The sequence below is a fragment of the Kitasatospora sp. NPDC004289 genome, assembly GCF_053602875.1.
On record NZ_JBSGEL010000013.1, the window covers coordinates 1 to 111,799 of the forward strand.

General features: G+C 72.9%; 105 protein-coding genes and 2 pseudogenes (1 of these 107 cut by a window edge). 69 read left to right on the forward strand and 38 right to left on the reverse strand.

The window, feature by feature from the left end; genetic code table 11:
* Nucleotides 1-163: 163 nt before the first annotated feature.
* From ACWEPF_RS11165 to ACWEPF_RS11175, 3 genes are all read right to left on the reverse strand, one after another.
* Nucleotides 164-1,426 (reverse strand): DUF5667 domain-containing protein, encoded by a 1,263-nt coding sequence (locus ACWEPF_RS11165; protein ID WP_452172375.1) that lies wholly within the window; start codon nt 1,424-1,426, stop codon nt 164-166.
* A gap of 268 nt (nt 1,427-1,694) precedes the next feature.
* Nucleotides 1,695-2,516: an ECF subfamily RNA polymerase sigma factor, BldN family gene (locus ACWEPF_RS11170; protein ID WP_380149573.1), complete on the reverse strand. Its 822-nt coding sequence runs from the start codon at nt 2,514-2,516 to the stop codon at nt 1,695-1,697.
* A 437-nt stretch (nt 2,517-2,953) separates the two neighbouring features.
* Nucleotides 2,954-3,859: an HAD family hydrolase gene (locus ACWEPF_RS11175; RefSeq protein WP_345289266.1), complete on the reverse strand. Its 906-nt coding sequence runs from the start codon at nt 3,857-3,859 to the stop codon at nt 2,954-2,956.
* 119 nt (nt 3,860-3,978) lie between these two features.
* Here ACWEPF_RS11175 and ACWEPF_RS11180 point away from each other — a divergent pair, with 119 nt between their 5' ends.
* The 7 genes from ACWEPF_RS11180 (at nt 3,979) to hemB (ending at nt 11,390) form a co-directional block, all read left to right on the forward strand.
* Nucleotides 3,979-4,266, forward strand: a complete 288-nt coding sequence (locus ACWEPF_RS11180; RefSeq protein ID WP_449797787.1) for a glutaredoxin family protein — start codon at nt 3,979-3,981, stop codon at nt 4,264-4,266.
* A gap of 148 nt (nt 4,267-4,414) precedes the next feature.
* Complete coding sequence (locus ACWEPF_RS11185) at nt 4,415-5,146, forward strand: 3'-5' exonuclease (protein ID WP_452172376.1); 732 nt, start codon at nt 4,415-4,417, stop codon at nt 5,144-5,146.
* 176 nt (nt 5,147-5,322) lie between these two features.
* Nucleotides 5,323-6,189 (forward strand): redox-sensing transcriptional repressor Rex, encoded by an 867-nt coding sequence (locus tag ACWEPF_RS11190; protein WP_452172377.1) that lies wholly within the window; start codon nt 5,323-5,325, stop codon nt 6,187-6,189.
* A 34-nt stretch (nt 6,190-6,223) separates the two neighbouring features.
* Complete coding sequence (locus ACWEPF_RS11195) at nt 6,224-7,597, forward strand: glutamyl-tRNA reductase (RefSeq protein ID WP_345289269.1); 1,374 nt, start codon at nt 6,224-6,226, stop codon at nt 7,595-7,597.
* A gap of 41 nt (nt 7,598-7,638) precedes the next feature.
* The gene (gene hemC, locus ACWEPF_RS11200) at nt 7,639-8,625 is read left to right on the forward strand and encodes a hydroxymethylbilane synthase (RefSeq protein WP_452172378.1); all 987 of its coding nucleotides are present in this window, start codon (nt 7,639-7,641) and stop codon (nt 8,623-8,625) included.
* Complete coding sequence (locus ACWEPF_RS11205; protein WP_452172379.1) at nt 8,622-10,262, forward strand: uroporphyrinogen-III synthase; 1,641 nt, start codon at nt 8,622-8,624, stop codon at nt 10,260-10,262. The genes hemC and ACWEPF_RS11205 overlap by 4 nt, the downstream gene beginning before the upstream one ends.
* A gap of 147 nt (nt 10,263-10,409) precedes the next feature.
* Complete coding sequence (gene hemB / locus ACWEPF_RS11210; protein WP_345289273.1) at nt 10,410-11,390, forward strand: porphobilinogen synthase; 981 nt, start codon at nt 10,410-10,412, stop codon at nt 11,388-11,390.
* Nucleotides 11,391-11,448: 58 nt separating this feature from the next.
* On the opposite strand, the gene ACWEPF_RS11215 is transcribed toward hemB, so the two are convergent.
* From ACWEPF_RS11215 to ACWEPF_RS11225, 3 genes are all read right to left on the reverse strand, one after another.
* The gene (locus tag ACWEPF_RS11215; protein ID WP_452172380.1) at nt 11,449-11,706 is read right to left on the reverse strand and encodes a hypothetical protein; all 258 of its coding nucleotides are present in this window, start codon (nt 11,704-11,706) and stop codon (nt 11,449-11,451) included.
* Nucleotides 11,707-11,905: 199 nt separating this feature from the next.
* A complete protein-coding gene (locus ACWEPF_RS11220; RefSeq protein WP_345289275.1) occupies nt 11,906-12,250 on the reverse strand; it encodes a rodlet layer protein in 345 nt (114 codons plus the stop codon).
* 86 nt (nt 12,251-12,336) lie between these two features.
* The gene (locus ACWEPF_RS11225; RefSeq protein ID WP_345289276.1) at nt 12,337-12,681 is read right to left on the reverse strand and encodes a rodlet layer protein; all 345 of its coding nucleotides are present in this window, start codon (nt 12,679-12,681) and stop codon (nt 12,337-12,339) included.
* Nucleotides 12,682-12,976: 295 nt separating this feature from the next.
* Between ACWEPF_RS11225 and ACWEPF_RS11230 the strand changes: the two genes are divergently transcribed.
* Entirely contained in the window at nt 12,977-13,654 is a 678-nt protein-coding gene (locus tag ACWEPF_RS11230) for a hypothetical protein (RefSeq protein WP_380149574.1), read from the forward strand.
* Between the two features lie 66 nt (nt 13,655-13,720).
* On the opposite strand, the gene ACWEPF_RS11235 is transcribed toward ACWEPF_RS11230, so the two are convergent.
* The 4 genes from ACWEPF_RS11235 to ACWEPF_RS11250 all read right to left on the reverse strand — a co-directional run bounded on the left by ACWEPF_RS11235 (nt 13,721) and on the right by ACWEPF_RS11250 (nt 15,350).
* Nucleotides 13,721-14,083, reverse strand: coding sequence for a hypothetical protein (locus ACWEPF_RS11235; protein WP_345289278.1), 363 nt, complete (start codon nt 14,081-14,083; stop codon nt 13,721-13,723).
* A 149-nt stretch (nt 14,084-14,232) separates the two neighbouring features.
* On the reverse strand, nt 14,233-14,502 hold the full coding sequence (locus ACWEPF_RS11240) for a chaplin (protein WP_345289280.1): 270 nt from the start codon (nt 14,500-14,502) through the stop codon (nt 14,233-14,235).
* Between the two features lie 90 nt (nt 14,503-14,592).
* Nucleotides 14,593-14,835: a chaplin gene (locus ACWEPF_RS11245; RefSeq protein ID WP_345289281.1), complete on the reverse strand. Its 243-nt coding sequence runs from the start codon at nt 14,833-14,835 to the stop codon at nt 14,593-14,595.
* Between the two features lie 248 nt (nt 14,836-15,083).
* Complete coding sequence (locus ACWEPF_RS11250; protein WP_345289282.1) at nt 15,084-15,350, reverse strand: chaplin; 267 nt, start codon at nt 15,348-15,350, stop codon at nt 15,084-15,086.
* 271 nt (nt 15,351-15,621) lie between these two features.
* Between ACWEPF_RS11250 and ACWEPF_RS11255 the strand changes: the two genes are divergently transcribed.
* Together ACWEPF_RS11255 and ACWEPF_RS11260 are read left to right on the forward strand one after the other, a co-directional pair.
* Complete coding sequence (locus tag ACWEPF_RS11255) at nt 15,622-15,861, forward strand: chaplin (RefSeq protein ID WP_345289284.1); 240 nt, start codon at nt 15,622-15,624, stop codon at nt 15,859-15,861.
* A gap of 1,261 nt (nt 15,862-17,122) precedes the next feature.
* Nucleotides 17,123-17,569: pseudogene (locus ACWEPF_RS11260) on the forward strand (RICIN domain-containing protein); the annotation flags it as partial.
* A 307-nt stretch (nt 17,570-17,876) separates the two neighbouring features.
* Here the strand turns inward: ACWEPF_RS11260 and ACWEPF_RS11265 are convergent.
* Nucleotides 17,877-18,743: an NAD-dependent epimerase/dehydratase family protein gene (locus ACWEPF_RS11265; protein ID WP_452172381.1), complete on the reverse strand. Its 867-nt coding sequence runs from the start codon at nt 18,741-18,743 to the stop codon at nt 17,877-17,879.
* A gap of 137 nt (nt 18,744-18,880) precedes the next feature.
* Here ACWEPF_RS11265 and lysA point away from each other — a divergent pair, with 137 nt between their 5' ends.
* Nucleotides 18,881-20,134: a diaminopimelate decarboxylase gene (lysA, locus tag ACWEPF_RS11270; RefSeq protein ID WP_452172382.1), complete on the forward strand. Its 1,254-nt coding sequence runs from the start codon at nt 18,881-18,883 to the stop codon at nt 20,132-20,134.
* 170 nt (nt 20,135-20,304) lie between these two features.
* On the opposite strand, the gene ACWEPF_RS11275 is transcribed toward lysA, so the two are convergent.
* The 4 genes from ACWEPF_RS11275 to ACWEPF_RS11290 all read right to left on the reverse strand — a co-directional run bounded on the left by ACWEPF_RS11275 (nt 20,305) and on the right by ACWEPF_RS11290 (nt 28,092).
* Nucleotides 20,305-22,689, reverse strand: a complete 2,385-nt coding sequence (locus ACWEPF_RS11275; RefSeq protein WP_452172383.1) for an FtsX-like permease family protein — start codon at nt 22,687-22,689, stop codon at nt 20,305-20,307.
* Entirely contained in the window at nt 22,686-23,372 is a 687-nt protein-coding gene (locus ACWEPF_RS11280) for an ABC transporter ATP-binding protein (protein WP_345289289.1), read from the reverse strand. The genes ACWEPF_RS11275 and ACWEPF_RS11280 overlap by 4 nt, the downstream gene beginning before the upstream one ends.
* A 157-nt stretch (nt 23,373-23,529) precedes the next feature.
* Nucleotides 23,530-26,811 (reverse strand): AfsR/SARP family transcriptional regulator, encoded by a 3,282-nt coding sequence (locus ACWEPF_RS11285; protein WP_452172384.1) that lies wholly within the window; start codon nt 26,809-26,811, stop codon nt 23,530-23,532.
* A 792-nt stretch (nt 26,812-27,603) separates the two neighbouring features.
* Complete coding sequence (locus ACWEPF_RS11290) at nt 27,604-28,092, reverse strand: hypothetical protein (RefSeq protein WP_057231582.1); 489 nt, start codon at nt 28,090-28,092, stop codon at nt 27,604-27,606.
* A gap of 416 nt (nt 28,093-28,508) precedes the next feature.
* Here ACWEPF_RS11290 and hemL point away from each other — a divergent pair, with 416 nt between their 5' ends.
* The 7 genes from hemL to ACWEPF_RS11325 all read left to right on the forward strand — a co-directional run bounded on the left by hemL (nt 28,509) and on the right by ACWEPF_RS11325 (nt 35,328).
* Nucleotides 28,509-29,840: a glutamate-1-semialdehyde 2,1-aminomutase gene (gene hemL / locus ACWEPF_RS11295; protein ID WP_380149575.1), complete on the forward strand. Its 1,332-nt coding sequence runs from the start codon at nt 28,509-28,511 to the stop codon at nt 29,838-29,840.
* Between the two features lie 52 nt (nt 29,841-29,892).
* A complete protein-coding gene (locus ACWEPF_RS11300; RefSeq protein ID WP_345289305.1) occupies nt 29,893-30,543 on the forward strand; it encodes a histidine phosphatase family protein in 651 nt (216 codons plus the stop codon).
* Nucleotides 30,544-30,682: 139 nt separating this feature from the next.
* Nucleotides 30,683-31,279, forward strand: a complete 597-nt coding sequence (locus ACWEPF_RS11305; RefSeq protein ID WP_452172385.1) for a TlpA family protein disulfide reductase — start codon at nt 30,683-30,685, stop codon at nt 31,277-31,279.
* The gene (locus ACWEPF_RS11310) at nt 31,276-32,049 is read left to right on the forward strand and encodes a cytochrome c biogenesis CcdA family protein (RefSeq protein WP_380149576.1); all 774 of its coding nucleotides are present in this window, start codon (nt 31,276-31,278) and stop codon (nt 32,047-32,049) included. Before ACWEPF_RS11305 ends, ACWEPF_RS11310 begins: the two co-directional genes overlap by 4 nt.
* Nucleotides 32,049-33,731, forward strand: coding sequence for a cytochrome c biogenesis protein ResB (resB, locus tag ACWEPF_RS11315; RefSeq protein WP_380149577.1), 1,683 nt, complete (start codon nt 32,049-32,051; stop codon nt 33,729-33,731). The genes ACWEPF_RS11310 and resB overlap by 1 nt, the downstream gene beginning before the upstream one ends.
* A gap of 3 nt (nt 33,732-33,734) precedes the next feature.
* Nucleotides 33,735-34,865 (forward strand): c-type cytochrome biogenesis protein CcsB, encoded by a 1,131-nt coding sequence (gene ccsB, locus ACWEPF_RS11320; RefSeq protein WP_452172386.1) that lies wholly within the window; start codon nt 33,735-33,737, stop codon nt 34,863-34,865.
* 52 nt (nt 34,866-34,917) lie between these two features.
* Nucleotides 34,918-35,328 (forward strand): hypothetical protein, encoded by a 411-nt coding sequence (locus tag ACWEPF_RS11325; RefSeq protein ID WP_380149579.1) that lies wholly within the window; start codon nt 34,918-34,920, stop codon nt 35,326-35,328.
* Nucleotides 35,329-35,502: 174 nt separating this feature from the next.
* Here the strand turns inward: ACWEPF_RS11325 and ACWEPF_RS11330 are convergent, their stop codons facing one another.
* The 6 genes from ACWEPF_RS11330 to ACWEPF_RS11355 form a co-directional block, all read right to left on the reverse strand.
* Entirely contained in the window at nt 35,503-36,660 is a 1,158-nt protein-coding gene (locus tag ACWEPF_RS11330) for an oxygenase MpaB family protein (RefSeq protein ID WP_452172387.1), read from the reverse strand.
* 21 nt (nt 36,661-36,681) lie between these two features.
* Nucleotides 36,682-37,737: a polyprenyl synthetase family protein gene (locus ACWEPF_RS11335; protein WP_452172388.1), complete on the reverse strand. Its 1,056-nt coding sequence runs from the start codon at nt 37,735-37,737 to the stop codon at nt 36,682-36,684.
* Nucleotides 37,730-38,017 (reverse strand): polyprenyl synthetase, encoded by a 288-nt coding sequence (locus ACWEPF_RS11340; protein ID WP_345278942.1) that lies wholly within the window; start codon nt 38,015-38,017, stop codon nt 37,730-37,732. The genes ACWEPF_RS11335 and ACWEPF_RS11340 overlap by 8 nt, the downstream gene beginning before the upstream one ends.
* 162 nt (nt 38,018-38,179) lie before the next feature.
* A complete protein-coding gene (locus ACWEPF_RS11345; protein ID WP_345278940.1) occupies nt 38,180-38,386 on the reverse strand; it encodes an acyl-CoA carboxylase subunit epsilon in 207 nt (68 codons plus the stop codon).
* Nucleotides 38,387-38,443: 57 nt separating this feature from the next.
* Complete coding sequence (locus ACWEPF_RS11350) at nt 38,444-40,045, reverse strand: acyl-CoA carboxylase subunit beta (protein ID WP_345278938.1); 1,602 nt, start codon at nt 40,043-40,045, stop codon at nt 38,444-38,446.
* A gap of 332 nt (nt 40,046-40,377) precedes the next feature.
* Nucleotides 40,378-40,749, reverse strand: a complete 372-nt coding sequence (locus ACWEPF_RS11355; RefSeq protein ID WP_452172389.1) for a PLD nuclease N-terminal domain-containing protein — start codon at nt 40,747-40,749, stop codon at nt 40,378-40,380.
* 77 nt (nt 40,750-40,826) lie between these two features.
* On the opposite strand from ACWEPF_RS11355, the gene ACWEPF_RS11360 reads away from it, so the two are divergent.
* Complete coding sequence (locus ACWEPF_RS11360; RefSeq protein ID WP_452172390.1) at nt 40,827-42,284, forward strand: menaquinone biosynthesis decarboxylase; 1,458 nt, start codon at nt 40,827-40,829, stop codon at nt 42,282-42,284.
* Nucleotides 42,281-43,180 (forward strand): menaquinone biosynthesis prenyltransferase MqnP, encoded by a 900-nt coding sequence (gene mqnP, locus ACWEPF_RS11365; RefSeq protein WP_452172391.1) that lies wholly within the window; start codon nt 42,281-42,283, stop codon nt 43,178-43,180. The genes ACWEPF_RS11360 and mqnP overlap by 4 nt, the downstream gene beginning before the upstream one ends.
* A gap of 7 nt (nt 43,181-43,187) precedes the next feature.
* Here the strand turns inward: mqnP and ACWEPF_RS11370 are convergent, their stop codons facing one another.
* From ACWEPF_RS11370 to ACWEPF_RS11395, 6 genes are read right to left on the reverse strand one after another with little or no spacing between them, the layout of a single operon-like run.
* Nucleotides 43,188-45,848 (reverse strand): fumarate reductase/succinate dehydrogenase flavoprotein subunit, encoded by a 2,661-nt coding sequence (locus ACWEPF_RS11370; protein ID WP_452172392.1) that lies wholly within the window; start codon nt 45,846-45,848, stop codon nt 43,188-43,190.
* 28 nt (nt 45,849-45,876) lie between these two features.
* Nucleotides 45,877-46,584, reverse strand: coding sequence for an ABC transporter ATP-binding protein (locus ACWEPF_RS11375; protein WP_345278927.1), 708 nt, complete (start codon nt 46,582-46,584; stop codon nt 45,877-45,879).
* Nucleotides 46,581-47,354 (reverse strand): ABC transporter permease, encoded by a 774-nt coding sequence (locus ACWEPF_RS11380; protein WP_452172393.1) that lies wholly within the window; start codon nt 47,352-47,354, stop codon nt 46,581-46,583. Before ACWEPF_RS11380 ends, ACWEPF_RS11375 begins: the two co-directional genes overlap by 4 nt.
* A complete protein-coding gene (locus tag ACWEPF_RS11385) occupies nt 47,351-48,739 on the reverse strand; it encodes an ABC transporter substrate-binding protein (RefSeq protein WP_452172394.1) in 1,389 nt (462 codons plus the stop codon). The genes ACWEPF_RS11380 and ACWEPF_RS11385 overlap by 4 nt, the downstream gene beginning before the upstream one ends.
* A gap of 19 nt (nt 48,740-48,758) precedes the next feature.
* Entirely contained in the window at nt 48,759-48,986 is a 228-nt protein-coding gene (locus ACWEPF_RS11390; RefSeq protein ID WP_345278921.1) for a 4Fe-4S dicluster domain-containing protein, read from the reverse strand.
* Between the two features lie 22 nt (nt 48,987-49,008).
* Complete coding sequence (locus tag ACWEPF_RS11395; RefSeq protein ID WP_449797758.1) at nt 49,009-49,761, reverse strand: GntR family transcriptional regulator; 753 nt, start codon at nt 49,759-49,761, stop codon at nt 49,009-49,011.
* A gap of 231 nt (nt 49,762-49,992) precedes the next feature.
* Between ACWEPF_RS11395 and ACWEPF_RS11400 the strand changes: the two genes are divergently transcribed.
* The 7 genes from ACWEPF_RS11400 (at nt 49,993) to ACWEPF_RS11430 (ending at nt 57,406) form a co-directional block, all read left to right on the forward strand.
* Nucleotides 49,993-50,364 carry a VOC family protein gene (locus tag ACWEPF_RS11400; protein ID WP_452172467.1) on the forward strand — a complete coding sequence of 124 codons (372 nt, stop codon included), beginning with the start codon at nt 49,993-49,995 and terminating at the stop codon, nt 50,362-50,364.
* A 356-nt stretch (nt 50,365-50,720) separates the two neighbouring features.
* Nucleotides 50,721-52,325: a YVTN family beta-propeller repeat protein gene (locus tag ACWEPF_RS11405; protein ID WP_452172395.1), complete on the forward strand. Its 1,605-nt coding sequence runs from the start codon at nt 50,721-50,723 to the stop codon at nt 52,323-52,325.
* Nucleotides 52,326-52,499: 174 nt separating this feature from the next.
* Nucleotides 52,500-52,694, forward strand: a complete 195-nt coding sequence (locus tag ACWEPF_RS11410; RefSeq protein WP_452172396.1) for a hypothetical protein — start codon at nt 52,500-52,502, stop codon at nt 52,692-52,694.
* Nucleotides 52,695-52,741: 47 nt separating this feature from the next.
* Nucleotides 52,742-53,761, forward strand: a complete 1,020-nt coding sequence (locus ACWEPF_RS11415; protein ID WP_452172397.1) for a radical SAM protein — start codon at nt 52,742-52,744, stop codon at nt 53,759-53,761.
* Nucleotides 53,762-53,790: 29 nt separating this feature from the next.
* Complete coding sequence (locus tag ACWEPF_RS11420) at nt 53,791-55,728, forward strand: radical SAM protein (protein ID WP_452172398.1); 1,938 nt, start codon at nt 53,791-53,793, stop codon at nt 55,726-55,728.
* Entirely contained in the window at nt 55,725-56,975 is a 1,251-nt protein-coding gene (locus tag ACWEPF_RS11425; protein WP_452172399.1) for an MFS transporter, read from the forward strand. The genes ACWEPF_RS11420 and ACWEPF_RS11425 overlap by 4 nt, the downstream gene beginning before the upstream one ends.
* Nucleotides 56,972-57,406, forward strand: a complete 435-nt coding sequence (locus tag ACWEPF_RS11430; RefSeq protein ID WP_452172400.1) for an HIT family protein — start codon at nt 56,972-56,974, stop codon at nt 57,404-57,406. The genes ACWEPF_RS11425 and ACWEPF_RS11430 overlap by 4 nt, the downstream gene beginning before the upstream one ends.
* Here ACWEPF_RS11430 and ACWEPF_RS11435 read toward each other — a convergent pair.
* Together ACWEPF_RS11435 and ACWEPF_RS11440 are read right to left on the reverse strand one after the other, a co-directional pair.
* Nucleotides 57,390-58,103 carry an MOSC domain-containing protein gene (locus tag ACWEPF_RS11435; protein ID WP_452172401.1) on the reverse strand — a complete coding sequence of 238 codons (714 nt, stop codon included), beginning with the start codon at nt 58,101-58,103 and terminating at the stop codon, nt 57,390-57,392. The genes ACWEPF_RS11430 and ACWEPF_RS11435 overlap by 17 nt on opposite strands.
* Before the next feature lie 81 nt (nt 58,104-58,184).
* Nucleotides 58,185-58,925, reverse strand: coding sequence for a cyclase family protein (locus ACWEPF_RS11440; RefSeq protein ID WP_452172402.1), 741 nt, complete (start codon nt 58,923-58,925; stop codon nt 58,185-58,187).
* Nucleotides 58,926-59,175: 250 nt separating this feature from the next.
* Between ACWEPF_RS11440 and ACWEPF_RS11445 the strand changes: the two genes are divergently transcribed.
* From ACWEPF_RS11445 to ACWEPF_RS11485, 9 genes are all read left to right on the forward strand, one after another.
* Entirely contained in the window at nt 59,176-60,525 is a 1,350-nt protein-coding gene (locus ACWEPF_RS11445; protein ID WP_452172403.1) for a condensation domain-containing protein, read from the forward strand.
* A 100-nt stretch (nt 60,526-60,625) separates the two neighbouring features.
* Nucleotides 60,626-61,189 (forward strand): hypothetical protein, encoded by a 564-nt coding sequence (locus ACWEPF_RS11450; RefSeq protein WP_452172404.1) that lies wholly within the window; start codon nt 60,626-60,628, stop codon nt 61,187-61,189.
* Nucleotides 61,190-61,228: 39 nt separating this feature from the next.
* Nucleotides 61,229-61,381 (forward strand): hypothetical protein, encoded by a 153-nt coding sequence (locus tag ACWEPF_RS11455; RefSeq protein ID WP_452172405.1) that lies wholly within the window; start codon nt 61,229-61,231, stop codon nt 61,379-61,381.
* Between the two features lie 31 nt (nt 61,382-61,412).
* Nucleotides 61,413-62,060 (forward strand): UbiX family flavin prenyltransferase, encoded by a 648-nt coding sequence (locus ACWEPF_RS11460; RefSeq protein WP_345278902.1) that lies wholly within the window; start codon nt 61,413-61,415, stop codon nt 62,058-62,060.
* Between the two features lie 120 nt (nt 62,061-62,180).
* Complete coding sequence (locus ACWEPF_RS11465) at nt 62,181-62,642, forward strand: Lrp/AsnC family transcriptional regulator (RefSeq protein ID WP_110672680.1); 462 nt, start codon at nt 62,181-62,183, stop codon at nt 62,640-62,642.
* A gap of 4 nt (nt 62,643-62,646) precedes the next feature.
* Nucleotides 62,647-63,609, forward strand: a complete 963-nt coding sequence (locus ACWEPF_RS11470) for a threonine ammonia-lyase (RefSeq protein WP_452172406.1) — start codon at nt 62,647-62,649, stop codon at nt 63,607-63,609.
* Between the two features lie 53 nt (nt 63,610-63,662).
* Nucleotides 63,663-64,826, forward strand: coding sequence for an aminofutalosine synthase MqnE (gene mqnE / locus ACWEPF_RS11475; RefSeq protein ID WP_345278898.1), 1,164 nt, complete (start codon nt 63,663-63,665; stop codon nt 64,824-64,826).
* Between the two features lie 298 nt (nt 64,827-65,124).
* Nucleotides 65,125-66,057 (forward strand): L,D-transpeptidase family protein, encoded by a 933-nt coding sequence (locus ACWEPF_RS11480; RefSeq protein ID WP_452172407.1) that lies wholly within the window; start codon nt 65,125-65,127, stop codon nt 66,055-66,057.
* Nucleotides 66,058-66,188: 131 nt separating this feature from the next.
* A complete protein-coding gene (locus ACWEPF_RS11485; RefSeq protein ID WP_345278894.1) occupies nt 66,189-67,133 on the forward strand; it encodes a beta-ketoacyl-ACP synthase III in 945 nt (314 codons plus the stop codon).
* A gap of 208 nt (nt 67,134-67,341) precedes the next feature.
* Here the strand turns inward: ACWEPF_RS11485 and ACWEPF_RS11490 are convergent, their stop codons facing one another.
* Nucleotides 67,342-67,983 (reverse strand): TetR family transcriptional regulator, encoded by a 642-nt coding sequence (locus ACWEPF_RS11490; protein WP_345278893.1) that lies wholly within the window; start codon nt 67,981-67,983, stop codon nt 67,342-67,344.
* 384 nt (nt 67,984-68,367) lie between these two features.
* Between ACWEPF_RS11490 and ACWEPF_RS11495 the strand changes: the two genes are divergently transcribed.
* Nucleotides 68,368-70,671, forward strand: a complete 2,304-nt coding sequence (locus tag ACWEPF_RS11495; protein WP_452172408.1) for an outer membrane protein assembly factor BamB family protein — start codon at nt 68,368-68,370, stop codon at nt 70,669-70,671.
* Between the two features lie 17 nt (nt 70,672-70,688).
* Entirely contained in the window at nt 70,689-71,285 is a 597-nt protein-coding gene (locus ACWEPF_RS11500) for a hypothetical protein (protein WP_452172409.1), read from the forward strand.
* Nucleotides 71,286-71,292: 7 nt separating this feature from the next.
* On the opposite strand, the gene galE is transcribed toward ACWEPF_RS11500, so the two are convergent.
* Nucleotides 71,293-72,258 (reverse strand): UDP-glucose 4-epimerase GalE, encoded by a 966-nt coding sequence (gene galE / locus ACWEPF_RS11505; protein WP_452172410.1) that lies wholly within the window; start codon nt 72,256-72,258, stop codon nt 71,293-71,295.
* 227 nt (nt 72,259-72,485) lie between these two features.
* Here galE and ACWEPF_RS11510 point away from each other — a divergent pair, with 227 nt between their 5' ends.
* From ACWEPF_RS11510 to ACWEPF_RS11520, 3 genes are all read left to right on the forward strand, one after another.
* On the forward strand, nt 72,486-73,535 hold the full coding sequence (locus tag ACWEPF_RS11510; RefSeq protein ID WP_452172468.1) for a S1C family serine protease: 1,050 nt from the start codon (nt 72,486-72,488) through the stop codon (nt 73,533-73,535).
* A 113-nt stretch (nt 73,536-73,648) separates the two neighbouring features.
* Nucleotides 73,649-74,023 (forward strand): type II toxin-antitoxin system RelE/ParE family toxin, encoded by a 375-nt coding sequence (locus ACWEPF_RS11515; protein ID WP_452172411.1) that lies wholly within the window; start codon nt 73,649-73,651, stop codon nt 74,021-74,023.
* A complete protein-coding gene (locus ACWEPF_RS11520; protein WP_452172412.1) occupies nt 74,020-74,391 on the forward strand; it encodes a helix-turn-helix domain-containing protein in 372 nt (123 codons plus the stop codon). The genes ACWEPF_RS11515 and ACWEPF_RS11520 overlap by 4 nt, the downstream gene beginning before the upstream one ends.
* A gap of 3 nt (nt 74,392-74,394) precedes the next feature.
* On the opposite strand, the gene ACWEPF_RS11525 is transcribed toward ACWEPF_RS11520, so the two are convergent.
* The gene (locus tag ACWEPF_RS11525; RefSeq protein WP_452172413.1) at nt 74,395-75,546 is read right to left on the reverse strand and encodes a sensor histidine kinase; all 1,152 of its coding nucleotides are present in this window, start codon (nt 75,544-75,546) and stop codon (nt 74,395-74,397) included.
* Nucleotides 75,547-75,773: 227 nt separating this feature from the next.
* Between ACWEPF_RS11525 and ACWEPF_RS11530 the strand changes: the two genes are divergently transcribed.
* From ACWEPF_RS11530 to lpdA, 12 genes are all read left to right on the forward strand, one after another.
* The gene (locus tag ACWEPF_RS11530; RefSeq protein WP_345278880.1) at nt 75,774-76,181 is read left to right on the forward strand and encodes an NADH-quinone oxidoreductase subunit A; all 408 of its coding nucleotides are present in this window, start codon (nt 75,774-75,776) and stop codon (nt 76,179-76,181) included.
* Nucleotides 76,172-76,786, forward strand: coding sequence for an NADH-quinone oxidoreductase subunit B (locus tag ACWEPF_RS11535; RefSeq protein ID WP_345278878.1), 615 nt, complete (start codon nt 76,172-76,174; stop codon nt 76,784-76,786). The genes ACWEPF_RS11530 and ACWEPF_RS11535 overlap by 10 nt, the downstream gene beginning before the upstream one ends.
* The gene (locus ACWEPF_RS11540; protein WP_452172414.1) at nt 76,783-77,910 is read left to right on the forward strand and encodes an NADH-quinone oxidoreductase subunit C; all 1,128 of its coding nucleotides are present in this window, start codon (nt 76,783-76,785) and stop codon (nt 77,908-77,910) included. The genes ACWEPF_RS11535 and ACWEPF_RS11540 overlap by 4 nt, the downstream gene beginning before the upstream one ends.
* Before the next feature lie 11 nt (nt 77,911-77,921).
* The gene (locus tag ACWEPF_RS11545; protein ID WP_345278954.1) at nt 77,922-78,866 is read left to right on the forward strand and encodes a complex I subunit 1/NuoH family protein; all 945 of its coding nucleotides are present in this window, start codon (nt 77,922-77,924) and stop codon (nt 78,864-78,866) included.
* Nucleotides 78,866-79,411: a NuoI/complex I 23 kDa subunit family protein gene (locus ACWEPF_RS11550; RefSeq protein WP_345278874.1), complete on the forward strand. Its 546-nt coding sequence runs from the start codon at nt 78,866-78,868 to the stop codon at nt 79,409-79,411. Before ACWEPF_RS11545 ends, ACWEPF_RS11550 begins: the two co-directional genes overlap by 1 nt.
* Complete coding sequence (locus ACWEPF_RS11555) at nt 79,408-80,109, forward strand: NADH-quinone oxidoreductase subunit J family protein (RefSeq protein WP_452172415.1); 702 nt, start codon at nt 79,408-79,410, stop codon at nt 80,107-80,109. The genes ACWEPF_RS11550 and ACWEPF_RS11555 overlap by 4 nt, the downstream gene beginning before the upstream one ends.
* 4 nt (nt 80,110-80,113) lie before the next feature.
* A complete protein-coding gene (gene nuoK, locus ACWEPF_RS11560) occupies nt 80,114-80,461 on the forward strand; it encodes an NADH-quinone oxidoreductase subunit NuoK (protein WP_345278870.1) in 348 nt (115 codons plus the stop codon).
* Entirely contained in the window at nt 80,458-82,482 is a 2,025-nt protein-coding gene (locus ACWEPF_RS11565; protein WP_452172416.1) for an NADH-quinone oxidoreductase subunit 5 family protein, read from the forward strand. Before nuoK ends, ACWEPF_RS11565 begins: the two co-directional genes overlap by 4 nt.
* Before the next feature lie 31 nt (nt 82,483-82,513).
* Nucleotides 82,514-84,034 (forward strand): complex I subunit 4 family protein, encoded by a 1,521-nt coding sequence (locus tag ACWEPF_RS11570; RefSeq protein WP_452172417.1) that lies wholly within the window; start codon nt 82,514-82,516, stop codon nt 84,032-84,034.
* A 39-nt stretch (nt 84,035-84,073) separates the two neighbouring features.
* A complete protein-coding gene (locus tag ACWEPF_RS11575; protein ID WP_452172418.1) occupies nt 84,074-85,564 on the forward strand; it encodes an NADH-quinone oxidoreductase subunit N in 1,491 nt (496 codons plus the stop codon).
* Nucleotides 85,565-85,668: 104 nt separating this feature from the next.
* The gene (htpX, locus tag ACWEPF_RS11580; protein ID WP_345278862.1) at nt 85,669-86,532 is read left to right on the forward strand and encodes a zinc metalloprotease HtpX; all 864 of its coding nucleotides are present in this window, start codon (nt 85,669-85,671) and stop codon (nt 86,530-86,532) included.
* Between the two features lie 47 nt (nt 86,533-86,579).
* On the forward strand, nt 86,580-87,992 hold the full coding sequence (gene lpdA / locus ACWEPF_RS11585) for a dihydrolipoyl dehydrogenase (protein WP_452172419.1): 1,413 nt from the start codon (nt 86,580-86,582) through the stop codon (nt 87,990-87,992).
* A 40-nt stretch (nt 87,993-88,032) separates the two neighbouring features.
* Here lpdA and ACWEPF_RS11590 read toward each other — a convergent pair whose 3' ends face one another.
* Nucleotides 88,033-88,473: a DUF7144 family membrane protein gene (locus ACWEPF_RS11590; protein WP_452172420.1), complete on the reverse strand. Its 441-nt coding sequence runs from the start codon at nt 88,471-88,473 to the stop codon at nt 88,033-88,035.
* A gap of 145 nt (nt 88,474-88,618) precedes the next feature.
* On the opposite strand from ACWEPF_RS11590, the gene ACWEPF_RS11595 reads away from it, so the two are divergent.
* Nucleotides 88,619-88,894: a hypothetical protein gene (locus tag ACWEPF_RS11595; protein WP_345278856.1), complete on the forward strand. Its 276-nt coding sequence runs from the start codon at nt 88,619-88,621 to the stop codon at nt 88,892-88,894.
* Here the strand turns inward: ACWEPF_RS11595 and ACWEPF_RS11600 are convergent.
* Nucleotides 88,883-89,794 (reverse strand): carbohydrate kinase family protein, encoded by a 912-nt coding sequence (locus ACWEPF_RS11600; RefSeq protein ID WP_452172421.1) that lies wholly within the window; start codon nt 89,792-89,794, stop codon nt 88,883-88,885. The two genes, ACWEPF_RS11595 and ACWEPF_RS11600, sit on opposite strands and share 12 nt — an antisense overlap.
* Nucleotides 89,795-90,201: 407 nt before the next feature.
* On the opposite strand from ACWEPF_RS11600, the gene ACWEPF_RS11605 reads away from it, so the two are divergent.
* From ACWEPF_RS11605 to ACWEPF_RS11635, 7 genes are all read left to right on the forward strand, one after another.
* Nucleotides 90,202-91,068, forward strand: a complete 867-nt coding sequence (locus ACWEPF_RS11605) for a hypothetical protein (RefSeq protein ID WP_452172422.1) — start codon at nt 90,202-90,204, stop codon at nt 91,066-91,068.
* A gap of 205 nt (nt 91,069-91,273) precedes the next feature.
* Nucleotides 91,274-92,485: a L,D-transpeptidase gene (locus tag ACWEPF_RS11610; protein WP_452172423.1), complete on the forward strand. Its 1,212-nt coding sequence runs from the start codon at nt 91,274-91,276 to the stop codon at nt 92,483-92,485.
* A gap of 312 nt (nt 92,486-92,797) precedes the next feature.
* The gene (locus ACWEPF_RS11615; RefSeq protein ID WP_452172424.1) at nt 92,798-93,250 is read left to right on the forward strand and encodes a DoxX family membrane protein; all 453 of its coding nucleotides are present in this window, start codon (nt 92,798-92,800) and stop codon (nt 93,248-93,250) included.
* Nucleotides 93,251-93,462: 212 nt separating this feature from the next.
* Nucleotides 93,463-95,343, forward strand: a complete 1,881-nt coding sequence (locus ACWEPF_RS11620) for an FAD/NAD(P)-binding protein (RefSeq protein WP_452172425.1) — start codon at nt 93,463-93,465, stop codon at nt 95,341-95,343.
* 159 nt (nt 95,344-95,502) lie between these two features.
* Nucleotides 95,503-97,038, forward strand: coding sequence for a vanadium-dependent haloperoxidase (locus ACWEPF_RS11625; RefSeq protein ID WP_452172426.1), 1,536 nt, complete (start codon nt 95,503-95,505; stop codon nt 97,036-97,038).
* Nucleotides 97,039-97,131: 93 nt separating this feature from the next.
* Nucleotides 97,132-97,536 (forward strand): SHOCT domain-containing protein, encoded by a 405-nt coding sequence (locus ACWEPF_RS11630; protein ID WP_452172427.1) that lies wholly within the window; start codon nt 97,132-97,134, stop codon nt 97,534-97,536.
* Nucleotides 97,537-97,626: 90 nt separating this feature from the next.
* The gene (locus ACWEPF_RS11635) at nt 97,627-99,219 is read left to right on the forward strand and encodes an alpha/beta hydrolase (RefSeq protein ID WP_345278840.1); all 1,593 of its coding nucleotides are present in this window, start codon (nt 97,627-97,629) and stop codon (nt 99,217-99,219) included.
* 59 nt (nt 99,220-99,278) lie between these two features.
* Here ACWEPF_RS11635 and ACWEPF_RS11640 read toward each other — a convergent pair whose 3' ends face one another.
* Both ACWEPF_RS11640 and ACWEPF_RS11645 read right to left on the reverse strand, forming a co-directional pair.
* Nucleotides 99,279-99,797 (reverse strand): hypothetical protein, encoded by a 519-nt coding sequence (locus tag ACWEPF_RS11640; protein WP_452172428.1) that lies wholly within the window; start codon nt 99,795-99,797, stop codon nt 99,279-99,281.
* Between the two features lie 157 nt (nt 99,798-99,954).
* Nucleotides 99,955-101,499 (reverse strand): alkaline phosphatase, encoded by a 1,545-nt coding sequence (locus ACWEPF_RS11645; protein ID WP_345278837.1) that lies wholly within the window; start codon nt 101,497-101,499, stop codon nt 99,955-99,957.
* A gap of 205 nt (nt 101,500-101,704) precedes the next feature.
* Between ACWEPF_RS11645 and ACWEPF_RS11650 the strand changes: the two genes are divergently transcribed.
* The 3 genes and pseudogenes from ACWEPF_RS11650 to ACWEPF_RS11660 form a co-directional block, all read left to right on the forward strand.
* On the forward strand, nt 101,705-102,331 hold the full coding sequence (locus ACWEPF_RS11650; RefSeq protein WP_452172429.1) for a hypothetical protein: 627 nt from the start codon (nt 101,705-101,707) through the stop codon (nt 102,329-102,331).
* A gap of 102 nt (nt 102,332-102,433) precedes the next feature.
* Complete coding sequence (locus ACWEPF_RS11655; protein ID WP_449797735.1) at nt 102,434-102,907, forward strand: carboxymuconolactone decarboxylase family protein; 474 nt, start codon at nt 102,434-102,436, stop codon at nt 102,905-102,907.
* A gap of 264 nt (nt 102,908-103,171) precedes the next feature.
* A pseudogene (locus ACWEPF_RS11660) lies at nt 103,172-103,294 on the forward strand (YccF domain-containing protein); the annotation flags it as partial.
* Here ACWEPF_RS11660 and ACWEPF_RS11665 read toward each other — a convergent pair.
* Together ACWEPF_RS11665 and ACWEPF_RS11670 are read right to left on the reverse strand one after the other, a co-directional pair.
* Nucleotides 103,278-105,236 (reverse strand): recombinase family protein, encoded by a 1,959-nt coding sequence (locus ACWEPF_RS11665; protein ID WP_452172430.1) that lies wholly within the window; start codon nt 105,234-105,236, stop codon nt 103,278-103,280. The pseudogene ACWEPF_RS11660 and the gene ACWEPF_RS11665 overlap by 17 nt on opposite strands.
* Nucleotides 105,237-105,903: 667 nt before the next feature.
* Nucleotides 105,904-106,476 (reverse strand): helix-turn-helix domain-containing protein, encoded by a 573-nt coding sequence (locus ACWEPF_RS11670; protein WP_452172431.1) that lies wholly within the window; start codon nt 106,474-106,476, stop codon nt 105,904-105,906.
* A 183-nt stretch (nt 106,477-106,659) separates the two neighbouring features.
* On the opposite strand from ACWEPF_RS11670, the gene ACWEPF_RS11675 reads away from it, so the two are divergent.
* From ACWEPF_RS11675 to ACWEPF_RS11695, 5 genes are all read left to right on the forward strand, one after another.
* Nucleotides 106,660-107,661 (forward strand): DUF2637 domain-containing protein, encoded by a 1,002-nt coding sequence (locus tag ACWEPF_RS11675; protein WP_452172432.1) that lies wholly within the window; start codon nt 106,660-106,662, stop codon nt 107,659-107,661.
* A 361-nt stretch (nt 107,662-108,022) separates the two neighbouring features.
* A complete protein-coding gene (locus tag ACWEPF_RS11680) occupies nt 108,023-108,628 on the forward strand; it encodes a plasmid mobilization protein (RefSeq protein WP_452172433.1) in 606 nt (201 codons plus the stop codon).
* The gene (locus tag ACWEPF_RS11685; RefSeq protein WP_452172434.1) at nt 108,625-110,409 is read left to right on the forward strand and encodes a relaxase/mobilization nuclease domain-containing protein; all 1,785 of its coding nucleotides are present in this window, start codon (nt 108,625-108,627) and stop codon (nt 110,407-110,409) included. Before ACWEPF_RS11680 ends, ACWEPF_RS11685 begins: the two co-directional genes overlap by 4 nt.
* 86 nt (nt 110,410-110,495) lie before the next feature.
* Nucleotides 110,496-111,221: a hypothetical protein gene (locus tag ACWEPF_RS11690; RefSeq protein WP_452172435.1), complete on the forward strand. Its 726-nt coding sequence runs from the start codon at nt 110,496-110,498 to the stop codon at nt 111,219-111,221.
* A gap of 305 nt (nt 111,222-111,526) precedes the next feature.
* A protein-coding gene (locus ACWEPF_RS11695) for a hypothetical protein (protein ID WP_452172436.1) crosses the window boundary here: on the forward strand, nt 111,527-111,799 show its 5' portion. The gene runs 36 nt beyond the window's last position; only the first 273 of its 309 coding nucleotides appear in the window; the start codon lies at nt 111,527-111,529; the stop codon falls past the right edge of the window.

Here is a 111,799-nt window from a genome sequence, read left to right on the forward strand (position 1 = left end):
TCTCGTCAGTCGCCGATGCTCCGCATGGACTCCCTCCTCGGCGCCGCCGAGGCACGCACCCCGACGACGCGGCCTGATCCGACCCCATCAAGGAGGCGGCCCCTAACGGACGACGGGGAGGGGGCGGGGCCACGGGCCCCGCCCCCTCCTTGCCGACGGTGGATCAGCCGAGCGAGATCTCCGGGAGCAGACCGGGGATCAGTGACGGGATGCGCAGCTCCTGCTGGGGCTGCTGGTCGGCCGGTGCCGCGCCGTCCGCCGGGGCGGCGGCGGCCGGCTGGCGGTCGGAGGTGCCGGCGGAGGGGCTGCTGCCGCCACCGGTGACGCCGCCGAGCGGGCCGGTGCCGTTCCCGGTGAGCGGGGCGGGCAGCAGCTTGTCCAGCAGGTTGGGCGAGGGCTTGGCGTTCGGCGAGGAACTGCCCTGGCCCGAACCGGGGTTGGCCGGGTTCTGGGCCTTGGGCTGGCCGGCGGTGGAGCTGCCGGTGCCGCTCTTCGGCTGCTGCTCGGCGGGGGCCGACGACTGACCGCCGGTGCCGCTGCTGTCGCCGGGAGCCTGCGCGCCCTTGCCCTTGGCCTTCTCCTGGCCGGGTGCCGGGGCCAGCCTGAGCGGGGCCACGTCCTCGGTCATCTCGTCGAAGAGGTGGTTCACCTTGCTGGCCTGGGTGGTCAGTTGGCTCGGCAGCTGGCCCTGGACGGAGGCCCAGCGACCGTCCTCGACGGCGGCGAAGTCGGCCAGCCGGCGCATCGGGTCGAGCGAGCCGTTGCTCCGGTAGACGGAGCGGAGCAGCTCGCGGCCGCGCAGGGCCTCGGCGTGCATGTCGTCCAGTGCGCGGCGGACCTGCTCGACCGTGTGCGGGCTGAGCGAGGTGCCGCTGTCCGACCGGTCGAGCAGGCCCCTGGCCTCCTCGAGGCGGGTGGACGCCTGGTCCAGCAGCAGCGCGCCGACCTCGGAGTCGGAGCCCGCCCAGCTCAGCCGGAGGTCCTCCAGGCCGCGCTTCATGCCGTAGAGGGTATCGCCCGGAAGGGCGTTGGAGCTGGCCGCTGCCGCCCCGGCGAAACTGCCCACCGCGACGGCGCCGACCAGGCCGCCGATCGCCAGCCGCCGGCCCCAGCGCCGCCGTGCCCCGGCGCGGATCGCCCGGTGGCGCCGCTGCTGGGGCACCCGCGCCGTCGGCGGGGCCACCCACTCCCGCTCGAACGCGGCCATCAGCTGGGCGCGTTGGAGCGCCCTGGCCTCACCGCCGAGCTCCGGACCGGGCAGCGCGCCGAGCGCGTCCGCCATGCCCAGCAGCTCCGCCATCGCGGTGGAGCCGGTGGGCCTGCCGTCGTCCGATCTCAAGTCCCCCTGGTGGGGCTCCGCGTGGTGGGCCTCCAGCGCCTCGGCGAAGGCCCTCGCCCGCCGGTGCTCCAGCATGTTTGCCGTCACGGGCCACACCTCCCTTCGTCGTTGTCGACTCCCCGGCCTGCCGGACGGTTGCCACGGCGGGCCAAAACCACTCCATCGGGTGAGCGTGGCCGATCCTGCTTGACCGACGGCCCGGCGGGGGCTTGCACGCTGGCCAACGAGCGGTGAGGGGAGTCGGTTACGCACGACCCCCCGTCGGCGTTAAGCAGAGCATGTGACCGCGCCTTCACCCGACCGGGCGGCCGGGACCGTCCGCCTGACGAACCGTCAGGCGGACCGTCGGCGCCCGTCACCGGGCGTCGGGCGGCAGCAGCCGGGCCAGGGTGCGCACCGCGCGGTACTGGAGCGTCTTGATGGCGCCCTCGTTCTTGCCCATGATGCGGGCCGTCTCCGCGACCGAGAGCCCCTGCAGGAAGCGGAGCGTGACGCACTCCTGCTGCTGCGGGTTGAGCCGCCGCACGGCGTCCAGCAGGGCCGCGTTGGAGAGCGACTCCAGCACCGACTCCTCGGGGCTGCGCTCGCACTCATTGGAGTCCAGCATCTCGCCGGTGGTGACCTCCAGCCGGAACCGGCTGGACTTGAAGTGGTCCGCCACCAGGTTGCGCGCGATGGTCACCAGCCAGGCGCCGAAGTCCCGGCCCTGCCAGGTGAAGGTGCCGATCCGGCGCAGCGCGCGCAGGAAGGTCTCGCTGGTGAGGTCCTCGGCGGTGGCCCGTCCGCCGACCCGGTAGTAGATGTACCGGTAGACGGTGTCGGCGTAGTGGTCGTACAGGCGGCCGAACGCCTCGCTCTCGCCGTTCTGGGCGCGCTCCACCAGCTCCATGATCGGGTTGTGCTCGGACTCCAGGCCGGGCGCGGGCGCGGTTCTGGCCCGGCCGCGGCTGCCGCTGCCGACCGCGCCGCGGCTGCGGGTCGGGGTGGAGCCGGTGGTGGTGGAGCGCAGCGCGAGGCCGGGGCCGGCCGCCAACGGCGCGCCCGCCAGGGCGGGTTGCGGCAGGTACAGCTCGAACTCGCGGATCGCGGAGCGCAGTCGTGCCAGGTGGGTACCGCGCAGGGTGAGGGGCGACGGGCGGGAGGAGGCAGGCGCGTCGTTCCGGACGGGTGGGTACACGGGACTCCCAGAGGCAGAACTGTGGACGGGTCACCTCCGCCTGCGCGGAGAGCACGCGCCCTGATCCCCCGTCACGGGTGACGTGTGGGTGGCGTGCATCCAGGAGAGAATAACGCTTTGTGCAATGACAGCTACACCCTGTGGCCGAAGTGGTCGTTTGAGATCCGCTTGGCGTGCATATGCGGCTGGAACTGACCGAAGGTGTCGCGGGGAGACTGCCTCAAAGTGAGTGACCATGCGCGCCTGGTGACAGATTCCGGAGCGGGGCGGCTGGTTTCCCGGGTTCGGGGCCCGGCAACCCCAGACTTTCCCGAGTCGCCGAACGATCGCTTCCGGTCACGGCCGGACGGGTTCGGAACGGCCCCGGCGGGGGCCGGAGTTCGCTCGGACGTGTGAGGCCGACCGGCGGGTCCCCGGCGCGTCACCCTGACGGGTGGTCAGGCGGCGTGCTGGCGCCGCCTGATGGCCACGGTGGCGGCGGCGGCCCCGGCCAGGACGCCCAGGCCGGCGGCGGCGGGCAGCCCGACCCGGGCGGCCTTGCGGCCGGTCCGGAAGTCCCGCACCCGCCAGCCGTTGGCCCGGGCGTGGCGGCGCAGCGCGGAGTCGGGGTTCACCACGTAGGGGTGGCCGACCAGGCCGAGCATCGGGATGTCGTTGGCCGAGTCGCTGAAGGCGGCGCACCGGTCCAGGTCGAGCCGCTCGCGGCGGGCCAGCGCGCGGACCGCGGCGGCCTTGGCCTCACCGTGCAGCAGGCCGCCGACCAGCCGTCCGGTGTAGACGCCGTCCACCGCCTCGGCCACGGTGCCGAGCGCGCCGGTCATCCCGAGCTGCCGGGCGATGATCCGGGCCACCTCCTGCGGGGCGGCGGTGACCAGCCAGACCCGCTGGCCGGCGTCCAGGTGGAGCTGGACCAGGGCCCGGGTGCCGGGCCAGATCTTCCGGGCGATGACGTCCTCGAAGATCTCCTCGCAGATCTCCTCCAGCTCGCTGGTCCGCTTGCCGGCGACCAGGCCGAGCGCCTTGTCCTTGGCGTCCGCCATGTGCGCCGGGTCCTCGGCGCCGTGCACCCGGAACCAGGCCTGCTGCCAGGCGAAGCGGGCCATGTCCCGCCGGGTGAAGAACTTCCGCCGGTACAGGCCGATGCCGAGGTAGAAGATGGCCGCGCCGCGCAGGATGGTGTTGTCGCAGTCGAAGAAGGCGGCGGCCCGCGGGTCGTCCGGGGTCGGCTGGTGGTCCCCCTCGGGGGCCTGCGTCCGCGCCGCGTCGGCGGCTGCCTCGCCGGCCAGCACCGTCTGCTCGTCCGGCGCCTGCCGTACCCGTGTGAGCCTTCTCAGGGCGACCATGCCACCGAGCATAGCCAGCCGCCGGGACTCTCCTCGTGACCAGCGCCTTCAGGGAGGGTGAACGGGAGCCCACCGGCGGACGCGCCCGCGCCCCCTCGGCGGCCGGTGCGGCGGGCACAATGGGGCGGGTGAGCCCACTGCTGCGACGCGACACCTCCAAGAAGCCGGCCGAGCGGACCGTGACCCTGATCGGGAAGCCCGGCTGCCACCTCTGCGACGACGCCCGGGAGGTGATCGCCCGGGTCACCGGGGAGCTGGGCAGCACCTTCGAGGAGCGGGACATCCTCCAGGACGAGGAGCTGTACCGCAGGTACTGGGAGCAGATCCCGGTGACCCTGATCGACGGGAAGCAGCACGACTTCTGGCGGGTCGACGAGCGCAGGCTGCGGGCGGCGCTGGGCGGTTGAGCCCGGGCCGGCACCCCTCCGATCGGCGGGGGTGCTTCTCCGAATCGTTGTCTCGAATATGAGGATCGGCTTAGGAAACGCCTGATGGTCGGCTTACGATCTAACACGTTTCTGTCCGCCGGGGGCTGGATGACGGAGGAGGGCGTTCATGCTCCCCGGTCGACAACTGCCGCCCCCGCGGGGCGGGTTCGCCGTGGTCGACGTCGAGGCCACCGGCCGCAGCCCGTGGCGGCACCGGATGGTCGAGGTCGGCGTGGTGCTGCTGGACGGTCAACTCCGCCCGGAGGGCGAGTTCTCCACCCTGATAGACCCGGTCGGGCCGGTCGGTCCGACCCATGTGCACCGCATCGCCCAGGGCGACGTGGTCGGAGCCCCGCGCTTCCGGGAGCTGGCCCCGCTGCTGCTCGACCTGCTCGGCGGCCGGGTACTGGTCGGACACCACGTCAGCTGTGACCGGGCCTTCCTGGAGCGGGAGTTCGCCCGCATCGGGGTGCCGCTGCCCGCGGTCCCCGCGCTCTGCACCCTCCGTCTGGCCCGGGCCCGCCTGCCCGGGGCCGGCGGGTACGGGCTGGCCGCCTGCGTGGAGACCGCCGGTCTCGGCTGGTACCCCGCGCACACCGCGCTCGGCGACGCCCGGGCCACCGCCGAGCTCTTCCGCCACCTGGCCGCCCGGGCCGAGTGGCAGGCCCCGCTGCACGAGGCGGCCGGGCTGCCCTGGCCCCGGCTGGCCGCCGCGCCGTCCCGCCGCCGGGCCGGCGAGCTGCCGCTGATCCGCCGCGAGGCGGTGCTCGGCCCGTGGCCCCGGGGGGTCGAGGCGCCGACGGTGCTGACCGCCCGGGCCACCGCCCCGGTGCCCTCCGCGTCCGGCGCGCGGCGGTGACCGTCCGCCCCGGTCCGGTACGGTGCGACCTGACGCAGTCCGCGGTCGGCTCCAGGACGTGCCGCCGCCGCGTGATGCGCGTCACTGTGGGCGGACAAAACGGACACCATCTTTGTGCACACGTTCACAAACGCATAGCCTGGCTGCCAAAGCCCAGCTTCACCCACAGGAGCACCGTGGCAATCGGCCGATCCACCCAGAGCACCTCGCAGACGCCCGAACCGGGCGCCGCGCGCCGACCCTCGCGTGCCCGGGGCATCCCGGAGGCGACCGTCGCCCGCCTCCCCCTCTACCTGCGGGCCCTGACCGCGCTCTCCGAGCGCTCGGTCCCCACCGTCTCATCCGAGGAGCTGGCCACCGCGGCCGGGGTCAACTCGGCGAAGCTCCGCAAGGACTTCTCCTACCTCGGCTCCTACGGCACCCGCGGCGTCGGCTACGACGTCGAGTACCTCGTGTACCAGATCTCCCGCGAGCTGGGCCTGACCCAGGACTGGCCCGTGGTCATCGTCGGCATCGGGAACCTCGGCCACGCGCTCGCCAACTACGGCGGCTTCGCCTCCCGCGGTTTCCGGGTCGCCGCCCTGCTGGACGCGGACCCGGCCGTGGTCGGTTCCACCGCGGCCGGCCTGCCGGTGCGTCACATGGACGAGCTGGAGTCCATCGTGGAGAGCCAGCACGTCTCGATCGGCGTGATCACCACCCCGCCCGGCGCCGCCCAGCAGGTCTGCGACCGCCTGGTGGAGGCCGGCGTGACCAGCATCCTGAACTTCGCCCCGACCGTGCTGACCGTCCCGGACGGCGTGGACGTGCGCAAGGTGGACCTCTCCATAGAGCTCCAGATCCTCGCCTTCCACGAGCAGCGCAAGGCCGGCGAGGAGCCCGGGCAGGGCGACTCGGTGCTCGACCGGGCCCCCGGTCCGGTCCGGGCCGCCGCCGCCAAGCTGCGCCGGGCCGCCGGCGGCACCGCCAAGACCGAGCCGGCCAAGGGCAAGCCCGCCGCCAAGGCCGGCGAGGGCGACCTCTCGGCGGTGATGCCCGCATGAGCATCCGTCGGATCCGCATCACCGAGGGGCGGGCATGAGTCTTCTCGTCGTCGGGCTGAGCCACCGCAGCGCGCCCGTCACCGTGCTGGAGCGCGCCGCGCTCACGGGGGAGACCCCGGCCCGCCTGCTGCACGACGCCGCCGCCGCCCCCGCGGTGGCCGAGGCCGCGCTGGTCAACACCTGCAACCGGATCGAGCTCTACGCCGACGTGGACAAGTTCCACGCGGGCGTCGCCGAGCTCTCCCTGCTGCTCGCCCACCACAGCGGCGTCGACCTCGAAGAGCTCACCTCGCACCTCTACGTGCACTACGAGGACCGGGCGGTGCACCACATCTTCTCGGTCGCCTGCGGCCTGGACTCGATGGTGGTCGGCGAGGGCCAGATCCTCGGCCAGCTGCGCGACGCGCTGGCCCGGGCCCAGGAGGAGCACACCGCCGGACGCGGGCTGAACGAGCTGTTCCAGCAGGCCCTGCGGGTCGGGAAGCGCGCCCACAGCGAGACCGGCATCGACAAGGCCGGGCAGTCGCTGGTCACCTTCGGCCTGGAGCAGGTCGCCGCCGGGGCCGGCGAGATCGCCGGCAAGCGCGCCCTGGTGGTCGGCGCCGGCTCGATGAGCTCGCTAGCCGCCGCCACCCTGGTCCGCGCTGGCGTCTCCGACCTGCTGATCGCCAACCGGACCGCCGAGCGCGCCGAGCGGCTGGCCGCCAACCTCGGCGCGCGCACGGTGGAGTTCGCCAAGGTCCGCGAGGCACTGGCCGACGTCGACCTGGTGATCTCCTGCACCGGCGCAGCCGGCGTGGTGATCACCGCCGAGGACGTGGCCGCCGCCACCGCCCTGCGCACCGGCGAGGGCCCGCTGGCCTTCCTCGACCTGGCCATGCCGCGCGACGTGGACCACGACGTGCACGGACTCGACGGCGCCCTGCTGGTCGACCTGGAGAGCCTCTCCCGGGCCCACGCCGCCACCCCCGGCGCCGGGGACGTGGACGCGGTGGTCGGCATCGTCTCCGACGAGGTCGACTCCTTCGCCGCCGCCCAGCGCGCGGCCCGGATCGCCCCCACCGTGGTGGCGCTGCGTCAGATGGCCTCCGAGGTCGTGCTCAGCGAGCTCGGCCGGCTCAACTCCCGGATGCCCGACCTGGACGAGCGCACCCGCGCCGAGGTCTCCCAGACCGTCAAGCGGGTGGTGGACAAGCTGCTCCACGCCCCCACCGTCCGGGTCAAGCAGCTCGCCGCCGAGCCCGGCGGCGCCGGGTACGCGGACGCGCTGCGCGAACTCTTCGACCTGGACCCGGCGGCGATCCAGGCGGTGGCCGGCTCACCGGCCGGCGCCCGCCCCAGGCCGCCGGCCCAGGCCGGACCGCCGGCTCCGGCCGATGCCGGACACGCGGGGGGCAGCCCCCGATGAACCACCAGACAGCCCACGAGCATGACCGGGACGATCACCTCATGAATGGTCAACTGACCGGCGGCGGACAGCCGCTGCGCCTCGGCACCCGCCGCAGCGCCCTCGCCATGACCCAGTCGGGCATGGTCGCCCGCGAGGTCGAGCGGGTCACCGGCCGACCGGTCGAGCTGGTCGAGATCACCACCTACGGGGACACCTCCCGGGAGGCGCTGGCCCAGATCGGCGGCACCGGCGTCTTCGTCTCCGCGCTGCGCGACGCGCTGCTGGAGGGTCGGATCGACCTGGCGGTGCACTCCCTCAAGGACCTCCCCACCGCCGCCCCCGACGGCCTCTTCCTGGCCGCCGTCCCCGAGCGCGAGGACAGCCGGGACGCCCTGGTGGCCCGCGACGGCCTGGCCCTCACCGAGCTGGTCGAGAAGCTGGCCGGCTCCGGGCACCCCGTCCGGATCGGCACCGGCTCCCCGCGCCGGATGGCCCAGCTCAACGCCTGGGCCCGCGGCCTCGGCGCCACGGTCGAGACGGTGGCCATCCGCGGCAACGTGGACACCCGGATCAACAAGGTCACCGCCGGCGAGCTGGACGCGGTGGTGCTCGCCACCGCCGGGCTCAACCGCCTCGGCCGCTCGGCCGAGATCACCGAGCACCTGGAGCCGGAGCTGATGCTCCCCGCCCCCGGCCAGGGCGCCCTGGCCGTCGAGTGCGCCGACCCGGCGCTCGCCGCTGTGCTGCGCGCCCTCGACCACACCCCGACCCGAGCCGCCGTCGCCGCCGAGCGGGCCCTGCTGGCCCGCCTGGAGGCCGGCTGCTCCGCCCCGGTGGCCGCCCTGGCCACCTGGCAGGGCACCGAACTGCGGCTGGAGGGCGTGGTCGGCACCGTCGACGGCGCCACCCTGCTGAAGATGACCGCCAACGGTCCGCTCACCCCCGACGAGACCGCCGAACGGCAGGCGGTGGCCCTCGGCCACGCGCTCGCCGAGCGGCTGCTCGAAGCGGGCGCGGCCAACCTGATGGGGGAGCGAGCCCGATGAGCGCCGCCGCCAACCTCGCCCACAACCCGGCCGCCCCGGCGGGCCGTTGCACCTTCCTGGGAGCGGGGCCGGGTGACCCGGGCCTGCTCACGCTGCGCGCGGTGGACGTCCTCTCCTCCGCCGACGTGCTGATCGCCGACCCGCTCACCGCGGCCGCCGTGCGCACCCACTGTCCGGTCGGCGTCGTGGTGCACAGCACCGTCGGCGAGGACTGCCCCGACGTGGCCGCCGTGGTCGCCGAGGCGGTCCGCAACGGCAAGCACGTGGTCCGCACCGTCGACGGCGACCCGGGCCTGGACGGCTGCGCCGCCGAGGAGATGCTCGGCTGCGCCAACGCCGCGATCCCCTTCGAGGTGATCCCCGGCGTCGCCCAGTCGGTCGGCGTCCCCGCCTACGCGGGCGTCCCGCTGCGCGGCAGCCAGGGCGCCGACGTCCGCTTCGTCGACGCGGCCGGCCTGCTGGCCGGCGGCAACATCGACCTCGGGATGCCGGAGACCACCCTGGTGGTCCGCACCACGCTGGGCCAACTCCCGGCCACCGCCCAGGCCTTGGTGGCCAACGGCCGCAAGCCCGAAGCCCCGCTCTCGGCCACCCTGTCCGGCACCACCACCCGGCAGCGCACCTTCACCGCCACCCTGGCCACCATCGCGGCCGACCTCAAGGCGGCCCGGGTGCTGCCCTCCCCGGTCTCCGCCCCGGTGGACCCCGCCACCTCGGTGATAGCCGTGGTCGGCGAGCAGGTGGCGCACCGCTCCTCGCACTCGTGGTTCGAGACCAAGCCGCTGTTCGGCTGGAACGTCCTCGTCCCGCGCACCAAGGAGCAGGCGCACGGCCTCTCCGACCAGCTCCGCTCCTACGGCGCGGTCCCGCAGGAGGTGCCGACCATCGCGGTCGAGCCCCCGCGGACCCCGCAGCAGATGGAGCGCGCCATCAAGGGCCTGGTGACGGGCCGTTACGAGTGGATCGCCTTCACCTCGGTGAACGCGGTGCGCGCCGTCCGGGAGAAGTTCGAGGAGTACGGCCTCGACGCCCGCGCCTTCGCCGGCATCAAGGTCGCCGCGGTCGGCGAGACCACCGCCCAGGCGCTGGTCGACTTCGGCGTGAAGCCCGACCTGGTGCCCAGCGGCGAGCAGTCCGCCGCCGGCCTGCTCGAGGACTGGCCGCCCTACGACCCGGTCTTCGACCCGATCGACCGCGTCCTGCTGCCGCGCGCCGACATCGCCACCGAGACCCTGGTGGCCGGCCTGGTCGAACTCGGCTGGGAGGTCGACGACGTGACGGCCTACCGGACGGTGCGGGCCTCCCCGCCGCCGGCCGAGACCCGCGAGGCGATCAAGGGCGGCGGGTTCGACGCGGTGCTCTTCACCTCCTCCTCGACGGTGCGGAACCTGGTCGGCATCGCCGGCAAGCCGCACAACGTCACGGTGATCGCCTGCATCGGGCCGGCCACCGCGAAGACCGCCGAGGAGCACGGCCTGCGGGTCGACGTGATGGCTCCGGCCCCGTCGGCCGCCGCACTCGCGCAGGCGCTGGCAGACTTCGGGGCGAACCGCCGCGACGCCGCCGTGGCGGCGGGCGAGCCCGTCTACCGCCCCAGCGAGCGCCGCCCCGGCTCCCGCCGCAAGGCCGCCCGCTAGGAAGTGGTTGCACCGGGGGCGCGAGGAACTGCGCGCCGGGGAACGGCAGCACCTGCAACTGGCTGACGGAGGTTCAGTTGCCACTGGTCCGCCTTCCGTACCCGCGCAGTTCCTCGCGCCCCCGGCATCACCGAGAAGGGATATCCGTTGTCCGCTGAGTTCCCGTACGTCCGTCCGCGCCGTCTGCGGCAGAGCCCCGCGATGCGGCGGCTGGTCGCTGAGACCAGGCTGCACCCGGCCGAGCTGATCCTGCCCGCGTTCGTGCGGGAGGGGATCACCGAGCCGCGGCCGGTGAGCTCGATGCCCGGGGTGGTGCAGCACACCCGGGAGACGCTGAAGCGGGCCGCCGCCGAGGCGGTGGAGGCGGGCGTCGGCGGGATCATGCTGTTCGGCGTGCCGCTGGTGCAGGACGCCACCGGCAGCGAGGGCACCAACCCGGACGGGATCCTGCAGCAGGCGATCCGGGACGTGGTGGCCGAGGTCGGGGACGACCTGGTGGTGATGTCGGACCTGTGCCTGGACGAGTTCACCGACCACGGGCACTGCGGGGTGCTGGGCGCGGACGGCGGCGTGGACAACGACGCCACCCTGAAGCGGTACGAGGAGATGGCCCTGGTCCAGGCCGAGGCCGGGGTCCACCTGGTCGGCCCGTCCGGGATGATGGACGGTCAGATCGGCGTCATCCGCAAGGCCCTGGACGCCAACGGGTACCAGTCCACCGGCATCCTGGCCTACACCGCCAAGTACGCCTCGGCGTTCTACGGGCCGTTCCGCGAGGCCGTCGGCTCCTCGCTCAAGGGCGACCGCAAGACCTACCAGCAGGACCCGGCCAACGCCCGGGAGTCGCTGCGCGAGCTGGAGCAGGACGTCGCCGAGGGCGCCGACCTGGTGATGGTGAAGCCCGCGATGGCGTACCTGGACGTGCTGCGCCAGGTGGCCGACGCCTCGCCGGTGCCGGTCGCCGCGTACCAGGTCTCCGGCGAGTACTCGATGGTCGAGGCGGCCGCGGCCAACGGCTGGGTGGACCGCGAGCGGATGATCCTGGAGACCCTCACCTCGATCCGCCGGGCCGGCGCCGGGCAGGTCCTCACCTACTGGGCCACCGAGGCGGCGCGCCTCCTCAAGTGACGCACGCCAAGGGCGCGGCACCCGGGGACGGGTGCCGCGCCCTCGTGCTGACGTGGTGTCAGTGGATCTCGGCGTGGCCCTCGCCGCCACCGGCGGCCCAGTCGTCGCCGGCCACGAACCACTGCTCGAAGCAGGCCTCGATGTGGCTGGTCTCGGCGTGGCCCCACTGCTCGGCGGCCAGGAACGGCTCGCTCGCGGTGGCGGCGAACTGGGCGCCGCCGTGAGCCTCGACGTGCGCGTAGGCGGGGGCCGAGACGCCGGCCAGGGCCAGGGTGGCGACCGCGGTGAGCGCGGCCTTGCCCAGGATGCTCTTCATGGTTTCCCTCTCTGCGTGACAGCAGTGTGACTACACGTGATCACAGAATCGGACGGCCGCGGCGCAGCACGCGCCAGGGCCGCCCACCGGCCACCCGAAGGAACCGCACTCCAACGAGTGGCCGGGGTCGCGGGGGAACGGAAAACCGCCGGGCCCGGGGGGAGTCCCCCGAACCCGGCGGTCGGCCTTACCCGGTTGATCAGCCGATCAGGTGGCTGACGCCACCGTCGCCCGAGCCCTGGGTGGCGGGGCCGACGTTGCAGGTCTGCTTCGGCTCGTTGTTGAGGACGTCCGCCTCGATCGGCACCGCGACACCGATGACGGCGACGGCGATGTTGTGGACCTCCGGCAGGCAGAGGTTCGGGTTGTCGAGGGTGTGGAAGTTCGGGGAGTGGTCGCCGTGGGTGCCGGTCGCGTTGGTGCCACCGTTGCCGGAGACGCCGACGGCGGAACCGTCAGCGTCGCCGATCGCCATGGCGGGGGCGGCGGTCATGGCCAGGCCGGCGGTGGCAACGCCGACAGCGGCGAGGGCCTTCTTGATCATTGTTCTGTTCCTTTTCGGACTTGATGGGTGTGGTGGAACGGGTGGTACTGGTCGGCCCCGGGTAGCGGGGCCGGGCCGGCGAGAGGTCAGCCGACCAGGTGCGAGACGCCGCCGTCGCCGCTGCCCTGGGTGCCGGGGCCGACCACGCAGGTCTGCTTCGGCTGGTTGCTCAGGGCGTCGACCTCGACCGGCACCGCGACGCCCAGAACGCCGACCGCGATGTTGTGCACCTCGGGCAGGCAGATGTTCGGGTTGTCGAGCACGTGGAAGTTCGGGCTGTGGTCGCCCCAGGTTCCCGTGGCGTTGGTGCCGCCGTGGCCGGAGAGGCCGGCCGCCCCGCCGTCCGCGTTGCCGATCGCGGAGGCCGGGACGGTACCGGCGGCCATGGCGGCGGCGGCCAGGCCGACTGCCGCGAAAGTCTTCTGGAGCATGGTGGAGATACCTCTCTTGATGAATCACCATCGGTTGCCGGCCCGTCCGGGGGGATTGCCTCCGACCGCCGTCCTGGCTGCGACAACGGGATCAAAGAGCGAGCGGCGGGAAAGTTACGCGGAATCTCGGGGATTCACCAACGGTCAGTCAAGATCCTCTGTGTCCGGTCGGATTATTAGGCCGAACCGGTCAACGCTCGCTATCCCGCTCCCGGATTGCTCGTTGAAGGGATTGATTTCCCAGGCCGGCCGAATCAGGCCGATGGGCCCTTCATATGACAGAACGGTGAACAGCATGAAGCTCTCCAAGCGCGCGGCCGGCGCGCTGCTGCTGGCGGTCGGCTCCGGTGTGCTCACGGGTCAGGCGGCGGCCGTGGCGGCTCCTGCCCACACCGAGCCGATGACGGCCGGTCAGGTCGCGGCGATGGAAGACCAGTTGGCCACCGAGGAGGTCCCCTTCAACATCCCGCTGGAGACGGTGAGCGAGCACCTCCCGATCTTCCCCGGGGACGGCCACATCTCGGGCGGGGTACCCACCTCGCTGGTGATGCCGCCGAAGCCGGACGAGGCGCCCGGTGGCCAGCTGATCCCCGAGCGGGTCGTGCCGGGCCTCGAGGTCGGCCGGATCGGGCCGCGCCTGCAGGCCGCGCTGCCGCTGCCCACCGCGGACCGCTCCACCGACCTGGGCGACGTCGCGCTGGACGCCCCGGCGGCCCCGCTGAACGCGCAGGGCCCGGACCTGACCCTCGGTCACCCCTTCGAGTGGGCCCAGGGCAACGCGGCCACCCCGGTGGACGACGTGCTGAGCGCCGGCGAGCTCGACCCGCAGCTGATCACCAACCCGGTGCAGGCCATCCCGGGTGCCAAGGCGAGCCTGGGCAAGGGCGAGGAGAAGCTCTCGGTCAGCGACTCGCTCTCCGACCTGACCGGCACCACCGCCGGCACCGTCCGCGAGGTGCTGGCCCAGGGCTGACCGGCCCGGTACGGCGAGGAGCCCGGCACCCCCGAGGTGCCGGGCTCCTTCCGCGTGCGCGTCCGTTCAGCCGGGCAGCTGGTCGATGACCCCGCCCACCAGCGGCAGGTCCTTGGTGCCGCCGCCCTGGCTCAGCGGCTGGGTGAGCGGGGCGGTGCCGACCGGGGCCAGGCCGTTGTCGGGCTCCAGCGAGAGCCCGTTGTTCAACAGGTCGGCGGAGGAGCCGGCCCACGGGTCGAGCCGGAGGGTCTTGGCCGGGCTGAGGCCGTGGCCGAGCCCGCCGGTGGCGCCCTCCAGACCGGCGGCGGCGTCGATCGGCTGCAGGCCGCCCACCGGCGGGGTGAGCCCGGCCGCGGCGGCGGGGGAGGAGAGCAGGAAGCCGGCCGCGAGCAGACCGAGGGCGGCGGCGGGGAGGTGGCGGGAGAGCATGGGGTTCGACTCCTCAGCAGGGCAGGGCAGGGTGCGGCAGTGCGGGGTGCGGCAGGGGGCGGGTCAGGGCCTGGACGGCGCGAAGCCCCCCGATCGGCGGACCGGGGGGCTGCACGCGCACGGGGTACCGCTGGTCACCTGGAGGGTGATCAGCAGTCCTCCTCGGGCATCGGCGGGGCGTCGACGTTGGCGCAGGAGTTGCCGAAGGCCGGGTTCAGCAGGCCGACCACGTTCACGGAGTTGCCGCAGACGTTGACCGGGATGTGCACCGGAACCTGGATGGAGTTGCCGGAGCCGACGCCGGGGGAACCGGCGGTGACGCCCTCGGCGGAGGCACCGGCGACGGCGGTGCCGGCACCCGCGGCGACGATGCCGACGACGGCACCCGCGACGGCGGCGGCCTTCTTGACGTTCTGCATGGGGTGATCTCCTCGATCAGGGAAGGGTGCCGGGCACCCGGCGCGGAGGCCGGGTGCCCAGCGGGTGGTGCTGCGTCAGGTGCGGCTGGGTCAGCCGACGTTGGCGCAGGAGTTGCCGAAGGCCGGGTTCAGCAGGGCGATCACGTTCACGGTGTTGCCGCAGACGTTGACCGGGATGTGGATCGGCACCTGGACGTTGTTGCCCGAGAGCACGCCCGGGGAGCCGGCCACGACGGCCTCGGCCTCGGAGCTGGCGAACGCGCCACCGGCGGAGCCGAGCACCAGGCCGGCCGCGGCGACGGAAAGGACAGCAGCCTTCTTGAAGCTACGCATGGGAAATCCTCCGTTTGAGCGGGCGAGCGGGAATGTCGCCCGAGAACTGGGGGTGTACCGTGTGGTGTCGCAATAGCGGCCCAAGTCCTGTGCGTCGCCCGTGGCTTGGGCGGTTCCGCGCGGCCGCTTCGTTCACGCCGCCCCCGTCATCAGTTCTCGCACGGTCGAGAACCGGACGCAATCGCGGCGCGCCCAGGAGGGTTCGAATTGCCCCACCTGGAAGTCATCGGACTGACTCGGCGTCAGTCTCAGGCGTTCAGGCAGGAGTTGCCGAAGGCCGGGTTGAGCAGGCCGACCACGTCGACGGTGTTGCCGCACAGGTTGACCGGGATGTGGATCGGGACCTGGACGTTGTTGCCGGAGAGCACACCGGGCGAGCCGGCCACGACGGCCTCGGCCGACGCGCCGCTGGTGTGGCCGTGACCGTGGCCGTGGGCGGCGGCGGCAGCGGCGCCGCTCAGCAGCAGGGCCGCGGTGGCGGCGGTGCCGAGGGTGCCGTAGGCGAGCTTGCGCATGGTGCGAGTCCCATTTCTTGCGGTGGTTCGATGCTTCGGTGTGGAGCCTGTTTCGCCAGGAAGAACGACGCAGTGCGCGGAGGGAAACGGGCGGATCCGAGCGGTGCGGGAGATCACCCGAATGGCACCGCTGCTGCAAGCGGGTGAATGTGGCCGGGGGTGCGCAACCCGTACGGCCAGGGCTCGTTGGAGTCGACGCACGCCCGTGCGCTTCCATGCTCGTCCGCTGTTGGTACGGCACCTGGAAGAACTGATCTACGAGGAGACTCACATGAGCGTCAAGAAGGTCGCCACCGTCGGCGCCGCTGTCGTTGGCATCGTTGCGGCCGGTGCGGGCACCGCGATGGCGAGCAGCTCCGCCGAGGGCGTCACCGCGGGTTCCCCCGGTGTCATCTCCGGCAACTCCGTCCAGGTCCCGGTTCACGTTCCGGTCAACCTCTGCGGCAACTCGGTCAACGTGATCGGCGCCCTGAACCCGTCGTTCGGCAACTCCTGCGCGAACGTCGGCTGAATTCAGCCGCGTAGCAGCTGAGTTGTACCCGAACAGCGCCTGACGCCGCGCGCGTCGGTCGCCTCTCGGTCGATTCCGCCGTACCCGAGCCGCCGTCCCCGCCTCCCCTCCTGAGGCGGTGGGCGGCGGCTCCGCGTCGTTCAATCACCCGCTGCACGAGGCTTGTTGCGTTACCGGTCAGTACCTAGCATGTGAGCCGGGCTCACCTTTTCCGGGCCCGCGCACCACGCACCAACTCCGGTCCCCCACCCTCCAGGAGTCACGCGTGCTCAGCTCACCACGTACCTCACCGGGAACGGCCCTGCTGGCCGCGGCCGGTCTGCTGCTCTCCCTCGCCGCCGGCGTCCCCACCGCCACCGCCGCCCCCGCCGCGCCCGTCACTGCCAAGCCGGCCGCCATCGTCGCCCTCGGCGACAGCGCCATCTCCGGGGAGGGCGCCGGGACGGACACCAACGACGCCTACACCCCCGGCACCGACACCCCCACCAACTACTGCCACCGGCACGGGAAGTCGGAGATCTTCGTCACCGACATCCCCGGCGTCACGCCGGTGAACCTGGCCTGCTCCGGCGCCCAGACCGGCGACCTGGTCAGCGACCCCGAGCTGGCCAAGGTCACCGGCCCCGGCAGCGGGGACTTCGGGGAGGAGAAGCAGGACGTCCAACTCGCCCGCACCGCCGCCCAGTACGACGTCAAGATGGTGGTCGTCACGATCGGCGCCAACGACGACTTCGACTTCAGCGGGATCATGATGAGCTGCCTGGAGCAGTACTTCCCGATCCCCAAGGACAAGGGCTGCCGGGACACCATCGGCAGCGAGGCGATCACCGCCCGGGCCGAGCGGGTCAAGCCCAAGGTGGTGGCCGCGCTCACCAGCGTGCGCAACACCATGCGGGCCGCCGGATACGCCGACTCCGCCTACCAGTTGGTGTACCAGTCCTACTTCACCCCGATCACCCCGGACATCCGGCGCAACGACTACGTCGGCAAGGTGGCCGACGGCTGTCCGGCCTTCCCCGAGGACCTGGCCTGGGGCCACAACTGGGTGGTGCCCACGCTCAGCGACGCACTGCGCGAGGCCGCCTCGCGGGTGCCGGGCGTGCGCTACCTCGACCAGCGCCGGGTCTCCTACGGCCACGAGGTGTGCGCGGGCTGGAGCAGCTCGCCGTACGAGTACACCAACGGCGACGTGATCGACCTCTCCGAGCGGGACCGCAACGGCTGCGACCACGAGATCGGCATCCCGGGGGTCTGCATGAACATGGTGCGGCAGTCCTACCACCTGCGGGTGGCGGGCTACCGCGGCGAGGGCGTCTGCCTCGGTCAGTTCTACCAACGGCCGGAGCTCCCCGAGGCGTTCTGCACCCTCAATCCGCAGAACACCACCTCGATCCAGCCGCTGACCCCCGGCCGGCCCTTCCCCGACAAGCCCGAGGCCGGCTCCTGGTACCAGCTCACCAACCTGGCCACCGGGCAGGTGCTGGACTTCGCCGGCGGCGGCACCTACGGCGACTCCACCAACGGACGGGCCGCCATCGGCTACCGGGCGACCGGTGGGCTGAACCAGTCCTTCGTCCTCAACTCCCGCCCGGCCGGCGGCTTCTCGCTCACCTTCAGCGGCAACGAGTCCATGTGCCTGGACGCCGCCGGCGGCTCCACCGCCCCCGGCACCCGGCTGCTCCAGTGGGCCTGCCACGGCGGTGACAACCAGCGCTGGCTGATGCGCCCGGCGGCCGCCGGGGGCTACGAACTCGCCTCGCCCGGCGGCCGCCGGGGGCTACGAACTCGCCTCGCCCGTCGACCAGTCCAAGGTGATGGCGCTCTCCACCGCCAAGGACGCCCAGGGCAACCGGGTGGTCGAACTCGCCTCCTCCACCGGCGCGGCCGAGCAGCGCTGGCAGATCACCAAGCTGGGCATCGCGTACCTGCCCTGATGCCAGGGCCGCCTCCTCGGTGGGGCCGAGGAGGCGGCCCGAGGCCGGGGCCCGACCCGTGGGGGGTCGGGCCCCGACCGTTCAGACCGCCTCGCCGACCACCCGGGGCAGCCAGTCGTCCAGTCGGGAGAACGCGTAACCGAGCTCGCGGGCGCGGGAGTTGTCCATCCCGTAGTAGTGCCCGAAGGAGAACGGCGAGGGCTCGGGGCCCTCCGCGAAGCGGGCGGCGGGCAGTCCGTGGCGCTCCAGCAGGGCGCAGAGCTCGCGCACGTCCACCTCGCCGGTGGAGCAGGCGTTCACCGGGCCGGTGAAGTCCTGGCCCGCGGCCCAGGCCAGGAAGCGGGCGATCTCGCCGTACTCGGCGAAGGTGGCCGGGGCGGCCGGGCGGTGCACGGTGATCGCCTCGCCCGCGCGCATCCGCTCCGCGTAGTGCGCCAGCCGCCCGGTGAAGTCGGCCGCGCCGCCGCCCAGCACGTGCGCCGTGCGCACCGCCGCGTACGGCAGCCCGCCCTGCCGGGCCAGCACCGCCTCGGCCCGCCGCTTGCCCTCGGCGTAGCCGTCGCCGACGGGCTCCGCCCCCGGCCAGGCCGCGGCGTCGAACTCGCCTTCCCCCAGCGGCTTCCCGGGCACGCCGCGGACGTGGTCGTAGACCTCGCAGGTCGAGGTCATCAGGTACCGGCCGGCCCGGCCGCCGAAGACCCGCAGCGCCACCTCGGCCTGCTCGGGCCGGTAGAGCACCTGGTCCAGCACCACGTCGAAGCTCGCGTCCCCCAGCGCCGCGGCCAGCGCGGCCTCGTCGTCCCGGTCGGCCCGCACGTGCCGCACCCCGGGCGGGGCCTCGGCCGACCCCCGGTTCACCAGGGTCACCCGGGCGCCGCCGTCCCGGAGCAGCTCCACCACCCGCCGGCCGAAGTACCGGCTCCCGCCGATCACACAGATCTCTCGCATGCACACCCCAACTCCGACGGGCCACGGAGTCTTCCAAGATCCACCGTCCGAAAGGCGGTTCACCTGGTGGACAGCTCTGCGGCCGCCCCGGCCGATCGAGCAGGATCGGGCACCACCTCGCCTTCCGGGAGCCCGCGATGTCCAGCCCTGCCCGCCCCGCCCAGACGGTCCTCGCCGCCGACCGGATCGCCGCCGTCGCCGAGGAGCACGGCACCCCGGTCTGGATCTACGACGCGGAGACCATCCGGGGCCAGATCGCCAAGCTCCGCGGCTTCGACACCATCCGGTACGCCCAGAAGGCCAGTTCCAACACCCACCTGCTGCGGCTGATGCGGGAACAGGGCGTGGCGGTGGACGCGGTCTCGCTCGGCGAGCTGGAGCGCGCGCTGCGGGCCGGCTACCAGCCGCGGGGCGAGGACGAGCCGGTGGTGTTCACCGCCGACCTGCTGGACCGGACCACCCTGCGCCGGGTGGTCGAGCTGGGCGTGCCGGTCAACGCCGGCTCCCCCCAGATGCTCGACCAGCTGGGCCAGGCCTCCCCGGGCCACCGGGTCTGGATACGGATCAACCCCGGCTTCGGGCACGGCCACAGCCGCAAGACCAACACCGGCGGGGAGCAGAGCAAGCACGGCATCTGGCACGAGCACCTGGCCGAGGCGCTGGAGCTGGTGGACCGTCACGGCCTGGACCTGACCGGCTTCCACATGCACATCGGCTCCGGAGTGGACTACGGCCACCTGGAGGCGGTCTGCGAGACCATGGTCAAGCAGGTCCGGCTGGCCGGGCGGGACGTCCGGGCGATCTCGGCGGGAGGCGGGCTCTCGGTGCCGTACGCGCCGGGCGAGCCGGAGGTGGACACCGAGCGGTACTTCCGGATCTGGGACGCGGCCCGGCGGGAGCTGGCCGCCGAACTCGGCCACCCCGTCCGGCTGGAGATCGAGCCGGGCCGCTTCCTGGTGGCCAACTCCGGGGTACTGGCAGCCGAGGTGCGGGCCCACAAGCCGGTCGGCTCCAACCACTTCGTCCTGGTGGACGCGGGCTTCAACGACCTGATGCGGCCCGCGATGTACGGCAGCGCCCACCGGGTCAGCGCGATCCGCGGCGGCGCTCCGCTGACCACCCCGCCGGTGGACACGGTGCTGGCCGGTCCGCTCTGCGAGTCCGGCGACGTCTTCACCCAGGCCCCCGGCGGGGACGTGCTCGCCGTTCCGCTGCCCCGGGTCGAGGTGGGGGACCTGGCCGTCTTCCACGACACCGGGGCCTACGGTGCGAGCATGTCCTCCACCTACAACACCCGCCCGCTGATCCCCGAGGTGCTCGTGGACGGCGACGAGGCCAGGCTGATCCGCCGCCGCCAGACCATCGACGAACTGCTCGACTTGGAGGCCTGACCCTCGCCGGGGCGCCCCGCGTGAGCGCCCCGCAGGGGCGCGAGGAACTGCGCGCAGGGGAACGGCAGCACCTGCAACTGGCTGACGGAGCTTCAGTTGCAGGTGCGCCGCCTTCCGGACTCGCGCAGTTCCTCGCGCCCCTGGGTCGCTGCCCTGCCGTGCCGGAGGCGCTACTCGTGCCGCAGGGCGTCCGGGCGGAGCAGCTTGAGGAGGGGCGGCAGGCCGGCCGCCGTGGCCAGCAGGACCGCGCCCGCCGCGCAGGCGGTCAGGGCCAGCATGGAGCCCCAGTCCATCAGGAACTCCAGCCCGGCGGTGAACTGGAGCAGTGCGCCCGTGCCCAGCCCGGCGAGGGCGGCCAGCACCAGGCCGAGCGCCATCGGGACGGCGGTCTGCCAGAGCACCGAGGCGGCCAGCACCCGGCGCCGGGTGCCGAAGGCGTAGAGCACGCCGAGGATGCGGCGCTGCTCGCGCAGCCGCTCCAGCTGGCCGACCAGCAGGCTGACCGCGACCAGCAGCAGGGTCAGCCCGGCCCCGGCGGTGAGCACCCGCGTGACGGCCAGGTAGGTGTGGTCCCGCTCGGCCGTCAGCGGGGTGCGGGTGCGGGCCTGCGGGGAGATCACCATGGCGTCGGTGGTCAGGCGGGCCACCGGGTCGGCCACCGCCTCGTCCATGGAGACCAGGACGGTCGCGGGGTGGCCGCGCAGCACCCCCTCGGGGGCCGCGCGCGGGGTGAGCAGCAGGGTGCCGCCCGGGCTGTACAGGGCGGTCGGGTCGACGCCCGGCCGGCTCGGCACGGTGGCGGTGACGGGCGGGACGGTCCACTCGGGTGCCTCGCCGCCCCGGTGGCTCAGCGCCCGGACCCGATCCCCGGCCCGCAGCACCTCGCCGGGCGCCTGCCCGATCCCGGTCGGGCCGGTCAGGAAGGCGTCGCCGTCCTGACAGGAGGTCAGCACCGCGAACTCGGCCAGCACCGTGCAGTCGGCGATCCGGACCTCACCGCCGTCCCACTCCCGGCCGGGCGGGCCGCTGAGCAGGAAGTCGGTGAACCCGGTGGTGCGGGCCACGCCGGTGGAGCGGGCCAGCCGGTCGGCCAGTTCGAGCGAACGGGCGCCGCCGCCGGGGAACTCCACGCTGTACCGGTACCGGGCGGCCGCGGCGTCCGGCTGCCGCACCGAGTAGGCACCGCTGACCCCGAAGAACAGGGTCTGGAGCGCGATCGCCCCGGCGACCGTGACCACCACGCCGCTGACTGCGGTGGCCGCCGGGCCGGCGCTCAGCTGGAGCCGGCGGACCGCCAACTGCCAGGAGAGCGGCCCCCCGCCGGCCCGGTGGATGAGTGCCTCGACCAGCCAGGGGAGCAGTGTGCAGACCGCCAGCAGCACCAGCAGCACGCCGACCGAGACCAGCAGCGATCCGAAGGTGCCCTGCACCGGGTTGAGCAGGCCGTCCGCGTCGGCGAAGCCGGGGCCCCCGGGGCCGGGCAGCGCCATCGCGCCGAGGGCCACCAGCAGGCCGAGGGCCGCCAGCGCCAGCCGCCACCAGATCCGCCGCCGCTCGCGCCCGGAGCGCCGGACCACGCCCAGCGGATCCACCGTCACCCGGCGCATCGCGACGAGCGTGACCAGCACCGCGAGCGCGGGTACCGCCAGGGCGACGGCGAGGGCGATCGCCGGGTGCGGGGAGACGTCGCCGGCGAAGAAGCTGAAGCCGGCCACGGTGACCTGCTCCAGCAGCTGACGGCCGATCAGGAAGAGCGCCAGGCCGAGGACGAGCCCGAGCGCCGAGCCGACCAGCGACTCGCCGGCCGCGAACCAGGCGGTCATCCGCCGGTCCGCCCCGGCCAGCCGGAGCGCGGCCAGCCGGCGGTCCCGGCGCTCGCCGCCGAAGCGGGCGGCGGCGGCCAGGAAGACGCCGACCGGGGCGAGCATCACGATCAGGCCGACCGCGTTGAGCAGCACCAGCCGGGAGTCCATCGCCTTGGCCGGGGCGGAGTACCCGTACCGCTCGACCCGCAGGGCGCCGCCGTCCACGGTCAGCGCGTCGGAGCCGAGCACGAAGGAGTACTGGCCGGGGCCGAGCAGGCCGTCCGGGCCGACGGTGCCGGTCACCGGGTAGGGCAGCCGCTCCCGGAGCAGCTCGCTGCCGGGCTCGGCGAGCAGCCGGGCGAGGGCGGGCGAGACGGCCATCCGGCCCGGTTCCGGGAATGCGGCCAGGCCCGGGGGGAGGGCGGCACGGGCGCCTTCGCGGCGCACGACCCGGCCCCGGACGGGCTCACCGTCGAAGGTGGTGTCGGCCACCGCGAGGAGCACGCTGCGGTCGGTGGGGGCGGCGATCCCGTCGTCCCCGAAGGTGTCGTTCTGGACGTACAGCCGCGCGTTCCGGTGATCGAGGATGCCGGGAAAGGAGGCGGTGAAGAGCAGCAGTGCCACGCCGAGGGCGACCCCGGCGGCGGTCATCAGCAGGCGGCCCCAGCCCTCCCGTCCGCTGCCCAGCGCCAGCCGGGCGCCGAGCGCCAGCTGCGCGGGGGCGCGCAGACGTCCGGTGGTGGTGCTCATGCGGCGGTCTCCAGGTCGGTGGTGCGGCCGTCCCGGACGACGATCTCACGGTCGGCGTACGCGGCCACCCGGGGTTCGTGGGTGACCAGCACCACGGCGGCGCCGGTCTCCTTGGCGGCGGAGGCCAGCAGCGACATCACCCGCTCGCCGTTGAGCGAGTCCAGCGCGCCGGTCGGCTCGTCGGCGAAGACCACCGAGGGACGGGTGATCAGCGCCCTTGCCACGCCGACCCGTTGGCCCTGCCCGCCGGAGACCTCGCCGGGCCGCTTGGCCGCCAGCTCGGCGACCTGGAGGCGGTCCAGCCACTCGGCCGCCTCCTGCTCGGCCGCCGCGCGGCGCACGCCGTTCAGCCGCAGCGGCAGGGCGACGTTCTCCAGGCAGCTCAACTCCGGGACCAGCTGGCCGAACTGGAACAGGAAGCCGAACTCGGTGCGGCGCAGCTCGCTCAGCTCGGCGTCGCCGCAGTCGGTGAGCTGGCGGCCCCGGTGGCTGACCGAGCCGGCGTCGGGGCGGGTGATCCCGGCCAGGCAGTGCAGCAGGGTGGACTTGCCGGAGCCCGAGGGGCCCATCACGGCGAGGATCTCACCGGCCTCGACGGTGACCGAGGCGTCGGTGAGGGCCTGGGTGGGGCCGAAGGCCTTGGTCAGCCCGCGGGCGGAGAGCAGGGTGGCAGGGGAGGTCATGCGGCTGACTATACACACGAGGTATACACGCAGTGCATAGGGGGCCGGAGCGAGGGTGATGCCGACGGGGATCCGGTCATCCGTGCAGGTCGGGGCCCTGTGGGGCGGTGCGGTCCGCGCCCGGTCCGCCGACGGGCCGCTCCCGGAGCGTCCGCGGTCAGTCCGGGAGCGGCCCGGCGGGCGGGGCGGCGAGCAGCTCGCGGACGGCCTTGGCCTCGGGGGCGCCGAGCCGGTCGAAGAGGGCCAGCGCGGCGTGCAGCCGGCCGCGGTCCCCGGTCGCCCGGCCGAGCACCGTCTGGGCCAGCGCCTGGCCGTACGTGCGGCCCACCTCCTCGGTGATCTCCAGGGCGCGCGAGGCCAGCCCGACCGCCTCCGGGCGCCCCTGGTCGAGGCGGCACTCGGCCAGCCGGGCCAGGGTCAGCCCCTCCCAGTCCCCGGGGCCGTGCAGGCGGAACAGCTCCAGCGCCTCGGTCAGCTGCTCCGCCGCGGCCGCCGGCTCCCCGGCCTGCCGCAGCACGCAGCCGTACTGGTACAGCACCCGGGCCAGGCCGGAGCCGGTGGCCACCTCCCGGGCGTCGTGCGCGGCCCGCCGGGCGTCCGCCACCGCGCGCTCCGGGTCGCCCAGCGCCAGCCGGACCCGGGAGATCGCCGAGAGCACCCGGGCGGCACTGCCCCGGTCGCCGGTCCGCTCCGCCAGTTCCCGTGCCAGCAGCAGGAGTTCGAGGGCCCGGTCGGGCTGCCCGGTGGCCAGCCGGAGCACTCCGAGGGCGTTCGCCGCCAGGTGCCGCCCGACGGTGTCCCGGGCCCGCTCGGCCAGCTCCAGGCTCCGGGTCAGCTGACGCTCCGCCACCCCGTAGGCGTCGGTGCCGTAGTGCAGCACCCCGGCCAGGTAGTGCGCCCGGCCCTCGGCGGCCGGCGCGTCCTGCTCCCAGGCCGCCCCGGCCGCCAGCTCGATCAGCCGCTGGAACTCCCGACGGTGCGCCGGGCCCTCGACCAGGCCGTACCAGACCAGCAGCAGGTCCACTGAGGGCCGGGCGCCTGAGGGGAGTTCGCGCAGCGCCCGCTCCACCGTCCCGGCCAGCAGGTCGTGCCGCTCGCGCAGCCAGCGCCGGGCGGCCGCCGCATCGGCCGGCACCAGCCCCGGGCCCTCGGTGGGGTGCAGGCCGTGGTGCAGCGCGTGGTCCGGTTCGATCAGCCGGGCGGCGTTCACGGTGGTGGCCAGCAGGTGGTCGAGCAGCCGGGCCAGCGCGGCCTGCCGCTCCTCCACCGGGTCCAGCTGCTCGGACAGCCGTCGGGCGTACCGCCGCAGCAGGTCGTGGTACCGGTAGCTGTCCGAGCCGTACGGCTCCAACAGTCCGGCGTCCACCAGGAGTTCGGTCAGGTCCTCGGTCTCCTCCGGGCCCCGCCCGAGCAGGGCGGCGAGCGCGTCCAGCGGCAGCTCCACCGCCTCGGCGACGGCCGCCAGCCGGAAGGCGCGGGCCGGCTCGGCCGCCAGCTCGGACAGGCCCAGCTCCAGGACCGCCTCCAGCGCCGGGCCGCCGCCGGTCCTCGGCTCGCCGGGCCAGCGGTGCGCGGCCCGCAGCCGGTCCGCCAGCTCGGCCGCCGAGGGCGCCCCGGCGCCGTCCTGCGCCAGCCGCCCGCCGGCGATCCGCACCGCCAGCGGCAGTCGGCCGCAGAGCTCGGCCAGTTCGCGCGAGGCCCGCGGATCGGCCGCCACCCGCTCCGGGCCGGCCACCGCCGCCAGCAGCTCCACCGACTCCCCGGCGGTCAGCGGCTCCAGCTCGAACTGCCGCGCCCCGGGCGGCCGCAGGGAGCGCGAGCGGCTGGTGACCAGCACCGCACAGCCACCGCTGCCCGGCAGCAGCGGGCCGATCTGCCCGGTGCCCCGGGCGTCGTCCAGCACCACCAGCACCCGGCGGCCGGCCAGCAACGACCGGAACAGCGCCGCCCGTTGGTCCACGTCCTCCGGGATCGAGGCGGGCGGGGTGCCCAGGGTCTGCAGGAAGCCGGCCAGCACCGCCCCGGCCTCGGCCGGCGCCGGGCCCGCTCCGTGCAGGTCCGCGTGGAGCTGGCCGTCGGGGAAGCGCTCCTGCACCCGGTGCGCCACGTGCACCGCCAGGGCGGTCTTGCCCACCCCGCCCGGGCCGGTCACGGCGCAGACCGGCACCGCGCCGTCCGGATCGGGGCGCAGGTACCCGTCGAGCTGCTCGACGGCCTCCCGGCGGCCGGTGAACCCGGCCACGTCGGCGGTCAGTTCACGGGGCGTCGGCAGGCCGGGGGCGGTGGCCGGGCGCAGCGGCCGGGGGCGGCGGGGCGCGGTGGCTGCGGTCGCCGCGGTGGTCCCCGGGGTCGTGCCCAGGGGGTCCCTCGGGGCGGGGACGGAGGGCGAGGGGCGCGGAGCACCGCCCGGCCGCCCCGCGTGTCCCGGGTGCTCCGCGCGTCCCGGGTGCGCTGCGTGCGCCGCGGGGTCCACCGGGCCGCCCGAGCCCTCGGGGCCGGGGACGTCCAGGGTCGGCCGGTCCAGCGGAGGGCGGTCCAGCACCGGGCCGTCCAGGGTCGGATCGGCCGTCAGGATCCGCCGCTGCAGGTCCGCCAGCCGCACCCCCGGCTCCACCCCGAGCTCGGCCCGCAACAGCCGCCGGGCATCGGCGAACACACCGAGCGCCTCGGCCTGCCGCCCACTGCGGTACAGCGCCAGCATCAGCTGCGCCCGGGGCCGCTCGCGCAGCGGATGGGCGGCCGCCAGCGTCTGCAGCTCGGCCACCGCCTCGGCCGGCCGGCCCGCCGCCAGCAGGCAGTCCAGCACCTCCTCCTGGGCACGCAGCCGCAGCTCGGTCAGCCTGGTCCGCTGCCGCTCCGCGTGCGGTCCGGGCACCCCGGCCAGCGCCGTCCCGCTCCATTCCGCCAGCGCCCGGCTGAGCGTCAGTTCCGGCCGCGGTCCGCCTCCCGGCGCCGCGCGACCGCGGGCCGCGACGGCGCGCGGAGCCTCGGCGGCCTCCGCCAGCAGGCGCTCGAACCGGTGGGCGTCCACCGTCTCCGGCGCCACGGCGAGTGCGTGGCCGCCGGGCACCGAGCGCAGCACCGCGGCCGGTCCGCCGCCCGTCCGCTCCGGCTCCAGCGCGGTGCGCAGCCCCCGGACGTACCGGCGCAGCGCCTCCGCCGCGCGCTCGGGCGGGCGCCGCCCCCAGAGCGCCTCCACCAGCTCCTCGGTGCCCACGGGCTGACCCGGCCTCAGCAGCAGCACCGCCAGCACCGCCCGCTGCTGCGGGGGGCCGAGCTCTAGCTCGCGACCGTCCAGGCGGGCGCGCACCGGGCCCAGCAGCTGGAAGCAGTAGCCCTCGTCCGGGTCGTACCCCTCCGGCCCGGACGGCCCGTGCCCGGGCACGGCCGGTACCGGTGCCCCCTCGTGCCGCCCGGCCCGGGCGGTGCGCTCCGCCATGTGGTCCCCCCACTGTTCGCTCCGCCCACGTCCGATCCCCGATATCCGGAGCGGGCGGCCCCACGGTACACCGGAGTCCCGGCGTTGATCGTTTGTCGACCGGCGGCCGGCCGCCGCGGTCCCCCCGGTGGTCCGCCCGTCGCCGACCACCGCCCCCGAGGAGGAGAAGCGCCGACGGACGTGATTCCGTCACACCTCCACCCGGCCGCGCACACATCCGGCCGGGCGGACTCCCCGTGCTGACGGATCGTCAGTCGTGCGTCCGGGCAAGCGGGTCGGGGTCCGCTCCCCTGGGGCTGGCCCCTCGGGCACGCCGGGAACTGACGGAGTCAACGCTGAGCCCGACCGGGACGCAGACCAGTGGGAGTAGGGACATCGTGCGGGAGAGCATCAGACGTGGCCTGTTCAGCTGTCTGGCGGCGGTGGCCCTCGCCGCTGCCGTCCCGGCCCTTCCGGCCGGAGCGGCCCGGTGCTGGACCTCGGCGGCACGAGGAGAACGTGACGCCCCGCCAGCTCTCCTGCGGCATCGCGATGTTCGCCATCCTGGACGGCGGCAGCGCCACCGGCCCGGGTTTGGTCCGGCTGACCGACTAGCCCGGCACCTACTACCGCCCGGCCGTCGGCGCGCCGACCCCGCAGACCTTCGTGGACGAGCAGAGCCTGCCGGCCAGCCGCCTCTGGGGCCAGGGCGCCCGCCTCGACGTCGAGCGCGTCACCGTCACCTCGTCCTGACCCCGCCCCTGCCCGGCCCCGCCCACCACCGGGGCCGGGCAGGGCCGTCTCCCCGACGGGTCAGGGCCAGACGAGGCAGTAGAGCTGGTGGCCGGCGTCGTGGAGGCGGTTGGCGAAGTCCTGCCACTCGTGCAGCATCGTGTAGATGACGAAGGCGTCCCGGGGGCCGCGCCGGTCGGGGACGGTGGACCAGATGAAGGCGGCGGCGCCGAGTTCGGTCTCGTCGGCCTTGCGCAGGGGTTCGACGACGGTGTGGGGGAGCTGGACCACGGCGTAGTCGGGGTGGAGGACGACCAGTTCCAGCGGGGGCACCTGGTGGAGCGGGACGCCCTGGATGCCGGTGAGGACCATGGCGGACATGGTCTCGGGCTTGATCTTGGTGGAGAGGTGTCCGTTCGGTGAGCCGCTGGTCTCCATCAGGTCGCCGAGGCGGCCGAGCGAGCCGAGCTCGCCCGCGTCGAGGCCGAGGCCGCCGGGGCCGAGGGCGGTGGGGACTCTGGCGGCGGTGGCCCGGTCGGGTGCTCCGAAGTACTTGTAGGTGACTCCCACGCTGCCTTCACCCCGCTTTCCCCTGCCCGAACCCGTACCCCCACCAGCAGCACCGGCACGCCAGGCACGCCGACGGGAGCCACCCGCGGCCTCCTCGTGGCCGTCCTGCGCCTCGGACACTCGGACCATCCTCACCGGAATTCGCCGGAATCGACAGACCCCCGCACGCTCGGTGTCCCTCCGAACGTGCCAACTACCCGCTCCACGCCGCCGTACACGGCCTGCCTGTCACATTCCGACGTGCGTGTGCCACGGCGGACGGACCGTCAGGTGCGGGGCGGTACGGACAACCGTACCGACGACACTACAGACCGTACAGTCCGGTTCGGTCACACCCCGGCACATCTCCGATCATCGTTCCAGATGATCGGGTCCGACATGCGGAGGTCCAGGACACGATTTGAGACCATGTCCCGGTGACCAACCCGAAGAGCTACCCCTACGAGGCCCCGCAGAGCCAGTCGCTGTTCGACCGCGCGTCGGTCGTGACCCCCGGCGGCGTCAACTCCCCGGTGCGCGCGTTCCGCGCCGTCGGCGGCACCCCGCGGTTCATGGTGTCCGGCACCGGCCCCTACCTGACCGACGCGGACGGCCGCGAGTACGTCGACCTGGTCTGCTCCTGGGGCCCGATGATCCTCGGCCACGCCCACCCGGCGGTGGTCGAGGCGGTGCAGCGGGCCGTGGCCCTCGGCACCTCCTTCGGCACCCCGGGGCAGGGCGAGGTCGAGCTGGCCGAGGAGATCGTCGACCGGATCGCCCCGGTCGAGCAGGTCCGGCTGGTGTCCAGCGGCACCGAGGCGACCATGTCGGCGATCCGGCTGGCGCGCGGCTTCACGGGCCGGGCCAAGGTGGTGAAGTTCGCGGGCTGTTACCACGGTCACGTGGACGCGCTGCTGGCCGCGGCCGGTTCCGGCGTCGCCACCTTCGGCCTGCCGGACACCCCGGGCGTGACGGGGGCTCAGGCGGGCGACACCATCGTGCTGCCCTACAACGACCTGGCGGCGGTCCGGGCGGCCTTCGAGCAGAACCCCGGCCAGATCGCCTGCGTGATCACCGAGGCCTCCCCGGGCAACATGGGCGTGGTGCCCCCGCTGCCCGGCTTCAACAAGGGCCTGTCCGAGCTCTGCGCCGCCAACGGCGCGCTCTTCGTCTCCGACGAGGTGATGACCGGCTTCCGCACCTCCAGGGCCGGCTGGTACGGCGTCGAGGCGGCCCACGAGGGCTGGGCTCCGGACCTGCTGACCTTCGGCAAGGTGATGGGCGGCGGCTTCCCGGCCGCGGCCTTCGGCGGCCGCGCCGACGTGATGGGCCACCTGGCCCCGGCCGGTCCGGTCTACCAGGCGGGCACCCTCTCCGGGAACCCGATCGCCACCGCGGCCGGCCTGGCCCAGCTGCGGCACTGCACCGACGAGGTGTACGCCAAGGTCGACGCGGTCTCCGCCGAGATCTCCGGCCTGGTCTCCGCGGCACTGGCCAAGGAGGGGGTGGCGCACCGCCTGCAGACCGCCAGCAACATGTTCTCGGTGTTCTTCCTCGACGAGGCGGTCACCAACTACGACGAGGCGAAGCGTCAGGAGTCCTTCCGCTTCACCGCGTTCTTCCAGTCGATGCTGTCGCAGGGGGTCTACCTCCCGCCGTCGGCCTTCGAGTCCTGGTTCGTCTCGGCCGCGCACGACGAGCGCGCCGTGGAACTGATCGCCGCAGCCCTGCCCGCCGCCGCCCGCGCGGCGGCCGAGGCGCGGGCCTGACCCGGGGGAGCCCGAAGAAGTGAGCAACAAGGACATCACCGTCGTCCACCTGATGCGGCACGGCGAGGTGCACAACCCGGAGGGCATCCTCTACGGGCGCCTGCCGGACTACCACCTCTCCGAGCTCGGCCGGCAGATGGCCGACCGGGTCGCCGAGGACCTGGCGGGCCGGGACATCACGTACGTGGTGGCCTCCCCGCTGGAGCGCGCCCAGGAGACCGCCGAGCCGATCGCCAAGTCGCACGGGCTGACCGTCGCGATGGACGAGCAGCTGATCGAGGCGGACAACATCTTCCAGGGCAAGACCTTCGGGGTCGGTGACGGCTCGTTGAAGAACCCCTCGCACTGGAAGTACCTGACCAACCCGTTCCGCCCGTCCTGGGGCGAGCCGTACATCGAGCAGGCGGTGCGCATGATGGGCGCCCTCGCCAAGGCCCGGGACGCGGCGCGCGGCCACGAGGCGGTCTGCGTCAGCCACCAGCTGCCGATCTGGATCGCCCGCTCCTTCGCGGAGCGCCGCCGGCTCTGGCACGACCCGCGCCGTCGGCAGTGCTCGCTGGCCTCGCTGACCAGCTTCACCTACGAGGGCGACAAGATCGTCTCGATCGGCTACCGCGAGCCGGCCCGCGACCTGCTGCCGGCCCACCTGGTCGGCAAGGGCAAGAAGGGCGACGCCCCCGTCGGCAAGAGCTTCGGCGCCTGAGTCGGGCCTGACGGGACGTCAACACCGCTTTGTCCGTTTTAAGCGGATCATAAGCACGATCGCCGCAGGTCAAGGGGGGTCCCACGGTCAACGTAGGACCCCCCTAAAACGGACCCAAGTGCCATGCGAAACTTTTCACATGTCTGGGACGACCCGCCGCTTCCTCCGCCCCGCCGCCGCCCTCGCGGCCGCCTCCGCCCTGGCCCTCACCGGCTGCACGGCGGACTCCGCCAGCTCCGACGGCCAGACCGGTTTCGTCACCGGCAAGGGCGGCCTCGACACCGCCGCGGCGGGCTCCCGGGAGGCCGCCCCGGAGATCGGCGGCACCCTGCTGGACGGCGGCAGCGCCAAGCTGGCCGACTACCGGGGCAAGGTCGTGGTCCTCAACATCTGGGGCTCCTGGTGCGGTCCGTGCCGGGCCGAGGCCAAGGGCCTGCAGGAGGTCTGGACGAAGTACCAGGACCAGGGCGTGCAGTTCCTCGGCATCAACACCAGGGACGCGGTGCCGGCCAACGCGGTTGCCTTCGAGAAGAACTTCGGGGTGACCTACCCCAGCATCTTCGACCCGGACGGCACCCAGATCCTCAAGTTCCCCAAGGGCAGCCTCAACCCGCAGTCCATCCCGACCACCATCGTGGTGGACCGCGAGGGCAAGCTGGCCGCCCGGGCGATGCGCGCCCTGTCCACCGAGGACCTGGAGAGCCTGATCAAGCCCGTCGTGGACGAGGCGAAGTGAGCGCCGTCCTCCTGGCGGTGGGTCAGAACGAGACCGTGGCCACCGGCGCGATCCTGCTGGCCCTGCCGATCGCCCTGGCGGCCGGCCTGGTCTCCTTCTTCTCGCCCTGCGTGCTGCCGCTGGTGCCCGGCTACCTGAGCTACGTCACCGGCTTCTCGGCCGCCGACCTGGCCGACGCCAAGGGCGGCCGGCGCGGCCGGATGCTGCTCGGCTCGCTCTTCTTCATCCTCGGCTTCACCGCGGTCTTCGTCTCCGGCGGCGCGCTGTTCGGCTTCTTCGGCTCGACCCTGAGGGAGCACCAGCAGACCATCAACGTGGTGATGGGCCTGCTCACCATCGCGATGGGCCTGGCCTTCATGGGCCTGCTCCCCGGCTTCTCGATGCGCGAGCTGCGCACCCACCGCCGCCCGGCCGTCGGCCTGGCCGGCGCCCCGCTGCTCGGCCTGGTCTTCGGCATCGGCTGGACCCCGTGCATGGGCCCGACCCTCGCCGCGATCAACTCCCTCGCCCTCAACCAGGCTTCGCCCTGGCGCGGCGCGGTGCTGATGCTCGTCTACTGCCTGGGCCTCGGCGTACCGTTCGTGCTGGCCGCCCTGGCCTTCCGCCGGGCGCTCGGCGCCTTCGGCTGGGTCAAGAAGCACTACCAGTGGGTGATGCGGATCGGCGGCGGCATGCTGGTCGCCGTCGGCCTGCTGCTGGTCACCGGTGTCTGGGACACCCTGGTCACCGAGCTCCAGTCGCTCACCGCCACCACCTCGATCGGAATCTGATGAGCACCCACACCGACGTCGAGAACGAGGCGGAGCGGCTCACCTCCGCCCCCGAGGAGGCGGAGCAGGGCCCGGTCGGCATCGGCCCGCTCGGCTGGCTGCGCTGGACGTGGCGTCAGCTCACCTCGATGCGGGTCGCGCTGATCCTGCTCTTCCTGCTCTCGCTGGCCTCCATCCCCGGCTCGCTGATCCCGCAGAACGGCAAGAACGCCTTCAAGGTCGCCACCTGGAAGGCCGAGCACCCGACCGTCACGCCGGTCTACGAGAAGCTCCAGCTGTTCGACGTCTACAGCTCGGCCTGGTTCTCGGCGATCTACATCCTGCTGTTCGTCTCGCTGGCGGGCTGCATCGTCCCGCGCACCTGGCAGTTCGTCGGCGTGCTGCGCTCCCGCCCGCCGGCCGCCCCGCGCAACCTCACCCGGATGCCGGTGCACGCCGCCTGGCACACCGGCGCCGACGCCAAGGCCGTCAACAACGCCGCCTACGCGCTGCTGAAGAAGCGCGGCTTCCGCACCCACCTGGCCGACGGCTCGGTGGCCGCCGAGAAGGGCTACCTGCGCGAGGCGGGCAACCTGCTCTTCCACTTCTCGCTCTTCGCCCTGCTGGCCGGCTTCGCCTGGGCCAGCCTGGCCAGCGGCACCGGCGGCAAGCTGGTGATCGAGGGTCAGGGCTACTCCAACACCGCGACCCAGCTGGACGACTTCACCGGCTCCGCGTTCTACGGGGTCGAGGACCTGGACGCGTTCGGCTTCAAGCTGGACAACTTCACCTCCAAGTTCGCCACCTCCGGGCCGCAGGCCGGCTCGGCCCGCCAGTTCACCGCCCACGTCCGGTACTGGAGCGGCAGCGACCAGTCCAAGCTGAGCAAGGGCGACATCGAGGTCAACCACCCGCTGGAGATCGGCGGTTCCAAGGTCTTCCTGATCGGCCACGGCTACGCCCCGGTCGTCACCGTCAAGAACGCGGCCGGCGAGAAGGTCTACTCGGGCCCGACCGCCTTCCTCCCGCAGGACGGCAACCTCACCTCCACCGGCGTCATCAAGGTCAGCGACTACGGCCAGAAGGACGGACAGCGGACCCAGCTCGGCTTCAACGGCTACTTCCTGCCGACCGCGCCGGAGAGCTTCGAGAAGACCGGCCCGGTCTCGCTCTTCCCGGCCGCCGCCGACCCGCTGCTGGTGCTCACCGCCTACGCCGGCGACCTGGGCACCGACTCCGGCCTGCCGCAGAACGTCTACCAGCTCGACACCAAGAAGCTCACCCAGCTCAAGCAGGACGGCGACCTGGCCCGCGCCAGGCTGAAGCCCGGTCAGGCCTGGACCCTGCCCGACGGCTACGGCACCCTCACCTTCGAGGGCTACCAGCAGTGGGCCAGCTTCGAGGTCTCGCACCGCCCCGGCAACGCCGTCGCCCTGGTCGGCGCCGTCTGCGCCATCCTCGGCCTGATCGGCTCGCTGCTCATCCAGCGCCGCCGGATCTGGATCCGCGCCGTCGCCACCGCCGACGGCCGCACCCTGGTCGAGCTGGCCGGGCTGGCCCGCAGCGAGTCCGCCAAGATCGCCGAGGAGCTGGCCGAGCTGGCCGTGGAGCTCCAGGACGACGCCCCCGCCGTCGAGGACGAGGACGCCTCCGACGGAGCGTCAGAAACCCCCGCCCGCACCGCACAGGACTCCAAGGAGTAGACGGTGAACCTCGCCGCATCGGTCGACCCCGGTCTGGCCGACCTCTCGAACAAGCTGATCTACTCGGCGATGGCCGTGTACGTCATCGCCATGTTCGCCCACATCTTCGAGTGGACCTTCGGCTCCAAGGGAGCGGTCGCCGTCCGCTCCACCGAGCAGGCCGGGGTGGCCGCCGCGGTGGCCGAGGCCGAGCGCAGGGGCAAGGCCAAGAAGGTCACCGTCACCGTCGCCTCGGCCGGCGGCGGCACCACCACGCTGACCCGCACCGCCCTCGCCGACGCCGGGGCCACCGTGGTCACCAGCGGCCGCGGCGATCAGGACGAGGACGGCCCCGGCGCGGCCGGCGGCAGCGAGAAGGGCGACCTGGCCGGCCGCATCGCGGTCTCGCTGGCCGGCCTCGGCGTCCTGCTGCACGCCGGCGGCGTGCTCACCCGCGGCCTCTCGGTGATGCGCTGGCCGTGGGGCAACATGTACGAGTTCTCCTGCGCCTTCGCCCTCGCCATGGTGGTCGCCTACCTCGGCCTGTTGGTCGCCAGGAAGCCGGTCCGCTGGCTCGGCCTGCCGGTGATGGTCGCCGTCGTCCTCACCCTGGGCCTCGCCGTCACCGTGCTCTACACCGAGTCCGAGCAGCTCGTCCCCGCGCTCCACTCCTACTGGCTGGCCATCCACGTCTCCACCGCGATCTTCTGCGGCGGCGCCTTCTACGCGGCCTTCATCGCCACCGCCCTCTACCTCGGCAAGGACTCCTACGACCGCCGGATGGCCGAGGGCAAGGCCACCGGCCCGCTCGGCACCTCCGCCTCGATCTGGCGCCGCCTGCCGGCCGCCTCGACCTTCGACAAGCTCTCCTACCGGATCAACGCGATCGTCTTCCCGCTCTGGACCTTCACCATCGTGGCCGGGGCGATCTGGGCCGAGGCCGCCTGGGGCAAGTACTGGGAGTGGGACCCCAAGGAGACCTGGTCCTTCATCACCTGGGTGTTCTACGCCTGCTACCTGCACGCCCGCGCCACGGCCGGCTGGAAGGGCCGCAAGGCCGCGTACCTGGCGTTGTTGGCCTTCGCCTGCTGGCTCTTCAACTACTACGGCGTCAACATCTTCGTGACGGGGAAGCACTCCTACGCCGGCGTCTGACGCCCGGTCACATCCATCCATCTGTACGAAGAGCGCGAGGAGGGCCGCACCCATGCCGGAGTGCGACGAGGTCATGCTGACCGTCCGAATCACCGCTGCGGAGAGAGCGCTGCTCCGACGGCTGGCCCAGAGCCACCGGAGCGACGTCTCCGAGGTCGTGGCGGACGGTCTGCTCGACGTCCTGCCGACGCTGCACCGGCCCGCGGACGCGTTCAAACTGCTGGCCGCGCTCGCGCCGCCGGCGCCGTGCGCCCAGACCGTCTGGCTACCGGCCCCACTGGCCGACCTCCTGGTCCTCGCCGCCGCCCGGGTCGCCCAGCTCACCGGCGTCCGCCTCGGCTCCGCGAGCGCCATCCTGGGGGCCACCGTCCGCCTCTGGCTCTCCCAGGACCCCCAGCACCTGGAGGCCAACCTCAGCGTCATGCACGCCGGCCGGGGAGCCGCCCTCGCCGTCGTCGCCTGACTGTTTGCAGGCGCTGAGGTAGGCAGCGACCTCAGGGGCGCGAGGAACTGCGCGCAGTGGAAAGGCAGCACCTGCAACTGGCTGACGGCGGTTCAGTTGCCGGTGGGCCGCCTTCCGATTCGCGCAGTTCCTCGCGCCCCCGGGGTGACCGCCTACGTTCCCCGCGCCCCGGTCTCAGATGGTTAGCGTCGGGGGAATCCACGGGTCGGTGCGGGGCTTCGTCGAGGTGATGCCGTAGTCGGGCTTGAGCTCCTCGGGGATGGCGTACTGCATGACGCGGCCGCGGGTGAGGGAGCTGAGCTCGAAGCGGGTGGTGAGCTCACCGAGGTGGTCGAGGGCCCAGGCGGCCAGCGGGGAGGCGTCCTCCAGGCGTTCCAGGACGCCCAGGGCGGCCGGGGCGAGGGTCACCAGACGGTCCCAGGGGGAGCGGGGGACCTGGAGCCAGTCGGCACTGGTGTCGCCGATCAGGAAGCGGATCAGGGCCGCCACCACCGGGTCGAAGAAGGTCCCCGGCACGACCTCCTCGTAGAGGTCGATCAGCTGCTTCGTGAGCAGCACGCCCTCCTCCGAGGGCCCCATGTGCCGCGCCATGTACCGGTCGGAGAACTCCCGGGCCTGCTCCAGGTCCGCCGGCATCGCGTCGAGCTCGATCCCGAGGATCGCCCCGACCACCTTCCAGGCGTAGAAGTAGGCCTCGGCGCCCTCGTTGGACATGTGGATGCCCATCCGGTGCAGCGCGTCGAGCACCTGCACTGAGAACATCATCTGCCCCCCGATCATGTCCTCCTGGCAGATCGGCACCCCGAGCGCCGCCTCGTCCCACCGCCCCTCCCGCCGCAGGTGGTGCCGGATGGAGGCGTGTAGCAGCCGGACCTTCTGCGCGGCGGGCAGGAAGCGCCCGCCGGCCTCGAAGGCGTCGGGCCGCATCAGGTAGAGGGTGAACTGCCCGGTCTCGGCCATCCGCTTCGACGGGTACGCCAGCGAGTGCGTGGCACTCAGCAGCCTGGCGATGTGCGGGACGACGTAGCAGGCGGGCATCGAGGCGAAGGAGAGTGCCGTGGAGATGTGCACGTTGTTGTCGATGAAGAACAGCCGGGCCTTCTCCATCTGCTCCCAGTCCACCCAGGAGGGCGGCACCGCCGTGGCCTCCAGGTAGGCCCGCGCCTCCTCGGGGACGTCGTCCGGCAGTGGCTGGCCGCTCTGCGCGAACCAGCGCATCAGGGTGTTGAACTTGCCGACCTCGCCGCGCTCGAAGAGCGCCGCGACCACGGAGTCGGCGAGCGGGTCGCCGAGCAGCCGCAGGGCGTCCATCCGTTCGGGGGTGTACGTCATGGGTCCTCATTCGACGGAGGGTCAGGAAGTGCGCGCGGTGGCGGCGTCGACCAGCTCGCCCAGCGCGGCGGCGGCCGGCCCGGCGACGGGGGCGGTGGCCAGGGCGGTGCGGGCGGCGGCGGTGCGCTCCTCGATCAGCTCCTCGACCCGGGCCCGGGCGCCGGAGCGGACCAGCAGGGCGCGCAGCTCCGCCAGGTCCTCGGGGCCGGGCCGGTCGAGCAGGGCGCGCAGCCTGGCCCGGTCGGCGGGGCCGGAGTTGGCCAGGGCGAGGGCCAGCAGGGCGGTGGGCTTGGCCCCGGCGAGGTCGTCCAGGTTGGACTTGCCGGTCCGCCCTGGGTCGCCGAAGACGCCGAGCAGGTCGTCGCGGAGCTGGAAGGCCTCGCCGAGCGGCAGCCCGTACGCGGTGAAGGCCTCCAGCAGGGCGGGCGGTGCCCCGGCCAGCAGGGCGCCGAGGTGGAGCGGGTGCTCGACGGTGTACTTGGCGGTCTTGTAGCGGACGATCTCCAGGGAGCTCGCCTCCGAGGCGGCGGCGCCCCGGGTGCGCAGCACCTCCAGGCACTCGCCGGCGACCAGCTCCCGGGCCAGGGTGGCCCAGAGCGGGCGGGCCCGGGCCAGGTAGCCGGACGGCAGGCCGCAGGAGGCGAAGAGCTGGCCGGCCCAGGCCGTCAGCAGGTCACCGACCAGCATGGCCAGCGCCCGCCCGGCGGCGTCCCGGCCGGGCCCCTCCGGGACGGCCTGACGGAGCGCCAGGTGGGCGGTGGGGGAGCCCCGGCGGACCGGGCTGTCGTCGATCAGGTCGTCGTGCACCACGGCCGCCGCGTGCACCAGCTCCATCGCGGTGGCCGCCCGGACCATCGCCTCGCTGTCCGGCTGCCCGGCCGCCCGCCAGCCCCAGTAGGCAAAGGCCGCCCGCAGCCGCTTGCCGTCGGCCACGGCGGCGGTCAACTGCTCGGCGACCGGCTTGAGTTCGGGGTCGATCGCGGTGAGCAGAGCGCACTCCTCCGCCACGAACGCGTGCAGTGCCCCGTCCACCCGGGCCTTCAGTCCGCCGTCCCAGGCAGCGGCGGACTCAGCCACCGCCCGCGGCCTTCCGGTACGCGGCCGAGCGCCTCGCCACCGCCTCCATGTGCGGCTCGGAGCCGGTGGCGAGCCGCCCGAGCAGCAGCTCGCCGCGGGCCCGCAGGTCCTCCTGGCCGTCCGTCAGCAGGGCGTCCAGGTCGGAGCGGCCCAGCGTGCCGCGCAGCCGCCGCAGCAGCCCCTCGGCCTGCTCCAGCCCCAGGTCGACCACCCCGGCGAGGAGTTGGACCGCCTCCGCGCCCCGGTCCGCCGGCTTCCCGTTCCCGTTCGCTGCCACCACGCCTGCGCCTCCACCCCGGTGCGTCCACGAATGGACCGAGCCTGGCAGGGGAGGCGGGCCGTTCTGAAGGGGTGGTCACCGGTCCGGGTGAGAACGCGCCGAAGCCCCGGCACCCGCCAGCACTGGCGTGCTAGTACGGTGCCGGGGCCTCGTGAGGGTGCGTCAGGCCGCCTGCTGCCAGCTGACCGGCGAGAAGTAGGCCGGGCGGCGCTCGATGCGCGACCAGGTGGCGATCGGCTCGACCGCCGGGGCGGCCGCGGCGGCGGCCTGGACGGCGGCCGCACGGGCCATCAGGACGGCGGTCAGGGCGGCCAGCTCCTCGTCGGAGAGCGAGCCGCGGACGATGCGGACAAGCGGTTCGGTGCTCATGGGTTCTTTTCTCCCCCGGCTGGACGTCTGATGGGTTCCGAGCGGCGAAACGCCGTGTTACATCGGCGGGTTGCCGTGCTTGCGGCTGGGCAGGTCCGCGTGCTTGGTGCGGAGCATGGCCAGCGCCGAGGCGAGCACGGCCCGGGTCTCGGCCGGGTCGATCACGTCGTCCACGAGGCCGCGCTCGGCCGCGTAGTACGGGTGCATCAGCTCGCTCTTGTACTCCTTGATCTTGTGCGCACGCATCGCCTCCGGGTCCTCGGCCCCGTTGATGTCGCGGCGGAAGATCACGTTGGCCGCGCCCTCGGCGCCCATCACGGCGATCTCGTTGGTCGGCCAGGCGTAGGACAGGTCCGCGCCGATCGAGCGGGAGTCCATCACGATGTAGGCGCCGCCGTAGGCCTTGCGCAGGATCAGCTGGATCCGCGGCACGGTGGCGTTGCAGTACGCGTACAGCAGCTTGGCGCCGTGCCGGATGATGCCGTCGTGCTCCTGGTCCACGCCGGGCAGGAAGCCGGGCACGTCCAGCATGGTCACCAGCGGGATGTTGAAGGCGTCGCACATCTGGACGAAGCGCGCGGCCTTCTCGCTGGCGTTGATGTCGAGCACGCCGGCCAGCGACTGCGGCTGGTTGGCGATGATGCCGGTGACGTGGCCGTCGATGCGGGCCAGCACGCAGAGCACGTTGGTCGCCCAGCGCTCGTGGACCTCCAGGAACTCGCCGTGGTCGACGACCTCCTCGATCACCTTGCGCATGTCGTACGGGCGGTTGCCGTCGGCCGGGACGAGGTCGAGCAGCGACTCGTTGCGGCGCTCCACCGGGTCGTCGTTGGGCGCGACCGGCGGCATCTCGCGGTTGTTCTGCGGCAGCAGCGAGAGCAGGAAGCGCACCTCCTCGATGCAGCTCTGCTCGTCGTCGTAGGCGAAGTGCGAGACGCCGGAGACCGAGGAGTGCACGTCGGCGCCGCCCAGCCCGTTCTGGCTGATCTTCTCGCCGGTGACGGCCTGGACCACGTCCGGGCCGGTGATGAACATCTGCGAGGTCTCGCGGACCATGAAGACGAAGTCGGTCAGCGCGGGGGAGTACGCGGCGCCGCCGGCGCACGGGCCGAGCATCACCGAGATCTGCGGGATCACGCCGGAGGCCCGGGTGTTGCGCTGGAAGATGCCGCCGTAGCCGGCCAGGGCGGTGACGCCCTCCTGGATCCGGGCGCCGGCGCCGTCGTTGAGCGAGACCAGCGGGGCACCGGCCGCGATGGCCATGTCCATGATCTTGTGGATCTTCTGCGCGTGGGCCTCGCCGAGCGCGCCGCCGAAGATCCGGAAGTCGTGGGCGTAGGTGAAGACGGTGCGGCCGTGCACGGTGCCCCAGCCGACGATGACGCCGTCGGTGTGCGGCTTCTTGTGCTCCAGGCCGAAGCCGGTGGCGCGGTGGCGGCGGAGCGGCTCGACCTCGTGGAAGGAGCCCTCGTCCAGCAGGAGGTCGATCCGCTCGCGGGCCGTCAGCTTGCCCTTGGCGTGCTGGGCCTCGGTGGCCTTCTCGCTCGGGCCGCTCAGGACCTGGCTGCGCAGCGCGTGCAGCTCCGCCACCCGGCCCCGGGCGTCCGCCGGGGTCTCGATGGCCTGGCCACCGGCGGGCGCCTCGGGCACAACCGTCATCTCGAACCACTCCAAGTCTGTGTGAACTGTCCGGTTACGGGGCCGCTGTGGGCGGGCCGATCACTGCGAACACTTCTTCACCTACGACACTACGAGGGACCACGGGTCCGTCTCGGCGTCGATTCCGTACAAGGTCGAGCGCCAGAAGCTGTCAGGGCTGCACAGAAAACGGCCCGACCAGGCAGCTGGTCGGGCCGTTCGAGCTCATCCGGCGTCAGGCCGGGTGGCAGGTGAAAGAGCAGGTCAGGGCCGGTTTCCGGGCTTGTTGCGGGGAGGTTGCCGCAGGGTGAAGCGGGCCCCTGCGGCTCGTAGGGATGCGCCAAAGCGCTCCGTCAGCCCTGGTCGGGGCGGTCCCGGTCGTCCTTCCGGTCCCGCAACTCCTGCTCGCGGCGGCGCAGGTCCGCCTCCCACTGCTTGAGGTGCTCGGCGTCCTGGTCCGCCTGCTGCTTCCTGAGCGAGGCGAGGAACTCCGGGTTGTCGTCCGGGGCCACCGGGGCGGCCGCGGTCCGGGCCGGGCGGAGCGCGCCGCGCTGCTTGCCGGCCACCAGCCAGGCGATCGAACCGACCAGCGGGAAGAGCAGCACGATGATGATCCAGATCACCTTCGGCAGGTACCTGACCTCCTCCTCCGGAGTGGTCAGGCAGTCGATGAACGCCCAGACCCACAGGGCGAGTACGAGCAGGGGCGGAAGGATCCTCAACACGGTGCGTCTCTCCCCGGAAGCGGCGGACGGGGCCCTCTTGGCGTGGCCAGACTAGCCAGTATCGGATACTGGCCCACATGGCATACGACGATCTCCGTTCGTTTCTCCGGGCCCTGGAGCGAGAGGGCGACCTCAAGCGGATCAAGACCGAGGTCGATCCGCACCTGGAGGTCGGTGAGATCGTCGACCGGGTGCAGAAGGCCAAGGGCCCCGCGCTGCTGTTCGAGAACGTCAAGGGCGCCTCGATGCCGCTGGCGATGAACGTCTTCGGCACCGAGCGCCGGCTCTCCAAGGCGCTCGGCCTCAAGGGTCCCGAGGAGATCGCCGAGAAGATCGCCGGGCTGCTCAAGCCCGAGCTGCCGCAGGGCTTCACCGGCTTCCGGGACGCCTTCGGCAAGTTGGCCTCGATGGCCCACGTGCCGCCGAAGAGCGTGAAGTCCGGCGACGCCCCCGTCCAGGAGGTGGTGCTGACGGGCGATCAGGTCGACCTCGACCGGCTGCCCGCGCTCTTCACCTGGCCGCTGGACGGCGGCTCCTTCTTCAACCTCGGCCTGACCCACACCAAGGACCCGGAGACGGGCGTCCGCAACCTCGGCCTCTACCGGCTGCAGCGCCACGACAAGCGCACCATCGGCATGCACTGGCAGATCCACAAGGACAGCCGCAACCACTACGCGAAGGCCGCCAAGCGCGGCGAGCGGCTGCCGGTCGCGATCGCCTTCGGCTGCCCGCCGGCCGTCACCTACGCCTCCACCGCGCCGCTGCCCGGCGACATCGACGAGTACCTGTTCGCCGGCTTCGTCTCGGGCAAGCGGATCGAGATGGTGGACTGCAAGACCGTCCCGCTCCAGGTACCGGCCAACGCCGAGGTGGTGCTGGAGGGTTGGCTGGAGCCCGGGGAGATGCTGCCCGAGGGTCCGTTCGGCGACCACACCGGCTTCTACACCCCGCAGGAGCCGTTCCCGGCGCTCACCATCGACTGCGTGACGATGCGGTCCCGTCCGCTGCTGCAGTCCATCGTGGTCGGCCGGCCGCCGACCGAGGACGGGCCGCTGGGGAAGTTCACCGAGCGGTTCTTCCTGCCGCTGCTCAAGATCATCATCCCGGACATCGTGGACTACGACCTCCCCGAGGCCGGCGGCTTCCACAACTGCGTGATCGTCTCGATCGACAAGAAGTACCCCAAGCACGCCCAGAAGGTGATGCACGCCATCTGGGGCGCCCACATGATGTCGCTGACCAAGCTGATCATCGTGGTGGACGCCGACTGCGACGTGCACGACTACCAGGAAGTCGCCTGGCGAGCGCTCGGGAACGTCGACTACAGCCGCGACCTGAGCGTCGTCGAGGGCCCGGTGGACCACCTGGACCACGCCTCCTACCAGCAGTTCTGGGGCGGCAAGGCGGGCATCGACGCGACCCGCAAGCTCCCCGAGGAGGGCTACACCCGGGACGGCGGCTGGCCCGAGATGGTCAGCTCCGACCCGGCCACCGCCGCCCTGGTCGACCGTCGCTGGAAGGAGTACGGGCTGTGACCTCCGTCGCCGCCGCGCCCGAGCCGGGCAAGGTCCGGGCCTTCCTCAACCTGGTGCTGATCGAGCACTCCGTCTTCGCCCTGCCGTTCGCCTACATCGCCGCCTTCACCGCGATGTACCTGACGGACGGTCGGATGCACTGGGGCGCCCTGGTCCTCGTGACGATCTGCATGGTCGGCCTGCGCACCTTCGCGATGGCCGCCAACCGGATCATCGACCGCGAGATCGACGCCCGGAACCCGCGCACCGCCAACCGCGAACTGGTCACCGGCGCGGTCTCCATGCGCACCGCGTACATCGGCTCCGCGGTCGCCCTGCTGGTCTTCCTCGGCTCGGCCGCCCTGCTCAACCCGCTCTGCCTGGCCCTGGCCCCGGTCGCCGTCGTCCCGATGGTGGTCTACCCGTACGGCAAGCGCTTCACCGACTTCCCGCACGCCATCCTCGGCCTGGCCCAGGCCATGGGCCCGATCGGCGCCTGGCTGGCCGTCACCGGCAGCTGGTCCTGGGACGCCGTCGTCCTCGGCCTCGCCGTCGGCATCTGGATCGGCGGCTTCGACCTGATCTTCGCCACCCAGGACGTCACCGCCGACCGCGCCGAGGGCGTCCGCTCCTTCCCGGCCCGCTTCGGCGTCCCGGCCGCCCTCCACGGCGCCCGCGTCTGCCACACCGTCACCCTCGGCCTGCTGGTCTGGTACGCCCTCCTCACCCACGCGGGCCCGGCCTTCTGGGTCGGCCTGGCGGTGGTGGCCGGCGCCTTCGTCTACGAGCACACCATCGTCAAGCCGCACGACCTCTCGAAGCTCAACCGCGCCTTCTTCACCACCAACGGCTTCGTCGGCATCTCGCTCTTCGTCTTCGCCCTGCTCGACCTGGTCCTGCGCGGCCTGAAGCTCTGACGGTGCATCACCCCTTGAGCGCCAGGCGCGCGTAGGCGCGGACATCGGCGTCGGGGTCGGCGAGACGGGCTCGGAGGGCTTCGGCCAGCTCCGGGCCCGTTCGCACGTGCGGGGCCGCGGCTCGGACGGCGGATTTGCGGACGTCGGCCTCGGGGTCGGTGAGGTAGGGGAGCAGGGCGTCCAGGGCGGCGGCGGAGCCGAGGGCGGTGGCGGCGGTCCTGCGGACCTGCCAGGCGGGGTCGGGGGTGGTGGCCAGGGTCAGGAGGGGGTCGGGGCAGTTGAGGCCGGCCGCGCCCTGGAAGGCGGCGGCGCGGACCAGGGGGTCGGGGTCGGTGGCGAGGGTGGTGAGGGTGGGGACGGCGACGGGGGAGGCGATGGTGCCCAGGCCCTCGGCGGTGGCGACCCGGACCTCGCGGGCGCCGTCGGCGGCGAAGGGGAGCAGGGCCGGGGCGGCGTCGAGGGAGACCAGGCCGTGGACGGCCTGGAGGCGGACCGGGACGGCGGCGTCGGTGCGTGCGGAGGCGTAGAGGGGGAGTTCGCCCGTGCGCAGGGCGCGGGAGAGTTCGAGCACGCCCGCGCGCACCACCGGGTCGGGGGAGGCCGCGTGCGGGAGCAGGGCGGGGCCGAGCGCGGCGGTGAGGACGGGGAGCAGCTCGCGCAGGGCGGCCACCGCGGCGGTGCGCACGGAGGCGTCGGCGTCGGCCAGGGTGCGGGCGAGGGCGGCCCCGGTGCCGTCCGAGGGGTGCTCGGTGGTGAGGGCGACGGCGGTGCGGCGGACTTCGGCGGCCGGGTCGTGGAGGTAGGGGAGGAGCTCGGGGAGGGTGGGCTCGTCGAGGAGGAGCAGCGAGCGGAGGACGGGGGAGGAGGAGGCGGTGGGGGCGGCGGCGGTGGCCGAGCTGACGGTGGCTCCGGTCCGGCCGACCACCAGCGGGTGCACCTCGCCCAGGACGGTGACGGGGAGGGCCGGGGGCACGAGGCCGTCCACCGGCACCAGGTAGGGCGCGACCGGCCGGGTCAGGAACTCCATCGTCCCGGCCGCGGTCCGGCGCAGGTTGAGGTGGCTGAACCAGCGCTCGTCGTCCCGCCCGGGGTGGTCGACCCGGGAGTGGTAGAGGCCCCAGCGGCTCTCGGTGCGGGCCAGCGAGGAGCGGGCCGCCATCTCGGCGCAGTCCCGGATGAAGTCGACCTCGACGGCCCGCATCAGCTCGTGCGGGGTGCGGGCGCCGATCCCGGCCACCTCGCCGCGCATCCGCTCGAAGTGCTCCAGCGCCACCGACAGCCGGGCCCCGGTCTTCGGTGGCGCCACGTAGTCGTTGACGAAGCGTCGGAGCTTGTACTCCACCTGCGGCTGCGGCGGCCCGTCCGGGTTGCGCAGCGGACGGTAGATCAGCTCGTGGGCGGCGGCCACCTGGTCGAGGGGGAGCGGGGCCCGGGCGGACGGCAGGTGGGCGGCGGCGTGGGTCCCCGCCAGGTCCCCGAAGACGAAGGCGCCGATCATGTAGTTGTGCGGCACGCAGGCCAGGTCCCCCGCCGCGTACAGCCCGGGCACCGTGGTGGCCGCGTTCTCGTCCACCCAGACCCCGCTCGCGGAGTGGCCGCCGCACAGGCCGATCTCGGAGATGTGCATCTCGATGTCGTGGGTGCGGTAGTCGTGCCCGCGCCCGGCGTGGAAGGTGCCCCGGGTGGGGCGTTCGGTGGTGTGCAGGATGCCTTCCAGCGCCTGCACGGTCTCCTCCGGCAGGTGGGTGGTGCGCAGGTAGACCGGGCCCCGGTCGGAGGCCACCTCGGCGGCGAACTCGGCCATCATCTGCCCGGACCAGTAGTCGGAGTCGACGAAGCGCTCGCCGTGCCGGTTCACCTGGTAGCCGCCGAAGGGGTTGGCCACGTACGCGCAGGCGGGCCCGTTGTAGTCCTTGATCAGCGGGTTGATCTGGAAGCACTCGATGCCGCTCAGCTCGGCGCCCGCGTGGTACGCCATCGCGTAGCCGTCCCCGGCGTTGGTCGGGTTCTCGTACGTCCCGTAGAGGTAGCCGCTGCTGGGCAGGCCGAGCCGGCCGCAGGGGCCGGTGGCCAGCACCACCGCCCCGGCCGAGACGGTGACGAACTCCCCGCTGCGGGTGTCGAAGGCGGCCGCGCCGACCGCCCGTCCGCCGGCGGTGAGCACCCGCACCGGCATCACCCGGTTCTCGATGGTGATCCGCTCGCGCATGTGACGCTGCCTCAGCACCCGGTAGAGCACCTTCTTGACGTCCTTGCCCTCCGGCATCGGCAGCACGTACGAGCCGCTGCGGTGCACCTGGCGGACCTGGTACTCGCCGTACTCGTCCTTCTCGAACTTGACCCCGTACCCCTCCAGCCGCCGCACCATGGCGAAGCCCCGGGTGGCGGTCTGCCGCACCGTCCGCTGGTCCACGATGCCGTCGTTGGCCCGGGTGATCTCGGCGACGTAGTCGTCCGGCTCGGCCCGGCCGGGGACGACGGCGTTGTTGACGCCGTCCATGCCCATGGCCAGCGCGCCGGAGTGGCGGACGTGGGCCTTCTCCAGCAGCAGCACGGAGGCCCCCGCCTCGGCGGCGCTGATCGCGGCCATCGAGCCGGCGGTGCCGCCGCCGATCACCAGCACGTCGCACTCCAGGCGGCGGGCCTCGGACAGCTCGGGGATCTGCATGGGTCGACGTGCCTTTCGGAGGAGGGGTTCAGGAGAGCGTGGCGAGCAGGTGGTCGCGCAGCTCGGGGCGGGCGGCGGACGGGCGGGGCACCTCGTGCAGGGCCAGCAGGCGGCCGCCGCCGAGCACCGCGACCCGGTCGCCGAGCAGCAGTGCCTCGTCCACGTCGTGGGTGACGAAGACCACCGTGCAGCCCTCCTTCTCCCGTACGGTGAGCAGGAGTTGCTGCATCGCATGCCGGTTCTGCGCGTCCAGCGCGCCGAACGGCTCGTCCATCAGCAGCGCCCTCGGCGAGCCGGCCAGTGCCCGCGCCAGCTGGACGCGTTGCCGCTGCCCGCCGGACAACTGCCGTGGCAGCCGGTCCTGGTGGTCCTCCAGGCCGACCCGCCGCAGCCAGCCGAGGGCCGGCTCCCGGCGTTCCGGCCGGCGCAACCCGGCGATGGCCAGCGGGAGTTCGACGTTGCGGCGGGCGCTGCGCCAGGGCAGCAGGCCGTCCTCCTGGAAGACCAGGGCGCGCTCGGCGGACGGGCCGCGCAGCGGGGCGCCGTCGGCCAGCAGCTCGCCACCGGTGGGCGGCAGCAGGCCGGCCAGGGCGCGCAGCAGGGTGGACTTGCCGCAGCCGGAGGCACCCAGCACGGTGAGCAGTTCGCCGGGGGCGACGTCCAGGTCCAGGCCCTCGACCACGGGGTGCCCGGCGTGCCCGAGCGAGAGGCCCCGGGCGGTCAGTCGCAGGCTCATCCGGCACCTCCGGGGCGCGGCGGCAGCCAGGCGGTCAGCCGGCGGCCGAGCAGTTCGACCGCGCCGGAGGTGAGCCAGCCGAGCAGGCCGATGGTGACGATGCCGACGAACACGCCGGGGTAGTCCAGCACGGTGTACGCCTGCCAGGTGCGGTAGCCGACGCCGAACTGACCGGAGATCATCTCGGCCGAGATCACGCAGATCCAGGAGACCCCGAGGCCGACCGAGAGCCCGCCGACCACCCCGGGCAGGGCGGCCGGCAGCACCACGCTCCACAGCACCCGCCCGCGGCCGCCGCCCATGGTGCGCACGGCCTCCTCCCAGAGCGGCGGCACGGCCCGCACCGCGTGCCGGGTGGCCACCGTGACGGGGAAGAAGGCGGCGGCGAAGGTGATCGCCACGATGCCCTGCTCGTTCTCGGGGAAGAGCATGATGGCGACCGGCACCAGCGCGATCGCCGGGACCGGCCGGACCACCTCCAGCACCGGGCCGAGCAGGTCGGCGGCCCAGCGCGAACGGGCGGTGAGCACCCCGGCGGCCACGCCGAGCAGCCCGGCCAGCAGGAAGCCGGTGCCGATCCGGCGCAGACTCTCCGTCAGGTCCTGCCAGTACTCCTCGGTGCCCAGCCGCAGGCCGAAGGCGTGCCAGACCTGGACGGCCGTCGGCAGGTGGTCGAAGCGCACCCAGAGCCGGACGTGCTGCGCCGTCAGCAGCTGCCAGAGCCCGACGGCGCCGAGCAGCGCGGCCAGCCGCACCAGGCGCCGGGTCATGAGGCGGCCAGGGCTTCCCGGTAGGAGAGCTGCCGGGCGTCGGGGTGCGCGGCCAGGTACGCCTTCGCGCCGTCCTCGGTGGTGAACGGCAGCAGCTTCGCCCCGTCCCGCACCCACAGGTCGTGGTCGGCGAACCACCGGGTGCCGGTGGCCGCGTCCGGCACGTAGGCGGCGCGGAGCTTCTTCCCGCCCGCCTCGGCGGCCTTCACGGCCTTCAGCAGGCAGCCCGGGTCGGCGGCCGGCCGGGTGGACTCCTCGCCCTCCAGCCAGAGTTCACCGGCCAGGGCCGGGTCGGTGACCGGCCGGCCGCAGAGCTCGTCGGTGCCGGTGATCCGGGCCGGCGGGACAGCCGGGAGCGCGGCCTTCGCCAGGTAGGAGGGGTCGACGAAGGCGTCCAGGTCCAGTGCCTTGAGCACGCCGACCGACTTGAGGAAGGGCACGTCCTCGCGCAGCGCGGTGAGCAGCTCGGGGCGGAGCTCGGTGCCGAAGGTGGCGATGCCGTTGGGGCCGTTGTACAGGTGCACCACCTCGGCGGGCAGGCCGGTGGCCTCGGCGACCTTCCGACTGGCGGCCAGCGGCTGCTCGTTGAGGTACTCGGTGGCGTCCTGCTGGGCGGCCAGGAAGGCGTTCACCACCTCGGGCCGCTCGGTGCCGAACTTCTGCCGGACCACCACCCCGTGCAGGGTGGGCCTGGCCAGCGCGGCGCCGTCGTAGAGCAGCCGGCCGTCCCCGGCGAAGACCACCGCGCCGGGCCAGGCGACGAACTGGGCCAGCGCGTCCACGCCGCCCGCCTTGAGGGCCGAGGCGCCGACGGCCGGCTGCTGGTTCTGCTTCTGGATCCCGTCGTCCGGCACCCCGGCCTTGCGCAGCGCCTGCACCAGGGTGCCGTCGGCGGCCGAGCCGACCGAGGTGGAGACCTTCCTGCCCTTGAGGTCGGCCAGGGTGTGCGCGGGCGAATCCTTCGGCACCACCACGGAGTTGAGGGCGCCGAGCAGGTTGTAGCCGGTCACCGAGACCAGCCGGGTGCCGGGGCCGCCGGCCTCCTGGGCGCGGGAGCCGTTGATCAGCAGCGGGTAGTCGCCCATCGAGCCGATGTCGGTCTTGTCGGCGAGCATCTGCGCGGTGATCGGGGCGCCGGAGTCGTAGTCCTGCCAACTCACGGTGTAGGTCTTGCCGTTCTGCTTCCCGAGCTCGGCCAGGCGCCGCTCGAAGTACCCCTGGGCGCGCAGCAGGGTGCCGGCCGTGACGGTGTTGATGGTCTTGGACTGGTAGCCCACCACCACCTGGACGGTGCTGCCGCCCCCGGCCGCCCCGTCGGCGGAGGAGCAGGCGGTGGCGGCGGTCAGCGTCGCGGCGGCCAGCAGGGCGCCGGTGCGTGCTCTCATGGTCTGGGGGCTTCCTCAACTATCGGAGCAGATAGGGCATGTTGACGGTGACCGCCCCGGTGGGGCAGCGGGCGGCGCACGGGCCGCAGTACCAGCACTCGTCCACGTGCATGTAGGCCTTGCCGTTCTCCTGGTCGATGGCCAGCGAGTCCAGCGGGCACATCTCCACGCAGAGCGTGCAGCCCTCGATGCAGAGCGAGGCGTCGATGGTCACGGGCACGTCGGAGCGGTGGTCGGCGAGTGCCATGGGGTTGCCTCTCGGGAGGGTGTCAGGGGAGGTCGCGCAGCAGCTGCCCGCGCATGGTGAGCCGGTCGCCGCGGAAGCGCACGTACTCCAGGTCGACGGGCCGGCCGTCGGCCAGGGTGGTCAGCCGCTCCAGCATCAACAGGGCGGCGCCGCGCGGGACTTCGAGCACGGTGGCGGAGTGCGGGTCGGCGTTGACCGCCTCCAGGGTGATGTCGGCCCGGCCGAGCGGCTGGCCGGCCACCTCCTCGATCAGCCGGAAGATGTCCTGCCCGGCCAGGTCGGCGGCGTCCAGCTCCGCCCCGATGTCCGGGGCCAGGTAGGTGAGGTCGAGCGAGAGCGGCAGCCCGTTCAGCCGCCGCAGCCGTTCCACGTAGACCACCTCGGCGCCGTCCGGCAGCCCGAACCGCCGGGCCACCGGGCCGGGGGCCCGGACCGGGCCGAACGCCCGCACCTCGTTGACCACGTCGCCGTGCTCGTGCAGGGTCTCGGCCAGGCCCTCCAGCCGGTTCAGGCCGTGCGGCACCTTCTCCGCCACCACCTGGGTCCCGGAGCCGGGCACCCGGCGGATCAGGCCCTCCTCGCGGAGCAGGTCCAGCGCCTCCCGGACGGTGTTCCGGGAGGTGCCGAACTCCTCGGCCAGCCGGTCCTCGTGCGGCAGCGAACGTGCCGCCCCCCGGCCGTCCAGCACCTGGCGGCGCAGCACGTCGGCCACCTGCCGGGCGCGGTCGGCGCGCAGCCGCCGGGCCGTCGGTCGGGTGCCGTTCTCGCTGGTCATCGCGGTGCTCCGAGGGGGAGGGGGTCGGTTCGCCAGAACCCTAGGGCCGTACCGACGGGTTTTTCGTTGCGGCGGCATTACGCCACCTGACGGTCCGTCTCCACCTGCCTGGCCTGCGGCGATTCCGGTACGGCCGGCCGTACTGCCACCGCGGCGCCGTGTCGGGACGGGCCCGGTGGGCGGGCGCGCGGGATGCTGGGGGCACCGGTGTCCGAGCCTTGGGAGCACATGATGATCGGCAAGCTGCAGTGCGTGGTGCTGGACTGCCACTACCCGGCGGGGCTGGCCCACTTCTACGCCGAGCTGCTCGGCGGCGAGCTCGACCGGCCGGACCCGCGCTGGTCCCTGGACGAGGAGTGGTCCACCGTGCACGTGCCCGGCGGGATGGTGCTGGGCTTCCAGCGCGTGGAGGACTACCGCCCGCCGATGTGGCCGGACCCGGCCCACCCCCAGCAGCTCCACCTGGACGTGGAGGTGGCGGACCTGGACGAGGCCGAGGCGCGGGTGCTGGCGCTCGGCGCGGTCCGCAAGGACGTCGAGACCGGCTGGCGGGTCTACGTGGACCCGGCGGGGCACCCCTTCTGTCTGGTGAAGGCGCACTGATCGTTCGGGTGTTCCCCGCGCGCAGCTCGGTGCACGGCGCGTTTAGTGCGGCGCGCGCCGGTCGAGTTCTCGCGCGCCGCCTGCTGCGAGAGCTGTGGTGGGTGTGGCTGATGGGACGCAGATCGACTCATGAGGTGTCCCACGTCCCAGGGGTACGGCGGCACATCGGGTGCGGGTGGTGTGGACGGCTGGTGGGGGAGGTGTGACGGACGCCCGGTGTCCGGCGTTCGATGGACGCGCCCGGCGCGGGCCGCCTACAACGGATGGCGTCCAGCGGGGGGCGCGTCAACTGTGTGACGGTCCACCGCCGTTGACGCCACCCTTGCCTTCCAGGCGTCCGAGTAGAGAGACCACCCATGCCCATATCCGCTGTACTGCGCCGCCCGGCGGCAGCCCTCACGGCGCTGCTGCTGACCGCCCCGCTCGCCGTCGCCGCCACCCTGGCCGCGCCGGGTACCGCGCACGCGGCCGTCGGCACCGGCCACCTGTACGTGGCCAACTCCGGCACCGACGACGTCTCCGTGGTGGACACCGCCACCGGCACGGTTGCCGCCACCGTGCCGGTCGGCGACGCCCCGCGCGGCGTGGCGGCCGCCCCCGACGGCGGCCGGGTCTACGTCGCCGACAGCGGCTCGGACGCGGTCTCGGTGATCTCCACCGCGAGCAACACGGTGACCGCCACCGTCCCGGTCGGCGACGGGCCCAACGGACTGGCCGTCAGCCCCGACGGCTCCCGGGTCTACGTGGCCGACTTCAACGCCAACACCGTCTCGGTGATCGACACCGCCAGCAACACCGTGGCGGTCACCGTCCCGGTCGGCTCCCAGCCGTTCAACCTGGCGGTCACGCCCGACGGTTCGCGGGTCTACGTGGCGGACTCCGACTCCAACACCGTCTCGGTGATCGACACCGCCAGTGCCACGGTGACCGCCACCATCCCGGTGGCCCAGTTCCCGGAGGCCGTCGCGGTCAGCCCCGACGGCAGCAAGGTTTACGTCGGCGGCTACAGCAGCGCCACCCTCAACACCATCGACACCGCCACCAACACCGTGGTCGCGGCCCTGTCGGTCGGCGCGGGCACCAACGCGGCGGTGGTCTCACCGGACGGCGGCAGCCTCTACCTCGGCAGCTTCAACGCCGCCGCCAACCTGACCGTGGTGGACACCTCCACCCAGACCGTCAGCGGCAGCCTGGCGGCCGGCAAGGTGCGCGGCGTCGCGCTGGACCCGAGCGGCGCCACCCTCTACGCCACCGACTTCCCGGGCGACCGGGTCTCCGTGGTCGACACCGCCACCCGCACCCTGACCGCCGTCGTCCCGGTCGGCACCGACCCGTACGGCCTGGCCTTCGTCCGCCCGCAGGCCCCGGTGCCCGCCCCCGTGGTCTCCGGCATCAGCCCGTCGAGCGGCCCGGCCGCCGGCGGCACCGTGGTCACCGTCGACGGCACCGGCCTGTCGGGTGCGAGTTCGGTCAAGTTCGGCTCCACCGAGGCCAGTTCGTTCAGCGTCGCGACCGACAACCGGCTGACCGCGGTCGCCCCGGCGGGCACCGGGACGGTCGACCTCACCGTCACCACCCCGGGCGGCAGCAGCGCCACCTCGGCGGCCGACCGCTTCACCTACACCGTGGTCACCGACCCGGGCACCCCGCACTCCACCGCGCTGAGCGCCGCACCCACCCTGTTCTCGGTCGGCGCGGGCGGCCTGACCGTCGGCCTGACCCTCTCCGCCACCCTGACCGACACCACCGCCCACCTCCCGGCGGCCGGACAGACCGTCAGGTTCACCGTCGGCAGCGCCACCGTCTGCACCGCCGTCACCAACGCCCACGGCACCGCCACCTGCAGCGGCCTGGTCCCGCTGCTCACCGTGGTCCTCTCCGGTGGCTACCAGGCCTCCTTCGCCGGCACCCCGGCCCTGAAGCCCGCCACCGCCCGGGCCGGCCTGATCCGGCTCGGCTGACTCCCACCGCTCCGCGCCGGCCGAGTCCCCACCGGGGGCTCGGCCGGACCCGTTCCAGGGAACGGTCGCGGGCGGAGAAAGTCGTTGACGGGCACCTCGTCCCCCCCTAGTGTCATTTCACATGACACATTTCACGTGTCACTCCGTTACACCCTTGGGGGGAGGTGTAGGCAGATGAGCAGGGGACGCGCAGCACGCGTCGCCGGGGATGACCTGGCGACCGCGGTCGAGGAGTCCGAGCTGGTCAAGGGCGTCGAGCACGGCACCGACACGTCGGCGGCCGACGAGGCGCTGTTGAACAGCATTCTGGAGCGCCACCGCGACCGCGTCGTGACCGCTGGTGGTTCGGGCCCGCCCGGATACCCGTAAACCGTCACGGCGGATGGAACCAGTAGGACCAAGGGGGGAGTTGAAAGGTGTCCGAGCTTCCGGACCTCCGGCGGGTGAACCGGATCTCGTTGCAGGTCAACGAGGTCTGCGACTCGCGCTGCCGGCTGTGCGACTACTGGCGTCTGGCAGCGCCGAAGTCCATGCCGGCCGAGGTGTTCCACGAGCTGGTGCTGCCGACTCTCCACGGGCTCTCCCCGCTCGAGAACATCTGCATCACGGGCGGGGAGCCCACCTTGCACCCGGAACTGCCGGGCATGGTCGAGGAGTTGGCGCCGCTCAGCCGTACGCTGACGCTCATCACCAGCACCAGCGGCCTGGCCCCGGTGTACCAGCGGCTGGCGCCGCTGATCACGATGTACATGGTCTCGGTGGACGGGGCGGACGCCGCCACCTACCGCAAGACCCGCGGGATCGACCTGTTCGACTCCGCCTTCGCCTGGATCCGCAGGCTGCGCGAGGAGACGGCGGCCACCGTCTCGGTCAGCTTCGTGATCCAGCGCGAGAACCACGACCAGCTGGAGGCGCTGGCCGAGGCCTCCTTCGCCGCCGGGGCCCATCTGGTCTTCCTCCGGGTGCCCTCGCTCACCGACGAGGCCTTCGGCCGAGGCGGCGCGCTGCCGCTGCGTACGGCCCGGGCCGGTGGGCTGACGGACGCCCAGATCGAGGTGGTGACCCGCCAGCTGGCCGCCGTCGCCGCCACCTACACCCGGGAGCAGATCCCGAACGTGCTGGACTACGGGCGCTTCGTCCGGAACCTGCGCGGGGAGCACCCGGCCGCCGGGCTGACCTGTGACGTGCCGTTCACCAGCATGGTGATCGACCCGCAGGGCCACTACCTGCCCTGCTTCTACCTGCCCTTCCGGGCCGACCTGCGGGACCGGGTCGCCGCCGAGGCGCTCCGGGCGGAGGTCCAGGACTCGGTCCGGACCGACGCCGGATTCCGGGCCCGGCACTGTGACGGCTGCCAGCAGTACGTCGAACGCAAATGGGAGAGTCGAGAGTTGGACGCCGAGTTCCACCGCCAGGCCCTGCTGGCGGCGCTGTGATGCCCCCGGTCGGCTCCGCGGCCGAACCCATGGACGAGACCGACGTCGAGACAGCTGCCGAGACCGCCGCCGAGACCGCCACGGGCGGGCCGGTGAGGACCGGCCGGGTGGCGCTGGTGTCGATGCCGTGGAACATCGAGACCTTCACCTCGCTCCAGATCGCCACCCTGAAGGGTCACCTGGTCCGCCAGGGCATCCCCACCACCAGCCGGCACTACCACAAGGACCTGCTGGACTACCTGGGCCCGGACGAGCGGCACCACGTCCACGAGTACGGCTACGGCGAGCACCTGTTCGGTGCCCTCTACTACCCGGACCGCCGTGCCGACTTCACCGCCGCGATCAACCGTCGCTTCGACACCCCCGACCTCACGCCGGTGCTGGACACCCTGGACCGGTTCTGCGAGGACGTGGTGCGGGACCTGCTGGCCACCGGCGCGCAGCTGGTCGGCTTCACCACCACCCACGTCCAGGTGATGTCCAGCATCTACATCGCCAGGCGGCTCAAGGAGGAGCGCCCGGGGATCAAGGTGGTGCTCGGCGGTCTCGCACTGTTCGAGCAGTTCTCGGAGAGCCTGGTCCGGCTCTACCCGGAGATCGACTTCATCGTGAACGGTGAGGGCGAGAAGGCCCTGCACCGGCTCGCCGTGGCCGTGCTGGCCGGTGAGGACGACGGGTTCGAGCGGATCGGCGGGCTCACCTGGCGGACGCCGGACGGCACCGCACACAGCAGTCCCAAGCCCGCCGAGCTGGTGACCCTGGCGGACTCGCCCGCCCCGGACCTGGACGACTACCTGACGATCCATCTGGCCGCCGAGCGCCGCGAGATCCCGCAGCCCAAGGTCTGCGTGGAGTCCGCCCGGGCGTGCAGCTGGGGCAAGTGCACCTTCTGCATCGAGAGCATCTCCAGCCGGGGCCCGTACCGCAGCCGCCCCGCCGGCGAGGTGGTGGACCAGATCGAGCGGTTGGTGGCCGACGCCAAGAGCGTCGACATCGCCTTCACCGATCCGGACATGTCCTCGCGGCGGGACGTCTTCGAGGAGGTGGTCGCCCGCGGGCTCGACCTTCGGATCGACGCCGAGGTCTCCGGACTGGTCGACCTGCCGACCCTGATCGCGATGAAGCGGGCCGGGCTCTCCACCCTGCAGATCGGCATCGAGTCCTTCGCCCCGGAGAACCTCAGACGATTCCTGAAGGGTGTCCAGCTCATCCACTACGTCGAACTGATGCGCTGGTGCTCCCAGTTGGACCTCTCACTGGTCTACAACATCATCGTCGGAGCCCCGTTCGACACCCAGCAGGACGTCGACATCGCGGTCGCCAACATGCGCAAGCTCTTCCCGCTGGCCCCACCGGTGATCAGTGAGTTCGTGGTCAGCCTGGGCAGCCCGATCTTCAACGACCTCGACTCCTACGGCATCGCCTCGCTCTCCCCGCTGCCGGAGACCGCCTGCTACCCGGAGGAGGTGCGGCAGGCCGTCGGCCCGCTGCTCTCCTTCCACGCGGGCTACGCCTTCGAGACCAAGGGGGACCGGGCCCCGCTCGACCACTCCGCGCTGATCGCCACCGTGGACGAGTGGTGGAAGCTGCGGGACGCCGGGTACCGGACGACCGCCTACCGGGGCCGGGGCTTCGTCGACGTCGAGTACGTGGTCGGCAAGGCCAACCGGCACGTGGAGGTGGTCGACCCGGCCGAGGTCGCCCTGCTCAACGCCGTCGCGGTGGAGGCCAAGAGCCTGCGCACGCTGACCCGGGAGACCGGCCGGCCGGAGGCCGAACTCCGCTACGCGGCCGACGCCCTGGGCGAGGCCGGACTGCTCTTCGAGAGCGACCGCAAGCTGCTGGCCCTGCCGGTCTTCGAGCGGATCGATCTGCGGGAGCACCGGCCGGCCCGGGAGCAGCGCCTGGACCTGCCCTGGCTGCGCGCGGACGAGAGCCGCCGCGCCCTCGACCTGGTGGCCCGGTGAGCCTGGGCGCGCTGCTGCGCCAGCGCTCCGCCGCCCTGTTCTTCGGCTCCGACCTGCTCGGCGCCGCTGCCCGCTACCTGCTCACCCTGGCCCTGGCGGTCTGGGTGCAGCAGGACACCGGCTCGGCCGGGCTGGCCGGGCTCACCATGCTGTTCGTGACGGCCGGCGGCCTGACCTCCCCGCTCACCGGGGCCCTGGTGGACCGGCTGCCCACCCGCTGGGCGCTGGTGCTGCCGCTGGGCGCCACCGCAGCGGTGCTGACCACCCTTCAGCTCGGCGACGGCCGCCCGGTGCTGCCGCTGCTCTACGCGGTCGGCTTCCTGTACGGCGCGCTCGGCGCGATGGCGGACACCGCGCAGTCGGTCGGCATCACCCAGCTCTTCGAGGACGACGCCCTCGTACAGGTCAACGCGCTGCACCAGACGCTCAGCCGGGGCCTGCGGGTGGTCATGCCGCTGGCCGGGGTCGGGATGTACGCGGCCTCCGGGATCGGGCTCACCGTGACGGCGGTCTGCCTGCTCCACCTGGCCGCCGCGGCCCTGGTGCTGCTGCTTCCGCTGGCCCCCGCCGCCGCCGAGTCGGAGCCGTTCTCGCTGCGCGCGCTGGGCCGGGACGTCCGGCGCGGACAGGCCGTGATCCACGGCGACGGCCTGCTGCGGGTGGTGGTCTACGCGGCGGCCGGTTCGCTCTTCTTCCTGAACTTCTTCGAGTCGGTCGGCCTGGCCATGGTCACCCAGGGGCTCGGCCGGTCGGCCACCTACCTGGCCTTCCTCATCACCCTCCAGGGCTTCGCGACCATCGTCTCGGGCACCCTGCTGGCCCGCTTCGGCAAGGGCGTCGGGCTCGGACGGCTGATGCTCGCCGGCCTGGCCTGTTTCGCGCTCTCCGCACTGCTCCAGGGCACCGGGGTGCTGCCGTTGGTGGTGACGGCGATGCTGGTGGCCGGCGCCGGGCTGCCGATGTGCATCGTCGCGATGGTGACGACCGTTCAGTCCAGGGCTCCGCGCGAGCAGTTGGGCCGGGTGCACGGGGCGATGCAGTTCGTGATCGGGGTGCCGCAGGGCATCGGGGTGGCGCTCGGCGCCTGGCTGGTCACCGTCACCGACTACCGGATCGCCTGCGGGGTGATCTGCGCCGGGCTGCTGGTCACCGCGCTGGCCCTGGCCGCCGCCCGATCCCGCCCGCTCTCGGCCGCGGCCTGGCGAGCCGGGGGGCCGGTGGAGGAGCCGGCGGAGGCCGCTCGATGACCGCTGCGGCGGCGTACGCGGAGGACTGCGTGTTCTGCGCGATCCGCGCGGGCCGCGGCCCGGCCACCGTGGTGCTGGACGCCCCGGAAGCGCTGGTGGTGATGGACGTCGCCCCGTCCGCGCCGGGCCAGCTGGTACTGGTGCCGGACGGTGGCGAGCAGGGGGTGGCCGAGGCCGCCCGGCTGCTGCCGCGCTGTGTCCGGGCCCTGGAGGCGGCCGGGTTCGCCGAGCGGGCGGTGCACGCCGTCGTCCGCTGGGACCTGGAGCACCCGGACCACCCGCACCCGGTGATCACCGTGGTGCCGGGGCCGCACGGCCTGCGGCCCAACCCGCTGGGCGGGTACGTCACCCGGGCCCGGCTGGAGGAGGACGCCCGCCTGATCGTCCGGGCGTTCGGCGCCGACGGGGGCCCGGTCAGTCCTCCAGGGTGAGCCGGTCGCCGATCCGGAGGCGGCCTGGGTGGGCGACGGTGGCCAGGGCGTCCAGGCGACCGTCGTGGGCGTGGTCGATGGTCTTGAGGATCTCCGGCGCGTGCGGCAGGCCGGGCTGGGCGGTGCCGGACATGACGCACCGTTCGCTGGAGCGGACGAAGGCCAGCACCAGCCCGGTGGGGGCGGCCGCGCTGCGGCCGAACCAGGTGTCCTCGGTGAACGGGGCGGTGCCCGGCGGGGTGCGCAGCAGCACGTTCGGCCGGAACCGGCGTTCGTCCACGGCGGTCTCCGGGAGCTCGGCGCGCAGCCAGTCCAGGGTCGCGGTGGTCAGCACGCTCACCGGCAGCTGGTCGAAGTGCGAGACGGTGTCCTCCCGGGCCAGCTCGACGTCCTCGCGCTGGAGGTAGGCGCGCAGGAAGGCGTCCGGATCGGGGACGGGCTTGCCCAGCGGGTCGAGCAGTTCGGGGGCGGTCAGCCGGGTGCCGAGCCGCGAGCCCAGCCGCAGCAGCCCGTCCATCCGGCGGAACCTCCGGGTGGACTTCCCGGAGCCGAGCTTCCCGGCCCCGTCCCGGACGGCGTACAGCCGGTCGCCCGCCAGTCCGCGCTCGTCCACCTCCACGGAGTCGAGCCGCTCGCCCCCGGTCGACTTGACCGGGTAGCGCCACAGCCGCTCGATCACGCCGATGATCTCTGCCATGACGAGAGCGTAGCGGCGGCACCGGAAGTTGGTCTAGACCATGACAGCCCGACCGGCCGGGTACCGTCGGGTCGCCCGCGCTCAGCCCAGGCGGGCCACCGCCCGGACCGGGGCGCCGTCGGCGGCGGTGAGGCGGATCGGGAAGAAGGAGACCGCCACCGGGAGGCCGGCGTCCCGGGCCTCCAGCAGCGGGGTGAGGTCGGTCAGGTTCTCGCAGACCACCGCCCCGCCGGGGGCTCCGAGCAGCGCGCGGTGGGCGGCCAGCGATCCGGGCTCCGGCGCCGGGTCGTGCTCGTCGGCGAGGGCGTCCAGCAGGGCCGCCACCGCCGGGTCGGCCGGGGCCGGTTCCGGGGTGAGGTCGATGCTCAGCGCGTCCACCCCGACCGAGCGGATCCCGGCGGCGACCACCGCCCCGGCGGCCTCCGGGGTGAGGTAGGGGTGCGCCAGGTAGTGGTCGGTGCCCCAGTGCCGGGCCCAGCCGGTGACCAGGAGGAGCACGCTCCCCTCCGCCGCCCCGGCCAGGGCCGGGGCCAGCTGAGCGGCCGTCACCGCGCTGCGCGGCTCCAGCCCGCGCAGGTCGGCCAGCACCGCCGGGCCGGTGAACAGGGCCAGCGGCAGCCCGTCCAGGGTCGGCCAGGTGACGTCCACGTGGTACGGCGCGTCCACGTGCGTCCCGGACTGCGAACCGAGGTGCAGCGCCAGCACGTTGACCCCGTCGGCGGCGGTGGTCAGGGCGGGCCGCACCACCACCTCCGGATCCCCGGGGTAGACCGGCATGCCGGTGGTGACCGGATGGGTGAGGTCGATCAGCGTCGCCGTCATGCCCACCATCCTGGCCCATGGGCGCCGCCCGGGGCGGAGCCGCGCCCTCCCGGATCCCTTGCCCGGCGATCGGGCGGTCGGTAGGTTACCGGGCGAGCCGGACGGGGGTGCGAGCCCCGAATGGTTCGTCAACACCCCTGTGGTGCAGGGCTGTTCGGCTCCAGGCATCCCTCCCGGTCGTCCGCCCGGCACGCGGCGCACTCCAGTCGAGTCACGGGGCGGTGCCTCCCGCCGCCCGGAGGGACGTCCGGTGAAGACCGAAGCCACCACCCAGCGGGTCAGCTGCACCGGGGCCCGCAGCGGCGAGGGCCCCGTCACCTGGGGCCAGTACGCGATCTGGCACGCGCTCCGGGCGATCCGCCCCGGCGACCACGCCTACAACGTCCCGATGGACGGCCCGGTCTCCCCGCCGCTGCCGCTGGAGACGGTCCGTCAGGCCCTCGGCGGGCTGCTGTACGTCCACGACGCCCTCCGCACCCGGGTGGTGGAGACCCCCGGCGGCGAGCTGCGCCAGCAGCTGGACGGTGAGGGTGGCGCCCCGCTGCACCTGAGAGCGGGCACCGCGGAGACCGCCGCCGGGATCGGCGCCGAGCTGCGGCAGGAGCTCTGGGGCCGGGCCTTCGACTACGCGGGCGAGTGGCAGGCCCGGTTCGGCGTGGTCGTGGAGGACGGGCTGGTGCACCACCTGGCCGCCGTCTTCTCGCACACCGCCGCCGACGCCTGGGGCCTGCCCCGGCTGATGGAGGACCTGGTCGCGCTCGCCACCGGGGCGAGCCGCGAACAGGTCCGGGAGGCCTCCGCCGCCGAACTCCAGCCGCTGGAACAGGCCGCCGAGCAGCGCTCCGCCCGCGGGCAGCGGCTCGACGCGGCCGCCCGCCGGCACTGGCGCACCGCCGCCGCCGGAGCCCGTGCCCCGAAGGACCCGGCCGCGCTCACCCCCGCCCCCGAGGACCCGCCCTACCGCCGCGCCCACCTGCTCTCCCCGGCCCTGCCGCAGGCCCTGGCGCGGCTCTGCCCGGCCGTCCGGGCCACCCCGCCCACCGTGCTGCTCGCCGCCACCGCGCTGACCGTGGCCGAGTGGGCCGGCACCGGCCGCTGCGGCCTCCAACTGATGGTCAACAACCGCTTCCACAACGGCCTGGCCCGCGCCACCGGTCCGCTCGCGATGGAGGGCTACCTCGCCATCGACACCGAGGGCGCCGACTTCGCCGAACTCCTCGGCCGCACCAAGCGCGCCTCGCTGGCCACCTACCGCAGCGCCTACTACGACAAGAGCGCCCTGGAGGCCGAGCTCGCCCCGTACGCCGAGGATCCGGGCGTGGTCTTCGAGCGCTCCTGCTGGTACAACGACCAGCGCGTCGCTCCCCTCCCCGCCCCGGACCCCTCCTGGGACCCGTCCGCCGCCCCAGCCGCCACCCTCACCTGGCAGCCCGCCACCGACCACGGCGGCCGGGTCAGCTACGTCCTGCACATGGCCGACCAGCCGGGCGGCCTGGAGATCGCGATGACCGCCGACTCCCGCCTGTTCGCCCCGGCCGAGGTGGAGCGCCTGCTGCGCGGCATCGAGCGGACGGTGATCGCCGAGGCCGCCGCGCTGTGACCCTCCTGACGTACCCTCACCCCACACGAACGGACGTGCGGTGGGGGGAGACATGGGGATGACGGCCGAGCCGGTACCGACGGGCGAGGGAGGGCCGGGAGTGACGGCGCGTCGGAAGACGGTGCGGGCCCTGCTGGGGGCGGTCGGGCTGATGGTGGTGGCCCAGGTGATCGGGAGCATCGCCACCCACCGGGGCGGGCTGGTGCTGATCCAGGAGCTGGACCGGCCGGTGGACTGGGTGGTCGCGGCGGTGGTCGTGCTGACGGCCGCGGCGATGGTCTGCCTGCGGGACGACGGGGCCAGGGCGACGGTGCTGGTGGCCGTCATCGGGCTGGCCTTCTTCAGCATTCCGGCGTACCAGTTCACCCGCTCCGACTGGAAGCCGACGGAGCGTCACGCGGCGCCCGCCCGCGCCGACCGCCAGTTGGTGGTGGAGGAGGGCCGCGACCTGATCGACCCGCTCTGGATGGTCTACCTGGAGCAGGGCAGCGGCCTCGCCGAACGTCGCTGGCACCTCGGCCGGTTCAACGGCGACTCGGACGACGGCGCCCTGCTGGAGGCCGCCTGGGACGGCCCGGACCGGATCCGGATCCGGACCGGGGACGGCAGGGTCCAGCTGATCGAGCTGGCCCCGGACGGTTCGCCCCGCAGCCGCGCGGAGTGAAGCGCCGACAACGCCGGGCGGGCCGCGCCGGCGGCCGAGGTGTTCGCGGAGCTGCCGAACGAGTGGCCGCCCCGGTACCAGGGCGAGCCGGACACCGCCCGGCTGCACTGGCTGGGCCATCCGGCCCTGCGCGCGGTGGACCTCAGGCTGGCCCCGGACCTGAGCACGGTGGTGGCCACCCGGCTCCGGTGAGCGGCCGGCGCCGGGCTCTAAGGTGCCCGGTATGAGCACAGATCAGCAGAACGTCCGCCGGCCCTGGGTGGTCGGGGTGTCCGGAGCGTCCGGGACGCCGTACGCCGCCTCCGTGATCCGGGCGCTGCTGGGGGCGGGGGAGGCCGTGGACCTGGTGGTGAGCCGGGCGGCGCGGCTCACCATCCTGGACGAGACCGGCATCGCCTTCCGGGACGCGCACTGGCGGGACGACCTGGCCGCGTGGCTGGGGAGCGGGGACCTCGACGGCGTCCGCTACTGGCCGGCGGGCGACTTCGCGGCCGGCCCGTCCAGCGGCTCGTACCCGGCCAAGGGGATGCTGGTGGTGCCGGCCACCACCGGGGCGGTGGCCGGGATCGCGCTCGGCCTGAGCAAGGACCTGCTCCAGCGGGCCGCCAGCGTCACCCTCAAGGAGCGCCGCCCGCTGGTGGTCTGCCTGCGCGAGACCCCGCTCAGCGGGGTGACGCTCCGGCACCTGGTGGAGCTGGACGCCCAGGGCGCCGTCGTGCTGCCGGCCTCACCGGGCTTCTACGCGGGCGGGTCGACCGCCCGCGAGCTGGTCGATTTCGTCGCCGGGCGGGTGCTGGACGCGGTCGGTGTGCCGCACGCGCTCTACCGGCGTTGGGAGGGAGAGTTGGGCGAGGGTGGGAAGGTCGGGTGAGCGGGCGCCCGATGGGAAGGTATGTTCTCTGAGATATCCGGGTCGATCTGAGCATGTCGCCTTTGAAACCGGATAATGATCTGTGGGTCTGGAGAGGTTCGGAAGGACGCGGGCGGATACATGGACACGGTGGACAGACAGCTCATCCAGGCCCTTCGGGAGAACGGCCGGGCCTCGTACGCCGAACTCGGCCGCCTGGTAGGCCTGTCCGGGCCGAGCGTCACGGACCGGATCAACCGGCTGGAGCAGGCCGGGGTGATCACCGGGTACCGGGCCACCGTCAACCCGGCCTCGCTGGGCTTCGGGGTGACCGCGCTGATCGGCCTCCAGCTGACCGACGCGGCCGACCACGAGGACGTGGCGCACCGGCTGAAGGACCTCGGCGAGGTCGAGGACTGCTGGTTCATCGCGGGTGACGACTCGTACATGCTGAAGGTCCGGGTCTCCGACGTGGAGGGCCTGGAGTCGGTGGTCAAGCGGCTCTCCGGCACCAAGGGGGTGGCCCGCACCAGGACCACCGTGGTGCTCTCCACCAAGTGGGAGAACCGGGTGAGCGAACTGCCTTTGGAATCGGGGGAGTAGAGCGATGGCACTGGTCGGCCTGGAGGAGCTGCGCGCCGCGCAGCAGCGCATCGAGGGAGTGGCGGTGCGCACGCCGTTGCTGCCCGCCCCGTGGGCGGAGGACGGCACGCGCCGGCTCTGGCTCAAGCCGGAGAGCCTCCAGCCGACCGGAGCGTTCAAGCTGCGCGGGGCGTACAACCGCCTCTCCGCGCTGAGCGAGGCGGAGAAGGCCCGCGGCGTGGTCGCCCAGTCCAGCGGCAACCACGCCCAGGCGGTGGCCTACGCCGCCCAACTGCTCGGCATCAAGGCCGTCATCGTGATGCCCGACGTCTCACCCGCCGTCAAGGTCGAGAACACCCGGGCCTTCGGCGCCGAGGTGATCCTGGTCGCCCCCGGCGAGCGGGACACCCTGCCCGCCGAGCTGGCGGAGCGTCACGGGTACGTCTGGGTGCCGCCGTACGACGACCCGTACATCATCGCGGGCCAGGGCACCGTCGGCCTGGAGATCGCCGAGGACGCCCCGGACGAGCTGGACACCGTGCTGGTGCCGGTCAGCGGCGGCGGCCTGATCAGCGGCACCGCCGCCGCGCTCAAGCTGGCCTGCCCGGGCGTACGGGTGATCGGCGTCGAGCCCGAGCTGGCCGCCGACGCCCAGGCCTCCTTCCGGGCCGGCGAGCGGCTGAGCTGGTCCACCGACCTCACCTACCGGACCATCGCCGACGGGCTGCGCACCCCGAGCGTCGGAGTGCTGCCCTTCGACCACATCCAGGCCTACGTGGACGACATCGTGACCGTCTCCGAGGAGGAGATCCGCTCCACCGTCGCCCTGCTGGCCCGCCGCGGCCGCCTGGTCGCCGAGCCCTCCGGAGCGGTCGCCCCGGCCGCCTACTTCCACCGTGCGGCCGAGCTCGACGGCCGGGTCTTCGCCGCCGTGGTCAGCGGCGGCAACGTCGACCCGGGGCTGCTGGCCGAGCTGCTCGCTCCATAGGCGTAGGCTCGTTCCCGGCTTGATAACCGAGGCACGAGGAGGCGGGGCACCGCATGGACGCAGGGCTCAAGCGCGAGCTGGAGGCGAAGGTCTACGCGGGTGAGCGGCTGACCCGCGAGGACGGCATCGCCCTCTACGAGAGCGACGACCTGGCCTGGCTCGGCGGTCTGGCGCACCACGTGCGGACGGTGAAGAACGGCGACGTCGTCCACTTCAACGTCAACCGCCACCTCAACATGACCAACGTCTGCTCCGCCTCCTGCGCGTACTGCTCGTTCCAGCGCAAGCCGGGCGAGAAGGACGCGTACACCATGCGGATCGAGGAGGCGGTGCGGCTCGCGAAGGCGATGGAGGTCGACTCGCTGACCGAGCTCCACATCGTCAACGGCCTGCACCCGACGCTGCCCTGGCGCTACTACCCGCGGAGCCTGCGCGAGCTCAAGGCCGCGCTGCCGAACGTCTCGCTGAAGGCCTTCACCGCCACCGAGATCCACTGGTTCGAGCGGATCAGCGGTCTGACGGCCAGTGAGATCCTGGACGAGCTGATCGACGCCGGCCTGGAGTCGCTCACCGGCGGCGGCGCGGAGATCTTCGACTGGGAGGTCCGCCAGCACATCGTCGACCACGAGACCCACTGGGAGGACTGGTCGCGGATCCACCGCCTGGCGCACGAGAAGGGCCTCAAGACCCCGTGCACCATGCTCTACGGCCACATCGAGGAGCCCCGGCACCGGGTCGACCACGTGCTGCGGCTGCGTGAGCTCCAGGACGAGACCGGCGGCTTCCAGGTCTTCATCCCGCTGCGGTACCAGCACGACTTCCACGACTCCAAGGACGGCGTGGTCCGCAACAAGCTGATGGCCCGTACGGAGATGGCCACCGGCGCCGAGGCGCTGAAGACCTTCGCGGTCTCCCGGCTGCTCTTCGACAACGTCCCGCACGTCAAGGTCTTCTGGGTGATGCACGGCGTCACCACCGCGCAGCTGGCGCTCAGCCACGGCGCCGACGACATGGACGGCTCGGTGGTCGAGTACAAGATCACCCACGACGCGGACAACTTCGGCACCCCGAACAAGCTGGGCCGCGACGACCTGCTCGACCTGATCCGCGACGCCGGCTTCCGCCCGGTGGAGCGCAACACCCGCTACGAGGTCATCCGCGAGTACGAGGGCCCCGACCTGAACCGCCGGGAGACCCCGCAGGCCATGCGCCTCTGATACGCGCGTCACACCGTCCCCCGGCAGGCAACCCGCACCGGGGGACGGTGCGTATCCCTCGGGGGCGTCTTGCGGGTCGGCGCGGATGAGACCGCGTCGTCGGTGCACGCACCTCGACGCCTTCTCGTCAGTCGCCGATGCTCCGCATGGACTCCCTCCTCGGCGGCGCCGATGCACGCACCCCGACGACGCGGTCTCATCCGCGCCGACCCGCAAGACGCCCCCGGCCGCGTATGCTCACAGGCTCACCACACGCCAAGGGTTCCGTTCCGGCCCGTGGCTTTGGAAGGATCGCCCCATGTCCGGTTCCCATCGCGCCAAACCTCGAGGCGGGGCAGCAGCCCCCACGACCCTGGAGGAGGGCGCGCGGCCGCGCGGACACCGGCGCAAGCCCAAGAAGAAGAGCCACGGCGGCAAGGCCGCGTTCGGCTCCACCGCCTTCCTGCTGGCCGCGGTCTCCGGCTGGTTCACCGTCGGGCCGGGCAACGCCGAGCCCCGGGTGACCGCCGCCGGGGTGCCGGACCGGCCGCTCCCTGACGGTGCGTCGACGGCCGCCCCGTCCGCCGACCCGGCGCAGGCCAAGGCCGACCAGCGGGCCGAGCAGCCCGCCGCCAACCGCTCCGACCGGGGCGACGGCACCTTCGACGCGATCCCCGGCATCGGCCCCAAGTTCGCCTCCCAGATCTCCGCCGACACCCGGCAGCTGGTGGTGGCCACCGGCAAGGCGGGCGACGCCACCGAGACCACCGTGGTGCTCTGGACCAGGACCGCCGACAACCGCTGGAAGCCCGGCGCCAGCTGGCAGGGCCACAACGCGGCCAAGGGCTGGACCACCGACAAGAAGCAGGGCGACCTGCGCAGCCCGGTCGGGGTCTTCGCCCTGACCGACGCCGGCGGCCGCAAGGCGGACCCGGGCTCCAAGCTGCCGTACGACCAGGACAAGGCCTTCGTGATCGGCGGCACCGGCTTCAACGGCGAGCAGCTGGCCGGCTCCTTCGACTACGTGGTGGCGATCAACTACAACCGGGTGCCCGGCACCTCCCCGCTCTCCACCAAGTACCCGATGGGCGTGGCCAAGGGCGGCGGCATCTGGCTGCACGTGGACCACGGCGGCCCGACCCACGGCTGCATCTCGCTGCCCGAGGCGCAGATGGTCGAACTCATCAAGGCGCTGGACCCGGCCGCCAAGCCGGCCATCGTGATGGCCGACGCGGCCACCATGGCCGCCTGACGGCACCCCGGGGCACCCCCGGACGGAGGCTTGATCCCGGGGGAGTTGTGCAGCCCCTACAGCTTCCGACCTCGTACGTTGTACCGGTGCGCGACCGGGCGACCCGCCGGTAACGCTGTTGAGTGGGTGGTATGACCGCCTCCCGCATCGTGGCGCTCGGCCACTACCAGCCGCCCAAGGTCCTCTCCAACGACGACCTGGCGACGCTGGTCGACACCGACGACGAGTGGATCCGCTCCCGGGTCGGGATCCGCACCCGCCACATCGCGGAGGACGAGACCCTCGTCGACCTCGCCACCGAGGCCGCCCAGAAGGCGCTGGCCAACAGCGGTCTGATGGCCGACCAGATCGACCTGGTGGTGGTCGCCACCTGCACCGCCACCGAGCGCAGCCCGTACACGGCCGCCGCGGTGGCCGCCCGCCTCGGCGTGAAGAGCCCGGCCGCGTACGACATCAACACTGTCTGCTCCGGCTTCTCCTACGCGCTGGCCACCGCCGACCACGCGATCCGGGCCGGCTCCGCCACCCGGGCGCTGGTGATCGGCGCCGAGCGGATGTCCGACACCATCGACTGGTCCGACCGCACCACCTGCGTGATCTTCGCGGACGGGGCCGGGGCCGCGGTGCTGGAGGCCGTCCCGGACGAGCGGGCGGGCGTCGGCCCGGTGCTCTGGGGATCGGAACCGGACAAGGGCGACGCGGTGGTCATCACCGGCTGGGACCCGACGATCAGTCAGCAGGGCCAGACCGTCTTCCGCTGGGCCACCACCCAGCTCGCCCCGCTGGCCCGGCAGGCCTGCGCCAAGGCCGGGCTGGAGCCGTCCGAGCTGCGCGGCTTCGTGGCCCACCAGGCCAACCTGCGGATCATCGACGCCATCGCCGCCAAGCTCGGCCTGGCCGAGGACGCGGTGGTGGCCCGGGACGTGGTCGAGTCCGGCAACACCTCGGCCGCCTCCATCCCGCTGGCGCTCTCCAAGCTGGTCGAGCGCGGCGAGCTGCGCAGCGGCGACCCGGTGCTGCTGTTCGGCTTCGGCGGCGGTCTGGCCTACGCCGGCCAGGTGGTCCGCTGCCCCTGACGCCCCCTCGGCGTCCACACCCCCCTGTACTCCCGGGACGCACCCCCGGGACGGCGAAGGACCCCGGGCCCTCACGGGCCCGGGGTCCTTCGCGTTGGTCGGGCGTGCTGCGCGGTGTGGCGGTCGGCCAACCTCCCCCGAGGACACGGCCGGCGTCCGGCACGTCCCGGACAGGAAACCGGGACGGAGCACGCGTGGACGGGGTGGTTTACTTCGGCGGCTTCTTGCCGGTGACGCCCAGGTAGACCTGGAGCGCCAGCGTGGGCTTGAGGTCCTTGGCCTTCACTCCCCAGGAGGTGAAGGCCTTGGCGTGCTCGGCCGCCGAGGCGAGCAGCGAGACCAGGGCCCCGGAGAGTCCGGAGGCGTCGACCGACCTGTCGGTCTTCCCCTGGTTCGCCGAGATGGCCTCGGCGAGGGGCCCGGCCACCGAGTTGAGGACCTTCATGCGGATCTTGAAGAACCGCTTGTCCCCTTCGGCCGCACCGAGAGTGACGACTCGGAGAATGGCATCGTTCTTGCGCCAGAAGGCGAGAAAACCCTCCACCAGGTCTTCCGACGTGGTGACACCGGTCTTTCCCGCCCAGGACTTTCCATCGACGAGCTCCTTGAGCTCGACGCTGTCCTCGGCCATTTCCTCGGCGATTTCGAGGACTGCGCCCTCGACGTCCGGGAAGTACTGGTAGAAGGTCGCGGGGGAGGTGCCTGCCATCCGGGCGACGTCGATGACCTTGACGTCCCGGTACGGAGACGTGCTGAGCATCTCGCGGAGGCAGTCGAGCAGCTTCTGCCGCGTCTCCTGTCCGCGTCGCCCGGCGACGCGACCGTCGACGGTGCGAACTTGTCCTGTCATGCCGTCAGCTTACCGTGGCAAGATCTTGGCGCGATTCGGTGATGCGACTATTAGCCCGCCCGGGTTGATGGATATTCAGCTCCGGATGCCCGCGACCGTTCCCCCCCGTGAGCTGACGGGACCCCAGCGTGACGGGTCGTCGGCTGAGGCTCCGTCGGGTGGCGCAGAGTGACCGTAGTGGAGCCTGCTGTTCCGATTGCGGGCCCGTCGGCGGCCGGTCGGCCACCGCCGTCCGTCGGTCCGTCAGATCCCGTCCGGGAAGGCCGGAACCCGCCCCGGACGGGGCTGCGGCGGGGGAGATTGGATCAGGCGGGGCGGGCATTGGAGAATCGGGGGCGTCGCGCCCCCGACCGGGTGGCGGCAGGACGGGGAGGTGGCTGCGGAGTGGACCAGCTTTCGGCGCACGATCCGAGGCGGATCGGGCCCTTCGAGGTGCTCGGGCGGCTCGGCGCGGGCGGGATGGGTCTGGTCTACCTGGCACGCTCCGCCTCGGGCCGCCGGGTGGCGATCAAGACGGTGCGGGCGGAACTGGCCGAGGACGACCTGTTCCGGGTCCGCTTCGCCCGGGAGATCGCGGCGGCCAAGACGGTCGGCGGCTTCTACACCGCCGCCGTGGTGGACGCCGACGCCGACGCGCGGGTGCCCTGGCTGGCCACCGCGTACGTCCCGGCGCCCTCCCTGGAGGACCTGGTCGCCCACTGCGGGCCGCTGCCGGTGGACGCCGTCCGCTGGCTGATCGCGGGCATCGCCGAGGCCCTGCAGTCCATCCACGCGGCCGGGCTGGTCCACCGCGACCTCAAGCCCTCCAACGTGCTGGTGGTCGAGGACGGCCCGCGGGTGATCGACTTCGGCATCGCCGCCGGGGTCTCCAGCTCCCGCCTCACCATGACCAACGTCGCGGTCGGCACCCCCGCCTACATGTCGCCGGAGCAGGCCAAGGACAGCCGCAGCGTGACCGGCGCCAGCGACGTCTACTCGCTCGGCTCGCTGCTGGTCTTCTGCGCCACCGGCCACGCCCCCTACCGGGGCGCCAACCCGGTCGAGACCGTCTTCCAACTGCTGCGCGACCAGGCCGACCTGACCGGCCTTCCGGCCGAGCTGCACGACCTGGTCCGGGCCTGCATGCGGCAGGAGGCCGACCAGCGCCCGACCCCGGCCCAGATCCAGGCCGAGCTGGCCCCGCACCTGTTCTCGCGGGACGACGCGGCCGGGGAGGCGGGGGACTGGCTGCCCGTCAACGCGATCGACCTGATCGAGCAGAAGCGCAACCGGCGGCCCACCCCGCCGCCGCCCGTGCCGGCCCCCGTCCCGCAGCCCCAGCCCCAGCCGCACCCCCAGCCCCAGCCGCACGGGCAGCCGTACGAGCGGGCGACCGAGAAGATCGCGGGACGTCCGCCGCAGGGCGTCCCCGGCCAGGGGGCTCCGGACCACGGCGCGCCGGCCCAGGGGGCCGTCCGGCTGGCCGGGGCGGCGGTGCCGATAGGGCCCGGCCCCCGGGCCGAGGCGGCGCCCGGCGGCATGGCCGGACCGGGCACCGACTGGGTGCGCCGCGCGACGCCCGCAGGGGCCGGGCAGCCCGCCGAGGCCGAGCCGCCGGCTCCGCGCTGGCGTCCCTGGCGGTTCCGGATGTCCAACGACGTCTGGGGCACCCCGGTGGTCGCCGAGGGCACCCTGTTCGTCTCCAGCTTCGAGGTGCACGCCCTCGACATCGGCTCCGGCCAGCGCCGCTACAAGACCCGGGACGTGGCCTGGGCACTCGCCGTGGACTCCGGCCGGGTGCACGCCGCCGACGGCCCGCACCTGTACACCGTGGACGTCCGGGACGGCACGGAGCGCTGGCGCAACTCGCTGGACGGCTGGATCTACTCCCTGGACGCCGCCGACGGCGTGCTCTGCTGCGGTGTCAGGGGCGGTGGCGTCCAGCTCCGTTCGGCCGCCAGCGGGGCCGAGCTCTGGCGCGCCGACGACGCCCAGCAGGACTACGAGAACCCGCAGTCCGGTCCGGCCCTGGTGGCCGGGGCGATGTACTACCACGGCGGCGGACGGCTGCGCTGCGTCGACCCGCGCGGCGGCGGCATCCGCTGGGCCATCCCGGTCGGCGAGGGCGTTCCCTCCCGCCCGGTCGAGCACGCCGGCACCCTCTACCTGACCTCCGGCACCCGGGTCTTCGCCCTGGACGCGGCCACCGGTGCCGAGCGCTGGCGGTTCGAGGCGGCCGTGGTGCTCTTCACCCCGCCCGCAGTGGACAACGGCGCGGTCTACGTCGCCGACTACCTCGGCACCGTCTACTCGCTGGACGCCGCCACCGGCCGCGACCGCTGGCGCGGCCGCACCGGCAGCCGCCAGGGCGCCGAGCCCGTGGTGGTCGCGGGCGGCACCGCCCTGGTCGGCGCGGGGGACACCCTGCACGCCTTCGACACCGCCTCCGGCCACGAGCGCTGGCGCTACCGCGCCCGGGGCGACCTGGTGGGGACCCCGGCCGTCGCCGACGGCCTGGTCCACCTCGGCAGCCGGGACCACTCCCTGCACACCCTGGACCTGAGCACCGGTCAGCTCCGCTGGGAGCTCGGCACCAAGGGCGAGCTCACCGGCTCCCCGGTGGCCGTCGGGGGGAGGGTCTTCGTCGGCTCCAAGGACCGGTGCGTCTACGCTCTGGACGCGTTCTACGGCACGGCCGTACCGAACTGACGGGGCGGAGCGGGGGGATGACAGAGATGGAGACGGCGTCGAAGGTCTCGGAGCCCAAGGTCTCGGAGCCCAAGGTCTCGGAGCCGAAGGCCACGGAGCCCAAGGTCTCGGAGCCCAAGGCTTCGAAGTCGAAGGCCTGGACGAGACCGGAGCTCCCGGACCTGGCCGAGCAGCTGGAACAGGCGGCGCACCGGCGGCGGCGTCGGCGTGACCGCCGGCGGCAGGGGTGGGCACTGGGCTGCGTCGGGGTGGCCCTGCTGCCGGTGCTGGCGGCCGGTGGCGCGGTGGTGGCCTCCGCCGCGCGGGAACGGAACGCGAAGACCCGGGCGGTGGCGGAGGCGGACCGGGCGGCCGAGGCGTTCGTCGCCTCGGTCGCGGGCCTGGACTACACCCAGGGCGTGCCGAAGGACAGCCTGGCGTCCGCGGCGGCCGCCGGAAAGGTCAAGCTGAGCGACGTCCGGCCCGGGCCGGGCTGGTCGGTCGAGGTGCGGCTGCGGGTGGAGCGGGGTTACACCTCGTCGCCGGTACCGATGCACCTGACCGCCAAGCGCTGCTACCGCCTGGTGCTGGGCGTCCAGGGCCCGCCTCCGGCCCTCGTCGGATCGGACTGCTGAGCCCGCGTCAGCCGCGGCGCCGCCAGGCCTCCCAGGCCGAGGTGATCATCGAGTCCAGGTCGTGGGCGGCCTTCCAGCCGAGCTCACGGTGGATCAGTTCGGCGGAGGCGACCACGCTGGCCGGGTCCCCGGCGCGGCGCGGGGCGATCTCCGGCGGGGTGTCGAGGCCGGTGATCCGGGCGATGGCGGCGACCATCTCCAGCACCGAGACGCCCTCGCCCCGGCCGATGTTGAGGGTGAGCGCGAGCCGCTCCTCGGCGGCCTCCAGGCGCTCGACGGCGGCCAGGTGGGCGGAGGCGATGTCCGCGACGTGGATGTAGTCGCGCACGCAGCTGCCGTCGGGGGTGGCGTAGTCGTCGCCGAAGACCAGCGGGGCCCGACCGGACGTCAGGCGCTGGAGCACCATCGGCACCAGGTTGGAGACCCCGTCGTCGGCCAGCTCCGGGGCGGCCGTGCCGGCCACGTTGAAGTAGCGCAGCGAGACGGTGGACAGGCCGTGGGCACGGCCGACGGCCCGCACCATCCACTCGCCGGCCAGCTTGCTCTCGCCGTACGGGTTCATCGGGTCGCAGGGGGTGGCCTCGGTGACCAGGTCCACGTCCGGCATGCCGTAGACGGCGGCCGAGGAGGAGAACAGCACGTGCCGCAGGCCGCCGTCCACGGCCGCCTCCAGCACGGTCTGAAGGCCCGTGAGGTTCTCCCGGTAGTAGCGCAGCGGCTGCTCGACCGACTCGCCGACCGCCTTCTTGGCCGCGACGTGCACCACGCCGGTGACCCCGTGCTCCCGGATCACCGCGTCCAGCGCCGCCCGGTCCAGCGTGGAGCCGACCACCAGCGGCACGCCCCCGGGCAGCCGGGACGGGGAGCCGCTGCTCAGGTCGTCCAGCACGACCACCCGCCGCCCGGTCGCGACCAGCTCCCGCACGACGTGTCCGCCGATGTAACCGGCTCCGCCGGTGATCAACCAGGTCATGTCCGAGAGCCTATGCCGCCGACGCACCGCTCCGGGAGCGGCGGCTGACAGCGCGTCGGTTCGGGATATCGGGACATAAAGGTGCAATCCTGCCAAAGCTGCCCAGGCCCGACGGCAGTCGCCCGCGCACGGAACCGGAGGAATCCCAGGTGCACCCCAAGAAGGAACCCACCCGCCCGATCCCGGCCGGCCCCCGCCCCACCGGGCCCCGGCTGCTGCTCCCCGGGATGGCCCTGCTGGCGGCCGTCGCCCTGGTCAGCGGCTGCACCAGCAGCAGTTCCTCCTCGTCCTCGGCGTCCTCCTCCGCGTCGTCCTCCGCCTCCTCCACGGCGGCCGCGCCGTCGAGCTCCAACTCGCTCCAGGACGACTACCAGAAGGTGATCGCCAACGTGCTGCCCTCGGTGGTGCAGATCACCACCGGCACCGGGCTCGGCTCCGGCATCGTCTACGACGACAAGGGCCACGTCGTCACCAACGCCCACGTGGTCGGCACCGCCAAGACCTTCACCGTCACCCTGGCCAACAGCAGCAAGGTGCTCGACGCCACCCTGGTCGCCAGCTACCCCGAGTCCGACCTCGCCGTCATCAAGCTCACCAACCCGCCGAGCGGTCTCAAGCCCGCCGCCTTCGGTGACTCCGGCAAGGTCGAGGTCGGCCAGATCACCCTCGCCATGGGCAGCCCGCTCGGCCTCTCCTCCTCCGTGACCCAGGGCATCGTCTCGGCCACCGGCCGGACCGTCTCCGAACCCAAGGGCGGCGACTCCCCGGGCGCCACCATCGGCAACATGGTGCAGACCTCCGCCGCCATCAACCCCGGCAACAGCGGCGGCGCCCTGGTCAACCTCTCCAGCCAGGTGATCGGCATCAACACCCTCGCCGCCACCGACCCCGACATGAACGGCAGCGCCGCCCCCGGCATCGGCTTCGCAATCCCGGCCGCCACCATCACCAGCATCGCCGACCAGCTCATCAAGGACGGCAAGGTCACCAACTCCGGCCGGGCCGCCCTCGGCATCACCGCCCGCACCTACTTCGACGCCGACTTCCGCCCCGCGGGCGTCGTCATCGCCTCCGTCACCGCCGGCGGCCCCGCCGCCAACGCCGGCCTCCAGCCCGGCGACGTCATCACCAAACTCGGCGACACCCCCATCACCACCATGAACAGCCTCACCACCGCCCTCGCCGCCCTCCAACCCGGCGCCAAGGTCCCCGTCACCTATCAGCGCGACGGCAAGACCACCACCACCGACGTCACCCTCGGCACCCTCCAGGGCTGACACCCCCTCAAGACCCCGGGCCCGGCAGGCCCACACCCGCGCAAGGGCAGGCCTGCCGGGCCCGGTCACGTCGGGAATGGCCCGGCTATACAGATTTCCATATACTGGATTGCGTGGCCGACCTCTGGCGGATCGAGATCGAACCGGAAGTCCGACAGTGGCTGGAACAGCTGCCGGATGCTCAGTACGACAAGGCGGAGCGCGCTGCGGACATGCTCGCGGCCCAGCCGACCACCTTGGGCGAGCCTTACGCGCGGCACTTGGGCGGCAAGCTCAGAGAGCTCCGCTTCGTCATGGACGGCAATGCCGTGCGCATCACGTACTGGTTGACGTCCGATCAGCGGATCGTTCTGCTGACGGTCTTCCGCAAGACCCGACAGCGCGAGACCGCAGAGGTGGACCGGGCCCGCGCCGCGCAGCGGCTCTGTGAGGCCCGGCACGGTGCTGCGGAGCACGACTGGGACCGGACTGAGGAGGAGAGACCGTGAACCACGCGGAGTGGAAGACCCGCAGGACCAGGAAGCTCCTGGGCGAGACGGTCGAGGAGTCCCAGGCCTACGTCGAGGCCGGCTACGCGTTCGCCCTGGGGCAGGCCGTGTACGACCGCCGGACGGAGTTGGGCCTGTCCCAGGCCGAGGTGGCGCGACGGGCCGGGATGACGCAGCCGCAGATCTCGAACGTCGAGGGTGGGGATTCGGTGCCGACCCTGCCGGTGCTCACGCGGCTCGCGAAGGCGCTGGAGGCCTCGCTGACGATCGCCCTCGACGGCGACGCCTCGGCCTTCGTGTTCACCGCACGGGGCACCCGGGGGCCGGACGAGGCACCCCCGGGTGGTGGGCGGGACGCCGCTGCCTGAGCCTCAGCCGCGGTGGGTGCGGGTGTGCCAGGGGAGTTCGACGGTGATGGTGGTGGGGCCGCCGGTGGGGCTGTCGATGAGGAGGAGGCCGTCGACGGCGGTGACGCGGTCGGTGAGGCCGGCCAGGCCGGAGTTGGGGTGGGGGGTGGCGCCGCCGTGGCCGTCGTCCTTGACCTGGAGGATGAGGCGGTCGTCGGAGCGCCAGGCCTCGACGGTGGCGGTGGTGGCGTGGGCGTGCTTGGAGATGTTGGTGAGCAGCTCGCTGACGGTGAAGTAGGCGATGCCCTCGACGGCGGAGGCCGGGCGGTCGGGGAGGTCGACGTGGACGGTGACGCCGCCGGGGACGGTGCAGCGGGCGGCGACGGCGGAGAGGGCGGCGTCCAGGCCGCGGTCGGTGAGGACGGCGGGGTGGATGCCGCGGGCGAGGTCGCGGAGCTCCTGGAGGGCGAGCTTCACCTCGCCGTGGGCGGCGTCGACCATGACGGCCGCGGCGGCGGGGTCTTCGGTGAGCTTCTCCTTGGCCAGGCCGAGGTCCATGGCGAGGGCGACCAGGCGGGCCTGGGCGCCGTCGTGGAGGTCGCGCTCGATGCGGCGCAGGTCGGCGGCGGCGGTGTCGACGACCACGCCCCGGTCGTCCTCCAGTTCGCGGACCCGCTCGGAGAGCGCGCTCGGCATCAGCAGACTGTCCGTCAGGACCCGGTCGGTGGCGAAGAGGAAGCGCATCGCCCAGGGGAGGACCGGCCAGCCCACCACGAGCAGGACCAGGGTGAGGGCGAAGGAGAGGATCCCCCAGGGGACCATCACCAGGCAGTAGAGGGCGGAGCGCCAGGACAGCGAGTCGGTGATCTGGGCGGTGACGCGACCGGCCATCCCGGGGCGGGTGAGCTGCGGCGGTGCGGCGACCACCGGGGGCGTGCCGAGCACCAGGGCGGAGCGGCGCCGGCCGAGCGCGCCGAGCGAGCGGCTGACGCCGAGGCCGAAGGCGAGCAGCGGCAGGCCGATGACGGTGATGGAGAGGCCGAGCCCGGCGACCAGCAGCACCGCGGTGACGGCGAACCCGAGGACCCCCACAGGCAGGTTGAGCAGCAGGTGCTGGACCTGGCGCCACATCAGCTTGCCGTACAGCGGGGGGCGGAGGTTCTGGTTCTCCTTCATCACGTGCCCAAGCCTCTCAGTAGATCTTCCGGGTCGAGCATCCCGGGTCGGGAGGGCAGCGGGCCATGAGGGCTGCGGGTGTCCACAGGGTGGGGATATCCCCACCCCCTCCTGTCCATCCGGTGTCTTGCAGGTCGGGCACGGTCTGGCGGTAGGGGGCGGTGCACATAGACTCACGCTCTGACATTGCTGGGACGCGTGAGTAGTAGAAGAAGAGAGGCGGACGCATGGAGGGGCAGTTGGCCGCTGCCGACCCTGCTGCGGGAGCCGGCTATTTCGACGCCTACGCGGCCGTCGGCCTGCTCGCCGTGGTCGGCGCGCTGTTCGTCGCGGTCTCGTTCACGGTGAACCGCCTGCTCCGGCCGGTGGTCCACTCGCCGGAGAAGCTGCTCGCCTACGAGTGCGGCGTCGACCCGGTGGGCGAGGGCTGGGCGCACACCCAGGTCCGCTACTACGTCTACGCGTTCCTCTACGTCATCTTCGCGGTGGACGCGATCTACCTCTTCCCGTGGGCGACGGTCTTCGCCGACCCCGGGTACGGCGCGGCCACCCTGATCGAGATGTTCGTCTTCATCGGCTTCCTGGCGGTCGGTCTGCTGTACGCCTGGAAGAAGGGCGTTCTGGAATGGACCTGAGCCACAACCACGGCGGTCCGGTGCCCCTGGGCATCCCGGACCCGGCCAACCCCGGTGCGGTGGAGGTCCGCAAGGTCGGCCCGCTGGCCCGGCTGGCGCCGGACCCGGTCAAGGTGGTGCTCAACTGGGGCCGCCGGTACAGCCTCTGGTGCTTCAACTTCGGACTGGCCTGCTGCGCCATCGAGTTCATCGCGGCCTCGATGGCCAAGCACGACTTCATCCGGATGGGCGTGATCCCGTTCGCCCCCGGCCCGCGCCAGGCCGACCTGATGATCGTCTCCGGCACCGTCACCGACAAGATGGCCCCGGCCGTCAAGCGGCTGTACGAGCAGATGCCCGAGCCGAAGTACGTCATCTCCTTCGGCGCCTGCGCCAACTCCGGCGGCCCGTACTGGGACTCGTACTCCGTCACCAAGGGCGTGGACCAGATCATCCCGGTCGACGTCTACGTGCCCGGCTGCCCGCCGCGGCCGGAGGCGCTGCTCCAGGGCATCCTCAAGCTCCAGGAGAAGATCGCGGCCGAGTCGCTGCCGCAGCGGTACGCGGCGCCGGACGCCGCCCTGCGCCGCCCGCTGGTGGCCGGCCCGGAGGCTGAGCAGAAGTGACGCACCCCCAGATCACCGCCGAGAACGCCACCGAGGTGTTCGGCGAGTGGGCCACCGCCGCCGAGGCGTACCAGCTGTTGACGGTGGACGTGCCCGCCGAGCGCTGGATCGAGGCGCTCACCGCCGCCCGCGACGTGCTCGGCCTCGCCTTCTTCGACTGGCTGAGCGCCGTGGACGAACTGGCCGACGGCTTCTCCGTCGCCGCCCACCTCGCCGACGCGGGGTCGGGGCCGGTCCGCCACCTGCTGCTGCGCACCCGCGTGCCGCGGGACGCCGCCGCGCTGCCCACCGCCATCGGCGTGTACGCGGGCGCGGGCTGGCACGAGCGGGAGACGGCCGAGATGTTCGGCATCGACTTCACCGGCCACCCGCACCTGATCACCCTGCTGCTGCCGGACGGCTTCGAGGGCCACCCGCTGCGCAAGGAGTTCGTGCTCGCGGCCCGGGTCGCCAAGGCCTGGCCCGGCGCGAAGGAGCCCGGCGAGAGCGAGGGCGACGGCCCGGCCCGGCGCAAGATGCAGCCGGCCGGCGTGCCGGACCCGAACGAGTGGGGCCCGCTCAAGGGCACCCTGCCGCCCGTCGCCGAACGCCCGGCCCGCGCCGCCCGTACGCCGCGCGCCGCCGCCGGTGCGGCGGGTGCCGCCGCCGAGGGTGCGGAGGCGCGTCCGCGCCGGACCCGCTCCATCAGCGACGGCTCCGTCAGCCAGGCGGGAGAGGGCGCACCGGCCACCGAGGCCGCACCGCGTCCGCGCCGGACCAGGTCGATCAGCGACGGCTCGGTGAGCCAGACCGCCGACACCCCGCCGACCGAGGCACCGTCACGTCCGGCCCCCCGTTCCTCGGACGCCCCGTGGCACAACCCGGCCCCGTCCACCGACCAGCCGGCCGCCGCCCCGACCCGCCCCGCACCCCCGGCCCCGCCGGTCAGCGGCGGCCCGGGCGCCCCGGCCGTCCCCGCGACGCCGACGCCGACGCCGACGCCGACGCCCGAGCCGGAGCCCGCCCCCGCGCCGGAGGCGAAGCCCGCCCCCGCGCCGGAGGCGAAGCCCGCCGTCGAGCCCGAGTCCGCCGTCGAGCCCAAGCCCGCCGCCGAGTCCGGCCCGCAGGAAGGAGAGGGCGCGTGAGCCTCCTCGAGATGCTGCTGCGCTGCGTCGCGGTGCTGGTGGTCTTCCTGGTCGCCCCGCTGGTGATCGGTCAGACCGAGCACAAGGTGATGGCGCACATGCAGGGCCGCCTCGGCCCGATGTACGCGGGTGGCTTCCACGGCTGGGCCCAGCTGGTGGCCGACGGCGTGAAGTTCGTGCAGAAGGAGGACGTGGTCCCGGCCGACGCCGACCGCCGCGTCTTCCAGCTCGCACCGGCCGTCGCACTCCTGCCGTACCTGATCGTGCTCCTCGTCATCCCGGTCGGCCCGGACGGCTTCGTCGGCCAGACCGTCGACGCGGGCATCTTCTTCGTGCTCGCGGTGATGGGCGTCGGCGTGCTCGGCTCCCTGATGGCGGGCTGGGCCTCGGCCAACAAGTTCTCCCTGCTCGGGGGGCTCCGCACCGCCGCCCAGCTGATGGCGTACGAGCTGCCGATGCTGCTGGCCGCCGCCTCCGTGGCGATGGCGGCCGGCACCCTCTCGCTCCCCGGGATCCTGGAGGGGTTCCAGTGGTGGTGGGTGCCGTGGCAGATCACCGGCGCCTTCGTCTTCTTCGTCGCGGGCCTCGCCGAGCTCCAGCGGCCGCCGTTCGACATGCCGGTGGCCGACTCCGAGATCATCTTCGGCGCGTACACCGAGTACACCGGCATCCGCTTCGCGTTCTTCCTGCTCTCGGAGTACGCGGGCATCCTGGTCGTCTCCGCGCTCACCGCCGTCCTCTTCCTGGGCGGCTGGCACGGCCCGTTCGAGGACCAGCTCGGCTGGCTCTGGACGATCGTCAAGACCTTCGCCCTCGCCCTGGTGGTGATCTGGCTGCGCGTCACCTGGCCCCGCCTGCGCGAGGACCAGCTGATGAAGTTCGCCTGGACCACGCTGATCCCGCTGGCCCTGGCCCAGCTCGCGCTGACCGGCATCGTGAAGGTGGCGATCCAGTAATGAAGCTTCCCGGCTCCGGCCTGGCCAAGGGCCTCGCCGTCACGCTCCGCACGATGACGAAGAAGACCGTCACCGCGCAGTACCCGGACGTCCAGCCCGAGCTCGCCCCCCGCACCCGCGGGGTGATCGCGCTGCTGGAGGAGAACTGCACGGTCTGCATGCTCTGCGCCCGCGAGTGCCCGGACTGGTGCATCTACATCGACTCCCACAAGGAGACGCTGCCCGCCGCCGACCCGAACGCCCGCGCCCGCACCCGCAACGTGCTGGACCGCTTCGCGATCGACTTCTCGCTCTGCATGTACTGCGGGATCTGCATCGAGGTCTGCCCCTTCGACGCGCTGTTCTGGTCCCCGGAGTTCGAGTACGCGGAGACCGACATCCTGGAGCTCACCCACGAGAAGGAGCGCCTGCGCGAGTGGATGTGGACGGTGCCCGCACCGCCCGCGCTCGACCCGGCGGCCGAGGAGCCCAAGGAGATCGCGATGGCCCGCAAGGCCGCCGAGAAGGCGGCGGCAGCGCTCGCCAAGGAGGCTGACGACCAGTGAGCCCGCTCTCGACCGCCGTCGGCTCGCTGGAGCCGGCCACCCGTTCCTTCCTCTCCCCGACCGGGGCGGAGATCGTCTTCCTGCTGGTCGGCGTCGCCGTGCTGGGTGCGGCGGTGCTCACCGTGACCACCCGTCAGCTGGTGCACGCCGCGCTCTGGCTGGTGGTCGCGCTCGGCGGCCTGGCCGTGGAGTTCCTGCTCCTCACCGCCGAGTTCATCGCCTGGGTGCAGGTGCTGATCTACCTGGGCTCGGTGGTGGTCCTCGTCCTCTTCGGACTGATGCTCACCCGCGCCCCGATCGGCCGCTCCCCGGACGCCGACTCGGGCAACCGCTGGGCCGCCCTCGCGGTCGGCCTCGGCTCCGCCGCCGTGCTGGTGACCCTGGTGGTGGACGCGTTCCGCACCACCTGGATCGACCTGGGCGCGGGCGGCGGCAGCGCCCGGGCCACCGGCCAGTACCTGTTCCGGCACTGGGTGCTGCCCTTCGAGGCGCTCTCGGTGCTGCTGCTGGCCGCGCTGGTCGGCGCCATCGTGCTCTCCCGCAGCAAGGACGGCGGCAAGCCCCGCCCCCGGGCCGGCAAGCTCCGCGCGGGCAAGGCGACCAGCCCGAGGACGGCGACCCAGCAGCAGCCGACCCAGCAGCAGCCGACCCAGCAGCAGCCGACCGCGCAGCAGCCGACCGCCCCGAAGGAGCACTGACGCGATGCACCTCGCCTATCCCGTCGTGCTCGCCGCGCTGCTGTTCAGCGTCGGCGTCTACGGCGTGCTCGCCCGGCGCAACACCGTCCTGGTCCTGATGTCCGTCGAGCTGATGCTCAACGCCGTCAACCTCAACCTGGTCGCCTTCGACGTCTGGCTGCGGGACACCCTGCACGCCGGTCAGGCGCTCACCCTGTTCACCATCACGCTGGCCGCCGCCGAGATCGGTCTGGGGCTGGCCATCGTGCTGCTGGTCTTCCGCACCCGCGGCACCGCCGACATCGACCGGGTCAACGGCCTGGGTGACGACGCGTCGGCGGACGAAGCAGAGCCGGCGGAGGCCGCCGCATGAACCTCGCCCTCCCGATCCTGGTCCCGGTGCTCCCCGCGCTGGGCGCCGCCGCCACCCTGGCGACGGGCAGGCGCGCCCCGGGCCTGACCCGGCCGCTGGCCGTGCTGCCGGTGCTCGCCTCGGCGGTGCTGGCCCTGGTGGTCGCGCTCCAGCTGGGCACCGGCGGCACCCTGGACGCCGCCACCCGGCTGGCCCCGACCGGCGGGCCGGACCTCTCCCTCGCCCTCCACCTGGACGGCTACAGCTCCCTGATCTCGGTGCTGGTCGGCCTGGTCGCCACCTGCGTGCAGGTGTACTCGACCGCCTACCTCAAGGACGACCCGCGCTACCCGTCCTACGCCGCGCTGGTCTCGCTCTTCACCGCCGCGATGTTCCTGGTCGTCTACTCCGGGGACCTGGTCGTGCTGCTGGTCGGCTGGGAGGTGATGGGCATCTGCTCGTACTTCCTGATCGGTCATCACTGGGAGACCGCCGACGCCCGCTCCGCCAGCCTCAAGGCCTTCCTGGTCACCAAGCTCGGCGACGTGCCGTTCCTGATCGGCATCTTCCTGCTGGGCGCCGACGCGGGCACCTTCCGGATCGAGGGCGTGCTCAGGGCCGCCACCGAGGGCCAGCTCTCGCACCCGACGCTCACCGCCCTGCTGCTGCTCGGCGGCGTGGCCGGCAAGAGCGCGCAGTTCCCGCTGCACACCTGGCTCCCGGACGCGATGGCCGGCCCGACGCCGGTCTCCGCGCTGATCCACGCCGCCACCATGGTCGCGGCGGGCATCTACCTGGTGGCCCGGCTGCTGCCGGTCTTCCTGGCCTCCACCGCCGCGCTGGTGGTGCTGGCCGTGATGGCCGCCGTCACCATGGTCGGCTCCGCGCTCTGCGCCCTCGCGCAGGACGACCTCAAGCGGGTGCTGGCGTACTCGACGGTCGGTCAGCTCGGCTACATGGCGGGCGCGCTGGCCGCCGGCGACCGGCAGGCCGCCGTCTTCCACCTGGTCGGCCACGGTGCCTTCAAGGCGCTGCTCTTCCTGGCGGCCGGTGTGGTCATCCACGCCGCGCACACCAACTCGCTCTCGGCCATGGCCCGCATCCCGGACCTGCGCAAGAAGGTCCCGGACGCCTACTGGACGATGGGCATCGCCCTGGTCGCCCTGGTCGGGCTGCCGCCGTTCACCGGCTTCTTCACCAAGGAGTCGGTGCTCACCGCCGCCGAGCACGCCGCCACCGGCGAGGCGCTGACCAACGGCCTGGGCCCGGCCTTCGCCGTCCCGGCCGCCGCCGGGTGGATCGTGCTGGTCTCGGCCGGGCTCACCGCGCTGCTCACCGCCGCCTACGCGGCCCGGCTCTGGCTGCTGGCCTTCCACAGCTCGGACGTTCCGCTCGCCCGCCCGGTGCTCGCCCCGTACTCGCCGGAGGTCGACGAGGCCGACCCGGCCCACGCCGAGCCGGCCGCGATGCGCTGGCCGCTCTGGGTGCTGGCGGTGCCGACCATGGCCTTCGGCATCGCGGGCCTGCGCAGCGACTGGCTGCCCGCGCTGCTGGACGGCGGCGAGCTCCGCCCGTCCACCGTGACGGCGGTGATCGGCACCGGCCTGGCCGTGGCCGGTCTGCTGATCGGCTGGGCCGCCTGGCGGACCGTCACCTCCCGGGCGATCGACGCGGCCGCCCGGGTGCCCGAGCAGCCGGGGGCCCCGGCCGCCGAGTCGCTCACGCCCGTCGCCCCCGCGCCCGCCCCGGCCACCGACCCGGGCCGCCTGCTGCTCGGCCCGCTGTACCGGCCCGCGCTGCACGGCTTCCGGGTGGACGCGCTCTACTCGGCGCTGTTCGTCCGGCCGACCGCCGGGGCCGCCAAGCTGGTCCGCTTCCTGGACCGCGAGGTCGTCGAGACCTACGTCGAGGGCAGCGGCCAGGGTGCCAAGCTGCTCGGCTGGGCCGTCCGCCGCGCCCAGACCGGCAACGCCCAGACCTACCTGAGCGCGCTGCTCGCCGCCGTGGTCGTCCTCACCGTCCTGGTGGCGGTGGGCACGTGACCCTCTCTCACCTGATCGTCGGAGGCCGTCGGTGAACGTGCTCCTCATCGCCCTCCTGGCCGTCCCGCTGCTGGGCGCCGCCGTCACCCTGGCCCCGCTCGGCGAGCGGGCCGCGCTGCGGCTCGGCGTCGGCGTCACCGGTGCGGTGCTGCTCGGCTCCATCGGCCTGGCCGCCGCCTTCGACCACGACCGGCCCGCCGCGATCCAGGGCGTCACCGACGTGGCGTGGATCCCGGCGATCGGGGTCCGGTTCCACCTCGGCGTGGACGGCATCTCGCTGCCGCTGGTGGTGCTGACGGCACTGCTCACCTTCCTGTGCGCCGTCTACTCCACCAAGCGCCTGCCGGACGGCCCGGGCGCCCGGGCCTTCACCGGGCTGGTCCTGCTCCTGCAGGTCGGCATGCTCGCCACCTTCCTGGTGCTGGACCTGGTGCTGTTCTTCCTGGCCTTCGAGATCGTGCTGATCCCGATGTACTTCCTGATCGCCCGCTGGGGCAGCGGTCAGCGGGTCCCGGCGGCCAACCGCTTCATCCTCTACACCCTGCTCGGCTCCGCCGTGATGCTGCTCGGCTTCCTGCTGATCGGCCATCAGGCGGGCACCTTCGACATGACGGCGCTGGCGCAGCGGCACGGCTCCGGCCTGAGCCACGGCACCCAGGTGATCGCCGCGCTGGCGATCCTGGCGGGCCTCGCGGTCAAGGCCCCGGCCTTCCCGCTGCACAGCTGGCTGCCGGACGCGCACACCGCCGCGCCCACCGCCGGCTCGGTGCTGCTGGCCGGCGTGATGCTCAAGATGGGCACCTACGGCCTGGTCCGGGTGCTGCTCCCGGTGGTCCCGGACGGCGCCGCCACGCTGGCCCCGTACCTCGGGGCGCTGGCCGCGGTCGGCATCGTCTACGGCTCGCTGGCCTGCCTGGCGCTGGCCCGGCCCGGCGGCAAGGGCGACCTCAAGCGCCTGATCGCGTACTCCTCGGTCGGCCACATGGGCTTCGTGCTGCTCGGCATCGCCTCGATGACCCCGGCCGGGGTGAACGGCGCGCTGTTCGCCAACATCGCCCACGGCCTGATCACCGGCCTGCTGTTCTTCCTGGTCGGCGCCGTCAAGGACCGCTACGGCACCGCCGACCTGGACACCCTCGCCGGGGTCACCGGCGCCGCGCTCTACGGCCGCGCGCCCCGGATCGGCGGGCTGCTGGCCTTCGCCGCCGTGGCCAGCCTCGGCCTGCCCGGCCTGGCCGGCTTCTGGGGCGAACTGCTCGCCATGTACGGCGCCTTCGACCCGGCCGCCGGGCTCTCCCGCCCGGCCTTCCTCACCTACCTGGTGCTCGCGGGGCTCGGCACCCTGCTCACCGCCGCCTACCTGCTGATCGTGGTCAAGCGGGTCTGCATGGGCGACCCGGAGCAGGACGGGCCGGAGCTCGCGGACCTCAAGGGCTACGAGGCCGTCAGCTGGACCCCGCTGGCCGCCCTCACCCTGCTGGCCGGGCTCTGGCCCGCGCTGCTGCTCGGGCTCTCCGACCCGGCCGTCAAGCACCTGCTCGGGGGTGGCTGACCCGTGCTCACCTTCCCCACCTCCCTGGGACGGACCGCCATGACTCCTCTCGCCGCCGCCGAGCCGGGCTCGCTGATCCAGTCCGTCGACTGGGTGGCGATCGCCCCGCCGCTGATCGCCGCGCTCGGGGCCCTGGTCGTGCTGGTGGCGGATCTGTTCTTGAAGGGGAGTCAGAAGCGGCTGCTCTCCTGGCTGGCGGGCGGGTCGCTCGTCCTCGCGCTGGCGGCCCTGCTGCCGCTCGCCCTCGGGGACGCCCGCTCGACCTTCTGCATCACCGGCACCGGCTGCTCCTACGTGGCCGACGACTTCGCGCTGGTCTTCCAGCTGCTGGCGCTGGCCGGCGCGCTGCTGGTCACCCTGCTCTCCGTGCACACCGTCAGCTCGGAGCAGCTGCCCGGCGGCGAGTACTGGTTCCTGCTGCTGAGCAGCGCCGCCGGCGCAGCCCTGCTGCCCGCCTCCCGCGACCTGGCCACCCTGGTGGTCGCCCTGGAGGTCGTCACCCTGCCGTCCTTCGCGCTGGTCGCGCTGCGCCGGGACGGACGGGGCGCCGAGGCCGCGCTGAAGTTCTTCCTCTCCTCCGTCACGGCCACCGCCGTGATGCTGCTCGGCGTCGGCTTCGTCTACGCGGCCTCCGGCGGCCTGCACTTCACCGCCGTGGCCGAGGGCCTGACGCAGGCTCCGGCCCAGCTGCGCCACCTGGCCGAGGCGGGCGCGGTGCTCACCCTGGTCGGCTTCGCCTTCAAGACCGCCGCCGTGCCCTTCCACTTCTGGGTGCCGGACACCTACGTCGGCTCCCCGGTCCCCGTCGCCGGCTACCTCTCGGTGGTCGGCAAGGCGGCCGGTCTGGCGGGCCTCGCCCTGGTCACCACGCTGGCCTTCCGCCCGTACGGGCACACCTGGGGCCTGGTGCTCGCGGTGCTGGCCGCCGTCACCATGACCGCGGGCAACGTCGCCGCGCTGCGCCAGCGCGGCGCGGACCGGGACGGCGCCGTCCGGCTGCTCGCCTGGTCCTCCGTCAGCCAGGCCGGGTACCTGCTGGTGCCGCTGGCCGCCGCCGGGTACGCCGGGACGGCGGAGCCGGTCGGGGCGACCGCCGCGTACGCGCTGATCTACGGGGCCGTCAACCTCGGTGCCTTCGCCGTGGTCGCGGTCACCGGGGGCGGCTCGCTGGACTCCTACCGGGGCCTGTTCGCCCGCAACCGCTGGTCCGCGCTGGCGCTGGCCTTCTTCCTGCTCTGCCTGGCGGGCCTGCCGCCGGGCGTGGTCGGCCTGTTCGGCAAGGTGGTGGTCTTCCGGGCCGCGGTGGACGCCGGCCTCGGCTGGCTGGCCGTGGTGATGGCGGCCAACGTCGTCATCGCCCTGTACTACTACCTCACCTGGACCGCGAAGCTCTTCGCCCCGGGCGAGGGGACGGCCCGTCAGGTGCCGGGCCCGCTCAAGGCGACCATCGCCCTGACGGCCGCGGCCGCCGGTGTGCTCTCCGTCGCTCCGCAGCTCGTCCTGCAGGTGGTCGGCGGGTCGCTGTTCTGACGTACCACCGGTGCTCAGGGAACGAAGGGCCCGTGCGGGCACGTTGATCCCGTAGTAGGGATGGGGTCAGAAGGGCTTCCCACCGCACCACCTGGAGGGCCTGCGTGCACCGGCACAACGGGTTGAGGACGGCCGCGCTGCTCGGCGGCCTGTCGGCGCTGATCCTGGTGATCGGCAGCTTCTTCGGCCGGGCGGGCTTCGTCCTCGCACTGCTGGTCGCCCTCGGCACCAACGCCTACGCGTACTGGAACAGCGACAAGCTCGCGCTGCGCGCCATGCGGGCCCGCCCGGTCAGCGAGATCGAGGCGCCGCGGCTGTACCGGATCGTCCGCGAGCTCTCCACCTCCGCCCGCCAGCCGATGCCCCGCCTCTACATCTCGCCCACCGAGGCGCCGAACGCCTTCGCCACCGGCCGGGACCCGCGGCACGCCGCCGTCTGCTGCACCGAGGGCATCCTGCGGCTGCTGGACGAGCGGGAGCTGCGCGGGGTGCTCGGGCACGAGCTCAGCCACGTCCACAACCGGGACATCCTGATCTCCTCGGTGGCCGGGGCGCTGGCCTCGGTGGTGATGTTCCTGGTCAACTTCGCCTGGCTGATCCCGTTCGGCCGCAGCGAGGACGACGACGGCCCGGGCCTGTTCGGCATGCTGGCGATGATGGTCCTCGGCCCGCTGGCCGCCTCCCTGATCCAACTGGCCGTCAGCCGCTCCCGGGAGTACCAGGCCGACGCCGACGGAGCCCGGATCACCGGGGACCCGCTGGCCCTCGCGAGCGCGCTGCGCAAGCTGGAGGGCGGCACCCAGCGCCTGCCGCTGCCGCCCGAGCCCGCACTGAAGACCGCCAGCCACATGATGATCGCCAGCCCGTTCCGGACCGGTGAGGCCGGCACCCGGCTGTTCTCCACCCACCCGCCGATGGCCGAGCGGATCTCCCGCCTGGAGCGGATGGCCGGAGAGCGGCTGCCGTGACAATCTGATCACCGCCCTCATTCCCGCCATCACAGGAGCACATCCGCATGAGCAGCGCAGCACACTACGACGTCGTCGTCCTCGGTGCCGGGCCCGGTGGCTACACCGCGGCCGTCCGCTCCGCCCAGCTGGGCCTGCGCACGGCCGTGATCGAGTCCAAGTACTGGGGCGGCGTCTGTCTGAACGTCGGCTGCATCCCGTCCAAGGCGCTGCTGCGCAACGCCGAGCTGGCGCACATCTTCACCAAGGAGGCCAAGACCTTCGGCATCAAGGTCGAGGGCTCGGTCAGCTTCGACTACACCGAGGCCTTCAAGCGCAGCCGCTCGGTGGCCGACGGCCGGGTCAAGGGCGTCCACTACCTGATGAAGAAGAACGGGATCACGGAGTACGACGGCCGTGGCACCTTCGTGGACGAGCACACCATCCAGGTCGCGCTGAACGGCGGCGGCTTCGAGGTCGTCACCTTCGACCACTGCGTCATCGCCACCGGCGCCTCCACCCGGCTGCTCCCCGGCACCAGCCTGAGCGACCGGGTGGTGACGTACGAGGAGCAGATCCTCACCGACCAGCTGCCCGGCTCCATCGTCATCGCGGGCGCCGGCGCGATCGGCGTCGAGTTCGCCTACGTGCTGCACAACTACGGCGTGCAGGTCACCATCGTCGAGTTCCTCGACCGGATGGTGCCGCTGGAGGACGCCGAGGTCTCGGCCGAGCTGGCCAAGCAGTACAAGAAGCTGGGCATCCAGGTGCTCACCTCCACCCGGGTCGAGTCGATCGACGACAGCGACCCGGCGGCCAAGGTGAAGGTCACCGTCACCAAGGACGGCGTCCAGCAGGTGCTGGAGGCCGACAAGGTGCTCCAGGCGATCGGCTTCGCGCCGCGCACCCAGGGCTACGGCCTGGAGAACACCGGGGTCAAGCTCACCGACCGCGGCGCGATCGCGGTCGACGGCCGGGGCCGCACCAGCGTGGACCACATCTTCGCGATCGGCGACGTCACCGCCAAGCTGATGCTGGCCCACGCGGCCGAGGCGATGGCCGTGATCGCGGCCGAGACCATCGGTGACGCGGAGACCATGGAGGTGGACTTCGCGATGATCCCGCGCGCCACCTACTGCCAGCCGCAGATCGCCAGCTTCGGCTACACCGAGGCCCAGGCCCGCGAGCTCGGGTACGCGGTGAAGGTCTCCAAGTTCCCGTTCACCGCCAACGGCAAGGCGCACGGGCTCGGCCACCCGGTCGGCTTCGTCAAGGTGATCAGCGACGAGACCCACGGCGAGCTGCTCGGCGCCCACATGATCGGCCCCGAGGTCACCGAGCTGCTGCCCGAGCTGACGCTGGCCCAGCAGTGGGACCTCACCGTGCACGAGGTGGCCCGCAACGTGCACGCCCACCCGACGCTCGGCGAGGCCGTCAAGGAGGCCGTGCACGGCCTGGCCGGCCACATGATCAACATGTGACCGGCCGGTTGGTCTGGGCCCTTCGCGCAGCCGCCGCGCGTCAGTCGCGGAAGGTGCAGAGGGCCCAGACCACGAAGGCGTCGATCGCGATGGCGATCAGCGACCAGAGCGGGTAGTAGGGCAGGAACAGGAAGTTCAGCACCAGGTGCAGCGAGACCAGCGCGATGCCGAGCACCCGGGCCCAGGCCGCGCCGGTGAGGATCCCGAAGCCGACCGCGGCGAGCACCACGCCGAGCAGCAGGTGGATCCAGCCCCAGGACGTCAGGCTGAACGAGAAGGTGTAGTTCGGGGTGGTCAGGTAGACGTCGTCCTTGGCCAGCGCCACCACGCCCTGCAGGATCCCGATCACCCCGCTGACCACCATCATCACGCCGGCGAACAGCACCAGGCCGGTGACCGCCCCGGAGTTCGACCGGCGCGCACCGCCCGGTGCGGGGACGGGGCCTGACGGATCGTAGAGCGGGCCGGATGCCTGGGCCATGGCTGCCTCCTGGGGTGAACTGACGGAGTGCCAGTTTTGTCCCAGTATGTGAGGGGCGTCGGTGGACGGCACCCCGGACGGGGCGGCGGATGGACGGCCCCTCGGGGGCGCGGGACGATGGAGACCCCAGGAGAGGGGGTGCGGTATGCGCCGTCACCGATTTCACCGCGACCACGGCGGGCACTCGGTCACCGTCTTCCTCCGGCAGGGCCTGCACACCGAGGCCGAGCTGCTGGTCGACGGCAAGGAGGTCGGCAGCACCCGGCTGACCGGCCGCGGCCCCTGGACCCTGGACGACTCCCTCCCCGAGGACCCGCCGGTGCCGTTCACCGTCCGGATCAGCCCGAGCGACCCGCCGGTCTGCGTCCTGGAGGTCGCCGGGGCCGCGCACCCGATGCCGCCGGTGCTCTCAGGCCGATAGCTCCGCGGCGGTCGGCGGGTTGGCGCCGGCCCGGGAGACGGTGAGGGAGGCGGCGCGGCCCGCGTAGCGCAGCAGCCAGGTCAGCGCCCGCTGGTCGAGCACCGCCAGTGCCGGGCGGGCCGCCGCCCCGAGCAGCCCCCGGGAGGCGAGCCGGTCCAGCACCGCCGCCGTGAACGAGTCCCCCGCCCCGACCGTGTCCACCACCTCGGCCGGGGCGGCGCCCTGCTCGGCCCCGGCGTACCGGGTGTACGCGGCGGAGCCGGCGGCGCCCCTGGTCACCAGCACCACGGCCGGGCCCAGCGCCAGCCAGTGCTCGGCCACCTCGCGCTCGGCCCTCCCCGGGTAGAGCCAGGCCAGGTCCTCGTCGCTGGCCTTCACCAGGTCGGCCACCGCGACGCAGCGCTCCACCTTCGGCAGGGCCTCGGCGGGGGAGCCGAGCAGGGCGGGGCGGACGTTGGGGTCGTAGCTGACGGTGGCTCCGGCGGCGCGCATCCGCTCCGCGAGGGCCAGCACCGCCGCCGCCCCGGGCTCCAGCAGGGCGGCGACCGAACCCAGGTGCAGGTGGTCGGCCGGCGCCACCCCGGTGTCGGTGAGGGTCCAGCGCACGTCCAGGTCGTAGGAGGGCTGCCCGTCCGGCCCGAGGGTCACCACGGCGGTGGGGGTCGACACCCCGTCCTGACCGTCCGTCAGCAGCTCCACCCCGGCGCCGCGCAGGTGATCCGCGATCAGCCCGCCGACGGGGTCGGCCCCGAGCTGCGTCAGCAGGGCGGCCCGCCGCCCCAGCCGGGCCAGCCCGTACGCGACGTTCGCCGGGCTCCCCCCGGCGTGCACGACGTCCTCCCGGCCGGGCTCCCGGACGATGTCCGCCACGCTCTCCCCGACCACCACGAACGAACTCATCCCGCCACGGTACCGGCGCGCCGGACCGCCCGGGGCGGGTCTCTGCCGATGTGCGGCTCCGCCGCGTGGGCGCGGGGTTGGTGGTCACCCCGGGGGCGCGGGGCTGTGTTGATGTGCGGCTCCGCCGCGTGGGCGCGCGGCTGGTGGTCACCCCGGGGGCGCGGGGAACTGCGCGAGGCGGAAGACGACGACCCGTGTGCCGGGTGCGGGGATTCACTTGCACGTGGCCGTCCGTACCCGGCACACGGGTCTCCTCCTTCCGATTCGCGCAGTTCCTCGCGCCCCTGAGCGCGTGCCCTGCCGGGCGGGAGCGCGCCCCTGAGCGCCCTCCGGGCGTCGGATGCCCCTGGGCGGGCAGTTCGTGCGGCGTTATGTTGGTCGCTCCTGGGGCGGGAGGGGCGTGGGTGGTGAGCACGGAGGAGGAGGCGGCCCGGCGGTACGGGGCGGCCGGGGCGGCGGAGGGGGCCGGGCTCGCGGCCGTGCTGGCGGGGTACCGGCGGGTGTGTCCGGGGGAGGCCCCTGCCGAGGTGGTGGCGGCCCTGGTGCACGGGCACCGGGAGGTCCTGGCCGCCCGGGAGCGGCTGGTGCGGCTGGCGGCCGGGGAGGGCCCGGAGGAGGAGCTGCGGGCGGGGGCCGAGCGGGCCGGGTTCGATCCGGCGGGCTCCTTCCAGGCCTGGCTGACCGGCCCCGCGGCGGCCGCCCCGGGGGAGGAGGGGGCGGAGCGGCTGCGCGAGCGGTTGGGCCGGCTGCCGGGCCGGTTCGCGGTGGAGGCCGCGGAGCCGGAGCGCCGGCTGATCCTCGGTCAGGGCGCCGAGGAGCGGGCCGTGACGGCGCTGCTCGGCGGCGGCTGCGTGGCCGTCGGCCTGGAGCGGATCGGCCCGCAGGCGGCCCGCCGCTCGGTGCGCGACGCCCGCGCCGCGCACCGCCTGGCGGCGGGGCGCCCGGGCACGTGGCGGTACGCGGAGCTGTGGCCGCTGGCCGTGACGGCCGCCGCGGTGGACCGGCTGGACCCGCTGCTCGCCCCGGCGGTGGCGGCGGCCCGGACGTACCCGCACCTGGCCGAGGCGGTCCGGGCGTTCGCCGACCACGGCTTCGACCCGGTGGCGGCGGCCCGCGCCCTGCGGCTGCGGCCGGAGGAGCTGGAGCACCAGCTGCTCCGCTGGCGCAGGCTCACCGGCGCCGACGTCCGGACCCTCCCGGGCCTGACGGCCTCCCGGGCCGCCGTCGAGCTGGCCGCCGCCGGGCCCTGCGTCCGGCCGCCGGGGGAGTGGTGAGGGGACCCCGCCCGTCGCCGCCGAGGAATCGGGCCGCATGATGGGCCGGAGACCCGGCCCGGCCGCCGGGCGTTCACCGAGCCGCCGTGGGGCGGTCCGTGCAGCTGTTGCCCATTCGTGACCGAGACCAGGTCGCCTGACGCAACCTTCACCACCCGTGTGGACGTATACAGAGACCGTAGGGCGATGTGTGGGGAGTGTACGGATGAGGCGGGCAGACAGGGCCCTGGTGGCCGGCGTGGTCGGCGGCGTGCTGATGCTGACGGCTGCGTGCAGCGGTAGCACCGGCGGTGGCAGCGGCGGCAGTGGCGGCGACGGGGCCGGCAAGCCGTCGGTGGAGCCGTCGAAGACCTCGGCGGCCGTGGTGAGTGTGGAGCCGGCGGACGGGACCAAGGAGGTCAAGCCGTCCGGCGCGCTGAAGGTCGCGGTCGCGGGCGGGAAGCTGACCACCGTCAAGGTGACCGGTAAGGACGGCGCCGAGGTGCCGGGCGAGCTGACCGCGGACGGTCTGGGCTGGGCCCCGAAGAACAACCTGGCGGTCTCCACCGAGTACCAGGTGGACGCCCAGGCGGTGGACGACAAGGGCGTGGCGACCAGCAAGAAGAGCAGCTTCACCACGCTGACCCCGAAGAAGGGCGCGGGCCCCCGGGACAACGTGGCGGAGAACCAGACCTACGGCGTCGGCATGATCGTCTCGCTCACCTTCACCACCCCGGTGAAGGACAAGGAGGCGGTGGAGAAGGCGGTCACCTTCCAGACCGCCGACAACGCCGTGGTGAAGGCGCACTGGTTCGGCACCCAGCGGGTGGACTTCCGCCCGGAGAAGTACTGGAAGTCGAACAGCAAGGTGACGGTCAAGTACAACCTCAAGAGCGTGGAGACCTCGCCCGGTGTCTACGGCGAGGTGGACAGCAGCCAGACCTTCACCATCGGCCGCTCCCGGGTGAGCGTCGCGGACGCCGAGTCCAAGCAGATGGTGGTGACGGAGGAGGGCAAGGCGCCGTTCACCGTGCCGATCAGCGCCGGTGCCACCTCGCCGGCCTCCCAGAACACCTTCAACGGGACCATGGTGGTGATGGCCAAGGAGGGCACCACCGTCATGGACTCCAGCACGGTGGCCAACCACGAGGGGCCGGCCTACAAGGTCGAGATGCCGCACGCGCTGCGGCTCACCCCGACCGGCACCTACGTGCACGGCAAGAACGTGGCCCGGTCGGTCTTCGGCAGCCAGAACACCAGCCACGGCTGCATCGGCCTGTACGACACGGCCGGTGACGGTTCGTCGGACACCCCGGCGGGCAGCTTCTACGACGCCTCGATCGTCGGCGACGTGGTGACCGTGAAGAACTCCGTCGGCAAGCAGGTGGACCCGTCGAACGGCATGAGCGGCTGGAACATCGACTGGAGCAAGTGGTGATGACGGCGCGTCAGCGCTAGAGCGCCGCCTCGGGCGGGGGTGCCCATCGGGTTTGCCGGGCACCCCCCATCGAAGGGACGAACGGCCACGGGTCGTGCGTGGACCGTACATTTGTGGAAGTAGAACCCCACAGGAAATGGAGACGCAGTACCAACGCTTTCCATTTCGGTGCGGACTCCCTGTCCCTCGGAATTCCCGAGAAAGCGAGAACCCGATATGACCACGACCGGAGAGCGTGCATCCGCAGCCCCGATCAGAAGGCGCCTCCGCGCTGAATTCCTCCCCGTCAGCGTGGAGGCCCGACTCTCGCTGATGCTCCGGGTGAGCGTGGCCCTGGTGTTCATCTGGTTCGGCCTGCCGAAGTTCTGGCCCGGGCTCAGCCCGGCCGAGCCGCTGGCGGTCCGCACCACGGAGGCGCTGACCTTCGGGGTGCTGCACGGGCACCTCGCCTGCGTGCTGATCGCGGTCTTCGAGGTCGGCTTCGGCCTCCTCTTACTGACCGGCCGGATCCCGCGGCTCACCTACCTGGCCTTCCTCGGCCACATGGCCGGGACGGCCACCCCGCTGATCCTGTTCCCCGAGGTCACCTGGGTGATGCCGACGGTCGGCACGTTGGAGGGCCAGTACATCCTGAAGAACGCGGTGCTGATCGCGGCGGTGACCTCCGCCCTGGTGCTGACCCGTCAGGACCAGCGTCAGCGACTGCAGCTCCGGCAGCAGATCGAGGAGCTGGAGCACGCCCGGCCGGCCACCGTCGCGGCCTGACCGACCCTCGTACCACCGCCCCGCACCACCCTCCCGTGACCGGGGGACGGCAATGACGCCGTCCTCCGGTTCCTGCATTTCCCGGGGGAATTGCCGGAATGCGATCACCGGATTGTCCGTGATCCCCCATCGGTGGCACCGGGGAACAATTCAGCGAATTCAGCCATACGTTTGTGTCATCGAACCGGAACCCCTCACCAAGGACGGAAACCGTGACCACGAACGCCACTGCCACCGAGCCCCTCTCCATCGCCATCGTCGGTTCCGGTCCGCGCGGCCTCTCGGTCCTGGAGCGCCTGGCCGCCCGGCTGAACGGCGGCGAACTGAGCGGCCGTCAGGTCCGCATCCACGTGATCGACGCGGTGGAGGTCGGCTCGGGGCGGGTGTGGCGCACGGACCAGGACGACTGGTTCACGATGAACACGGTGGTCGGCCAGGTGACGATGTACTCCGGTGACCCGGACGGCGGCCCGGCCCGCCCCGGCGCCGGTCCCTCGCTGGGCCAGTGGATCGCCGAGCGGGCCAGAACCCACGGCGAGCCGCTGCTGGGCCCGGACGACTACGCCTCCCGGCAGCGCTACGGCCAGTACCAGCAGGCCGTCTACCGCAGCATCCTGGCGAGCCTGCCGGAGCGGGTCCAGGTGGTCGAGCTGAACGGCCGGGTGGAGCACGTCGTGCCGCGCGGCGCCGGCGGCCACGTGCTCCGGGTGGACCTCGCCCCGTACCACGTGCCCTACCTGATCGAGGCCGACAAGGTGCTGCTGGCGACCGGTCACCCGACCAACCAGCCCGACGAGTTCGAGCAGCGGATGCTCGCCTTCACCGAGCGCCACCCGGGCACCGCCTACCTGTGCGGCGACTCCGCCGCCGACATGGCGCTGGACAAGGACACCATCGCCCCCGGCTCGACGGTCGCCATCCGCGGCCTCGGCCTCTCCTTCTACGACGTGATGCTCAGCCTGACCGTCGGCCGCGGCGGCACCTTCGAGACCGACGCGAACGGCACCCTGCGCTACCTGGCCAGCGGCCTGGAGCCGAAGATCGTCACCGGCTCGCGCAGCGGCCTGCCGATCCCGGCCCGCGGCCGCAACCAGAAGGACCCCGACCACACCCACACGCCGGTCTTCCTCACCAAGCAGGCGGTGGCCGAGGCCCGGGACCGCCGGCTGGCCGAGACCGGCAGCGGCCAGCTGGTCTTCAACGAGGACGTGCTGCCGCTGCTGATGCGGGAGGTGGACCACGTCCACCAGGAGGTGCACCGCCGCAGCGGCGCCACCACCCCGGCCGAGCCGATCGACCTGCAGAAGCTGGCCCGCCCCTTCCAGGGCGAACTCTTCGCCGACGGCCGGGAGTTCCGGGCCCGCCTGCTGGAGGTGATGCGGGCCGACCTGGCCGCCGCCGAGCAGGGCAACGCCGAGGGCCCGCTGAAGGCCGCGCTGGACGTGCTGCGCGACATCCGCAACGTGGTGCGCGAGGCGGTGGACTTCGGCGGTCTGCGCCCGGACAGCTACGCCCGCGAGTTCCAGCGCGACTTCCTGCCCGTCAACTCGCTGCTCTCGGCCGGCCCGCCGATCGCCCGGGTCGAGCAGCTGGTCGCCCTGATCGAGGCCGGGGTGGTCGAGGTGGCCGGCCCCGCGACGGACTTCGCCGCTGACGAGCAGAGCGGCACCTTCCGGATCTCCTCCCCGCAGGTGAACGGCTCCGAGCGGACCGCCACCGCGCTGATCGACGCCCGGATCCCCACCCCCGACCTCTACCGCGACTCCTCCCCGCTGACCCGCTCCCTGCTGGCCGACGGCACCATCGGCGAGTACCGGCACGTCGACGAGGTGAGCGGCGAGATCGTCTACACCGGCGGCCTGAACGTCACCCGGGCCCCGTTCCACCTGATCGCCGCCGACGGCACCGTCCACCGGGACCTGTACGCGCTGGGCATCCCGACCGAGCACACCCGCTGGTTCACCCAGGTCGGCAGCGGCAAGCCGGGCCTCAACACCCTCTTCCGCCAGGACGCCGACGCGATCGCCTCCGACATGCTCAGCACCGCCGACCGCGCCCCGCTGCGGTCCCTCACCTCGGCGGCCGCCCGCTGACCCACCCGGCACCACCGCTGAACTGCCCTTCCACCGGAAAGGAAAACGGCCCCTCCGGTCGGCTCTGACGAAGTGTCGGAAGTCGACTGGAGGGGCCGTCGCGCGTCGGTCGAGAGTGTCCCGCGTCCTGAGGTTCACCCGATCGAAGGGAAGCGGTACATGCGATCCACCCTCGCCACCGGTCTGCGCCGGAGCACGGTCCTGGCCCTGGCGGCCGTCCTGTCCGTCACCACCCTGGCCACCGGAGTGGCCGGCGCGGCCGAGGACACCACCGACTCGGCCGCCAGCCAGTTCGCCCTGCAGGAGAGTTGGGCCGAGTACGAGGACGGCGGGGCCAACCTGCTGCTCGCCTGGAACGAGAAGACCGTCCAGGCGACCATCGCCCAGGTGGACCTGAACGGCGCCACCGGCATCCTCCCGCCGGTCGCCGCCCGCTACCACGCGATCGTCTCCACCTGTGCCTACGACGCCTGGGCCGCCTACGACGCCCGGGCGATCGGCACCCGGCTCGGCGGTCAGCTGCGCCAGGTCTGGTGGAAGCGCAGCTACGCCAACCGCAAGGCCGCCGTGGCGTACGCCTCGCACCGCGCGCTCAAGGACCTGTTCCCGCAGCAGACCGCGAGCTTCGACGCGCTGCTCCAGCAGCAGGGCTACGACCCGGCCAACGCCGAGGTCAACACCTACACCCCGGCCGGCATCGCGCACACCGCCTGCGACGCGGTGCTCAACTACCGCCACGGGGACGGGGCCAACCAGCTCGGCACCCCCGCCTACTCGGACCCGGGCAGCGGCTACACCCCGGTCAACCCGGCGCAGGACGTCAACGCCTTCGACAAGTCCAAGGTGGTCGCCCCGGACCGCTGGGCCCCGCTGATCGTCAACGGCGCGACCCAGAAGTTCGCCGGCCTCCAGTTCGCGGCCACCAAGCCGTACGCGCTGAAGAGCAACAGCCAGTTCCGCCCGGTCGTCCCGCCGGCCTACGGCACCCCGGAGGCCAACGCCGCGGTCGAGGAGCTGCGCCAGATCAGCGCGGGCCTGACGGACCGCCAGAAGGCGATAGCCGAGTTCTGGATCGAGCCCAAGGAGGGCCCGACCGGTCACCAGAACCGCCAGGCCCAGTGGGTCGCCCGCCGCGACTTCCACACCCTGAGCCAGGACGTGAAGATGTTCTTCGGCCTCAACATGGCGATGGGCGACAGCGGCAACGCGGCCTGGGAGTCGAAGAAGTACTTCGACTACGCCCGCCCGCTGACCATGATCCGCTACGCCTACGACGGCCAGCAGATCCAGTCCTTCGGCGGCCCCGGCCAGGGCACCGTCACCATGGACGGCAAGAACTGGAAGTCCTACCTGCCGACCCCGGCCTTCGCCTCGTACATCTCCGGCCACTCGATCTGGGGCGCCACCTGGGGCGAGTACATGAAGCTGTGGACCGGCAGCGACGCCTACGGCGAGAGCGCCGTGGTCAAGGCCGGCAGCCTGAAGTACGACACCAACGCCCCGGCGGCCGACGTCACGCTGAAGTGGGACACCTTCAGCCAGGCGGCCGACGAGGACGGCATGTCCCGCCTCTACGGCGGCGTGCACTGGCGCTTCGACAAGGAGCAGGGCGCGGTGCTCGGCCGCAACGTGGCGAACAACGCGTACAACGTCGCCCGCCAGTACTTCGCCGGGATCACCCCGAACGTCGGCTGACCTCTCGGGCGTGGCGGCCCGATATGTCCAGAATGTCTCCCTATGATCGGATCGCCGTCCGCACGGTGCGGACGGCGGTCCGAGGGAGTTCCGATGGACGATTACCCGCTGCTCAACCTCTTCTGGACGATGCTCTGGCTGTTCCTCTGGGTGCTCTGGTTCTTCCTGCTCTTCAAGGTGATCGGGGACATCTTCCGCGACCACTCGATGGGCGGCTGGGGCAAGGCGGGGTGGCTGGTCCTCGTGATCCTGCTGCCCTACCTCGGGGTGCTGGTCTACCTGATCGCCCGCGGCAACTCGATGGCCCAGCGCGACCGCGAGCAGGTGCAGCGCAGCGAGGCCGCCTTCCGGTCCTACGTCCAGGAGGCCGCCGGACAGCAGACGGGCGGTCAGAAGCCCACCCAGGCCGACGAGTTGGCGAAGCTCGCGCAGCTGCGGAGCAACGGCACGCTGACCGAGGAGGAGTTCCAGCAGGCCAAGACCAAGCTGCTGGCCTGAAACGGAACCGATCACGCCCGGGGCCTTCCTCGACGATCTCCGAACTGGCATGCTGGCCGCGCCTGATTTGGACATGTCGAGGGGGGTTCCGTGTCTCGTGTCTGGAGTGCGGGCCTGGCTGCGGCCAGTGCCCTGCTGTTGGTCCCCGGTGTGGCCGTCGCCGCACCGTCCGCCGGAGGAGCTCCGGCCAAGGTCGACCCGGTGTCCTGGACACCCTGCAACCCCGATCCGAGCAAGCCGGATCCGGGCATCTACGACTGCGCCACCTACCCGGTGCCGCTGGACTACGCCAAGCCGAACGGCGAGAAGATCGGCATCGCCATGCTGCGCCGCCGGGCCTCCGACCCGGCCAACCGAATAGGCTCGCTCTTCCTCAACCCCGGCGGCCCGGGCGGCAGCGGCTACCTCTGGGCCACCACCACCCGCTTCCAGAAGAAGGTCCAGGACCGCTTCGACCTGGTCGGCTTCGACCCGCGCGGCGTGGCCCGCAGCAACCCGCTGCGCTGCTTCACCAGCAACGAGGAGTCCGACGCCCTCTGGGGCCGCGCCACCGGCGTCCCGGTCACCGCGGACGAGGTCCGCGACACCATGGCCGCCAACCGCGACTACGCGGCCGCCTGCGGCAAGAACGCCGGCCCGCTGATCAAGCACATGTCGACCATCAACGTGGTCCGCGACCTGGACCGGATGCGGCAGGCCGTCGGCGACGCCCAGCTCACCTTCGCGGGCTTCTCCTACGGCACCCTGATCGGCTCCACCTACGCCAACATGTACCCGTCCAAGGTCCGCGCCGTGATCGTCGACGGCAACGTCGACCCGCAGCTGCGCCTGGCCAACGGCCTGGAGTACGACCGCCAGCGTGCCGACGGCTTCGAGATCTCGCTGGACGCCTTCCTGGAGCACTGCGCCACCGCCGGGATCCAGCGCTGCGCCTTCGCCGGCGGCGACAACCGGGCCCGCTTCGACGCCATCCGGGACCACCTGCGCACCAGCCCGGTGACCCTGCCCAGCGGCGCCGTCGTCACCCTCTCGACCTTCACCAGCCAGGTCGCCAACGCGCTCTACGCGCAGACCCGGCTGGCCCCGCTGGCCAAGTCCATCCAGGACCTGGACACCGCGATCAACGCCCAGGGCGCTCGCTCGCTGACGGGCGGTCAGCCGTCCACCGGCGACGCCGACCAGCTGGCCGTCCAGGCCCCGAACGCGCTCCGGGAGGCCCCGGCCGAGACCCCGTACACCTCGGACGACTCCTACTACGGCGTCAACTGCCAGGACAAGCCGTACCCGCCGGTCCCGCAGCTCTTCCCGCTGGTGGCGAAGGCCTGGGAGAAGGAGTCCCCGACCTTCGGCCGCTACCAGGCCTTCGACGCGCCGCCGTGCGCCAGTTGGCCGGCCCCGGCGCTCACCTCCGAGCGCTACAGCGGCCCGTGGAACAAGAAGACCGCCAACACCGTGATGGTCATCGGCAACCTCTACGACCCGGCCACCCAGTACAAGTTCGCCCAGCGCATGCAGCGCGAGCTCGGCAACGCGGTCCTGGTCACCGTCGACTCCATCGAGCACTGCGCGGTCGGCCGCAGCGCCGCCCTCAACGCCCTGGTCACCGACTACCTGGTCGACAGGACCCCGCCGGCCCCGGGCCAGACCCTCAAGACGGACCTGGACCCCTTCCCGGCGGTCTGATCCGACGTCACCACCGCCGTGCCGCGTGCCCGCTCCTCCTCACCGGGGGGCGGGCACGCTCATTCGTTGACGAGCACGGGGAGGGAGAGCACCGCGGTGACCGGGGCCGAGGTGAGCTTCTCGGCCGGGATGGAGAAGTCGATGCCGCCCTCGGCCGCGCGCGGGCCCAGGTGGGCGCCCTCGGACTCCTCCTCCTGGTAGTGGAAGGTGCCGGTGCCGGCCAGCCGGCCCTGCTGGTCGTAGAAGGCGGCCCGCAGCTCCATGACCAGCACGTCGCTGATGTCCGAGGTGATGGTCAGGTGGCCGCCGACGGCCGAGCCCTTGTCCAGCGTCAGCTCGGTCAGCGTGACCCGGTCGGTGAACGGTCCCGGCTCGATCCGCACCTCGCCCGGGCGGACCTCGCCGCCCAGCGAGGCCGGGGCGGCGGGCACCTGCTTCGGCTCCGGCAGCGTCACCTGGCTCGGGGCGGGCAGCGGCCCGGCGTCCTGCGCGGCGTCCTTCGACCCGGTCGAGGTGCACCCGGTCAGCAGGGCCAGGGCGAGCAGCGGGAGGACGAGGGCGCGGCGGGTCGGGTTCACGGCGGGGGTCTCCTGGGGAGCGGGGGCGGGAGTACGGCCGGGGGCCGGGAGGGGGCGTGTGCCCTCCCGGCCCCCGGTGTCGGACGGGTCCGTCAGCCGTCCTGACCAGGCTTCGGCCTCCGTGACGGGGCGTCAGCCGTCCTGGTGCTGCTGCGTGTCAGCGCGGCGAGCGGTTGAACAGCGAGCGGTACATCTTGCCGTACAGCTCGGTGTTGTCCTGGCTGGCGGCGTAGCGCTGCGAACCGGGGCCGAAGGCGAACAGCGGCACGTCGGCACCGGTGTGGTTGCCGGACAGGTAGGTCAGCCAGAGGCTGGCCTCCGGGCTGCCGTCCACCACGCCCGCGGCGTCGTCCGGGGTGCGGAAGGTGGCCGGGGCGAAGTTCTTCGGGTCCTTCGAACCGGCGCCGTTCACGATGCCGGTGGAGCGGGTGGCGTCCTTGGTGTTGCCACCGGTGCGCGACGGGGCGCTGTTGTTCGCCGGGTTGCCCGGGTCCACGTTCACCGGCGGGGCGGCGGCCTCCGCGTTGGTGAAGGTGCCCTTCTCGATGATGTTGAAGCCGGCGCACTCGTGGTCGGCGGTGACGATCACCAGGGTGTGGCCGTCGCGCTTGGCGAAGTCCACGGCCTTGGCCACGGCGTCGTCGAAGGCCTTGATCTCGCCCAGGGTCTGGGCGGCGTCGTTGGCGTGCGAGCGCTTGTCGATCTGGGCGCCCTCGACCTGGAGGAAGAAGCCCTTGCGGTTGCGCTTGCCCAGCAGGTCGATCGCCTTGGTGGTGAGGTCCGACAGGGTCGGCTCGGCCTTCTCCGGGGCGCCGGCCGGCAGCGCGGACTTGGCCGCCTCCACCGTCAGGTTGCCGCGGTTGAACAGGCCGATGACCTTGCCGCTGCGCACCGCGTCCAGCTCGGCCTTGGTGGCGACCTTCTGACTGGCGGCGGTCTGGGCCGGCAGCGCGGCGTCGCCGAAGCTGCCGAGCACCTGGTAGCCGCGGTCCTTCAGGGCCTTCTGGTCGTCCGGCTCGAAGCGGGCCAGGCCGCCGCCGAGGATGACGTCGGCCGTGCCGTTGCGGGCGATCTGCTCGGCGACCGGGGTGATCAGGGTGGCGTCCGAGGGCTTGGCCTCGTACGTGCCGTCGGCGTTCTTCGGCAGGCAGGCCGCGTCCGAGTAGACCGGGCCCTGGCAGCCGCGCAGCAGCACGTGGCTGAACTGGCCGGCCGGGGTGGCGTCGGTGATCTCGGCGGTCGAGACGTTGCCGGTCGAGAAGCCGGCCGCCTTGGCCTGCTCCATCAGGGTGGCGACGCGCTTCTCGTACGAGTCCACGCCGAGCGCCGCGTTGTAGGTCTTCACGCCGGAGGACCAGGCGGTGGCGGAGGACGCCGAGTCGGTCACCAGGGCGGGCTTGTTGCTGCCCTTCTCGACCGCGTAGGTGGCGACCTGGCCGACGACCGGCATGCGCTCCATGTTCAGGCGGCCCGCGGCGCCGTAGAAGCGGTCCCGGCCGGCCGTGACGTGGGTGCGGCCCATGCCGTCGCCGACCATGTAGATGACGTTGCGGATGTCGTTGCCGCCGCCGTACCAGCCGTCGTGGCCCTGGTCGTTGCGGTACTGCTCGGACGGCTCCGAGTTGGCGGTGACCGCCGCGCCGCCCACCAGGGCGCTCGCGGTCACGAGCACCAACGCGGCCTTGAAGGCCTTGCGCTGCATAGGGGTTCGTCTCCTCGACAGGTTCAGCGCACCCGGCCGGCTCGCCACCCGCGCACGCACCCGGGACAGCGCCGGGCGGTGCGACCGTAGCGACGGCGCGTGAACGCGCCACCCGTGGTGGGTGTCCGTTGTCCGAACAACTTCCCCTCGGGTCTCCACCGTGCGGCACGATCGGGCACGGAGGACAACGAACGAGGGGGATTCCGTGGAGAACTGGCTTGCCGTGCTGGACGCCGCCCGGACCGCGGCGGGGCTGCGGACCGTGACCGAACTGCTGGCGCCGGGGGACGGGAACGTGGTCCACGACCCCTTCTCGGTGCTGATCTCCCGGCGGGTGACGCTCGGTCAGGACAACGTCCTCTACCCGGGCGTGACGCTGGAGTGCGACGAGCTCAGCAGCTGCTCGATCGGCTCCGGGAACGTGCTCCGCCCGGGCACCGCGGTGCTCGCGGAGGCCGGCGGCTCGGTCCGGATCGGGGACCGGAACCTGTTCGGGGACGGCGGCGCCCGGATCAAGGCCAACCGGGCCGACGCGGCCGTGGTCGTGGGCGACCGGACCAGGCTGCTCAACGGCCCGGAGGTCGTCGGCCGTTCGGAGATCGGCGACGGCTGCCAGGTGATCGGCGCCGTCGCCGTCCAGTCCGTCCGGCTGGCGGGTGGCGGCGACCACGCGTACCCCGACCCGGACGGGCGGGGCGCGGTGCTCAAGGGGAGCGGCCTGGCGCGCGGGCTGTCCCTGGAGGCGGGCGAGGTGGTGAACGGCAGCGGCGACTTCGCGGCCGCCCCGGTCGAGCGCCAGCGCGCGTACCACCCGGACGCGCCGAGGCTCTGACGTGGCGTGACGCGGGTCACGTCCGCCGGTTGTCACACCCGGCCCGGCTGCTCCGTCGAAGGGATGACAGCGCAAGACGAGCACCGAACGAGGGAGCACCCCGTGGAGATCCGCCTCAACCCCTACACCAACCCGGTCCTGGGCAAGGTCTTCAAGCACATCATCGCGGCGGGGAAGGTCCTGGAGGACTCGGGCCTGCCGGCCACCACCCAGGAGCTGGTCAAGCTCCGGGCCAGCCAGATCAACGGCTGCGGCTTCTGCACCGACATGCACTTCAAGGACGCCGTCCACCACGGCGAGAACCCCGAGCGGCTCAACCTGGTCGCCGCCTGGCGCGAGGCCACCGTCTTCACCGAGGCCGAGCGCGCCGCGATCGAGCTGACCGAGGAGGCCACCCGGATCGCCGACGCGGCCGGTGGCGTCAGCGACGAGGTCTGGCAGCGCGCCGCCCAGCACTTCGACGAGGACCAGCTCGGCGCGCTGGTCGGCGCCATCGCCCTGATCAACGCCTTCAACCGCGCCAACGTCATCCTGCAGACCCCGGCCGGCGACTACCGCCCGGGCCAGTTCGCCTGACGCCTCCTCGGCCCGACCCGTCTGCCCGTCTGCCGGCCCGGGGCCTTGCGGCCCGGGCCGGGTGACGGTGGGTCAGGGGGCGACGGCGGCGAGGCTCATCTGCTCGTTGAAGACCACCCAGCACTGACCCGGGGCAAGGCCGTTGACAGCAGCGTGAGTTGGCGGACGAACAGTTGGGTCACCGCCTTTCGTCCGAACGTGTGGCGACGGACTCACCGTGACCGGATCTGCCGCTGGGGGCCCGGTCCGTGGGAGGGTGGTGACATGAAGGTGATCGGTTTCGTCCTGAACGTGCTCTGGCTGCTGCTCTGCGGGATCTGGATGGCGCTCGGCTACGCGGTGGCCGGGATCGTCTGCTGCATCCTGATCGTCACCATCCCCTTCGGGAGCCTTCACCGAGGATCAGCATCACGCGCGGGTCGACCCGCCCTTCGATTCGCATAGGTGGCACGAGGTCGAGGGCAGGGAGCGGCACTCGCTCGACGGTGGCGAGGAGGCGGTTGACGTCAGCCCAAGTCCCTTTCTGAACCCACTCATTGAAGTACTTCGAGGCGGTGCTGGTCGATCCGTACTCCTCGCGCAGCATCGGCCAGGAGGCCCCGGTCCGGGCCTTGGCGAGGATCGCGTCGACCGACCGTCGGACGCGGTCGCTGCGGCCGGCTGGCAGCAGATGGGCGATCAACTCCCAGCTCTCGTCGGACAGATCGCTCGCGGGTACAGCCAGCTCGGCGGAGCGGTACCAGGACTGGACCGTGCAGGGCACTCCGCCCCGGCGGAGCGGGATCGGCCCCTCGATGAACACCTTCACGTCGAGCAGGGCGAGCACCTCGCCCTGCTCCCCGGGCTTCATGTCCGCGAGGTGGTGCCGGGCCGTCCGGGCGAGCTGCCGGAGGTCCCGGGCGCGGCGGTCCGCGTCCTCAATCTCCGCCAGCCACGCGGCCGCCTCCTCGCGCATCTGGTGAAGCTGCTCCAGTTCGGCGTTGAGTGAGGCGGTCGCCTCCGCGATGGCGTTCGCCGACTGCTTCTGCTTGGCGGAGGCGACGATCACGACGGCGATGGAGCTGTCCAGGGCGGCGATCTGACGGTCGAGGTCCGCGATCCGCTCGGTGTGCGCGGACTGGTCGCCCTCGGCCATGCCGACCCACTCGGCGGCGAGCTTCTCCAACTTCTCGGAGTCGCCGAGCAGTTTGACCACCTCGGACCAGACCCGGGTCTCGACGGCCTCGGCGTCGACGTAGGAGCAGTCACACACCTCCTGCTCGGGGACGGTCTCGGTCTTACCGCTGCAGCGGTAGTTCCGGCGGCCGGCGACGAGCGACTCGCGGCTGATCCCGGTGTAGGGCTCGGTGCAGAGCCCGATGAGGCGACCGCTCAGCGGATAGACTGCCCGGTTGCCGCTGCTGGGCTTCGATCGCGAGGAGACCTTCCTGCGAAGGGCGGCCGCCTCGTGCTCCTCCAGGACCGGCGGAAGCGAGATGGTCACCGACTCGCCCCACACCGGGTTGCCGTCCATGTCGGTCTCGGCGTGCTCGCCGCGGAAGACGAGCTCGGCGTCGAGGACGGCACGGGACAGGATGCGGTCACGCAGGTTGGCGGCCGACCACGGCCTACCCGAACGGGTGGTCCTCCCCTCGGTGTTGAGCCGGATGGCGATCTGACGAAAGTTGAGGTTCTCGGCCACCACCATCCGGTAGACGCGGCGGATGAGCTTCCGCTCGCCCTTGTCGACGACCAGGCGGGAGGCACGCTTCGTGCCCTTGTGCTTGATCCGGTAGCCGAACGGCGGCCGGCCGCCTATGTGCGGGCTGCCGGGCTCCTCCGCCTTCTCCTGGAGGCCGCCCTGGGTGCGGGAGCGGATGTTCTCCCACTCGGTCTCGGCGTAGTCGGCCTCGCGGCGCATCTGCGCGCGGCCCTCAGGCGTGGTGTTGTCGATGTTCCGGTTGACGATGGCGACGAAGACGTTGATGTCCTCCAGCGCCCAGACCCAGCGCCAGAAGGCTCGGCCGGTCCGGCCGATGCGGTCACCCTTCTCCACCACGACGATGTCGAACTCGTCCCGTTCGGCGCATTCCATCAGCCGGTCGAAGTCTGGACGCTCGCCCATCTCCTTGGAGCCGGAGACGCCGTCGTCCTCGAAGGTGCCGACGTGATCCCAGCTCTTGCCCTTGATGTGCCGGGCGTTCTTCTTGGCCTGGCTGGCGATGCCGAAGCCCAGCTTCTGCTCCTCGGTGCTGACCCGGAGGTAGTCCACGGCACGGAGGGTGCGTTGCGCCGTGGCGCGGGCGAGCGTGGCGGATGCGGCACGCGGGCGGGTGCTGGGATTCGTCATGTCGACTCCTGGACGGTCGGTCGGCCCCGGCGACGGCTGCAGCCGTCGCCGGGGCGCTCAACGGGGGGTGAGGGTATGCGAATTACTCGCGAGATGCTGCTGTTTCCGCGCCAGCACGAGGAGTTGAAGCGCGTGGAGCGAACAGCAGACGCAGGAGGCGGGCGCGCTCAGCTGGTGTCAGGTCGGCCCCCTGCGACCACGTCACGGAGATCCTGGGCTGCCGGAAACCTGTCGGGCGAACGCTCCTGTGCAGTTGGCTGTCGAAGGAGGCCGTGATGCTGGGGCAGTTCAGCTGGGGGAACTGGGCGTGGGTAATGGGACTCCTTGGGCTTTGGGAGCGGGGAGAGGAGGCGGTGGCCTCGGTGGGGGTGATGGTGACGCGGCCGTGTCCGGATAGGGGACAGGCCAAGGAAGCTGCGGTCGGTCGAGGCAGGGAGGCCTGCGTCGTACGGCAGCTGGAGAAGACCGTCAGATCGGTCTGGGGATCTCGGCGGTGATGGCCGAGGTCAGGGAGAGCGCCGTGTTCGCGACGACGGCGTGATTAGCCCATGAGCTGAGCTCAAGGGCCAAGGGGTGGGGCGCCTGGCTCCTTTCTCGGTGGCGGCGGGGCAGTTCGGCAACAGGGCCGAGGGTGGTGACCGGCCGTAACTGGCAGGGAAGCTGGCGGCTACCCCTCGGGTGGGGCGTCGCCCTGCAGCCGCTCCGCCTGCCGCTTGGCTTCCTCGAAGGCCGGGAATCGGAAGAAGATCAGAGGGGAGATGCGGACGGGGCCGCGTCGGCGGCTCTCCTCGCTGAGGGCGCGGACGATGCGGTCGTTCAGCTCCTTGGCGTGTTGCGGGAAGAGCGCGTTGTACTGGTCGAGGGCGTCGAACACCGTGTTGGTGCTCTGCAGCAGGTCCAGCAGGAAGCGGTACCTGGCGACTACCTCGGTGGTCAGCTGGGAGATGTGCTTGTCGGAGGAGGACTCGGGTGGGCCGAGGAACTCCTCCAGGGTGAGGCCGAAGACCTTGGCGAAGCCGATCGCTTCGTCGAGGTTGATCCGCCGGCGGGGCTCGCCGCTCTCGATCCGCCAGACCGAGGACTGGTTCATGGGGTAGCCGGCGGCGGTCATGCGCTTGGCGAGTTCGCCGGTGCTCCACCCGAGGTACTCGCGCTCCAGGCGGACCCGCTCGGCGGCGTGCTCCTCGCTGAGCGCGGGGGCTGCAGGGGAGTTCTCGGGCTGGCCCGGCTGATCGGACATTCGATTCACCTCGCATCGAAGTTAGCTCGTTCTTGCATCGTCGCTGGGGACACGCTACGGTCATCCCTGGCGGATGGCAAGTCTATCCGAAATGCATCATCCCTCAAGATCCCGGAGCCCACCACGACCCCCGCTATTGCGATACTCCCCGCTCGCCTTCCGTCCCCTGCCCGGGTTGTCCGGGTGACCGCCTGGGACCGGCTCGCCGTCGCCCTGATCGGCGTGGCCGGATTCGCCCTGTCCTTCGACGCGCTGCAGCAGATGGCCGTCGCCATCCACGTGCGCGGCCCGCTGGCGTACGTCTTCCCGCTCACCGTCGACGGGTTCATCGCCTACGGCGTGCGCGCCCTGCTGGTCCTGCGGGCCGCACCGTGGACGGCGCGCCTGTACGCCTGGTTCCTGTTCGCCGGTGCGACCGCTGCCAGCGTGTGGGCCAACGCCCTGCACGCCGTGCGCCTGAACCAGGTGCTCGACCAGGGCGACGGGCTGCAGCTCGGCGACGGCGTCGTCGCCGTCCTGTCGATGCTCTCCCCGCTCGCGCTCGGCGGCGCCGTCCACCTCTACATCCTCATCGCCCGCCACGCCGTCACCCCGCAGCCTGCCCCGACCGGGGCGGCCGGTGGGACTTCTGCCGACACCATGTTCCCGGACCCCGGTGCGCCGGACCGGCCGATCGGTGGTCCGGTCGCACCCGCCCGGCCGTCCGCCGCGACCGGACCGTCCGTCTCCAGCGGTCCGGAGGGTCCGGACGAGGGCGTGGTCCGGTCCGCGCCGTCCGCCTCCTCCGCGCCCGACGAGGTCGCTGGTCCGCTCTCGGCCGTCGCGGACCCGGTGCTGGTCCGGGCCGCCGGTGGTCCGGGGGCGGGGTCGGCAGAACTCTCCGGCTCCGAGGCGCGGACGGACAGCGGCGGACCGGATGCCGATGGCGTGACCGAGCCGCCTCCCGCTGCTGGGGGCGGTCCGGGGCGGCGGACGGGTCGTCCGGTGGGGGCGTCGATGGAGCGGCTGCTGGAGGCCAGCCGGCCTGCGGTCCGAGCCCATGGCCGTCCGAGCCGTCCGGTTGTTGAGCGCGCGGTCCGCGAGGCCAACCTGCCCATGGGCAGTACCCGCTTCACGGTCCTGATGGACGAGCTCCGCAAGGAGTTCCCGCACGGTCCGGTCCGCGAGCACCCACCGGTCGACTGACCCCACCTCGGCGGACCGGTCCACCGTCCGGCTCGTCCGCTCGGACTTCTGCCGATGCGCAGAACTCCCTGGTCCGGTTCGGTCCGTCCGCAGCTGACCCGGTCGCTGCGGACGGACCGCATCCCTTCCCCGTGCGCACACCGGACCATCCCGCCTCCGGAGCATGGCGGCCTGCCCGCGAAGCCTGCCGCCCTCGTGTCGGGCATGGTCCGGACGCTGGCCAACCCGATCCCGACACCCCTTGGAGCATGCCCTGACCAACGACCTTTCCGTGCCGAACCGCCGACCTGCCGGTGGTGTAACCTCGTTCGACCGCACCGGAGTTGACCACCCACACGTCAAGGGCGGAGCAAGCGAGTGCGTGCGGGGCCCCTACGGGGCCACGCACGCGGACGCCCACGCCCAGGAGGACGTGGACGTGGATGTGCCGGTGCTGCCGGGGGCGGCAGCACCGGAGCTTCACCGCGGGGGCGCGGCGAAGCGGGAGAAGACGTCCGCCGTCGAGCCGCACCCGTCCGCCCGATCCGCCGAGCGCGCCCCGCGTGCCGTCGTTCGCCGTGCCAAGCGCCGCCGGCGCGACAACGGCAACCCGAAGACGAAGAAGCTCGGCTTCCGGTGCACCGCGGAGCGGGAAGCGCAGATCAAGCGGCTCGCTCAGGAGGCCGGCCTGAACGTGGCCGACTACCTGGAGCGCCAGGCCCTGACCCCGGGCGGCGCCGGGACGGTGACCCGTGACGAGCAGCTCGATCAGGCGGTGCGGGCGCTGGACGCTGCCCGCTTCCAGGTCAGCCGACTCGGCGTGAACGTCAACCAGATCGCCTTCCAGCTCAACGCCGAGATGGGCATCGAGCACGGCCCGGCGCAGGCCACCTTGGCCAGGGCCAGGGAGGCGGTGGTCGAGGTCCGCAGGGCGGTGGCCGGGGTGGACGCCACTGCGATGCGGGTGGCGAAGGCCGCCCGCCGGTGATCACCACCGCCCGCTCCGGGGCGGACACGCTCAAGGCGCTCAAGTACCTGTATGGTCCGGGCCGGCGCAACGAGCACACCGACCCGCACCTGGTGGCCTCCTGGGACGGCTTCGCCCCCGACCCGGGCCGCGACGGCGAGGCCACCTTGGCCCAGCTGCGGGACGCCCTGGACCTGCATGTCGTGCGCTATGGCAGGCCGGTCGCCAGCTACGTCTACCACCGCATGGTCCGTGCCGACCCCACCGACCGGAACCTTGGCGACGAGGAGTGGGGCCAGGTCGCGCGCCGGGTCGTGGCCGCTGCCGGCATCGCCCCCGACGGCGATCCGGACGGCTGCCGGTGGGTCGCCGTCCACCACGGGGACAACCACATCCACATCCTCGCCACCGTGGTGCGCGCCGACCTGACCCAGGCCCGCCTGCGGGGCGACCAGTACCGGACGGAGGCCGAGCTCACCAGGATCGAGCGCGAGTTGGAGCTCAAGGACTGGTCCGACACCCGAACCCGCGACTACCGGGCGGGGATCCCCAAGCGCCCGAAGAGCCCGGAGTTGCGCAAGGCCGAGCGCCTGGGCCAGGAGGAGCCGGGGCGTGCCCGGCTGCGGACCGGGGTACGGCGGGCCCTCGCGGGGGCTGTGGGGGAGGAGGAGTTCCTTGCCCGCTTGGCCGTGCAGGGGATCCGGTGCGAGGTCCGCCGCCTGCCCTCCGGCGACGCCAGGGGCTACAAGTTCGCCCTGCCCACCGGCGAGTCGGACCCTCCGGTGTGGTTCTCCGGCAGCCAGCTGGCTGCCGACCTGACCCTGCCCAAGATCCATGAGCGGTTCGCCGCCGGGATCGACCAGCCCGCGTCCCGCGACCCGGTCGGCCAGGGGAGGCCGACTGCTGTCAGGTACCGGGCCAGCACCAGCCTCGACCGAGCCACCGCCACCATCGACGGCGATCCGCGTGCCGGTCAGGCCAGCGCGGTGGTCAGCGGCACGATCGAGGTCCTCGACACCCTCGCCCTTACCAGTCCGGTCCTGTCTAGGAAGGAGATCAACCAGGCCGCCCGGGCACTGGAGTTCACCGCGATCGCCCATACCCGAGCTGCCCGGGCGGAGGTGCGGGCGATGCGCTCGGTAGCCCGCGAACTCCTCTACGCTGGCCCTGCCGGAGGCCGGGGCGAGGAGGGCACGGCCGCCGCCACGATCCTGGCCAGCCTCGTGCTGCTGGCGGTCGTCATCGCCAAGTGGCACACCGCCCAGGGCCACCAGCACCAGGCCGCCGCCGCACGGGCAGCGGCACAGCACCTGCGGACCGCCTACGGCAGGCACGCGGGACGGCCGATCGCCGTCCTCGACACCCAGGGCCGCCAACTGCCCCAGCCCGCCTGCGACCGGCACGAGACACACGCCCGCCGGGCACTGCCTGCCGACCTGGCAGCCCGGGTGCTCGCGGACCAGGGCTGGGTGGCGCTCGCCGCCACCCTGGCCGAAGCCGAGCAAGCCGGCCACGACCCACAGGCCCTGCTCGCCCAGGCCGCCGGGCAACGGGAGCTGGCCAGCGCCGACTCCCCGGCCACCGTGCTCACGTGGCGCATCCGCCGGGGTGCCCACCTCCCGGCCCCCACACCGACCGCCACCACGGAAGACCACCGCACCGCAGCGGCGCGCTCCAAGAGCACCACCGCCGCTCGTGCAACCTCGACAACACCAACTCCCCAGCCCAGCACCTCTCCTGGGTCATCACGACCTACTGCCTCGGTACCGGGACCGCCGGCGACCACACCCCGCCGACCCTGACTCCGCCAAGGAGCCCGCGCGCCCGGCGCACCGCTCAGCAACACCCCCACCCCCAACACAAGCCTCTCTCAAGGAGATTCACCACCATGGCCCAGCCTTACTGCCGCCACGACGTCTTCGTGCTGCTCAACGATGCCGACTTCATCATCCGTCCCGACACCAACACCTGGTCCCACCACGACGGGCGCCCCTTCACCGAGGCCGAGCAGGCCCTCGCCAACGACGACGCCGACGAGGAGCTCGAAACCCTCATTTCTGCGTACAAGATTGGGTTCGACCACGGCCTCGGCGACGACCCGGCCCACTTCGCGCGCGTCCTCCGGCACCGGTACTCGACCAAGCTCCCCGACGGAGCCACCGACGAGGACATCGTCGCCGCCATGACGGAGGAGGACCGCGCTGAGTACGAGCGCCTGGGCCGCTGGGCCCGTGCAGGCGTCCGTCCTGAGATCGTCACCCTGCTGCTCGACGCCAACCTCTTGGCGCTCAGCGACACCGAGACCTGGATTCACCACGATGGGCGCCCCTTCACCGAGGAGGAGCGATCCCTCGCCCGCAGCTGCACCCCGCGGGAGATCGAAGCGGTCCTCGCCCAGATGCAGCGCGAACTCGACCTCGAGACCGAGATGGAAGCCGACGCTCCCCGCGCTGTCGACGCCCTGCTCGCCAAGTACTACGGCCACCTCCCCAGCGGCACCCTGATCCGGGACCCCGGCGGCGCCATGACGGAGGAGGACCGTGCCGAGTACGTAAGCCTCATGTGCATCATTGCGCCCGAGCCCGGAGAGATCTTCGCCCGTGGCAAGGACTGACCTCCAGCCCATCGCGAGGGCGACGCAGTGATCGAGATGCTGGTGTGATGTCTTCTGCGGTGGTCGGGAACTTCCCGACCACCGCTCACCGGACAGGTGCGGCCCTGTCCCGTACGGCCACCCGCCGCACCACCGGCATGTCGGGCGCTGCGGTCACCCTGCTGTCGAGGTGCACGGCTGTGGTGGCACCGCCAACTGGCGTGCGGGGCAGTCATGGTGTCGGTTCGATGTCGTCTTCGAAGTCCGGGAAGGGTGTGCCCGCCGGTCGTCTTGTGGTGCTTGCAACCGACACGGAAGGGCACCGCATGACCAACCCCGCCGGCCGCAACACCACTCTCGCCGTCCCCCACCCCGGCCCCCTCAACCCCCGCGGCATCACCATCACCTGCGCCGCCTGCAGCGCCGCCCGCGACTGGCTGCTGATCCACGTCCACCCCGACCTGGTCTTCGTCCGCTGCCGCTGCACCCACGAATGGCTCGAACACGACCTGGAGCCCGCCGACGTCAACGAGGCCCGCGACAACTCCTTCGAGGAACGCGAGTGGGCGTCGTTCGAGGAGATGTACCGAGGACTTGGC

What these genes read in the sequence shown, in the direction of transcription:
- ACWEPF_RS11175 (WP_345289266.1), bottom strand. Translation starts at nt 3,859, where the DNA reads ATGGTCGCCCTGAGAAGGCTCACACGGGTACGGCAGGCGCCGGACGAG.
- ACWEPF_RS11180 (WP_449797787.1), top strand. Translation starts at nt 3,979, where the DNA reads ATGGGGCGGGTGAGCCCACTGCTGCGACGCGACACCTCCAAGAAGCCG.
- ACWEPF_RS11185 (WP_452172376.1), top strand. Translation starts at nt 4,415, where the DNA reads ATGCTCCCCGGTCGACAACTGCCGCCCCCGCGGGGCGGGTTCGCCGTG.
- ACWEPF_RS11195 (WP_345289269.1), top strand. Translation starts at nt 6,224, where the DNA reads ATGAGTCTTCTCGTCGTCGGGCTGAGCCACCGCAGCGCGCCCGTCACC.
- hemC (WP_452172378.1), top strand. Translation starts at nt 7,639, where the DNA reads ATGAATGGTCAACTGACCGGCGGCGGACAGCCGCTGCGCCTCGGCACC.
- ACWEPF_RS11205 (WP_452172379.1), top strand. Translation starts at nt 8,622, where the DNA reads ATGAGCGCCGCCGCCAACCTCGCCCACAACCCGGCCGCCCCGGCGGGC.
- ACWEPF_RS11215 (WP_452172380.1), bottom strand. Translation starts at nt 11,706, where the DNA reads ATGAAGAGCATCCTGGGCAAGGCCGCGCTCACCGCGGTCGCCACCCTG.
- ACWEPF_RS11220 (WP_345289275.1), bottom strand. Translation starts at nt 12,250, where the DNA reads ATGATCAAGAAGGCCCTCGCCGCTGTCGGCGTTGCCACCGCCGGCCTG.
- ACWEPF_RS11225 (WP_345289276.1), bottom strand. Translation starts at nt 12,681, where the DNA reads ATGCTCCAGAAGACTTTCGCGGCAGTCGGCCTGGCCGCCGCCGCCATG.
- ACWEPF_RS11230 (WP_380149574.1), top strand. Translation starts at nt 12,977, where the DNA reads ATGAAGCTCTCCAAGCGCGCGGCCGGCGCGCTGCTGCTGGCGGTCGGC.
- ACWEPF_RS11235 (WP_345289278.1), bottom strand. Translation starts at nt 14,083, where the DNA reads ATGCTCTCCCGCCACCTCCCCGCCGCCGCCCTCGGTCTGCTCGCGGCC.
- ACWEPF_RS11240 (WP_345289280.1), bottom strand. Translation starts at nt 14,502, where the DNA reads ATGCAGAACGTCAAGAAGGCCGCCGCCGTCGCGGGTGCCGTCGTCGGC.
- ACWEPF_RS11245 (WP_345289281.1), bottom strand. Translation starts at nt 14,835, where the DNA reads ATGCGTAGCTTCAAGAAGGCTGCTGTCCTTTCCGTCGCCGCGGCCGGC.
- ACWEPF_RS11250 (WP_345289282.1), bottom strand. Translation starts at nt 15,350, where the DNA reads ATGCGCAAGCTCGCCTACGGCACCCTCGGCACCGCCGCCACCGCGGCC.
- ACWEPF_RS11255 (WP_345289284.1), top strand. Translation starts at nt 15,622, where the DNA reads ATGAGCGTCAAGAAGGTCGCCACCGTCGGCGCCGCTGTCGTTGGCATC.
- ACWEPF_RS11265 (WP_452172381.1), bottom strand. Translation starts at nt 18,743, where the DNA reads ATGCGAGAGATCTGTGTGATCGGCGGGAGCCGGTACTTCGGCCGGCGG.
- lysA (WP_452172382.1), top strand. Translation starts at nt 18,881, where the DNA reads ATGTCCAGCCCTGCCCGCCCCGCCCAGACGGTCCTCGCCGCCGACCGG.
- ACWEPF_RS11275 (WP_452172383.1), bottom strand. Translation starts at nt 22,689, where the DNA reads ATGAGCACCACCACCGGACGTCTGCGCGCCCCCGCGCAGCTGGCGCTC.
- ACWEPF_RS11280 (WP_345289289.1), bottom strand. Translation starts at nt 23,372, where the DNA reads ATGACCTCCCCTGCCACCCTGCTCTCCGCCCGCGGGCTGACCAAGGCC.
- ACWEPF_RS11285 (WP_452172384.1), bottom strand. Translation starts at nt 26,811, where the DNA reads ATGGCGGAGCGCACCGCCCGGGCCGGGCGGCACGAGGGGGCACCGGTA.
- ACWEPF_RS11300 (WP_345289305.1), top strand. Translation starts at nt 29,893, where the DNA reads ATGCGGCACGGCGAGGTGCACAACCCGGAGGGCATCCTCTACGGGCGC.
- ACWEPF_RS11305 (WP_452172385.1), top strand. Translation starts at nt 30,683, where the DNA reads ATGTCTGGGACGACCCGCCGCTTCCTCCGCCCCGCCGCCGCCCTCGCG.
- resB (WP_380149577.1), top strand. Translation starts at nt 32,049, where the DNA reads ATGAGCACCCACACCGACGTCGAGAACGAGGCGGAGCGGCTCACCTCC.
- ACWEPF_RS11325 (WP_380149579.1), top strand. Translation starts at nt 34,918, where the DNA reads ATGCCGGAGTGCGACGAGGTCATGCTGACCGTCCGAATCACCGCTGCG.
- ACWEPF_RS11330 (WP_452172387.1), bottom strand. Translation starts at nt 36,660, where the DNA reads ATGACGTACACCCCCGAACGGATGGACGCCCTGCGGCTGCTCGGCGAC.
- ACWEPF_RS11345 (WP_345278940.1), bottom strand. Translation starts at nt 38,386, where the DNA reads ATGAGCACCGAACCGCTTGTCCGCATCGTCCGCGGCTCGCTCTCCGAC.
- ACWEPF_RS11350 (WP_345278938.1), bottom strand. Translation starts at nt 40,045, where the DNA reads ATGACGGTTGTGCCCGAGGCGCCCGCCGGTGGCCAGGCCATCGAGACC.
- ACWEPF_RS11360 (WP_452172390.1), top strand. Translation starts at nt 40,827, where the DNA reads ATGGCATACGACGATCTCCGTTCGTTTCTCCGGGCCCTGGAGCGAGAG.
- ACWEPF_RS11370 (WP_452172392.1), bottom strand. Translation starts at nt 45,848, where the DNA reads ATGCAGATCCCCGAGCTGTCCGAGGCCCGCCGCCTGGAGTGCGACGTG.
- ACWEPF_RS11375 (WP_345278927.1), bottom strand. Translation starts at nt 46,584, where the DNA reads ATGAGCCTGCGACTGACCGCCCGGGGCCTCTCGCTCGGGCACGCCGGG.
- ACWEPF_RS11380 (WP_452172393.1), bottom strand. Translation starts at nt 47,354, where the DNA reads ATGACCCGGCGCCTGGTGCGGCTGGCCGCGCTGCTCGGCGCCGTCGGG.
- ACWEPF_RS11385 (WP_452172394.1), bottom strand. Translation starts at nt 48,739, where the DNA reads ATGAGAGCACGCACCGGCGCCCTGCTGGCCGCCGCGACGCTGACCGCC.
- ACWEPF_RS11390 (WP_345278921.1), bottom strand. Translation starts at nt 48,986, where the DNA reads ATGGCACTCGCCGACCACCGCTCCGACGTGCCCGTGACCATCGACGCC.
- ACWEPF_RS11395 (WP_449797758.1), bottom strand. Translation starts at nt 49,761, where the DNA reads ATGACCAGCGAGAACGGCACCCGACCGACGGCCCGGCGGCTGCGCGCC.
- ACWEPF_RS11400 (WP_452172467.1), top strand. Translation starts at nt 49,993, where the DNA reads ATGATCGGCAAGCTGCAGTGCGTGGTGCTGGACTGCCACTACCCGGCG.
- ACWEPF_RS11405 (WP_452172395.1), top strand. Translation starts at nt 50,721, where the DNA reads ATGCCCATATCCGCTGTACTGCGCCGCCCGGCGGCAGCCCTCACGGCG.
- ACWEPF_RS11410 (WP_452172396.1), top strand. Translation starts at nt 52,500, where the DNA reads ATGAGCAGGGGACGCGCAGCACGCGTCGCCGGGGATGACCTGGCGACC.
- ACWEPF_RS11420 (WP_452172398.1), top strand. Translation starts at nt 53,791, where the DNA reads ATGGACGAGACCGACGTCGAGACAGCTGCCGAGACCGCCGCCGAGACC.
- ACWEPF_RS11430 (WP_452172400.1), top strand. Translation starts at nt 56,972, where the DNA reads ATGACCGCTGCGGCGGCGTACGCGGAGGACTGCGTGTTCTGCGCGATC.
- ACWEPF_RS11435 (WP_452172401.1), bottom strand. Translation starts at nt 58,103, where the DNA reads ATGGCAGAGATCATCGGCGTGATCGAGCGGCTGTGGCGCTACCCGGTC.
- ACWEPF_RS11440 (WP_452172402.1), bottom strand. Translation starts at nt 58,925, where the DNA reads ATGACGGCGACGCTGATCGACCTCACCCATCCGGTCACCACCGGCATG.
- ACWEPF_RS11460 (WP_345278902.1), top strand. Translation starts at nt 61,413, where the DNA reads ATGAGCACAGATCAGCAGAACGTCCGCCGGCCCTGGGTGGTCGGGGTG.
- ACWEPF_RS11465 (WP_110672680.1), top strand. Translation starts at nt 62,181, where the DNA reads ATGGACACGGTGGACAGACAGCTCATCCAGGCCCTTCGGGAGAACGGC.
- ACWEPF_RS11470 (WP_452172406.1), top strand. Translation starts at nt 62,647, where the DNA reads ATGGCACTGGTCGGCCTGGAGGAGCTGCGCGCCGCGCAGCAGCGCATC.
- mqnE (WP_345278898.1), top strand. Translation starts at nt 63,663, where the DNA reads ATGGACGCAGGGCTCAAGCGCGAGCTGGAGGCGAAGGTCTACGCGGGT.
- ACWEPF_RS11480 (WP_452172407.1), top strand. Translation starts at nt 65,125, where the DNA reads ATGTCCGGTTCCCATCGCGCCAAACCTCGAGGCGGGGCAGCAGCCCCC.
- ACWEPF_RS11485 (WP_345278894.1), top strand. Translation starts at nt 66,189, where the DNA reads ATGACCGCCTCCCGCATCGTGGCGCTCGGCCACTACCAGCCGCCCAAG.
- ACWEPF_RS11490 (WP_345278893.1), bottom strand. Translation starts at nt 67,983, where the DNA reads ATGACAGGACAAGTTCGCACCGTCGACGGTCGCGTCGCCGGGCGACGC.
- ACWEPF_RS11500 (WP_452172409.1), top strand. Translation starts at nt 70,689, where the DNA reads ATGACAGAGATGGAGACGGCGTCGAAGGTCTCGGAGCCCAAGGTCTCG.
- galE (WP_452172410.1), bottom strand. Translation starts at nt 72,258, where the DNA reads ATGACCTGGTTGATCACCGGCGGAGCCGGTTACATCGGCGGACACGTC.
- ACWEPF_RS11510 (WP_452172468.1), top strand. Translation starts at nt 72,486, where the DNA reads ATGGCCCTGCTGGCGGCCGTCGCCCTGGTCAGCGGCTGCACCAGCAGC.
- ACWEPF_RS11525 (WP_452172413.1), bottom strand. Translation starts at nt 75,546, where the DNA reads ATGAAGGAGAACCAGAACCTCCGCCCCCCGCTGTACGGCAAGCTGATG.
- ACWEPF_RS11530 (WP_345278880.1), top strand. Translation starts at nt 75,774, where the DNA reads ATGGAGGGGCAGTTGGCCGCTGCCGACCCTGCTGCGGGAGCCGGCTAT.
- ACWEPF_RS11535 (WP_345278878.1), top strand. Translation starts at nt 76,172, where the DNA reads ATGGACCTGAGCCACAACCACGGCGGTCCGGTGCCCCTGGGCATCCCG.
- ACWEPF_RS11545 (WP_345278954.1), top strand. Translation starts at nt 77,922, where the DNA reads ATGCTGCTGCGCTGCGTCGCGGTGCTGGTGGTCTTCCTGGTCGCCCCG.
- ACWEPF_RS11550 (WP_345278874.1), top strand. Translation starts at nt 78,866, where the DNA reads ATGAAGCTTCCCGGCTCCGGCCTGGCCAAGGGCCTCGCCGTCACGCTC.
- nuoK (WP_345278870.1), top strand. Translation starts at nt 80,114, where the DNA reads ATGCACCTCGCCTATCCCGTCGTGCTCGCCGCGCTGCTGTTCAGCGTC.
- ACWEPF_RS11565 (WP_452172416.1), top strand. Translation starts at nt 80,458, where the DNA reads ATGAACCTCGCCCTCCCGATCCTGGTCCCGGTGCTCCCCGCGCTGGGC.
- ACWEPF_RS11575 (WP_452172418.1), top strand. Translation starts at nt 84,074, where the DNA reads ATGACTCCTCTCGCCGCCGCCGAGCCGGGCTCGCTGATCCAGTCCGTC.
- lpdA (WP_452172419.1), top strand. Translation starts at nt 86,580, where the DNA reads ATGAGCAGCGCAGCACACTACGACGTCGTCGTCCTCGGTGCCGGGCCC.
- ACWEPF_RS11590 (WP_452172420.1), bottom strand. Translation starts at nt 88,473, where the DNA reads ATGGCCCAGGCATCCGGCCCGCTCTACGATCCGTCAGGCCCCGTCCCC.
- ACWEPF_RS11595 (WP_345278856.1), top strand. Translation starts at nt 88,619, where the DNA reads ATGCGCCGTCACCGATTTCACCGCGACCACGGCGGGCACTCGGTCACC.
- ACWEPF_RS11600 (WP_452172421.1), bottom strand. Translation starts at nt 89,794, where the DNA reads ATGAGTTCGTTCGTGGTGGTCGGGGAGAGCGTGGCGGACATCGTCCGG.
- ACWEPF_RS11610 (WP_452172423.1), top strand. Translation starts at nt 91,274, where the DNA reads ATGAGGCGGGCAGACAGGGCCCTGGTGGCCGGCGTGGTCGGCGGCGTG.
- ACWEPF_RS11615 (WP_452172424.1), top strand. Translation starts at nt 92,798, where the DNA reads ATGCTCCGGGTGAGCGTGGCCCTGGTGTTCATCTGGTTCGGCCTGCCG.
- ACWEPF_RS11625 (WP_452172426.1), top strand. Translation starts at nt 95,503, where the DNA reads ATGCGATCCACCCTCGCCACCGGTCTGCGCCGGAGCACGGTCCTGGCC.
- ACWEPF_RS11630 (WP_452172427.1), top strand. Translation starts at nt 97,132, where the DNA reads ATGGACGATTACCCGCTGCTCAACCTCTTCTGGACGATGCTCTGGCTG.
- ACWEPF_RS11645 (WP_345278837.1), bottom strand. Translation starts at nt 101,499, where the DNA reads ATGCAGCGCAAGGCCTTCAAGGCCGCGTTGGTGCTCGTGACCGCGAGC.
- ACWEPF_RS11665 (WP_452172430.1), bottom strand. Translation starts at nt 105,236, where the DNA reads ATGACGAATCCCAGCACCCGCCCGCGTGCCGCATCCGCCACGCTCGCC.
- ACWEPF_RS11670 (WP_452172431.1), bottom strand. Translation starts at nt 106,476, where the DNA reads ATGTCCGATCAGCCGGGCCAGCCCGAGAACTCCCCTGCAGCCCCCGCG.
- ACWEPF_RS11690 (WP_452172435.1), top strand. Translation starts at nt 110,496, where the DNA reads ATGGCCCAGCCTTACTGCCGCCACGACGTCTTCGTGCTGCTCAACGAT.